Source organism: Amycolatopsis echigonensis (assembly GCF_002846615.1).
Taxonomy (GTDB): Bacteria; Actinomycetota; Actinomycetes; order Mycobacteriales; family Pseudonocardiaceae; genus Amycolatopsis; species Amycolatopsis echigonensis.
On record NZ_PJMY01000003.1, the window covers coordinates 7,067,856 to 7,180,514 of the forward strand.

General features: G+C 69.9%; 104 protein-coding genes and 1 pseudogene (2 of these 105 running past the window's edge). 53 read left to right on the forward strand and 52 right to left on the reverse strand.

What is annotated here, in order from left to right; translation table 11 throughout:
• The 8 genes from ATK30_RS38430 to ATK30_RS46635 form a co-directional block, all read left to right on the forward strand.
• Positions 1–390, forward strand: the end of a protein-coding gene (locus ATK30_RS38430) for an NAD-dependent epimerase/dehydratase family protein (protein ID WP_101439624.1). The gene continues 555 nt to the left of window position 1, outside the view; 390 of the gene's 945 nt are visible here — the last part of the coding sequence; the start codon falls outside the window, past its left edge; it ends in the stop codon at positions 388–390.
• Positions 391–523: 133 nt separating this feature from the next.
• Positions 524–2,158 carry a carbamoyltransferase family protein gene (locus ATK30_RS38435; RefSeq protein ID WP_101439625.1) on the forward strand — a complete coding sequence of 545 codons (1,635 nt, stop codon included), beginning with the start codon at positions 524–526 and terminating at the stop codon, positions 2,156–2,158.
• Between the two features lie 20 nt (positions 2,159–2,178).
• Positions 2,179–2,739, forward strand: coding sequence for a D-sedoheptulose-7-phosphate isomerase (locus ATK30_RS38440; RefSeq protein ID WP_101439626.1), 561 nt, complete (start codon positions 2,179–2,181; stop codon positions 2,737–2,739).
• Positions 2,736–4,115: a D-glycero-beta-D-manno-heptose 1-phosphate adenylyltransferase gene (gene rfaE2 / locus ATK30_RS38445; RefSeq protein WP_101439627.1), complete on the forward strand. Its 1,380-nt coding sequence runs from the start codon at positions 2,736–2,738 to the stop codon at positions 4,113–4,115. Before ATK30_RS38440 ends, rfaE2 begins: the two co-directional genes overlap by 4 nt.
• An 18-nt stretch (positions 4,116–4,133) precedes the next feature.
• Positions 4,134–4,820, forward strand: a complete 687-nt coding sequence (locus ATK30_RS38450) for an SDR family oxidoreductase (RefSeq protein ID WP_101439628.1) — start codon at positions 4,134–4,136, stop codon at positions 4,818–4,820.
• 82 nt (positions 4,821–4,902) lie between these two features.
• A complete protein-coding gene (locus tag ATK30_RS38455; RefSeq protein WP_101439629.1) occupies positions 4,903–5,841 on the forward strand; it encodes a glycosyltransferase family 9 protein in 939 nt (312 codons plus the stop codon).
• Positions 5,834–7,270 (forward strand): UDP-glucose dehydrogenase family protein, encoded by a 1,437-nt coding sequence (locus tag ATK30_RS38460; RefSeq protein ID WP_101439630.1) that lies wholly within the window; start codon positions 5,834–5,836, stop codon positions 7,268–7,270. The genes ATK30_RS38455 and ATK30_RS38460 overlap by 8 nt, the downstream gene beginning before the upstream one ends.
• Positions 7,194–7,733: a flavodoxin family protein gene (locus tag ATK30_RS46635; RefSeq protein WP_244194971.1), complete on the forward strand. Its 540-nt coding sequence runs from the start codon at positions 7,194–7,196 to the stop codon at positions 7,731–7,733. The genes ATK30_RS38460 and ATK30_RS46635 overlap by 77 nt, the downstream gene beginning before the upstream one ends.
• A 120-nt stretch (positions 7,734–7,853) precedes the next feature.
• Here ATK30_RS46635 and ATK30_RS38470 read toward each other — a convergent pair whose 3' ends face one another.
• Genes ATK30_RS38470 through ATK30_RS38480 form a run of 3 tightly spaced genes read right to left on the reverse strand, consistent with a single transcriptional unit; the run spans position 7,854 to position 11,406 of the window.
• A complete protein-coding gene (locus ATK30_RS38470; protein ID WP_101439632.1) occupies positions 7,854–8,930 on the reverse strand; it encodes an NAD-dependent epimerase/dehydratase family protein in 1,077 nt (358 codons plus the stop codon).
• A gap of 32 nt (positions 8,931–8,962) precedes the next feature.
• A complete protein-coding gene (locus tag ATK30_RS38475; RefSeq protein WP_101439633.1) occupies positions 8,963–10,039 on the reverse strand; it encodes an FUSC family protein in 1,077 nt (358 codons plus the stop codon).
• Positions 10,036–11,406, reverse strand: a complete 1,371-nt coding sequence (locus tag ATK30_RS38480; RefSeq protein WP_101439634.1) for an aldehyde dehydrogenase family protein — start codon at positions 11,404–11,406, stop codon at positions 10,036–10,038. Before ATK30_RS38480 ends, ATK30_RS38475 begins: the two co-directional genes overlap by 4 nt.
• A 248-nt stretch (positions 11,407–11,654) precedes the next feature.
• Between ATK30_RS38480 and ATK30_RS38485 the strand changes: the two genes are divergently transcribed.
• The 4 genes from ATK30_RS38485 (at position 11,655) to ATK30_RS38500 (ending at position 16,328) form a co-directional block, all read left to right on the forward strand.
• A complete protein-coding gene (locus tag ATK30_RS38485; RefSeq protein WP_101440783.1) occupies positions 11,655–12,893 on the forward strand; it encodes an IS110 family RNA-guided transposase in 1,239 nt (412 codons plus the stop codon).
• A 129-nt stretch (positions 12,894–13,022) separates the two neighbouring features.
• Entirely contained in the window at positions 13,023–14,483 is a 1,461-nt protein-coding gene (locus ATK30_RS38490) for an HAD-IIIA family hydrolase (protein ID WP_101439635.1), read from the forward strand.
• The gene (locus ATK30_RS38495; protein ID WP_101439636.1) at positions 14,480–15,481 is read left to right on the forward strand and encodes a glycosyltransferase family 9 protein; all 1,002 of its coding nucleotides are present in this window, start codon (positions 14,480–14,482) and stop codon (positions 15,479–15,481) included. Before ATK30_RS38490 ends, ATK30_RS38495 begins: the two co-directional genes overlap by 4 nt.
• Positions 15,482–15,503: 22 nt before the next feature.
• Positions 15,504–16,328, forward strand: a complete 825-nt coding sequence (locus ATK30_RS38500) for an SDR family oxidoreductase (RefSeq protein WP_101439637.1) — start codon at positions 15,504–15,506, stop codon at positions 16,326–16,328.
• On the opposite strand, the gene ATK30_RS38505 is transcribed toward ATK30_RS38500, so the two are convergent.
• The 3 genes from ATK30_RS38505 to ATK30_RS38515 all read right to left on the reverse strand — a co-directional run bounded on the left by ATK30_RS38505 (position 16,325) and on the right by ATK30_RS38515 (position 17,604).
• The gene (locus ATK30_RS38505; protein WP_101439638.1) at positions 16,325–16,744 is read right to left on the reverse strand and encodes a DUF4383 domain-containing protein; all 420 of its coding nucleotides are present in this window, start codon (positions 16,742–16,744) and stop codon (positions 16,325–16,327) included. The two genes, ATK30_RS38500 and ATK30_RS38505, sit on opposite strands and share 4 nt — an antisense overlap.
• A 70-nt stretch (positions 16,745–16,814) precedes the next feature.
• Positions 16,815–17,186 carry a hypothetical protein gene (locus tag ATK30_RS38510; protein WP_312877726.1) on the reverse strand — a complete coding sequence of 124 codons (372 nt, stop codon included), beginning with the start codon at positions 17,184–17,186 and terminating at the stop codon, positions 16,815–16,817.
• A 61-nt stretch (positions 17,187–17,247) separates the two neighbouring features.
• Positions 17,248–17,604, reverse strand: coding sequence for a hypothetical protein (locus ATK30_RS38515; RefSeq protein ID WP_101439639.1), 357 nt, complete (start codon positions 17,602–17,604; stop codon positions 17,248–17,250).
• A 73-nt stretch (positions 17,605–17,677) separates the two neighbouring features.
• Here ATK30_RS38515 and ATK30_RS38520 point away from each other — a divergent pair, with 73 nt between their 5' ends.
• The gene (locus ATK30_RS38520; protein WP_158242557.1) at positions 17,678–18,061 is read left to right on the forward strand and encodes a DUF2267 domain-containing protein; all 384 of its coding nucleotides are present in this window, start codon (positions 17,678–17,680) and stop codon (positions 18,059–18,061) included.
• 10 nt (positions 18,062–18,071) lie between these two features.
• Here ATK30_RS38520 and ATK30_RS38525 read toward each other — a convergent pair whose 3' ends face one another.
• A complete protein-coding gene (locus ATK30_RS38525; RefSeq protein WP_101439641.1) occupies positions 18,072–18,452 on the reverse strand; it encodes an ArsR/SmtB family transcription factor in 381 nt (126 codons plus the stop codon).
• A 114-nt stretch (positions 18,453–18,566) separates the two neighbouring features.
• On the opposite strand from ATK30_RS38525, the gene ATK30_RS38530 reads away from it, so the two are divergent.
• Entirely contained in the window at positions 18,567–19,703 is a 1,137-nt protein-coding gene (locus tag ATK30_RS38530; RefSeq protein ID WP_101439642.1) for a cation diffusion facilitator family transporter, read from the forward strand.
• 19 nt (positions 19,704–19,722) lie between these two features.
• Here ATK30_RS38530 and ATK30_RS38535 read toward each other — a convergent pair whose 3' ends face one another.
• Together ATK30_RS38535 and ATK30_RS38540 are read right to left on the reverse strand one after the other, a co-directional pair.
• Complete coding sequence (locus ATK30_RS38535; protein WP_101439643.1) at positions 19,723–20,208, reverse strand: GNAT family N-acetyltransferase; 486 nt, start codon at positions 20,206–20,208, stop codon at positions 19,723–19,725.
• 46 nt (positions 20,209–20,254) lie between these two features.
• On the reverse strand, positions 20,255–21,865 hold the full coding sequence (locus ATK30_RS38540; RefSeq protein ID WP_208637532.1) for an amidohydrolase: 1,611 nt from the start codon (positions 21,863–21,865) through the stop codon (positions 20,255–20,257).
• Between the two features lie 247 nt (positions 21,866–22,112).
• Here ATK30_RS38540 and ATK30_RS38545 point away from each other — a divergent pair, with 247 nt between their 5' ends.
• Positions 22,113–23,021 (forward strand): hypothetical protein, encoded by a 909-nt coding sequence (locus ATK30_RS38545; protein WP_101439645.1) that lies wholly within the window; start codon positions 22,113–22,115, stop codon positions 23,019–23,021.
• 126 nt (positions 23,022–23,147) lie between these two features.
• On the opposite strand, the gene ATK30_RS38550 is transcribed toward ATK30_RS38545, so the two are convergent.
• Together ATK30_RS38550 and ATK30_RS38555 are read right to left on the reverse strand one after the other, a co-directional pair.
• On the reverse strand, positions 23,148–24,584 hold the full coding sequence (locus tag ATK30_RS38550; protein ID WP_101439646.1) for an amino acid permease: 1,437 nt from the start codon (positions 24,582–24,584) through the stop codon (positions 23,148–23,150).
• A 186-nt stretch (positions 24,585–24,770) separates the two neighbouring features.
• Positions 24,771–25,643 carry a LysR family transcriptional regulator gene (locus tag ATK30_RS38555; RefSeq protein WP_101439647.1) on the reverse strand — a complete coding sequence of 291 codons (873 nt, stop codon included), beginning with the start codon at positions 25,641–25,643 and terminating at the stop codon, positions 24,771–24,773.
• A 105-nt stretch (positions 25,644–25,748) separates the two neighbouring features.
• On the opposite strand from ATK30_RS38555, the gene ATK30_RS38560 reads away from it, so the two are divergent.
• A complete protein-coding gene (locus tag ATK30_RS38560; protein ID WP_101439648.1) occupies positions 25,749–26,750 on the forward strand; it encodes an amidohydrolase family protein in 1,002 nt (333 codons plus the stop codon).
• Between the two features lie 197 nt (positions 26,751–26,947).
• On the opposite strand, the gene ATK30_RS38565 is transcribed toward ATK30_RS38560, so the two are convergent.
• Entirely contained in the window at positions 26,948–27,934 is a 987-nt protein-coding gene (locus ATK30_RS38565) for an ArsR/SmtB family transcription factor (protein ID WP_183123168.1), read from the reverse strand.
• Between the two features lie 309 nt (positions 27,935–28,243).
• Entirely contained in the window at positions 28,244–29,653 is a 1,410-nt protein-coding gene (locus tag ATK30_RS38570) for an FAD-dependent monooxygenase (RefSeq protein WP_101439649.1), read from the reverse strand.
• Positions 29,654–29,927: 274 nt separating this feature from the next.
• Between ATK30_RS38570 and ATK30_RS38575 the strand changes: the two genes are divergently transcribed.
• Positions 29,928–31,142, forward strand: coding sequence for an MFS transporter (locus tag ATK30_RS38575; RefSeq protein ID WP_101439650.1), 1,215 nt, complete (start codon positions 29,928–29,930; stop codon positions 31,140–31,142).
• A gap of 472 nt (positions 31,143–31,614) precedes the next feature.
• Here the strand turns inward: ATK30_RS38575 and ATK30_RS38580 are convergent, their stop codons facing one another.
• Positions 31,615–32,685, reverse strand: coding sequence for a S1 family peptidase (locus ATK30_RS38580; protein ID WP_244194853.1), 1,071 nt, complete (start codon positions 32,683–32,685; stop codon positions 31,615–31,617).
• A gap of 434 nt (positions 32,686–33,119) precedes the next feature.
• Between ATK30_RS38580 and ATK30_RS38585 the strand changes: the two genes are divergently transcribed.
• Both ATK30_RS38585 and ATK30_RS38590 read left to right on the forward strand, forming a co-directional pair.
• Positions 33,120–33,815, forward strand: a complete 696-nt coding sequence (locus tag ATK30_RS38585; RefSeq protein ID WP_208637533.1) for a S1 family peptidase — start codon at positions 33,120–33,122, stop codon at positions 33,813–33,815.
• A 37-nt stretch (positions 33,816–33,852) separates the two neighbouring features.
• On the forward strand, positions 33,853–34,389 hold the full coding sequence (locus ATK30_RS38590) for a snapalysin family zinc-dependent metalloprotease (RefSeq protein ID WP_101439653.1): 537 nt from the start codon (positions 33,853–33,855) through the stop codon (positions 34,387–34,389).
• A 52-nt stretch (positions 34,390–34,441) separates the two neighbouring features.
• Here ATK30_RS38590 and ATK30_RS38595 read toward each other — a convergent pair whose 3' ends face one another.
• Genes ATK30_RS38595 through ATK30_RS38610 form a run of 4 tightly spaced genes read right to left on the reverse strand, consistent with a single transcriptional unit; the run spans position 34,442 to position 39,263 of the window.
• Positions 34,442–35,836, reverse strand: coding sequence for a family 2B encapsulin nanocompartment shell protein (locus ATK30_RS38595; RefSeq protein WP_101441295.1), 1,395 nt, complete (start codon positions 35,834–35,836; stop codon positions 34,442–34,444).
• On the reverse strand, positions 35,833–37,248 hold the full coding sequence (locus ATK30_RS38600) for a family 2B encapsulin nanocompartment shell protein (RefSeq protein ID WP_101439654.1): 1,416 nt from the start codon (positions 37,246–37,248) through the stop codon (positions 35,833–35,835). The genes ATK30_RS38595 and ATK30_RS38600 overlap by 4 nt, the downstream gene beginning before the upstream one ends.
• 51 nt (positions 37,249–37,299) lie before the next feature.
• On the reverse strand, positions 37,300–38,397 hold the full coding sequence (locus tag ATK30_RS38605; protein WP_101439655.1) for a family 2 encapsulin nanocompartment cargo protein terpene cyclase: 1,098 nt from the start codon (positions 38,395–38,397) through the stop codon (positions 37,300–37,302).
• A gap of 14 nt (positions 38,398–38,411) precedes the next feature.
• Positions 38,412–39,263, reverse strand: a complete 852-nt coding sequence (locus ATK30_RS38610) for a geranyl diphosphate 2-C-methyltransferase (RefSeq protein ID WP_101439656.1) — start codon at positions 39,261–39,263, stop codon at positions 38,412–38,414.
• Between the two features lie 886 nt (positions 39,264–40,149).
• On the opposite strand from ATK30_RS38610, the gene ATK30_RS38615 reads away from it, so the two are divergent.
• On the forward strand, positions 40,150–41,424 hold the full coding sequence (locus ATK30_RS38615) for an IS701 family transposase (RefSeq protein WP_101433821.1): 1,275 nt from the start codon (positions 40,150–40,152) through the stop codon (positions 41,422–41,424).
• Between the two features lie 134 nt (positions 41,425–41,558).
• Positions 41,559–41,942, forward strand: coding sequence for a hypothetical protein (locus ATK30_RS38620; protein WP_101439657.1), 384 nt, complete (start codon positions 41,559–41,561; stop codon positions 41,940–41,942).
• A 469-nt stretch (positions 41,943–42,411) separates the two neighbouring features.
• Here the strand turns inward: ATK30_RS38620 and ATK30_RS38625 are convergent, their stop codons facing one another.
• A complete protein-coding gene (locus tag ATK30_RS38625; RefSeq protein ID WP_101439658.1) occupies positions 42,412–42,831 on the reverse strand; it encodes a hypothetical protein in 420 nt (139 codons plus the stop codon).
• 207 nt (positions 42,832–43,038) lie between these two features.
• On the opposite strand from ATK30_RS38625, the gene ATK30_RS38630 reads away from it, so the two are divergent.
• Both ATK30_RS38630 and ATK30_RS38635 read left to right on the forward strand, forming a co-directional pair.
• Entirely contained in the window at positions 43,039–43,752 is a 714-nt protein-coding gene (locus ATK30_RS38630) for an HAD family hydrolase (protein ID WP_101439659.1), read from the forward strand.
• Between the two features lie 737 nt (positions 43,753–44,489).
• Positions 44,490–45,332 (forward strand): IclR family transcriptional regulator, encoded by an 843-nt coding sequence (locus tag ATK30_RS38635; protein ID WP_143271474.1) that lies wholly within the window; start codon positions 44,490–44,492, stop codon positions 45,330–45,332.
• 261 nt (positions 45,333–45,593) lie between these two features.
• Here ATK30_RS38635 and ATK30_RS38645 read toward each other — a convergent pair whose 3' ends face one another.
• A complete protein-coding gene (locus ATK30_RS38645) occupies positions 45,594–46,250 on the reverse strand; it encodes an SDR family oxidoreductase (protein WP_101439662.1) in 657 nt (218 codons plus the stop codon).
• 93 nt (positions 46,251–46,343) lie between these two features.
• On the opposite strand from ATK30_RS38645, the gene ATK30_RS38650 reads away from it, so the two are divergent.
• Positions 46,344–46,709, forward strand: coding sequence for a winged helix-turn-helix transcriptional regulator (locus ATK30_RS38650; RefSeq protein ID WP_376772096.1), 366 nt, complete (start codon positions 46,344–46,346; stop codon positions 46,707–46,709).
• A gap of 83 nt (positions 46,710–46,792) precedes the next feature.
• On the opposite strand, the gene ATK30_RS38655 is transcribed toward ATK30_RS38650, so the two are convergent.
• Positions 46,793–47,143, reverse strand: coding sequence for a hypothetical protein (locus tag ATK30_RS38655; protein WP_101439663.1), 351 nt, complete (start codon positions 47,141–47,143; stop codon positions 46,793–46,795).
• A gap of 14 nt (positions 47,144–47,157) precedes the next feature.
• A complete protein-coding gene (locus ATK30_RS38660) occupies positions 47,158–47,658 on the reverse strand; it encodes a TetR/AcrR family transcriptional regulator (RefSeq protein WP_167442076.1) in 501 nt (166 codons plus the stop codon).
• A 195-nt stretch (positions 47,659–47,853) separates the two neighbouring features.
• Between ATK30_RS38660 and ATK30_RS38665 the strand changes: the two genes are divergently transcribed.
• Positions 47,854–48,357 (forward strand): hypothetical protein, encoded by a 504-nt coding sequence (locus tag ATK30_RS38665; protein ID WP_101439665.1) that lies wholly within the window; start codon positions 47,854–47,856, stop codon positions 48,355–48,357.
• Positions 48,358–48,524: 167 nt separating this feature from the next.
• Complete coding sequence (ligA, locus tag ATK30_RS38670; RefSeq protein WP_101439666.1) at positions 48,525–50,516, forward strand: NAD-dependent DNA ligase LigA; 1,992 nt, start codon at positions 48,525–48,527, stop codon at positions 50,514–50,516.
• Between the two features lie 398 nt (positions 50,517–50,914).
• Here ligA and ATK30_RS38675 read toward each other — a convergent pair whose 3' ends face one another.
• Positions 50,915–51,865: a ketopantoate reductase family protein gene (locus tag ATK30_RS38675; protein WP_101439667.1), complete on the reverse strand. Its 951-nt coding sequence runs from the start codon at positions 51,863–51,865 to the stop codon at positions 50,915–50,917.
• 91 nt (positions 51,866–51,956) lie between these two features.
• On the opposite strand from ATK30_RS38675, the gene ATK30_RS38680 reads away from it, so the two are divergent.
• Entirely contained in the window at positions 51,957–52,529 is a 573-nt protein-coding gene (locus ATK30_RS38680; protein ID WP_101439668.1) for a TetR/AcrR family transcriptional regulator, read from the forward strand.
• Between the two features lie 287 nt (positions 52,530–52,816).
• On the opposite strand, the gene ATK30_RS38685 is transcribed toward ATK30_RS38680, so the two are convergent.
• The 6 genes from ATK30_RS38685 to ATK30_RS38710 all read right to left on the reverse strand — a co-directional run bounded on the left by ATK30_RS38685 (position 52,817) and on the right by ATK30_RS38710 (position 61,436).
• The gene (locus ATK30_RS38685; protein WP_101439669.1) at positions 52,817–53,011 is read right to left on the reverse strand and encodes a hypothetical protein; all 195 of its coding nucleotides are present in this window, start codon (positions 53,009–53,011) and stop codon (positions 52,817–52,819) included.
• A gap of 159 nt (positions 53,012–53,170) precedes the next feature.
• Positions 53,171–54,892 (reverse strand): ATP-binding cassette domain-containing protein, encoded by a 1,722-nt coding sequence (locus tag ATK30_RS38690; protein WP_101439670.1) that lies wholly within the window; start codon positions 54,890–54,892, stop codon positions 53,171–53,173.
• A 64-nt stretch (positions 54,893–54,956) separates the two neighbouring features.
• Entirely contained in the window at positions 54,957–56,609 is a 1,653-nt protein-coding gene (locus ATK30_RS38695; protein ID WP_101439671.1) for an ABC transporter ATP-binding protein, read from the reverse strand.
• A gap of 512 nt (positions 56,610–57,121) precedes the next feature.
• Positions 57,122–57,256, reverse strand: coding sequence for a class III lanthipeptide (locus tag ATK30_RS38700; RefSeq protein ID WP_158242558.1), 135 nt, complete (start codon positions 57,254–57,256; stop codon positions 57,122–57,124).
• 32 nt (positions 57,257–57,288) lie between these two features.
• Positions 57,289–59,826 carry a class III lanthionine synthetase LanKC gene (gene lanKC, locus ATK30_RS38705; RefSeq protein WP_101439673.1) on the reverse strand — a complete coding sequence of 846 codons (2,538 nt, stop codon included), beginning with the start codon at positions 59,824–59,826 and terminating at the stop codon, positions 57,289–57,291.
• Between the two features lie 716 nt (positions 59,827–60,542).
• Positions 60,543–61,436: a LysR family transcriptional regulator gene (locus ATK30_RS38710; RefSeq protein ID WP_101439674.1), complete on the reverse strand. Its 894-nt coding sequence runs from the start codon at positions 61,434–61,436 to the stop codon at positions 60,543–60,545.
• Between the two features lie 83 nt (positions 61,437–61,519).
• On the opposite strand from ATK30_RS38710, the gene ATK30_RS38715 reads away from it, so the two are divergent.
• Positions 61,520–62,446, forward strand: coding sequence for a DMT family transporter (locus ATK30_RS38715; protein WP_158242559.1), 927 nt, complete (start codon positions 61,520–61,522; stop codon positions 62,444–62,446).
• Positions 62,447–62,781: 335 nt separating this feature from the next.
• On the opposite strand, the pseudogene ATK30_RS46640 reads toward ATK30_RS38715, so the two are convergent.
• The 3 genes and pseudogenes from ATK30_RS46640 to melA form a co-directional block, all read right to left on the reverse strand.
• Positions 62,782–63,186: pseudogene (locus ATK30_RS46640) on the reverse strand (class I SAM-dependent methyltransferase); the annotation flags it as partial.
• A 52-nt stretch (positions 63,187–63,238) separates the two neighbouring features.
• Positions 63,239–64,081, reverse strand: a complete 843-nt coding sequence (locus ATK30_RS38725) for an endo alpha-1,4 polygalactosaminidase (protein WP_101439677.1) — start codon at positions 64,079–64,081, stop codon at positions 63,239–63,241.
• A gap of 232 nt (positions 64,082–64,313) precedes the next feature.
• Positions 64,314–65,618, reverse strand: a complete 1,305-nt coding sequence (melA, locus tag ATK30_RS38730) for an alpha-glucosidase/alpha-galactosidase (RefSeq protein ID WP_101439678.1) — start codon at positions 65,616–65,618, stop codon at positions 64,314–64,316.
• On the opposite strand from melA, the gene ATK30_RS38735 reads away from it, so the two are divergent.
• From ATK30_RS38735 to ATK30_RS38755, 5 genes are all read left to right on the forward strand, one after another.
• Positions 65,572–65,904, forward strand: a complete 333-nt coding sequence (locus ATK30_RS38735) for a class II fructose-bisphosphate aldolase (protein WP_244194854.1) — start codon at positions 65,572–65,574, stop codon at positions 65,902–65,904. The two genes, melA and ATK30_RS38735, sit on opposite strands and share 47 nt — an antisense overlap.
• 29 nt (positions 65,905–65,933) lie before the next feature.
• The gene (locus tag ATK30_RS38740) at positions 65,934–66,293 is read left to right on the forward strand and encodes an ACT domain-containing protein (protein ID WP_101439679.1); all 360 of its coding nucleotides are present in this window, start codon (positions 65,934–65,936) and stop codon (positions 66,291–66,293) included.
• A 129-nt stretch (positions 66,294–66,422) separates the two neighbouring features.
• Positions 66,423–66,995, forward strand: a complete 573-nt coding sequence (locus tag ATK30_RS38745; protein ID WP_101439680.1) for a dihydrofolate reductase family protein — start codon at positions 66,423–66,425, stop codon at positions 66,993–66,995.
• Between the two features lie 97 nt (positions 66,996–67,092).
• Positions 67,093–67,710, forward strand: coding sequence for a dihydrofolate reductase family protein (locus ATK30_RS38750; RefSeq protein WP_101439681.1), 618 nt, complete (start codon positions 67,093–67,095; stop codon positions 67,708–67,710).
• A 94-nt stretch (positions 67,711–67,804) separates the two neighbouring features.
• On the forward strand, positions 67,805–69,016 hold the full coding sequence (locus ATK30_RS38755; protein WP_101441297.1) for an amidohydrolase family protein: 1,212 nt from the start codon (positions 67,805–67,807) through the stop codon (positions 69,014–69,016).
• Positions 69,017–69,285: 269 nt separating this feature from the next.
• On the opposite strand, the gene ATK30_RS38760 is transcribed toward ATK30_RS38755, so the two are convergent.
• The gene (locus tag ATK30_RS38760) at positions 69,286–69,942 is read right to left on the reverse strand and encodes a GntR family transcriptional regulator (RefSeq protein WP_101439682.1); all 657 of its coding nucleotides are present in this window, start codon (positions 69,940–69,942) and stop codon (positions 69,286–69,288) included.
• A 134-nt stretch (positions 69,943–70,076) separates the two neighbouring features.
• Between ATK30_RS38760 and ATK30_RS38765 the strand changes: the two genes are divergently transcribed.
• On the forward strand, positions 70,077–71,543 hold the full coding sequence (locus ATK30_RS38765; RefSeq protein WP_101439683.1) for a chlorohydrolase family protein: 1,467 nt from the start codon (positions 70,077–70,079) through the stop codon (positions 71,541–71,543).
• Between the two features lie 10 nt (positions 71,544–71,553).
• Here ATK30_RS38765 and ATK30_RS38770 read toward each other — a convergent pair whose 3' ends face one another.
• Genes ATK30_RS38770 through ATK30_RS45195 form a run of 3 tightly spaced genes read right to left on the reverse strand, consistent with a single transcriptional unit; the run spans position 71,554 to position 74,389 of the window.
• Entirely contained in the window at positions 71,554–72,726 is a 1,173-nt protein-coding gene (locus tag ATK30_RS38770; RefSeq protein ID WP_101439684.1) for an amidohydrolase, read from the reverse strand.
• Positions 72,723–74,177 (reverse strand): sodium:solute symporter family protein, encoded by a 1,455-nt coding sequence (locus ATK30_RS38775; RefSeq protein ID WP_158242560.1) that lies wholly within the window; start codon positions 74,175–74,177, stop codon positions 72,723–72,725. Before ATK30_RS38775 ends, ATK30_RS38770 begins: the two co-directional genes overlap by 4 nt.
• The gene (locus ATK30_RS45195; RefSeq protein WP_158242561.1) at positions 74,174–74,389 is read right to left on the reverse strand and encodes a hypothetical protein; all 216 of its coding nucleotides are present in this window, start codon (positions 74,387–74,389) and stop codon (positions 74,174–74,176) included. Before ATK30_RS45195 ends, ATK30_RS38775 begins: the two co-directional genes overlap by 4 nt.
• A 301-nt stretch (positions 74,390–74,690) precedes the next feature.
• On the opposite strand from ATK30_RS45195, the gene ATK30_RS38780 reads away from it, so the two are divergent.
• Positions 74,691–74,852, forward strand: a complete 162-nt coding sequence (locus tag ATK30_RS38780) for a hypothetical protein (protein WP_244194855.1) — start codon at positions 74,691–74,693, stop codon at positions 74,850–74,852.
• A 140-nt stretch (positions 74,853–74,992) separates the two neighbouring features.
• Positions 74,993–76,126, forward strand: a complete 1,134-nt coding sequence (locus ATK30_RS38785) for a hypothetical protein (RefSeq protein WP_208637534.1) — start codon at positions 74,993–74,995, stop codon at positions 76,124–76,126.
• A 25-nt stretch (positions 76,127–76,151) separates the two neighbouring features.
• On the opposite strand, the gene ATK30_RS38790 is transcribed toward ATK30_RS38785, so the two are convergent.
• Positions 76,152–76,766 carry a TetR/AcrR family transcriptional regulator gene (locus ATK30_RS38790; RefSeq protein WP_101439687.1) on the reverse strand — a complete coding sequence of 205 codons (615 nt, stop codon included), beginning with the start codon at positions 76,764–76,766 and terminating at the stop codon, positions 76,152–76,154.
• Positions 76,767–76,867: 101 nt separating this feature from the next.
• Here ATK30_RS38790 and ATK30_RS38795 point away from each other — a divergent pair, with 101 nt between their 5' ends.
• The 3 genes from ATK30_RS38795 (at position 76,868) to ATK30_RS38805 (ending at position 79,342) form a co-directional block, all read left to right on the forward strand.
• Complete coding sequence (locus tag ATK30_RS38795; protein WP_101439688.1) at positions 76,868–77,653, forward strand: SDR family NAD(P)-dependent oxidoreductase; 786 nt, start codon at positions 76,868–76,870, stop codon at positions 77,651–77,653.
• An 88-nt stretch (positions 77,654–77,741) separates the two neighbouring features.
• Positions 77,742–78,650 carry an NAD-dependent epimerase/dehydratase family protein gene (locus ATK30_RS38800; protein ID WP_101439689.1) on the forward strand — a complete coding sequence of 303 codons (909 nt, stop codon included), beginning with the start codon at positions 77,742–77,744 and terminating at the stop codon, positions 78,648–78,650.
• A 47-nt stretch (positions 78,651–78,697) separates the two neighbouring features.
• Entirely contained in the window at positions 78,698–79,342 is a 645-nt protein-coding gene (locus tag ATK30_RS38805; RefSeq protein ID WP_101441298.1) for a GntR family transcriptional regulator, read from the forward strand.
• 156 nt (positions 79,343–79,498) lie between these two features.
• Here the strand turns inward: ATK30_RS38805 and ATK30_RS38810 are convergent, their stop codons facing one another.
• Positions 79,499–79,726, reverse strand: coding sequence for a hypothetical protein (locus tag ATK30_RS38810; protein ID WP_101439690.1), 228 nt, complete (start codon positions 79,724–79,726; stop codon positions 79,499–79,501).
• Positions 79,727–80,097: 371 nt separating this feature from the next.
• Between ATK30_RS38810 and ATK30_RS38815 the strand changes: the two genes are divergently transcribed.
• From ATK30_RS38815 to ATK30_RS38825, 3 genes are read left to right on the forward strand one after another with little or no spacing between them, the layout of a single operon-like run.
• On the forward strand, positions 80,098–81,951 hold the full coding sequence (locus tag ATK30_RS38815; RefSeq protein WP_208637535.1) for an alpha-L-fucosidase: 1,854 nt from the start codon (positions 80,098–80,100) through the stop codon (positions 81,949–81,951).
• A 9-nt stretch (positions 81,952–81,960) separates the two neighbouring features.
• Positions 81,961–83,832 carry a beta-N-acetylglucosaminidase domain-containing protein gene (locus tag ATK30_RS38820; protein WP_101439691.1) on the forward strand — a complete coding sequence of 624 codons (1,872 nt, stop codon included), beginning with the start codon at positions 81,961–81,963 and terminating at the stop codon, positions 83,830–83,832.
• A gap of 11 nt (positions 83,833–83,843) precedes the next feature.
• Positions 83,844–85,673, forward strand: a complete 1,830-nt coding sequence (locus ATK30_RS38825) for a beta-galactosidase (protein WP_208637736.1) — start codon at positions 83,844–83,846, stop codon at positions 85,671–85,673.
• 148 nt (positions 85,674–85,821) lie between these two features.
• Here ATK30_RS38825 and ATK30_RS38830 read toward each other — a convergent pair whose 3' ends face one another.
• Complete coding sequence (locus tag ATK30_RS38830; RefSeq protein ID WP_101439692.1) at positions 85,822–86,304, reverse strand: Lrp/AsnC family transcriptional regulator; 483 nt, start codon at positions 86,302–86,304, stop codon at positions 85,822–85,824.
• 61 nt (positions 86,305–86,365) lie between these two features.
• Here ATK30_RS38830 and ATK30_RS38835 point away from each other — a divergent pair, with 61 nt between their 5' ends.
• Positions 86,366–87,382, forward strand: a complete 1,017-nt coding sequence (locus ATK30_RS38835) for a Glu/Leu/Phe/Val dehydrogenase dimerization domain-containing protein (protein WP_244194856.1) — start codon at positions 86,366–86,368, stop codon at positions 87,380–87,382.
• 68 nt (positions 87,383–87,450) lie between these two features.
• Here the strand turns inward: ATK30_RS38835 and ATK30_RS45465 are convergent, their stop codons facing one another.
• Entirely contained in the window at positions 87,451–87,606 is a 156-nt protein-coding gene (locus ATK30_RS45465; RefSeq protein ID WP_086024889.1) for a hypothetical protein, read from the reverse strand.
• 351 nt (positions 87,607–87,957) lie between these two features.
• Between ATK30_RS45465 and ATK30_RS38840 the strand changes: the two genes are divergently transcribed.
• Both ATK30_RS38840 and ATK30_RS38845 read left to right on the forward strand, forming a co-directional pair.
• Entirely contained in the window at positions 87,958–88,329 is a 372-nt protein-coding gene (locus tag ATK30_RS38840; protein ID WP_101439693.1) for an STAS domain-containing protein, read from the forward strand.
• A gap of 131 nt (positions 88,330–88,460) precedes the next feature.
• Complete coding sequence (locus tag ATK30_RS38845) at positions 88,461–89,423, forward strand: TIGR03557 family F420-dependent LLM class oxidoreductase (protein ID WP_101439694.1); 963 nt, start codon at positions 88,461–88,463, stop codon at positions 89,421–89,423.
• Positions 89,424–89,492: 69 nt separating this feature from the next.
• Here the strand turns inward: ATK30_RS38845 and ATK30_RS38850 are convergent, their stop codons facing one another.
• Together ATK30_RS38850 and ATK30_RS38855 are read right to left on the reverse strand one after the other, a co-directional pair.
• Positions 89,493–90,584: an Rv2629 family ribosome hibernation factor gene (locus ATK30_RS38850; protein WP_101439695.1), complete on the reverse strand. Its 1,092-nt coding sequence runs from the start codon at positions 90,582–90,584 to the stop codon at positions 89,493–89,495.
• A 33-nt stretch (positions 90,585–90,617) separates the two neighbouring features.
• A complete protein-coding gene (locus ATK30_RS38855; protein ID WP_101439696.1) occupies positions 90,618–91,910 on the reverse strand; it encodes an NAD(P)/FAD-dependent oxidoreductase in 1,293 nt (430 codons plus the stop codon).
• Between the two features lie 114 nt (positions 91,911–92,024).
• On the opposite strand from ATK30_RS38855, the gene ATK30_RS38860 reads away from it, so the two are divergent.
• The gene (locus ATK30_RS38860; RefSeq protein WP_101439697.1) at positions 92,025–92,486 is read left to right on the forward strand and encodes an SRPBCC family protein; all 462 of its coding nucleotides are present in this window, start codon (positions 92,025–92,027) and stop codon (positions 92,484–92,486) included.
• Positions 92,487–92,623: 137 nt separating this feature from the next.
• A complete protein-coding gene (locus ATK30_RS38865; RefSeq protein ID WP_101439698.1) occupies positions 92,624–93,130 on the forward strand; it encodes a type 1 glutamine amidotransferase domain-containing protein in 507 nt (168 codons plus the stop codon).
• 52 nt (positions 93,131–93,182) lie between these two features.
• Here ATK30_RS38865 and ATK30_RS38870 read toward each other — a convergent pair whose 3' ends face one another.
• A complete protein-coding gene (locus ATK30_RS38870) occupies positions 93,183–94,535 on the reverse strand; it encodes a cytochrome P450 (RefSeq protein WP_101439699.1) in 1,353 nt (450 codons plus the stop codon).
• A gap of 307 nt (positions 94,536–94,842) precedes the next feature.
• Between ATK30_RS38870 and ATK30_RS38875 the strand changes: the two genes are divergently transcribed.
• The 3 genes from ATK30_RS38875 (at position 94,843) to ATK30_RS38890 (ending at position 97,867) form a co-directional block, all read left to right on the forward strand.
• On the forward strand, positions 94,843–95,244 hold the full coding sequence (locus ATK30_RS38875) for an STAS domain-containing protein (protein ID WP_101439700.1): 402 nt from the start codon (positions 94,843–94,845) through the stop codon (positions 95,242–95,244).
• A 157-nt stretch (positions 95,245–95,401) separates the two neighbouring features.
• Entirely contained in the window at positions 95,402–96,445 is a 1,044-nt protein-coding gene (locus tag ATK30_RS38880) for a GAF and ANTAR domain-containing protein (RefSeq protein ID WP_244194857.1), read from the forward strand.
• Positions 96,446–96,946: 501 nt separating this feature from the next.
• A complete protein-coding gene (locus ATK30_RS38890; protein ID WP_208637536.1) occupies positions 96,947–97,867 on the forward strand; it encodes a universal stress protein in 921 nt (306 codons plus the stop codon).
• Here ATK30_RS38890 and ATK30_RS38895 read toward each other — a convergent pair.
• Positions 97,864–98,463, reverse strand: a complete 600-nt coding sequence (locus ATK30_RS38895) for an endonuclease (RefSeq protein ID WP_101439701.1) — start codon at positions 98,461–98,463, stop codon at positions 97,864–97,866. The two genes, ATK30_RS38890 and ATK30_RS38895, sit on opposite strands and share 4 nt — an antisense overlap.
• A gap of 34 nt (positions 98,464–98,497) precedes the next feature.
• Entirely contained in the window at positions 98,498–98,932 is a 435-nt protein-coding gene (locus ATK30_RS38900; protein WP_101439702.1) for a hypothetical protein, read from the reverse strand.
• A 135-nt stretch (positions 98,933–99,067) separates the two neighbouring features.
• Between ATK30_RS38900 and ATK30_RS38905 the strand changes: the two genes are divergently transcribed.
• A complete protein-coding gene (locus tag ATK30_RS38905) occupies positions 99,068–99,541 on the forward strand; it encodes a hypothetical protein (protein WP_101439703.1) in 474 nt (157 codons plus the stop codon).
• A gap of 90 nt (positions 99,542–99,631) precedes the next feature.
• Here the strand turns inward: ATK30_RS38905 and ATK30_RS38910 are convergent, their stop codons facing one another.
• On the reverse strand, positions 99,632–102,187 hold the full coding sequence (locus ATK30_RS38910; protein WP_101439704.1) for a polynucleotide kinase-phosphatase: 2,556 nt from the start codon (positions 102,185–102,187) through the stop codon (positions 99,632–99,634).
• Between the two features lie 221 nt (positions 102,188–102,408).
• Between ATK30_RS38910 and ATK30_RS38915 the strand changes: the two genes are divergently transcribed.
• A complete protein-coding gene (locus ATK30_RS38915) occupies positions 102,409–103,617 on the forward strand; it encodes an IS110 family RNA-guided transposase (RefSeq protein ID WP_101433892.1) in 1,209 nt (402 codons plus the stop codon).
• Positions 103,618–103,625: 8 nt separating this feature from the next.
• Here the strand turns inward: ATK30_RS38915 and ATK30_RS38920 are convergent, their stop codons facing one another.
• Entirely contained in the window at positions 103,626–104,744 is a 1,119-nt protein-coding gene (locus ATK30_RS38920; RefSeq protein ID WP_101439705.1) for a metallophosphoesterase family protein, read from the reverse strand.
• Positions 104,745–104,831: 87 nt separating this feature from the next.
• The gene (gene shbA / locus ATK30_RS38925; RefSeq protein WP_101439706.1) at positions 104,832–105,404 is read right to left on the reverse strand and encodes an RNA polymerase sigma factor ShbA; all 573 of its coding nucleotides are present in this window, start codon (positions 105,402–105,404) and stop codon (positions 104,832–104,834) included.
• A 129-nt stretch (positions 105,405–105,533) separates the two neighbouring features.
• Between shbA and ATK30_RS38930 the strand changes: the two genes are divergently transcribed.
• A complete protein-coding gene (locus ATK30_RS38930; RefSeq protein ID WP_101439707.1) occupies positions 105,534–107,393 on the forward strand; it encodes an N-6 DNA methylase in 1,860 nt (619 codons plus the stop codon).
• A 20-nt stretch (positions 107,394–107,413) separates the two neighbouring features.
• Here the strand turns inward: ATK30_RS38930 and ATK30_RS38935 are convergent, their stop codons facing one another.
• The 4 genes in view from ATK30_RS38935 to ATK30_RS38950 are tightly spaced (at most 9 nt apart) and all read right to left on the reverse strand, a layout consistent with a single transcriptional unit that may run on beyond the window.
• Positions 107,414–109,567 (reverse strand): UvrD-helicase domain-containing protein, encoded by a 2,154-nt coding sequence (locus tag ATK30_RS38935; RefSeq protein WP_101439708.1) that lies wholly within the window; start codon positions 109,565–109,567, stop codon positions 107,414–107,416.
• Between the two features lie 9 nt (positions 109,568–109,576).
• Positions 109,577–110,776 carry an McrC family protein gene (locus tag ATK30_RS38940; protein ID WP_101439709.1) on the reverse strand — a complete coding sequence of 400 codons (1,200 nt, stop codon included), beginning with the start codon at positions 110,774–110,776 and terminating at the stop codon, positions 109,577–109,579.
• Positions 110,773–112,608, reverse strand: coding sequence for a DUF4357 domain-containing protein (locus tag ATK30_RS38945; RefSeq protein ID WP_101439710.1), 1,836 nt, complete (start codon positions 112,606–112,608; stop codon positions 110,773–110,775). The genes ATK30_RS38940 and ATK30_RS38945 overlap by 4 nt, the downstream gene beginning before the upstream one ends.
• Positions 112,608–112,659, reverse strand: the 3' end of a protein-coding gene (locus ATK30_RS38950) for an Eco57I restriction-modification methylase domain-containing protein (protein WP_101439711.1). Its footprint extends 4,016 nt past the window's final position; 52 of the gene's 4,068 nt are visible here — the last part of the coding sequence; the start codon falls outside the window, past its right edge — the gene reads right to left on this strand; the stop codon is at positions 112,608–112,610. The genes ATK30_RS38945 and ATK30_RS38950 overlap by 1 nt, the downstream gene beginning before the upstream one ends.

Here is a 112,659-nt window from a genome sequence, read left to right on the forward strand (position 1 = left end):
GGCCGGATGGTGCCGGCGTTCATCACCAAGGCGCTCGCGGGCGAACCGCTCACCGTCGAGGGGAGCGGGCGGCAGACGCGGTCGTTGTGTTTCGTGGACGACACTGTCGACGGCTTGCTCGCGCTGGCGCGGTCGGACCACCCCGGCCCGGTGAACCTCGGCAACCCCGATGAACTTTCGGTGCGGGAGATCGCGGAACGGGTGATCGCGATCACCGGGTCGGCTTCGCGGATCGAGCACGTCGACCCGGCCGTGGACGATCCGCGCCGGAGGTGCCCGGACATCTCGCTCGCGCGCCGGGAGCTCGGCTGGGCGCCGCGGATTCCGGCCGGGGAAGGGTTGCGGCGCACGGCGGAATGGTTCGCCGCGCGGCGGGCCGCCGCGGCGTGACCGGGGCGTCGCTTCGGTGAGTAGCGACGTCCTGGGCTTTTCCGGTTGATTCGTTTATCCCCGACTTCGCCGGGTAGTGCTTCCGGGACAGCGGACCGCCGGGGTCCGCGCCGGAGGAGAAGGGGGTGAGCGGGTGCGCTTCCTGGGAATCAACGCGGTGTTCCACGACCCCGCCGCCGCGCTCGTCGTCGACGGCCGGATCGTCGCGGCGGCCGAGGAAGAGCGCTTCAGCCGGCGCAAGCACGGCAAACAGGCGGTGCCGTTTTCCGCGTGGGAACAACCGGGGCAGGCGGCCCGCTGGTGCCTGGCGCGGGCCGGGCTCACCGCGGCGGACCTCGACGCGGTCGGGTTCTCCTACGATCCGGACCTGGTCGAGCCCGGCCTGGCCGGACACGACCCCAGCGGCGAGGAACTGCGGACCGAATTCGCCCGCCGCGCCCCGAAATTCCTCGCCAGCGAACTGTCCGGACTGGACCAGAAGAAAGTCCGGTTCGTCCGGCACCACGTCGCGCACGCCGCGTCGGCCGCGCTGGCCGGACCGCCGGGCGACTCCGCGGTGCTGGTCGCGGACGGCCGCGGCGAAAGCACGTCGTACCTGGCTGGCGAATATCGCGACGGACGGTTCAAAGAGCTTGCCGCGCAGAAGCTTCCGCATTCGCTCGGCCTGTTCTACGAGGACCTCACAGAACATTTGGGCTTCGCCCGGTCGAGCGACGAATACAAAGTCATGGCGCTGGCGTCCTATGGCGGACCAGTGCATCTCGACTATCTCCGCGAGCGCGTCTACGTGACCGGTGACGGGGGATTCCGCACCGAGCCGATCGACTGGTCCGCACTCGCCCCGCGTTGTTCTCCTGGCGAGGAACTGACGCAGCGACACGCTGATCTGGCGTCCAGTGTCCAACGGGTGCTGGAGGAAGTGCTCCTCGATCTCGCCCGCTGGCTGCACGACCGGACCGGGCAACGGACGCTGACCTTGGCCGGGGGCATCGCGCTCAACTGCGTGGCCAACACCCGGCTGCACGCGGAAAGCCCGTTCGAATCGGTCTGGATCCAGCCTGCCGCCGGCGACGCCGGGACCGCGCTCGGCGCGGCCCTGCAGCTGGCTGCCGACGCGGGCGAACGCATCGAACCGATGTCCGATGCCGCACTCGGTCGCGAGTGGACCGACGACGAGCTGGAATCCGTGCTGCAGAAGGCGAAACTGGACTACGAACGTCCGGACGACGTCTCGGCCGCGGTGGCGGAGGCGCTGGCGGACGACCAGATCGTGGCCTGGTTCCAGGGCCGTGCCGAATTCGGCCCGCGTGCGCTCGGGCACCGCTCGCTGCTCGCGCACCCCGGCCGCGCCGGGAACCTGGAGCGGCTCAACGACGTGAAGGGCCGCGAACAGTTCCGCCCGGTGGCCCCGATGGTGCTCGCCGACCGCGCGGCGGAGATCTTCTCGCGCGGCCCGTTTCCCAGTCCCTACATGCTTTTCGTGCACGACGTCGCGGACGCGTGGCGCGAGCGGCTGCCCGCGGTGACCCATGTGGACGGCACCGCCCGGGTGCAGACCGTCGACCCCGCCGACGATCCGCGGACCGCGCGAGTGCTTTCCGGATTCGCGGAGCGGACCGGGCTTCCGGTGGTCGTCAACACGAGCCTGAACACCGCGGGGCGGCCGATGGTCGATTCTCCGCGCGACGCGTTGGAGTGTTTCGGTTCGGCTCCGGTGGATGTTCTGGCGTTGGGGCCGTTCGTGGTCCGGCGTCACCGGAACCGCTGATTTTTCGAGGAGGTGCCGTCATGGCAGACCACTTCGCCGAATTGTGTTCGGCCGCGCAGCGCATGCGTTTCGCCACCCCGCGGATCGCCGCGTGGGGAACCTACCTGGCCGGTGTTTTCGAGAACGGCGGGCGGTTGCTCGCGTGCGGCAACGGCGGGAGCGCCGCCGAAGCGCAGCATCTGACCGGCGAACTGGTGGGCCGCTTTCGGCGCGAGCGCCGTCCGTTGTCCGCGATCGCGCTGCATGCCGACACCTCGGCGCTGACCGCGATCGGCAACGACTACGACGAAGCCGAACTGTTCGCCCGCCAGGTCCGCGCACACGGACGGCCCGGCGACGTGCTCGTCTGCCTGTCGACCAGCGGCACCAGCCAAAACGTCGTCGCGGCGGCGAAGACGGCGCACGAGATGGGCGTGACCACCTGGGCGTTCACCGGACCCGCGCCGAACCCGCTCGCCGCGCTGTGCGACGACGCCGTGGCGGTCGACGCGCCGAGCGTGGCCACGGTGCAAGAACTGCATCTGGCGTTGGTGCACGCGCTGTGCGAAGCCTTGGACGACGCGCTCGGGGTGCCCGCGTGAAGCCGCTCGTGGTGGTCGGCGACGTGTTCCTCGACGTGGACGCCGAGGGCGTCGCGGAGCGGCTCTGCCCGGACGCGCCCGTCCCGGTGGTCGACGTGACCCGCCGGTGGCTGCGGGCCGGAGGTGCGGGTCTCGCCGCGCTGCTGGCGGCCCGGTCGACGGCTGAGGTGGTCCTCGTGACCGCACTCGGCGAGGACCGTTCCGCCCGTACGCTCGCCGGGTTGCTCGAACCCGAAGTGACGCTGGTGCCGATCCCGCTGAAGGGGAGCACCGTGTCGAAGACCCGGGTCCGCGCGGCCGGGCAATCGCTGGTGCGCTTGGATTCCGGCGAAGGAACCGCGGCCGCCGACGTCTTGCCGGACCGGGCGGAGCGCGCGTTGCGCGGCGCCGGGGCGATCCTGGTGGCCGATTACGGCCGGGGCATCACCCGGAATCCCCGGCTGCGGGAGGTGCTGACCGAACTGGCGGCCGAGATTCCGGTGGTGTGGGACCCGCATCCGCGCGGTGCCGAGCCGGTGCCGGGCACGCGATTGGTGACGCCGAACGCCAGCGAGGCCTCGGCGGTGGTGCCGGACGCACTCGAGATGCCGGGTCTGCTGCGGGAACGCTGGGACGCCGGAGCGGTGGCGGTGACGGTCGGCTCCCGGGGCGCCTTGGTGGACGACGGCAAATCGGTGCGGCGGATTTCGGTGCCGGAAGGCGCTCAGGTCAGCGGTAGCGCGATGGATACTTGCGGCGCCGGAGACCGCTTCGCGGCGGCTGCGGCGGCCCGGTTGCTGGACGGTGCTTCGGTGGTGGAGGCGGTGCGCGTCGCGGTCGAGGCGGCAGCTCGGTTTGTCGCCGCGGGCGGGGCCAGCGCACTGTCCATTGAGGAACGACGAGCAGCCGAGTCCAGTGAGGACTCGCGGACGCCGGATTTCGCCGCGGGCAACGCGTTCGCGGTCGCGGAACGCGTCCGCGCGGCCGGCGGGCGGCTCGTCGCGACGGGCGGGTGCTTCGATCTTCTGCACCCAGGGCACGTCAGCCTGCTGCGCCAGGCGCGGGCGCTCGGGGACGCACTCGTGGTGTGCGTGAATTCGGACAGTTCCGTGCGCCGGCTGAAAGGCCCGGGGCGTCCGCTGCTGTCCGCGCAGGACCGGGCCCGCCTGCTGACCGCGCTGTCCGTTGTGGACGCGGTGGTGATCTTCGAGGAATCGTCCCCGGTCGCGATCCTGGAACGGCTGCGGCCGGACGTCTGGGTGAAGGGCGGCGACTACGCCGAGGCGGAGCTGCCCGAACGGACGGTGGTGCAGCGGTACGGCGGCGAGGTCGTGCTGGTGCCGACCCTGCCCGGCTATTCGACGACGAGGCTGGTCGCCGCCGCGGCCGGCCAGTGAAGCTTCGAGGGGAGTCTGATGCGTTCTCTTGGCAACGTTCTGATCACCGGCGGCGCGTCCGGCCTCGGCGCGGCGACGGTCGAGGCGGTCCGCGCCGAAGGCGGCACCCCGTGGGTGCTCGACCGCGCCCGGCCCGCCGACGGCGTGGAATTCGTGCAGGTCGACCTCGCGGATTCCGCCGCGGCCGAGGAAGCCGTGCGCGAAGTGGCCGAAAGAGCCGGCGGACTCGACGGCGTGGTGACCGCCGCGGGAATCGACGCGTGCGGTCCGCTCGGCGAGGTCCCGGCCAAGGACTGGGAGCGGGTCGTGCACGTGAACCTCCTGGGCACGGTCGCGGTGGTGCGCGCCGCGCTGCCGTATCTCGAGCAGTCCCACGGCCGGATCGTCACGGTGTCTTCGACGCTCGGCATCAAGGCCGTGAGCGACGCGACCGCTTACTGCGCCTCGAAATTCGGCGTGGTCGGTTTCACCCGCGCACTGGCGGCGGAGCTGGCCGGCCGGGTCGGGGTGACGCTGCTCGTGCCCGGCGGGATGTGGACCCGCTTCTTCGACGACCGGACGGAGCAGTACCGCCCGCCCGCGGACGCGAAGCTGAACCGGCCGGAACACGTCGCCGGGACGGTGGCGTTCGCGCTCGGCCAGCCGCCGGACGCGGAGGTGCGGGAACTCGTGGTGTGCGCGTCGGAGGAGGGGTCGTGGCCATGAGCCTGCTGGGCCAGCAGCCCGAGGCACCCGGCGTCGAGCGGCCAGAACCCGCGGTGTGCGCGTCGGCGGAAGGAACCCGGCCATGAGCGTCCTAGCTCTGCGCGCCCTGGGAATCGGCGACCTGCTCACCGCGGTCCCGGCACTGCGCGGCCTGCGCCGGGCGCACCCGGAAGAACGGCTCGTCCTCGCCGCGCCCGAATGGCTCCGGGACCTGGTCGACCTGGTCGACGCGGTGGACGAACTGCTCCCCACTCCCGGGCTCGGCGCGTTGCACTGGCCGGGACCGCCGCCGCGGCTGGCGGTCAATCTGCACGGCAACGGGCCGGAGAGCATCCGCGACCTGATGGCCGTCCTGCCGGACACGCTGCTCACGCACCGGAATCCGGCGGTCCCGGAGATCCCGGGCCTCGACTGGACCCCGGGCATCCACGAGGTCGACCGCTGGTGCCGGCTGATCGAATACGGCCAGTGCCCGGCCGACCGCCGGGACCTGCGGATTTCGCCGCCGCCCGGGCCGAGTCCCGCGCCGGGCGCTGTCGTCGTGCATCCGGGCGCGGCGTTCCCCGCCCGGCGCTGGCCGCCGGAGAGGTTCGCGGAGGTGGCGCGCGACCTGGCCGCGGCCGGACATCGCGTGGTGATCACCGGGGCCGCGGCCGAACGCCCTCTCGCGGAAGAGGTCGCGGCCCGCGCCGGGCTGGGCGCGGAGGCGGTGCTCGCCGGACGCACCGGGTTGGCCGAACTGGCCGCGCTCGTGGCCGAAGCCGCGCTGGTGGTGTGCGGAGACACCGGTGTCGGCCACCTCGCCACGGCTTTCGGCACGCCGTCCGTCCTGCTGTTCGGCCCGACGCCCCCCCGCTGCTGGGGCCCGCCGCCGGACGTTCCGCAGCACGTCGTGCTGTGGGTCGGCGACGTCGGCGACCCGCACGGCACCGAACCGGATGCCGGGTTGTTGTTGCTGAGCACGGAACGCGTGCTGGCGGCGGCTCAGTCGGTACTGCGCGAGGGGGTGCCGCATGGCTGAACGGATCGGCGTACTCGGAGCGGGCTACGTCGGGCTGACGACGGCGGCCTGCTTCGCCGCGATGGGGCACCAAGTGTCCACTGTAGACATCGACGAGGCCAAGGTTTCCCGGCTGCGGGCCGGTGACGTCGACCTCGCCGAGCCAGGGCTGGCGGAACTGGTCGCGGACGGGCTTCGCTCGGGCACGCTGACCTTCTCCGGAGAGGTCGCCGCGGTCGCCAGGTCGACGATGGTGTTCCTGTGCCTGCCGACTCCGCCGGGCGAGGACGGCACGCCGGACCTGCGCGCGCTTCGCAGCGCTCTCAGCGACCTCGGGCGCGTGCTCGCACCGGGCACGATCGTGGTGACGAAATCGACCGTGCCGGTCGGGACCGCCCAGCGGATCCCGGAGTACCTCGGCCGCGCGGACCTTCCCGCGGTCAGCAATCCGGAGTTCCTGCGCGAAGGCCATGTCGTGCACGATTTCCGGTGCCCGGACCGCGTGGTCGTCGGCTCGGATCCGCCGGATTCGCCCGCTGCGGACCGGGTCGCGCAGCTCTACGCGCCGACCGAATCCAGGGTCGTGCGCACGAGCAGCGCGAGCGCCGAACTGGCCAAGTACGCCAGCAACGGATTCCTCGCGGTGAAGGCGTCGTACGCGAACACCCTGGCCGAACTGTGCGAACAGTGCGGCGCGGACGTGCGCGACGTGTCCGCGGTGATGGGCCTCGACCCGCGGATCGGGCCGCACTTCCTGGCTCCCGGCCCGGGCTGGGGCGGATCGTGCCTGCCGAAGGACGCCAGCGCGCTGTTGCGGGCCGCGGATTCGGCAGGCGTCGAATTCGGCCTGCTGCGCGACGCGGTACGGGTGAACGCCCGGCAGCGCACGCGAATGGTCCGCGCGATCCGGACGGCGGCGACCGGTCGTCCGGACGGTCCGCTCGACGGCGTCCGCATCGGCGTGCTGGGGCTGGCGTTCAAGGCCGGCACCGGCGACGTGCGGGATTCCCCGGCGGTCGCGGTCGCGGCCGAACTGGTCCGCCAGGGCGCCGAGGTCACCGCGTACGACCCGGCGGTCCAGTCCGAAATGGACGGAGCCACCGTCGTGGACGATCCCTATCTGGTCGCGAAGGACGCGGCCGCGCTGGCCGTTCTCACCGAATGGCCGGAATTCCTCGACCTCGACTGGCGCCGGCTCGCCGAAGCGGCGGACCGGCCGGTCGTGGTCGACACCCGCAATCTGCTCGACCCGGACGTGCTCGCCGAAGCCGGGTTCGCCCGGATCGGCGTCGGCACTCCCGTGGAGGTTCCTGATGCGTGTTCTCGCCCTCGGCTGCACCCTCAAGCGCTCGCCGGACCGCTCCAGCAGCGACCTGATCGCCCGGCAGCTGCTCGACCTGTTCGCGCGGCGGGGCGTGCCCGGCGAACTGGTCCGGGTGGCCGACCATGACGTGCGCCCCGGCATCGCGACCGACCTGGGCGACGGCGACGAATGGCCGGAGATCCGGCGCAAGGTCGCGGCCGCGGACATCCTGCTGATCTCGACGCCGACCTGGGTCGGGTACATGTCGAGCATCGCGCAGCGGGTCGTGGAACGGCTCAACGCCGAGCAATCCGAGACCGACGACGAGGGCCGCCCGGGGATGTTCGGCAAGGTCGGAGTCGTCGCGGTGGTCGGCAACGAGGACGGGGCGCACAAGATCACCGCCGATCTTTTCCAGTCGCTGAACGACATCGGCTTCACGATCCCGGCCCAGGGCGGCACGTACTGGAACGGGGAAGCCATGAAGGGCGGCGATTACCAGGACCTGGACGAGACGCCGGAAGCGGTCGCCTCGACGAACGCGACGCTGGTCCGGAACGCGGTGCATCTGGCGGAGTTGCTGGGGAAGCAGCAGTATCCGGCTTCGTGACGCGGATAGGCCGGGCTGCGGTGGGCAGCCCGGCCTAGCGCCTTACGGTGCATCCGTCAGGCTGCGGCGAGCGCGGGTTGACCAGTCCGGCTGGAATGCGCACTCCAGCCGGGCCAGGGCTCACGGCTGCTGCCCGATCCCGGTCGCGATCTCGTGCCCGCGGTGCTTGTCCGGCGCGAGCGGCGGGGTGTCGCCGCCTTCGCCGTGGCGGAGGCCGCGCAGGAATTCCTGCACCGTCTCCTCCGCCGACCGCACCGGATGCCAGTCCAATTCGGACCGCGCCCGCGACGTGTCCATCACCGGCAGCCGCAGCACGGTGTCGAACAATCCGGGCGTCGCGGGCACGAGATGCATCCGCCACGCCGCGGCGAGCGCGGGTTTGACCAGTCCGGTCGGGACTCGCACCAGCCGCGCGCGCAGCAGCCGGGCCAGCAGACCCGGGTCGACCACGGGATCGGTCGCGATGTTGAACGCACCGGACACCGGGCGCAGCACGCAGCGCCGGATCGCGTCGGCGAGGTCGTCGGCGTGCACGACCTGGAAGCGCAGGCCGGGGATGTCCGGCACGATCGGCACCCGGCCCGGCCGGAGAAGACTGCCTGGCACGAACGGCCCGGCGAACAACCGCCGCTGCTCGGTCGAGGCCGTGCGCTGGAAGACGAACCCGGGCCGGACCCGCACTACCCGGATCTCCGGATGGGCCCGCTCGAAGGAGTCCAGAAGCCGCTCCACGTAAGCCTTTTCGCGCGGGTACGCCGCGCCGGGCCAACCGTGGGTCGGCCAGTCCTCGGCGACCGGAAGGTCGTCGGCAGCGGGGGAGTAGGCCCCGACCGAGGACGCCACGACCAGCGTCGACACGCCAGCCGCCGCGGCGGCCTCGAACACCCGGAGCGAGCCGCGGACGTTGGCCTCCCACGTGAGATCCGGGCGATGGGTCGGCTGGAAAAGCCACGCGAGATGGACGACCGTGTCGACATCGCGCAGCACGGGAGTCAGGTCATCGCGCGCCACGTCGACGCTGACGTACTCGGTCTTGGGCGGCGGCATGCCCGACAGACGCCGCTCGATGCCGGTGATCGCCGCGACGCCGGGATCGGCTGCCAGCGCGCGCACGGTGGCGGTGCCGATGTTGCCGGTCGCCCCGGTCACCGCGATCCGCTGCGGAGGCAGGGAAGCCGGTGGGGTCTGTGCACTCATTGCCCCCGGGTACCCGTCGCGTGCAGGGCCAATCAATGCTGGTCGAGCTGGCGCAGCAGGCGGCGCACCGGCAATGCCATCGCGCCCAGCCCGAGCGTCGCCTTCACCCCGTCCTGCGACGAGACCAGCCGGTCTTCCACCTGGCAGACCAGCGACCGGCACCGCTCCAGGTCCGGCTCGCGGTCGGGGTTCGCGGCCACCCGCACCGCCTCCGCGAGTTCCTTCAGCAGCTCACCCAGCGCTTCGCGGGCCCGCGGCCACGGATAGACGAACGGCTCCCGCCCCTCAGAGGTCGTGCGCACCGCCTCGACCAGCTGCTCGACCGGCGGCCACAACGCACTCAGCGTCTGCAGACAACGCTCGTACTGCACCCCCGAATGCCGGCTTCGCTTGCGCAGATTGAGATACCTGCCTTCGCGGGTAAGCCCGGACGCGTCGTCGGCGGCCCGGGCGAGACTGCGCACGTCGCTGATCCGGCCGAGCCATCCGTCCAGGTCTTCCGGCGGCTCGTCGCTGCGCACGAGTTCGGCGGTGTCCTCCAGCAGTCCGGCGAGCGCGTCGGCGAGCCGATCGGCCGCCGCGGCGACCCGCTCGCCGTACAGCGGCGGGAAGACCAGCACGTTCACCGCCAACCCGATGGCGGCGCCGAGCGCGGTCTCCAGCAGCCGGTCGCCGAGGAGTTCCGAACTCCGCGCGGTCCCGTAAGTGACCAGCAGCATCCCGGTCACCCCGACCCACACGCCGGAGCTGCCGAGCCTGCGCCACGAACCCACCAGCAACCCGACGAAGACGACGAGAGCCAGCGTCACCGTCTGCTCCGGCACCAGCTGCGACACCCCCGCGGCGAGCAGCACGCCGAGCGTGACCGAACCGACCTGCTGCGCCCAGCCGAGCAGGCTCCGGTAGACGGTCGCTTCCACGAGGAAAACCGCCGCGTAAGGCGAGAGGAACGGCTGGGACAGCCCGATCACCTGTGTCGCCAGCAGCCAGGCGGCCACCGCGGCGACGGTCGCCTTGCCTGCCTGCAGCGCGGTGCGCCGTTCGCTGCCGGGCACGCGGATCGCGCGTGCCGCCCAGCCCAGCGGCGTGCGATCGAGTCGGGGCCTCACGCGCGTACGGGCGCGCCCAGGTGGACGAGCTTCGTCTGGGTCATTTCGTCGAGCAGTTCGGGCCCGTAGCCATAGCCGGACCCGCTGCCGCGCCGCGGATGGGCCGCGCCGCCGGGAGCGCCCCCGAAGACGGCGTTGACCTTGACCGTTCCGACAGCCAGCTCCCGCCACGCGTGCTGCGCGTGGTCCATCGACGCGGTGAGCACGGTCGCGGCGAGTCCGTAATCGTCGTTCGCGGCCTCGGCCAGGCCGTGGTCGAAGGAGTCCACCACGCATACCGGCGCGACCGGGCCGAAGGTTTCCTCGCGCAGCACCCGCATGTGGCTGGTGCATCCGGTGAGCACCGTCGCCGGGTAATGCGCGCCCGGTCCGGACGGGATCTCGCCGCCGGTGCGGATCTCGGCGCCCATTGACACCGCGTTCTCCACATGGGAATGCACGTGGTCGCGGTGCCGGGTGTCGACGAGCGGCGCGAGTGTCTTCTCGCGCGCGATTGCGACGAGTGCTTCGGTGAATGCCTCGGCTATCGCGCGGTGCACGTAGATCCGTTCCACCGCAACGCAAATCTGCCCGGAATTCGCGAACGCGCCGAGCGCGGCCTGCTCGGCGGCCCACTGCGGGTCGACATCCTCGTCCACCACGAGCGGGTCGTTGCCGCCGTTCTCCAGGAGCGCCTTCGCCCCGGTCGCGGCCGCGCTTGCGGCGATCGACCGGCCGGTGGCGGTGCTGCCGACGTGCGCGAGAACGTCCACATCGCTCCTCGCGGCCAGCACCGCGCCGATCCGGCCGTCTCCGTGCACGGTCTGCAGCACGCCTTCGGGGAAAACGCCGGCGACGACTTCGCCGAACAGCGTTCCGGTGTGTGGGCACCGTTCGCTCGGCTTGTGCACAACGGTGTTTCCGGTGGCGACGGCCGCGCCGATGAGCCCGCACGAGACGGCGACCGGGTCGTTCCACGGCGTCAGCGCGACGACCACTCCGCGCGGCTCTGGAACCATCAGGTCGGTGGCCGCGAAGTCCCCGAGAAGGCTGCGCCCGCGATGCACCGGACCCAGTTCGGCGTACTGGTCGAGCGTTCCGGCACCGGCGAGCACCCCGGCCTTGGCCTCGTCGAGCGGACGGCCGGTTTCGCGCCGGTTGATCTCGGCCAGGTCGCCGGCGTGCGCGCGCAGCCGGTCGGCGGCGGCCCGCAGCGCCGCGCCGCGTTCGGCGGCCGGGGTCCGGCCCCAGCCGGGCTGGGCCCGATGCGCGAGGTCCAGCGCGGCGTCGAGTTCGTCCGGGCTGGCCATCGGGACCGAGCCGACCGGGCTGCCGTCGGCCGGGTCGGTGATCGCGAGGGTGGCGGCCCGGTCGTCGAGCGTGGTCACTAGTGCACCCTCTTCCGTGCAGGTCCCCCGATGGGGCTTGTGGTAGGAACTAGGCGGAAGCCGGGGTGACGGCCTCGTGTGGTTGCCCTTCGAGGGCCTCGATGACACTGCCGCCCCCGGCTTCCCCGGAACCGCGAAGCGATGACAAAGGGACGCGCCGTAGAGCGCCGGTTAGTGACCACTCTGCTGTCGGTTCCCTCGCCCCCGCCTGGCTCCTGCCCTGAAGCACGAGCAGGAAGGCGAATTTGTTGTCGCAGCAGGACGGGCAGTTGTTCTTCGTCGGGATCGACTGGGCCTCGGCCGAGCACTCCGTGTGCGTGCTGGGCCGGGACGGCCGCAAGGTCGCCGCGTTCACGATCGCCCACACCGCGGCCGGGTTCGCCCGGCTGGCCGCCCGGCTGGGCAAGCACGCCCGACCGCAGGACATGCCGGTGGCGATCGAACGCCCGGACGGACGCCTGGTCGACGCGCTGCTGGAAGCCGGGCACCCGGTCATGCCGGTCAAACCGAACGCGATCAAGACCTGGCGCGAGTCCGAAGTCCTCTCCGGCGCGAAGTCCGACCCCGGAGACGCGCACGTGATCGCCGACTACCTGCGCGTCCGCTTCCGCCGCCTGCGCCCGGCGGCGCCGCTGTCCGGCCGCACCAAGGCATTGCGCGCGGTCGTACGCACCCGCGGCGACCTCGTCGCCGCCCGCGTGGCCGCGGTCAACCAGCTCGCCGCTGTGCTGGACGCGCATTGGCCCGGAGCCAAGGCGATCTTCGCCAAACTGGAATCGTTGATCGCGCTCGCGTTCCTGACCCGCTGCCCGACCGCCGCATCCGCGGCGAGGCTGACCGAAAAACAACTGGCCGCGTTCTGCGCCAACCACGGCTATTCCGGCAAGAAACCCGCCGCGGTGCTGCTGGCCCGGCTGCGTTCGGCACCCGCCGGAACGCTCGATCCTGTCGTGTCCGAAGGAATCCGGGACGCGGTGCTGGCTCAAGTCGGCGTGATCACCGCGCTCAACACCGCGATCAAGAACCTGGACCGCTCCATCGCCGAGAAGACCGGCGCCCACCCCGACGGCGAGATCTTCCGGTCCTTCCCCCGCGCGGGCACCGTCAACGCCGCCCAGATCCTCGCCGAATGGGGCGACGCCCGCGAGGTCTTCGACCACCCCGACGCCATCGCCGCACTGGCCGGGATCACTCCCGTCACCAAAGCATCCGGCAAACAACGCGGCGTCTCGTTCCGCTGGGCCTGCAACAAACGCCTCCGCGTCGCCATCACCACCTTCGCCGACAACAGCCGCCACGGCAGCCCCTGGGCAGCCGGCATCTACAACCGCGCCCGAGCCTCCGGCAAAGACCACCCCCACGCCATCCGCGTCCTCGCCCGCGCCTGGGTTCGGGTCATCTGGCGCTGCTGGCAGAACGGCACACCCTACGACCCAGCCCTGCACGGCAGCGCCCGCCAAAGCACGGAACAACAGGCCGCAGCCTGATTCTGATCTTGGGGTTGACACAAAGGGTGTCATCGCACCTCCTGGTAGTCGGTCGCGCTGCGGGTACCCCGGTGCACGCGCTGTCATGCCTCCCGTTTGCCTGCGCGGAGGCGGGGTAAACCGGCCCGGGTGAACACTTTCCCGGACTACACGGTGGTGATCCCGACCACCGGACGCCCCGCGCTGCGCACCCTGCTGGACACGCTCGCCGCGGCCGAAGGCCCCGGACCGGCCGAGGTGATCGTGGTCGACGACCGTCCACAAGGGACGCCGCTGGAGGCGCCCGAGGGCGTCCGGGTGCTGCGTTCGCACGGCCGGGGCCCGGCCGCCGCGCGCAATGCCGGCTGGCGGGCGGCGAAGTCCGAGTGGATCGCGTTCGTGGACGACGACGTGGTCCTCGCCGCGGACTGGCCCGCCCAGCTGGCCGCCGACCTGGCCCGGCTGCCGCCGGAAGCCGCCGCGTCGCAGGCCCGGATCGTGGTTCCGCTGCCGGACGACCGGAAACCCACTGACGACGAACGCGGCACCGCCGGGCTGGAAACGGCGCGCTGGATCACCGCGGACATGGCGTACCGGCGGGCCGCGCTGGTCGAGTCCGGCGGTTTCGACGAACGATTCCCGCGTGCCTTCCGGGAAGACTCCGACCTGGCGCTGCGCGTCGTGCTGAAAGGACACCGGATCGAGCGCGGCGAGCGGGTCACGACCCATCCAGCGCGCCGTTCGGGATTTTTCGCCAGCGTACGAGCCCAACGAGGCAACGCGGACAACGCGCGAATGCGGTACAAGCACGGCGTCCTATGGCGGCAGCGAACCGGCGCTGGCAGCGGAATGCTGGGACGGCACGCGCTGACCGTCGCAGCCGCCGTCGCGGCGCTCGCGCCCGGGAAGCGTCGCCTCGCACTGGCGGCCTGGGCCGGATTGACCGGAGCCTTCGCCGCGCAACGCATCCGTTCCGGGCCAACCACGCCCGGCGAGATCGCGCGCATGCTCGTGACGAGCGTGCTGATCCCGCCCGCCGCCTGCTATCACCGGCTCCGCGGGGAAATCGACGCCCGCCGTTCGCTTACGCCGCAAGCAGTGCTGTTCGACCGCGACGACACGTTGATCCACGACGTTCCTTACCTGGCGGACCCGGAGCAGGTCCGGCCGGTCGACGGAGCGGTCGACCTCGTGCGGGAGCTCCGGCGGAAGGGCGTCCGGGTCGGGGTCGTGAGCAATCAGTCCGGAGTCGCGAAAGGACTGATCGAACCGGGTCAACTGAGCGCGGTGAACGCTCGCGTGGACGAATTGTTCGGGCAGTTCGGCACCTGGCAGGTCTGCCCGCACGACGCCGGCGACGGCTGCGGCTGCCGCAAACCGTCCCCGGAACTCGTCCGGCGGGCGGCGAAGGAACTGCAGGTCGATCCCGCGCGGTGCGTCGTCATCGGCGACACCGGCGCGGACGTCGACGCGGGGCTCGCCGCCGGGGCGCGTGCCGTGCTGGTTCCGACTGCGCGCACTCTGCCCGCCGAAATCACTCGCGCCCGACGGGAAGCGCTGGTCGCGCGAGATCTCCAGGACGCGCTGCGACAGGCGGGGGTCGTCAGGTGAAGCGCGTTGTGGTGGCCCGGCAGGACAATCTCGGCGACGTCCTGCTGGCGGGCCCGGCGATCCGGGCGATCGCCGCACAGGCCGAGCACGTCACGCTCCTGGCCGGACCACATGGCGCCGCGGCCGGGGAACTGCTGCCCGGCGTCGACGAAGTACAGGTTTTCCGCGCGCCGTGGATCGACCCCGATCCGCCGCCGCTGACCCGCCCGTCCGTCGAGGCCCTCGCCGAACAGTTGACCGGTTTCGACGCGGCCTTCGTGTTCACGTCGTTTCACCAGTCGCCGTTGCCGCTCGCGCTGGTGTTGCGCATGGCCGGGGTGCCGTGGATCGGCGCGATCTGCGACGACTACCCGGGCAGCCTCCTCGACCTGCGCCACCGCGTACCGGGGGATCCGCCGGAGGCGCTGCGCATGCTGTCGCTTGCGCAAGTCGCCGGGTGTTCGCTGCCGTTCGGCGACGACGGGCGGCTCGCTGTCCGCCGTCCGCTGCCGGATGTCTCCGCGCTGACCGGAATCGGCGACTACGTCGTGGTGCACCCCACGGCCTCGGTACCGGCTCGCAGCCCCTCCCCGGTCCACAGTGGACGGATCGTGGACGCGCTGACCGAAGCGGGACACCGGGTGGTGGTGACCGGCGCGAAGCCCGAGGGGATGACCGCCGACGTCGACCTGAGCGGCCGCACGACGCTGCCCGAACTGGCCGCGGTGCTCGCCGGGGCCGAGGTCGTCGTGGCCCCGAACACCGGTCCGGCGCACCTGGCCGCCGCGGTCGGGACTCCAGTGGTGTCGCTGTTCGCGCCGGTGGTTCCCGCGGCGCGCTGGGCTCCGTTCGGGGTTCCGGCGGCCTTGCTCGGCGACCAGCACGCGCCGTGCCGCGGCAGCCGGGCCCGGACCTGTCCGGTCCCCGGACATCCGTGCCTGGACGGCATCGACCCGGCCGAAGTGGTGGCCGCGGTGGCCGAACTGGCCAAGAGACCGAGCCGGCAGGCAACCGCTTGAACCGCACAGGAAAGGAGAAGAGATGGTGGACCCAGCACCGTTGCCCGAAGAGGCCGACGGGCCGCGCACCGCGATCGTGACCGGCGCGGATTCCGGCATCGGCCGCGCGGTGGCCGTCGCGCTCGCCGGCGGGGGAGTGGACGTCGGAATCACTTGGCACACCGATAAAACCGGTGCGGAGGAGACCGCGGCCGAGGCGCGCGAGCAGGGTGTGGCCGCGCCCGTGCGGCAGCTCGACCTGACCGACCTGCCCACGGCGGCGAGCGCCGTCGACGAGCTCGCGGACGAGCTGGGCGGCGTCGACGTGCTGGTGAACTGCTCCGGGACCGGCAGCAGCGAACTCGCGATGGACATGGACTTCGACACCTGGCGCGGCGTCGTGGATGTCGATCTGCACGGCGTTTTCGTGTGCTCGCAACGCGCTGCGCGGCACATGATCGACGCCGGCCGCGGCGGCCGGATCATCACGATCACCAGCGTCCACGGACACGTGCCCCGGGTCGGAGCGGCCCCGTACTGCGCGGCGAAAGCCGGTGCCGGCGCGCTGACCCAGGTGCTCGCGCTCGAACTTGCCGAGCACGGGATCACGGTCAATTCGGTGGCTCCCGGCGAAATCTCCACGCCGATGACCGGACAGACCGACGTCGACCCGCGCGATCAGGAGCGTCCCGGAATCCCCTTGGGCCGCCCCGGACACGCCCGTGAAGTCGCCGCGGCGGTGGCTTTCCTGGCCACCCCCGCGGCGGGGTACATCACGGGCTCGTCCCTGGTCGTCGACGGCGGGCTGATTCGCATGGGCGCCCAGGCCGGGACAGTCTTCCCGGACAACCGGTGGCGTCGCCCCTAAGCCCGTTCTTCGCGGGCTGTGCTGCCGCTGAGCGCGACGACCAAGGCGACGAGCGCGGTCAGCCCGTGCAGCCAGTTGTCCGCCCAGTTGAGGTTCACCGGGTCGTCGCGTGCGGTGCTGAACGCCGTCGCCAGAATCCCGTACGCGGTCAACCCGGTGAACGCCACGAACAGGACCCAGCAGTACGCGACCGCGCCGGAAAGCTTGCGCGCGGCCAAAAGACCGAGGAGACCCAGTGCGGTGTGGACGATGTTCAGCACCGTGCTGGAACTGAACAGCCAGACGACCCGCGAGGTGTCGTGCCCGCCGTGGGCGGTTTCCGGCACGAAGAACCCGGCGACGCCCAGCACGAGGTAGACCAGCCCGAGCACGGCGACGACCGGACGGGCCCAGGAACGGGTGGTGACCGTCGGCATGGGGACTCCTTTCCGTTTCGGCCGCTGGCCGTACGCGGCTTTTTCCGTTGTCGTGCGCCAGGTTTCCGGGCTACTCCTCGCGAAGCGATTTCGCGACGGAACCGCCGGCCTCGTCCGCCTGTTCCCCCGGATCCGGGTCCGCGCGGCGCTGCGGAAGATCCTCGTCCGGAGCCGCGGCCCGGGCCGCCTCCGCGCGGGCGAGCGTCTCGTCGTCGGGCGGGTTCGGCACCGGCTGGACGTCCGGCCGCTCCTCGGCGAGCCTGCGGCCGAGCGGCTCGCCCTCGCGCGCCTCGGCGGGCGTCGGGGCCTGCTGGGCCACCGGGCTCCAGCGTTCCGGCGGTTCGACACCGGCTTCCAGCGGGTCGACCCGCAGCTCGTCCTCGTCGAGGGATTCGGACTGATCGAGCGTTTCGGGCTCGGCCGGATCGAGGTCGGGCATCATGCTCCCTTCTCGCTGCAGCGCTTTTCTGGCGGGTACCCGCCTGGAACGGGACAAAACGGCGTCAGGCGGCGGCGAGATCGCGGATCGCGGTCTGCGCCTTCTGGATTTCCTGCCCGACCAGGAGCGCGGTAAAGCGGGCGACCGAAATGCTGTGCGCCGCCGAGGCGACCGCGTCGCAGGCTTCCTGCGGGTCGTCCGAATGATGCCGGACGCGCCCGGCGAGCAAGGCGTCCTCGAGCTGGCCGCACAGATCGGGAAGGAGTTCCGAGAGGTCGTCGGCGAGGAGGCTCAGCAACCCGAGCGTCCGGTAGAGGTCCGCGGGTGATTCGTAGCCGCCGGCACCGGCTTCGCGACGGAGCCGGCGCAGCGCGGTCTGCGCCTGCTCGGCCGGTGCGGGAGACGTCGCTGAATGGTCCATGGGACGGCAGATACCCGGTGGTGGCACGGCTAACCGGACGATTGCGGACGGCCGCGCCGGGTATCCGGGAGCAATGGACGAGATCGTCGAACTGATCCGGAGGCGGGCCTGTCTCGCGGAAGCGCGCGACGCCGAACGCGCCGCGCACGCGGTGCTGCGGACGCTGTCCGAGCGGATTTCCCCGGAAGCGGCAGCAAGCCTCGCCGTGCAGCTTCCGGCCGAGCTGGCGGAAGACCTGCGCCCGGGCGGCGGCGCCGGGGAACGCTACGAGCTGGAGGACTTCGTCGGGCGGATCGCGGAGCGCGAGAACCTGACCGAGCCGGAGGCCGTGCACCGCGCCGGAGTGGTGCTGGACGTGCTGGGCCGGGAGACGGTGCAGGTGGCGGACGAGGTCTGGAACGTGCTGCCGGAACCGTTGCGGCGCCTGGCGGAGCCGGACCGGCTCGGAGCCGCCTGACGCGGCTGGCTCAGGCGTTCCGCACGCGGGGCCGGTGCGGCTGGGAGTGGCCGCCGGGTTCGGCCGGGATGTCGCGGTCCACGTGGTCGGCGTGGTGCAGCGCCTGGGCCAGGAGCCCGCGGACGTGCTCGTCGGCGGCGGAGTAGTACACGAACGTCCCCTCGCGACGGCCCTTCACCAGGCCCGCGAGCCGGAGCTTGGCCAGGTGCTGGCTGACCGCGGTCGGCGCGGCCCCGGCCAGTTCGGCGAGGCAGGCGACCGACGATTCTCCCTGCAGGAGCGCCCACAGCACCTTGATCCGGGTCGGGTCGGAGAGCAGGCGGAAGCTTTCCGCGGCCAGGTGGACCTGCTCGTCGGAAGGCATGTCGAAGTCCGGCAGGGAGGTGTGCATGCCCCGATGCTACCGGGCCTGGTCGACTATCTGCGCATCTGCGCAGGTATGCTGGAATGAGGCCGGTGCGTTCGCCCGGTTCGCGAGAGGTTTCGAGCATCCGGGAGTGTGCTGATGACTGAGCCGCGTCGGGATCGTCCGCGGGCCGCGGACGGTCGCGGTCCTGCGCATGGGCAGGACGCCGGGGCGGGCGACGGGCACGGGCATGGTCCCGGCGCGTCCGGCCCTGGTCACGGCCACGGCCACGGGCATGGCCATGGGCACGGTCATGGGCATGGCCACGCTGAGCCCGCGACCTGGCGGGACCGTGTCAAGCACTTCTTCACCCCGCACAGCCACGACAGCGCCGACCGCCTCGACACCGCCCTGGAAACCAGCCAGCGCGGCATCCGGGCGCTGATCTGGTCGTTCGCCGCCCTGTTCGGCACCGCCGTCATCCAGCTGGCGCTGGTCGCGGTCACCGGCTCGGTAGCCCTCCTGGGCGACACCATCCACAACTTCGCGGACGCTCTCACCGCCCTGCCGCTCGGCATCGCTTTCGCGCTCGGCCGTCGTGCCGCGACCCGCCGCTACACCTACGGCCTGGGCCGCGCCGAAGACCTGGCCGGCGTCGTCGTGGTGCTGATCATCGCCGGATCGGCCGCGCTGGCCGCGTACGAAGCGATCGACCGCCTGCTGCACCCGCACCCCGTGCAACAGCTCTGGGTGCTCGCCGCGGCGGGTGTGGTCGGGTTCGCCGGAAACGAACTCGTCGCCCGGTACCGCATCACCGTCGGCCGCGAAATCGGCTCCGCCGCCTTGGTCGCGGACGGCTTGCACGCCCGCACCGACGGCTTCACCTCGCTGGCAGTGGTGCTGGGCGCGATCGGCGTCGCCCTCGGTTTCCCGGCCGCTGACCCGGTGATCGGGCTGTTGATCACTGTTGCGATCCTGTTCGTCCTGCGCGACGCGGCCAAGGAAGTCTTCCGGCGGCTGATGGACGCCGTCGACCCGGCGACCGTCGAACTGGCCGAGGAGACGGCCGCGGCGGTGCCCGGGGTGGAGGGCGTCCGCGAGGTTCGGATGCGCTGGATCGGCCACAGCCTGCGCGCCGAACTCGCCGTCCAGGTGGCCAACACCCTCACCGTGGTGCAGGCGCACGAACTGGCGCACAGCCTGGAGCACCAGCTGATCACCACAGTGCCCCGCCTGACCGCGGCGGCGGTCCACGTCGAACCGGCGATCGGGGCGGAGACCGCGCATATCTCGTGATTGCTGTGGACGAGCGAGATCACAGCGGTGCCTGCAGGGTGACTTCGAACGGGGAGAACCCGCTTCTGCGATAGAAACGAATGGCGGATTCGTTTGCCGAATACGCTGTGACGCTGGCTTGCTGTGCACCGGATTCCCTGGCCCACGCGAAGAATTCCTCCGTCAAGGCCGTCGCGACACCGGTTTCGCGGTGTGCGGGGTCGACGCGCAGGCTCTCCAGCACGCCGACCACTGTCCCCGGCCGGAGCGGGTCGGCGCGGCGGATCCGGCCGATCAGGTGGCCGATCGCGGAGCCCGCGGCCGGAAGCGCCAGAAGGCACAGCGAATCCTCGCGGCGCACGAGATCCGCGAAGTAAGCAAAGCCTTCGCGGCGCGGCCAGGAGAGATCCAGCGACGGATCCCGCCGCCCGCCGTCCTCGGCGAAGAGAGCTGCCGCCGAGGCGACGAGCTGCGGTACGTGCCGCGAGGTGGCCCTTGCGGTCCGTGAAGGGCTCCTTGAGGGAATTAGATTCCCTCAAGGGGCCCTTCACGGACCGCCCGCGACTCAACCGCTACGCCGACCAGACCCGTTCCCCGCCGACCCACGTTTCCCGTACCCGCACCCGATCCAGCGTTTCCGGATCGGTCTCGAACGGATCCTCCGCCAGCACCGCGAAATCGGCCAGGAAACCCGGCGCGAGCTGCCCCTTGGTCGTCTCCTCGCCCGACGCGTAAGCCGATCCCGTCGTGTACACGCCCAGCGCCGCCTTGACGCTGATCCGCTGCGAAGGCCCGAACAACTCCCCGTCCGGAGCCCGGCGCGTCACGCAACTGCGCAGCGCGTACAGCGGCGGGAACGGCCCGCACGGATGGTCGGACGAACCGGCGACGGCGACCCCGGCGTCGAGCATCGACCGGTGGGCGAACATCCGCTCGACGCGCTCCGCCCCGTAGTACTGGGTCAGCTTGTCGCCGTGCGCGGCGGCGTAGTTCGCGAACGGCACCGCGACCATGCCGTGGTCGCGCATCCGCTTCAGGATCTCGTCGTCGATGATCGAACAGTGTTCGATGCGGTGTCGCGGATCCTGCCTGGGCTTGGCGGCCTGCGCCTGGTCGACGGCGTCCAGGACACGACGGATCGCGCGGTCGCCGTTGGCGTGCACGCAGACTCGCCATCCGGCGTCGTGCACGTGCCGCACCGTATCGGCCAGTTCGGCGGCGCTGACGCGCTCCAAGCCGTAGCTGTCGGTGCCTTCGATGGGCTGTTCGACCAGACAGGTCCCGCCGTTGACGGCACCGTCGGCGAAAGTCTTGACCCCACCTAGGCGCAACCGCGTTTCCGGGGTGATCGGCTCTTCCGGGAGGGCGCGGAAGTAGTCGAAGTGGTCGTAGGCGGCCAGCGCGTTCACCCGGAGCGTGAGCTGGTTCTGGTCGGCAAGATGGCGGAGCACCTGCCATTCGGTGCGGCCGACCAGGGCGTCGCCGACCGAGGTGATGCCCGCCGCGTGCAGGTCGGCGGCGTGCCGGGTGAAGGCGGCGGCCAGGACCTCGGTGGGCGGGTCCCGCACGATCGTCGGGCGCGGGGTGAAGGCGGGAAAAGCCAGGTCGTAAAGGGCTTGGTCGTGGATGACGCCGTCGAGGCGCCCGGCGGCGTCCCGGCCCAGGTGACCGCCGGGCGGCGGCTCGCTGGAGTCGGTGAGGCCGGCGAGGGCGAGGCCGGGGGAGTTGAGGACGCCGGCGTGCAGTGTCACGTGCACGACCAGGACGGGGTGGTCCGGGCAGGCTTCGTCCAGTTCGGCGCGGGTGAGTTCGCGGCCGCCGTTGCTGCGGAACGAGTCGTAGCCGCAGCCGATGACCCATTCGCCGGACGGCGTCGCGGCGGCTCGCTCGCGCAGGGCCGCGGCGAGGTCGGCGGTCGAGCGGATCCGGGACGGCGAGAGGTCGACCTGCAAGGATTGCGCGGCGACGACCGTCGGGTGCTGGTGGGCGTCGTTGAAACCCGGGATGACAGTGGCGTCGCCGAAATCGTGCACTTCGGCCGAGGGGAACTCGCCGCGCAGGTCGGCGACGGTGCCGTGCGCGACGACCCGTTCGCCGCGCATCGCGAACGCCGGAGGTTCGGCGCCGGTCATGGTCACGATCCGCCGGGCGGTGACGATCTGCGCGGATTCCGGTGCGGACACGGGGTTGCCTCCAGGTTCGACGGCTGGCCGGGCGGCACTGTGTCCACAAAGGACGGTGTGGCTGCAGTGCCGCACCGCCGAGTCTAGGGGCGGCGGGGACCTGGCCGCATCGTCGAAGCGGGTTGCGGCAATCGGGTGATCTCGGTCCCACCCGGGTGAACTCCGGAATGAGAATCGGCCGTGCGGCGGTGTATACGCTGGAAGCACAGGGCACCAGGCCCGGCTCCCGCGGCGGCAGGAGGCTCGCATGTCCGGCATCGGTGCGGCGCGGGCCGCGCTCAGGGCCGCGGCGCAGCCGTGGGAGATCCAGGTCGGCCGCGACCTCGCCGACCGGCTCGACACCAAACCGCCCTCCCGCTGGTCCCGTCCGGGCGCGGCGGCGGAGGACCTCGCGGATCTGGTCGGCCCGGGCGAGGTGGTCCTGGCCCCGTCGGCGACCCGTCCGTCGGACGACGGCGTGGTGTGGACTCCGGAGCAGGCGCTGGGCGCGGGCGCCCGCGGGGTGGCGCTGTGGGTCGACGACCTGCCGTACCCGCGCATCGTCGGCGCGATCCCGTACCCGGAGCTGATCGCGGTCGAGCACGCGATGACCGGGAAGCATGCGTGCCTGGTGCTAACCGGTGTCCGGACGACTCTGGTTTTCCGCTACCGCTCGTGGGCGTGGCCCGCGGTGGCCGACCTCGTGACGCACGTGCGGTCGCGCGCGCACCGGCCCGGCGCGGCGGAACCAGCCCACGCGGGCCCGCCGTCGCTCGGCTGGGACCGGCTCCCGGCTTCGCCGCTGGTGGCCCTCGGACATCACCGGCACGCGCGCTACCTCGGCGCGGAACCGGAACTGCCGCGGCGCTGGCTGTGGCAGCAATCCCGCCCGGCCGCCTTCGTCGTGCTGACGCGGCAGGAACTGGTCGTGGTCCAGCATGTCCTGGGCCGGCGGCCGTTGACGCACGGGGTGCAGCTGCTGGCGGTGGCCCGCAACCGGATCACCGGCCTTGCCCGGCGGGGCGACCGGCTGCGCATCGCCGCCTCGGGGCGCCGGTACGAGGTGGACCTCGGCGCCGAACTGGCGGACGAAGCGCGGTCGAGGTTCGGGCCGATGCTGCGCGCGGACGGGCGGCGAGTGGTGCGGAGGGCGTCGAAGGCCGCTCCGCAGGCGTGACCGGCGCGGAACGCCTACTCCGGCGCGTGGTCTTCTGGTACGCAAGCGGGCTATGCGCGGCAACCGACCTATTTCGACTTCTCGATCTCGCGGCGCTCGCTGAGCGGCCGACCGGCAGGAGCTTCCTCAGCTCTCCTTCGCGGCAGTCTTCCGCAGTTTCCGGCGCACGAGCGGCCAGAACGCCGCGATCACGGCGAGCGACACGAGGCTCGTCCACACCTGGGTGCGGGCGGAGTCGTCGGTCAGCAGCATGACCACGATGATCCCCACGACGCCGGCGACCGTCAGGATGCCGAGCCACGGATGCAGCCACATCTTGAGCTTGAGCCCGGCGCGTTCCTCCGGCGTCATGGTGTGCCGCATCCGCATCTGGGTGAACGCGATGAACGAGTACACGAACAGCGCGACCAGACCGGCGGAGTTCATGATGAAGTCGAAGATGCCGGAGTCCGGTGCGACGAAGTTGACGAGGACCGCGACATACCCGCCGATCGTGCACGCGGCGACCGCCACCACCGGCACGCCGGACTTGTTCTTCCTCGCCACCACGCGCGGGGCGAGCCGTTTTTCGGCGAGCGCGGAGAACATCCGCCCGGCGGAATAGAGTCCGGAATTGAGCACCGAACACGCGGCGGTGAGCACGACGGCGTTCATCACCAGACCGGCGCCCGGCAGTCCGAACAACGTGAAGGCGTGCGCGAACGGGCCCTCCTGTTTGGGATTCGGCAGCTGGTTCCACGGGACGATGGTGACGATCAGCAGGACCCCGCCGACGAAGAAGAGCAGGATCCGCCAGATCACCGTGACGACGGCCTGCCGCACGCCCTTGGCCGGGTCCTCCGATTCGGCCGCGGCCATCACCGCGATCTCGGTGCCGAAATAGGAGAAGATCACGATCGCGACGCCGCTGAGCACCGGCCACCAGCCGTTCGGCGCGAACCCGCCGTGCTGCCAGAGGTTCGGGATCGAGAAGCTCGCCTTCGGCCAGAGCCCGAACGCGAACAGCGTGCCGACCGCGAGGAACACGATGATCGCGGCGACCTTGATGCTCGCCAGCCAGTACTCGACCTCGCCGAACGACCGCGCGGACACCAGGTTCGTGGTGGTGAAGAAAAGCAGCAGCACCACCGAAAACACCCACTGCGGCACGTCCGGGAACCAGCCGCCGAGCACCGACCCGCCGACGACCGCCTCGAACGCGATCACGCCGATCCAGTAGTACCAGTACAGCCAGCCGACGAGATACCCCGCCCACTCGCCGAGCCCGACCCGGGCGTACTCCATGAACGACCCGATCGCCGGACGCGCCGCGGCCATCTCGCCGAGCATCCGCATCGCGAGGAAGACGAGCAGCCCGCCGATCAGATAGGAAATGACCGCCGCCGGCCCGACGGCGCGCACGACGTTCCCCGAACCGACGAAAAGGCTCGCCCCGATGATCCCGCCGAGGGCGATCATCGTGATGTGCCGGGAACGCAGCTTCTTGGGATCGGCGGCCGCTCCGCCTGGGCTGTCCGCGCTTCCCTGGCTTCCCTGGCCCTGCTCGGTCATCCGGTCAGCCATCGATCGCTCTTCCTCTCGCTCGGCCGTTCCGCCCCGTCCGACAACGATGTCGGAACCGGCCGCGGAGCCAGGCCGCGGCCGCCGGGTCCGTCGAGGTTAGGGGCGGGAAGGGGCGGATGCCGGGCGGGGCGTAGTCGATCATCCGAATGGAGCAGCGATCTTGCTTGCCCGGTGCGGTTTTCCGGTTCACGTGCAGGTGCGGACGAAGACGGCGACGGCGGGTGCGGGTTCGATGCTGCGGTAGAGCAAGTGGAAGTCGGTGGTGAGCCCGGGTTCGGTCAGCGGGCGGTACACGACGTCCGGCACCCCGGCCTGCTCGACGCCCGCCGGGACGACCGCCAGACCCGCCTTCGCGGCGACCAGCGCGAGCACGCTCAGCGTGCTGTCGGCGCGAAACCGAGCCGGCGAACCCGGCAGATTCGGCCGGTGGCCAAGCAATCCCCGGGGCGCGAGATCGTCGTCTCCGGTGATGTACTCGACCAGTTCCTCGCCCGCGATCTGCTCGGCGGTGAGCATCCGGTGACCGGCCAGCCGGTGCCCGGCGGGCAGTGCGACCAGGAACGACACCGAACTGGCCGGGGTCGAGGCCAGGCGGGGTTCGTCGGCCGGGGCCGGGAGCGCGCTGAAACCGACGTCCAGTTCGCCCGCGAGGATCGCGGCGCGCTGCGCCTGCGGCCCGGCTTCCCGGAGTTCGATCCGGACGAGCGGGCGTGCCTGGTGGAACTCGCCGATCAGGCCGGTGAGGAGACCGCCGAAGACCGCGGCGCCCGCCACTCCGATTCGCACGCTTCCGGTGTCCCCGCGGATGGCTGACCGCGCGGTGTCCCGTGCTCGTTCGGCCTGGGCCAGCACCTGCCGGGCCTCGATCAGGAACGCTTCGCCCGCCGGGGTCAGCCGGGGCCGCCCGCCGCGGTCGAACAGCGGTCCGCCGAGTTCGTGTTCGAGGTCGCGGATCTGCATGCTCAACGTGGGCTGGACGACGTGCAGCCGCCGCGCGGCCGCGCTGAACCCGCCCTCCTCGGCGACCGCGACGAAGTAGCGCAGGTGCCGCAGTTCCATCCCGGCTCCTATCAGCAGTACTGATCGTTGGATCAGAAACGATGCCTTGAGCCTATCGCTGCCCGGGGCCACTGTGGAGGTGCAGACCCACGAAGAGGAGCAGCGATGCGGATTGTCACGCTCGAGGAACACTGGTCCGATCCGGCGGTGACCGCTGCCGGTATGCCGAGCATGCTCGACCACGTGCCCGGCTACGCGGCTGCGTTCGACCAGAGCACCGGAATGCCCTACCCGCAACGCCCGGAACTGCTGGAGGACCTCGGTTCCGCCCGGATCGCCGACATGGACCGCAACGGCATCACCACCCAGGTCCTCTCTCTGATCAACACCTTTCTGCCCGCGGACGTCGCGCCGGAACTGACCGCCTCGGCCAACGACGCCATGTTCGAGGCGGTCAAGGCGTTTCCTGGCCGGTTCGCCGCGTTCGCCGCCCTCCCGACGGCCGTGCCCGGCGCCGCTGCCGGCGAATTGCGCCGGTGTGTCCGCGAACTGGGCTTCGTCGGCACCATGATCATGGGGCGCACCGACGACGAATTCCTCGACCAGCCGCGCTTCGATCCGATCCTGCGCGCCGCGAGCGACCTGTCCGTGCCGATCTACCTGCACCCGGGCCCGCCGCCGGCACCGGTGAGCGACGCCAACTACGCCGCCGGGCTGTCGCCCGCGGTGTCGGGGGCCATGCGGCTCGCCGCGTGGGGGTGGCACCAGGAAACGGCCGTGCACTTCCTGCACCTGGTGCTCACCGGGGTGCTCGACCGCTACCCGGAACTGCAGTTCGTCCTCGGCCACTGGGGCGAGTTCGTCCCGTTCTACCTCGACCGGCTGGACGAGACGATGCCGCGGCGGATGACCGGGCTCGACCGGACCTTCCGCGAATACTTCCGCGACAACGTGTTCATCACTCCCAGCGGCATGTTCAGCCAAGCCCAGCTGCGGTACTGCGTGGACACCGTCGGCGCCGACCGGATCATCCATTCCGTGGATTTCCCGATGCTGAGCAACGAGGGCGCCGCGGCGTTCCTCACCGAATCGCATCTTTCCGCCGAGGACCAGGAAAAGATCGCCCACGGCAATGCCGACCGGCTGCTGGGCCTGACCGCGGTGTGACTCAGGTTTGATCGCGGGTCAGTCCGGCGGCCCGGGGCTGGGTTGTCGTCCTCACCGGCTTGTGGACTCGGTCAGCTGAGGATCGCTCGGTCATTTCGACGGAACTTTCGTCCTTTGTGGACGGTCAGAAGGGCCGCGCCGCTTGAGTTCCGGCATGGGAATCAGTGCCCCTCGGAGATATCTCGTCAGCGGGCGGATCAGCTCGGCGAGTCGGGACGGAGGAGGCGGATTCCTTGTGCGGTGGTGCGGTAGAGGACCGCGCGGCCGGACCGTCGTCCGGCGACCAGGCCGCTGTCGCGCAGGACCCGGAGGTGTTGCGAAACCGCGCTCGGCGAAACGTCCAGGGCTTCGGCGAGGTCGGTGGTCGTGGCGGGGGAGCGCAGCGTCTCCAGCAGTTCGGCGCGACGTCGGCCCAGGAGGCGGACCGCGTGTTCGACCGGGCGGCGCTCCGCGACGGTCCACAATGCACCGCTGCCTCGGGCCGGGTAGCGGATCGTGGTCTGGGTGGTGGTGTGCAGCTTGATCATCACCCACGGCGGGCCCAGCACGACCGGGGAGAGCACCAGCCCGCCGGCGGGCCGCCCGGGCGAGCGACGGTGATCGCCGTCGAGGGTGAGGCGGCCGTCCTGCCAGTTCATTCCGGGGTGCAGGTCGGCGAACAGGTGGCCGGCGCCGCCGTCGGCCCATTGTTTGGCGCGGTAGGCGATGTCGGCGTCGAGGACGGCGCGTAACCGGCTCCAGTGCGGGGCGATCAGACGGTCGTGCGCCTGACGGAGTTCGGCGGCGACGGCGCGGAGCCCGGCCTCGGGGTCGGCGGCGAGCGCCCGGGCCGGTGCGGGGAGGCGGTCGCCGAACACGCCGCGCAGGCTGCGCCGGATCTCGCTCGCGGTGGTCCGGCACATCGCGGCGAGCGCCTCGTCGATCGTGCTCGCCGCGCGGGCCGGGGCGGGCAGCAGGAACTGCGGCCAGCTGGTCCGGCCGGTGACGAGCAACGGCCAGGTCCACGACAGGTCCACCGGACGGACGGCGAGTTCGTGCTCGGCCCAGCGGGTCCAGCGTCCGTGGCGCGTCCGGCCCCAGCATCCGGCCAGGGTCTGCAGGCCGGAGACGGTTTCGGACAGCGGCGAGACGGCGAGCCTGGTGCCGGCCAGGTCGCTGGTGCTCAGTCGGAGGGTCAGCGGCACCTCGCGATTATGCGGCAGCGGACGGGGGTCTAGGGAGTTGGCGGGCTTGCCGGAGGGGCGGATGGCGGCTGCTTGCCTTCGTCGGACGCGGGTGCGGGCTGGTCGTGAATCAAGTCGAACGCTTTTTGCCGCAAGGAAAACGGGCGACCATCGGCACCGCGTCCCGCGGCTGATCACTCCTCCGGTGCCTGGTGCGCAGCGGATGGGGGCGGTGGAAGCGGCGGGCAGGCCAGACGAGTGGTTGCCGTGGTTATGAGCCTGTTGTGCGGCGGGGAGCGGCCTTCCGCGGGGCGAGGTGGTGGTTCTCGCTCACGCGGGCCCGCCGAACCACCGGGCGAGGTGACGGTTCAGCTCCTGCTGGTCCTCGCCGATCCAGGCGACGTATCCGTCCGGGCGGAGCAGGAGTGCCGGAGCGTCCAGGGCCGCGGCGGAGTCCGGGAGGAGGTCGACCCGGTCTGCCCAGCCCGCGACGTTCAGCCGTTCGGTGCGGTCGAGCACCAGGCCGCGGCCCTGGTGCAGGCGGTCGTAGAGGCGGCCCTGCCTCAGGTCGAGGTCGGGCAGACGGCGGCCGAGCAGGTCGGGGCCTTCGCCGAAGTCGTAGCGGAGGTCGATCGCGGTGATTTTCCCGATCAGGCGGCGGTTGACCTCGTCGATGTCCATCAGTTCGGCGAGCAGCCCGCGCACCGCTCGCGGTCCCGCTTCAGTGGAGGACAGCTCCATTTGGGCACGGGTGTTGTCGAGGACGTCCGCCGCGACCGGGCGGCGTTCGGTCTGATAAGTGTCGAGCAAGGTGTCCGGGGCCCAGCCTCGAACTTGCGCGGCCAGCTTCCAGCCGAGGTTGAACGCGTCCTGAACGCCCAGGTTGAGGCCCTGCCCGCCGGTGGGCGGGTGGATGTGCGCGGCGTCGCCGGCCAGCAGCACCCGGTCGACCCGGTACCGTTCGGCCAGCCGGGTGGCGTCGCCGAAGCGCGACAGCCAGCGCGGGGAGTGCACGCCGAAATCGGTTCCGGCGACGGCGCGCAGCCGTTCTTGGAAGTCCTCGAGCACGGGCGGTTCGGCGCTGATCCCCGCGGCCGGGACGACGACGCGATAGACCCCTTCTTCGACCGGCCCCAGCATGAAGCGCTTGTTGGTGGCGCGGACCTCGGCCACCTTCGCCGCGATCTCTTCTTGCGGCGCGGTCGCGGCCATTTCGCCCATCAGGGTCTCGGTCCGCGAGGGTTCGCCGGGGAAGCCGACGCCGAGCAGTTTGCGCACTGTGCTGCGCGCGCCGTCGCAGCCGACGAGGTACTTCGACCGCACCCGTTCGCCGTCGGTCAGCTCGACGGTCACTCCGTCTTCGTCCTGCTCGAAGCCGGCGACCGCGCAGCCGTGCCGGACCTGGGCGCCCAGCCCGATCGCGTGGTCCTCGAGCATCCGGACGACGACCGGCTGCGGGATGCCCAGCAGGTACGCCGAATCGAGCTCCTTGGGCGCGGGTTTGGCGATGCCCGCGAAGATGCCGCCGACCGGACGCTGTCGTCCGCGTTCGAGGATGCGCGGCAGCAGCCCCCGCATCGCGAGCAGTTCGAGGCTGCGGATATGCAGGCTGACGATGCGGGCGAGCGGGACAGGCTCGGTTTCCTTTTCGAGGACGAGCACCTGCACGCCGTGGAGCCGGAGCTCAGCCGCCAGCGTCGCGCCGGTCGGGCCGCATCCGGCGATGATTACGTCGATCATGAAGCATCCGTTCGGTCGGCTGCGGCGCGTGTGGCGGCCGTTGCGGGCTTGGCCGCCTGCCCCACCGCGGTGAGTCGGGCCGCGACGGCAGGGGACGCGTCGGACTGGTTCCGGATGTGCGCAGGACTGGGCATCGGCCGATCAGTCTGCGGCACCCGGCACGGTGCGGCAAGCGAAATACCGGACAGCTCGGCCACGACCCTGGCGAAACCTTCGATGTAGCTCCAGTCTACATGGTAGCGAACACCTGTTCGAGTCGGGAACGCTTCCGGGCATGAAACGACGCGACGCCAAACTCCCGGCCGCGTACTGGCGGTTGTGGTGGGCATCGGCGGTGGACAACGTGGGCGACGGGGTCTTCTCGGCCGCTGTGCCCCTGCTGACCGTCACCCTCACCCGTGATCCGGTGCTGGTCTCGGTCGTCTCGGCGGCGACCTACCTTCCGTGGCTGCTGCTCTCCTTGCCCGCGGGCGCGGTCGTGGACCGGCGCGACCGGGTCGGTCTGCTGTGGCGGTCGCAGGCTCTTCAGGCGGCGATCGTCGCGGCGGCGGCGGTGCTGATCGGGCTGGGGCGGATCGACATCGCGGCGCTGGCGCTCATGGGATTCGGGCTCAGCGCGTGCGAGGTCGTGTTCGCCAACGCGTCGCTCGCGGTCTTGCCGGACCTCGTTTCCGAGACGCACCTGCACCGGGCGAACGGCAGTCAATACGCGATCGCCAACGCTGGGCAGTTGTTCGTCGGGCCGCCGATCGGCAGCCTGCTCTTCGCCGTGGCGGCGGCTTTGCCGTTCGGGGTGGACGCCACCTCGTTCGTGGTGTCCGCCGCATTGCTCGCGACGCTGCCTCGTCGTCCGTTGCCGCAGATCGCGCACCCGCCGATTCGGGTCGCGGTGGCGGAAGGGGTGCGCTGGCTCGGGCGGCACCGGCTGTTGCGCACGTTGGCCGGGCTCCTGGCAGTGAACACGTTCTGCTATCAGCTCGGCAACGTCACGGTCGTGCTGCTCGCGACGCAGACCCTGCATGTCAGCGAGCGCGGTTACGGCGTGCTGCTCGCGGGGGCCGCGGTCGGCAGTGTGCTCGGTGGGATGGTCAACGCGCGGGTCGTGGCGAAAATCGGGGCGCTGCGGGCGTTGCTGACCGCGTTGATCGCCAACGTGGTGATCTTCGTGCTCATCGGCGCCAGTCCGAACGCGGTCGTTCTTGGGCTCCTGCTGGGGTTGAACGGATTCGCCACCACGCTGTGGAGCGTCGTCACGGTCAGCCTGCGGCAGCAGGCGGTGCCGACGGAACTGCGCGGGCGGGTGCACAGCGTCTACCGGATGCTGGGCTGGGGATTGATGCCGCTGGGATCGCTGGCCGGCGGGCTGGTCGCGGACGCGTTCGGCATCCGGGCGGCGTATCCGGTGGCTGGTGCGGTGCGGGGGATCGCGTTGGCCGCCGCGCTGCCCGTGCTTCTTTCCGCGATGCGCGCCAGGAGGTCCGCGGAGTGACCCGGAATGACTGTCCTTAGTGGACACAAGGGCGGGCCGCGCCGGATGCGGGCACTGCCGCGGATGTCATCTACCCCCGGTTGGACGTCGCCGTGGAGCAACGTGTGCTGGTGAATCTGCTGGGTCGCGCACCGCGCGGTCTTTCTCGGCCTAGGGCGCGAACGGGCGGCGCTCATCGCGTCGCTGGCGTTCGACGCGTCCTGGGAACCGAGACCGGCCATGATCGACGGCTTCGGTGCGTGCGGCCCCGGCGGTCATTGCGGGTGACAGTGTTGGGCGTGGTCGGTCTGAATCTGTTCTTTTCCGCTTGGCGGCGACATTGCGCCCGGGCCTCGCGGCGCGGCGGGAATCGGTCCGTGAAGGGCTCGTTGAGGGAGTCTGAATCCGGGAAGGGGCCCCTCGCGATCCGAGGATCCGTGAGGGGCCCCTTCACCGCTGCGGGATGGCGAAATGGACCGCGGAACGCGGGGATTTACGGCAGAACCAGCCCGTAAGCGCTCAATGCGGCGGGAACCGGCTGGAAGAACGTTTCTCCGCCGGACGTGCAGTCTCCGCTGCCGCCCGAGGTGAGGCCCAGTGCGGTGGATCCGTCGAACAGCGAGCCGCCGCTGTCGCCGGGTTCTGCGCAGACTGTGGTGTCGATCAGGCCGTTCACTGCGCCTTCCTGGTAGTTCACCGTGGCGTTGAGCGCGGTGACCTGGCCGTCGTGCACGCCGGTCGTCGAGCCGCTGCGGGTGACGGTTTCGCCGACGGTGGCGTCGCCCGCGGCGGTGATCTGCTGGCCGGTGTTGATGGCGCTCGGGGCGTCGACGCCGGCGTCGTAGGTGGCGTACGAGTAGTCAGTGCCGGGGAAGTCAGCGGCGGACGTGGTGGCGATGTGCTGCGAGTTGCTCTGGTCGGCCCACCAGTCGTTGGTGGCGACGCCGCAGTGGCCGGCGGTCAGGATCGCGGCCTGGCCGCTCGAGGTGTGCACGTTGAAGCCCAGCGAGCAGCGCAGTCCCTGGCCCCAGATCGCGTCGCCGCCGCTGATCAACGGGCGCAGTTTGCCTTTCGTCCGGGCGAAACGGGCTTTGTCGCCGAAGCGGTGCACGGCGTTGGTCACCTGGGAGAGTTTGGCGCCGGTGACCGTCGAATCGGCGGTGACGAGGACCTGTCCGGTCCGCGGGTCGACGCGCCAGGCGGTGCCGGGGACGCTGGCCGTGCGGGCCAGTTCCGCGGTGACGGCTTTCAGTTGGGACGCGCGGTATTTCACGAACTTCGGCGTCGCGCCGGCCGCGCGGACCTGGTCGGCGGCGGCCTGGTCGGTGACGGTGACTGTCAGCCGCGAACCGGACTGGTCGTAGAACGAGCCGACGGTGCGGTCGCCGAGCGATTTCGCGAGGCTGGCGGACACGGCGGTCGCGGCTCGCGCGTTCAGCGGCGCCGTCGAGGGCTGGGCAGCCGCGACGCCCGAGGCGGCGAAAACTGATCCAGCGGCCAGAACCGCCGCGGCGAAGGCGATACCGCCGCGCCCGCCGTGTCTTTGACTGAGTGCTGAGATCATGCACATCTCCGTTTCTTGCGAATAGGACGATGGCGCGCCGCGGTCAGCGAATGCGGGCGCAATTCGCAGTTTAGGGACGCCGGTCGCCCTCCTATACCCACGAAAGTCGCGAATCCCGTTCGGTTTCGCTGTTCAGCGGCGACTTCCGTCCGCTGAACGGAAGTCGTTCTCCCGCACCGGATCCGTTGGCTGCCAGGTGAACCGTGCGGACGCTCATTCCGCGTTCGGTTCATCCCGGTAATCGAAGTTCGTGCCGCCTCGCACGGTTCCCCGTCCGGACGTGTCCCTCCTTTCGACGGTGTTCGGACTCCGGCGGCCCTGGGACTCTGTGGTTTCCGTCGCGGGCCCGGCGCCCGCGAAGCCGTCCCGGCCGTATCCCCGGCCGAACTCCCCTCCCGCGATTCGCGGGATTGGCTGCTATGGAAGGGAAAGCGATGCGGAAAACAATGCTGGTGCTGATGGGCGCGGCCGCCCTGCTGTTCGGGGCCGCCGCACCGGCGGTCGCGGCGCAGCCGGCCATCATCGGCGGCAGCGACGCCACCGAAACCTACTCGTTCATGGTGTCCCTGGACAACGGCTGCGGCGGAAGTCTCGTCGCGCCCCAGTGGATCATCACCGCGCACCACTGCGGTGAGGCCTCGCAGGCGCGGATCGGGTCCACCGACATCAACTCGGGCGAGGTCGGCCAGATCGACAACGTGATCACCAACCCGGGCACCGATCTCACCATGATGCACCTGAGCCAGCCCGCGCAGTCCGCACCGGTCGCGATGGCGCAGAGCAACCCGGCTCCGGGAACGAGCGCGCGGCTGCTCGGCTGGGGATGCACGAGCTGGCCGAACTGCCAAACGCCGCAAACCCTGCAGCAGATCGATCTTCAGGTGCTCGACAGCAGCGCGTGCGCGGAGGGCGGCGGCGGTGCGGGCGACGTCTGCATCTCCGGCGACTACGCGCATTCGGCGTGCCACGGCGATTCGGGCGGCCCGGCGATCGTCGGCACCACCGGGAACTGGACGCTGGTAGGCGAAACCCACGGCCCCGGCGACAACGGCGGCGAATGCGCGACCACCACCCTCTACACCGGCATCGCCCAGTACCAGTCGTGGATCCAGCAGCAGATCGGAAGCTGACCCCTGTCCGGAAAACCTCGCGCGGAGAGGAAAAACCATGATCCTGCAACGCTTTGGGCGACTGGCCGCGGGCGCTGCCGTCGCGTTGACGCTGCCGCTGACCGGAGCCGGCACGGCGTCGGCCGCACCGCTGGACGCGGTCGAGCTGTACTACGACGCCAGCGGTTTGCCCGACTATCAGGCCGAGGCCACCCAGGCCGCGGCGAACTGGAACAGTTCGGTGCACAACGTGCACCTCAACAGCGGCGGCGCCGCGACCATCATCATGCACGAAACCACCGGCGGCGGTTCCTACACGCAGACCGACGGGCACGGGACCGGAGACATCTACATCGACACCCAGCAGGTCGCCGAGGGCAACGACCCGACGCGGATCATCGCCCACGAGATCGGCCACAACCTCGGCCTGCCCGACCACTACGAGGGTCCCTGCTCGGAGCTGATGTCCGGCCACGGCCCGGGGATCACGTGCAAGAACGCGATGCCCGACGCTCAGGAAGCCGCACAGGTGGACGCGAACTTCGCCAACGGCTTCGCGACGGTTCGCTTGCCTGACAAGCACATCTATCGTTGAGACGCCGACGTTCGCCGGAAGCGCACGGCTTCCGGCGAACGTCGGGCGTCGCTCACGCGCGGGCGACCTCGACGTGGTCGAGGATCCCGAGCGCGTCCGGCACGAGAACCGCGACGGAGTGATAGGCACTGACCACATAGGACGACACAGCGCGGTCGTTGATGCCCATGAACCGAACATTCAGCCCCGGCCGGTATTCGTCGGCGAGGGATTTCGGCCGCAATCCGATGACGCCCGCGTCGTCCTCCCCGGTGCGCATCGCGAGCACCGAGGTGGTGCCCGCCTCGGTGACCGGGATTTTGTCGCACGGCAGGATCGGGACCCCGCGCCACGCGGTGACGCGTTTCCCGTCCACCACGACCGGCTCCGGATAAATGCCCGCCTTCGTGCATTCGCGGCCGATCGCGGCGATGGCCCGCGGATGCGCGAGGAACAAGCGCGTTTTGCGCCGTCGGGAGAGCAGTTCGTCCAGATCGCCCGGCGTCGGAGGACCGGTGCGCGTGGTGATCCGGGATTTGAGATCGGCATTGTGCAGCAGGCCGAAATCCGGGTTGTTGACCAGCTCGTGTTCCTGCCGTTCCCGCAGCGCTTCCACGGTGAGCCGCAATTGCTGCTCGAACTGGTTCATCGGGTCGTTGTACAGATCGGTGACGCGGTTGTGCACCCGCAGGACCGTTTGCGCCACCGCGAGGTCGTACTCGCGCGGCGAGGGTTCGTAGTCGACGTACGTTCCGGCGATGACCGGTTCGCCGTCGTGGCCCGCGGACAGTTCGATGTTCGCTTCGCCCTTGCGGTTCTGTGGTTTCCGCGGCCGGGAAGCGGCCTGCGCGACGTGCGCGCGCAGGGAATCGATCCTGCCGTTGAGCCGGGCGTACGAGCCGGCGGGCAGCACGAGCGCGACCACCCTGGTCGCGGCGCGCGCGGTGAAACCCCAGGTGGCGTCGTCCCGGGAGAGGAGTTCGCCGCCGAAATGATCGCCGTCCGTGGAGGTGCCCAGGTGAGTTTCCGCGCAGTAGTGCCCCTGGGCGTGCCGGGTGACCTTGCCGTGCACGACGAGCACGAGCTGGTCCAGGGGTTCGCCGGCGGTGACGAGCGTGCTGCCCTTCTCGTACTCGCGCTGTTCGAATGCGTCGGCCAGCGCGCCGAGCGCCGCTTCGTCGGAGAACCCGCGCAGCAGTTCGATTTCGGTGAGTTCCAGAGGGACGGCCTGGACCCGCGTTCCGGTCTGGAAGAAACTCACTTTGCCGTCGCCGACGGTGTAGGTGAGCCGCCGGTTGACCCGGTAGCTGCCGCCGGGCACCTCGACCCACGGCAGCTGCGACAGCAGCCACCGCGGGGTGATCGAGCGCATCTGGGGCAGCGATTTGGTGGTCGTGGCGAGGGTGCGGGCCGCCCTGACTCCGAGGGAAAGCTGCTCCTGTTGTTCCGTGACCGGCACCGGGCTCAGCCCTCCCGGCCGATTTCGGCGGCTTCCAGCACGGCGAGCGCGTCGGGCACGAGGACGGCGGCGGAATAGTAGGCCGACACCAGGTAGGACAGGATGGCCTGCTCGTTGATGCCCATGAACCGCACGTTGAGGCCGGGCTGGTATTCGTCGGGCAGTCCGGTCTGGTGCAGCCCGACGACGCCCTGGGATTCCTCGCCGGTCCGCATCAGCAGCACCGAGCTGGTGCGGGTCTCGGTGACCGGGATCTTGTTGCACGGCAGGATCGGCACCCCGCGCCACGAGGGCACCTGGTGGCCGCCGAGGTCGACCGAACCGGGGTAGATCCCGGCCTTGCTGCATTCCCGTCCGAACGCGGCGATCGTCTTCGGGTGCGCGAGGAAGAACGCGGGGTCCTTCCACACCAGCGAGAGCAGCTCGTCGAAATCGTCCGGCGTCGGCGGGCCGGTGCGGGTGGGCACCCGCTGGTCGAAGTCGGCGTTGTTCAGCAGGCCGAAATCGGGGTTGTTGACCAGCTCGTGCTCTTGCCGTTCCCGCAGCGCCTCGACGGTGAGCCGCAACTGCTGCTCGGTCTGGTTCATCGGCTCGCTGTAGAGGTCGGCGACCCGGCTGTGGACCCGAAGCACGGTCTGCGCGACGCTCAGCTCGTACTCGCGCGGGGAAGTGTCGTAGTCGACGAAGGTTCCCGGCAGCCGCGGTTCGCCGTCGTGCCCGGCGGCGAGAGCGATCTCGGCCTCGCCGTGTTCGTTGCGGGCCGTGTCTCCGCTCGCGACGAAGGCGTCCAGATGCGCGCGCAGCGTTTCCGAGCGGTTCAGCACTCCTTCGAACTCCTGGCGCGACAACGTCAGCACGGTCGCGGAGGTGACGGCCTTGGCGGTGAACTCCCAGATCCCGTCCGGAGTGGTGAGCACGTTTTCGCCGAAGTAACTGCCGTCCAGAAGCGTGCCGAGCACGGTCTGGTCGCCGAAGTGCCCGACACCCGCTTTCGTGATCTTGCCGTGTGCGACGAGGAACACCTGGTCGGCGGGGCTGCCGAACTCGGCCAGCACGTCGCCCGGCTGGTATTCCCGCTGCTGGAACCTCCCGGCGAGCTCCTCCAGCACCGCCTCGTCGTCGAATCCGCGCAGCGGGGCGAGCTCCCCGAGCTCGGGCGGGATGACCCGGCACTCGGAGCCGCTCGTCACGAAGGTGACCCGGCCGTCGCCGACGGTGTAGCTGAGCCGCCGGTTGACGCGGTACGTGCCCGCCGAGACCTCGACCCACGGCAGCACCTTCAGCAGCCACCGCGAGCTGATGCTCTGCATCTGCGGCACGGACTTCGTGGTCGTGGCCAGTTGGCGCGCCGCCGCGCGGCCTAGGCTCGAGGGTTCCTGGTCTTCCACGTCCGCGGAGTCGACCGGATCGGTGACAGTCACAGCGAAACCACCTTGTCTTCGGTTGCGAAGCCTGGCATCAGGGGTCTGGGATCAGGATCGGTAGCGAGGGTTCGTCGCGTGCCATTCGAAGCCGCCGCCCATCCAGTCGCGGACGCCGGCGAGGAAGCGCTGCAGTTCCGGCGACGGGATCGCGAGCAGGGCGCGATGGCCCTCCTCGAACTCGCGCACGATCCGGTTGTGCAGCGCGACCGTGGTCTCGACCGCCTCGGAGACCGGGCAGTTCCGGTCGGCGGCGATCTGGAGCACCATGTTGCAGACCGGGTTCTCGTCGGCCGCGTCCTTGGCCACCGAATGGAGGTCGTTGACCAGGACCGTCGCGGTGCCCGCGCGCATCATCGCCTCCCGCACGCGCGGGTCGTAATAGAACGGCGCGGGCAGTTCGTACGCGCCGACGGCGTCGATGAGGGTCATCGAGGTGTAGAAGCTGTCGTGCTGGCGGGCCGCCAGGTACTCCCACGCCGGGGGATAGCGGCCGGTGTGGCGCCACGCGGCGTAGGCGTCCCAGCTGACGAACATCGCGAAGGTCGAGTAGCAGACCCGCTGGACCAGCACCGGCGAACCGTGCCTGCCGAGATGGTCGACCGCCGAGCGGAACCCGACCCGGATCGGATCCGCCCGCAGCGCCTCTTCCAGCGGCGCGGAGAACTCGCCGGCGGGCGCGACCGGGTCCATCGCGGCCATGACCAACGCCAGCCGCGGCGGGAGTTCGGTCGGCGAGGCGCCGAGGGAACTGTCGTCGGCGTAGTAGTCGTCGGCCGCCCACCACACCGCGTTGAGCTGCGCGGCGAGCAGCAGCCGGTCGGGATCGTCGCAGTCGGGGTGGGCGAGCATCACGAGCCTGCCGAACGTGGCGCGCGCGATCTGGTCCAGTCCCTCGCCCTCGAACCCGCAGCCCTGCGCCCACGCGACGAGCCGCCGGTTCACTTCTTCGGCGAGCGGCTCGTCCACCCGCCGCACGACCGGGCAGTACAGCGGCGACGCGCTGCCGTCACCCCATTCCCGCTCCGCGTACGCCGGGTCCTGCCCGCGCGGCGGCGCGAACTGCTCCGCGATCCGCGCCGCCGAGGTCCCGAGCCCGACCGGGCCCGCCCACGCGAAGTCCGGGCGGACCGCTGCGATTCCGGACATGTCTTCCCTCCCGCTCAGACGCGGTCGGCGGCGATGAGCAGGTAGTGGAAGCTGCCCTCGCGATAGGCGGTCAGGAACGGCTTTTCGATGCCGGTCGCGACGGAGGACTGCTCGCGCAGCTCCCAGTACGGGATCGTCGCCTCGGTCAGGTCCACCACGTTGATCGGGACGAATCCGTTGGCGGCGAGCGCTTTGAAATAGTCGCCGCGCGCGTGGATATTGCAGATGTAATGCTGGTCGATCTGGCTCACCGCACGCGAACGCCCGCCGGTCAGATCGTTGTAGCATCCGGTGATGGTCACGAATCGCCCGCCCGGGGCGAGCTGCCGCGCGTGTTCGGCGAAGAGCTCGTGCAGGTCGACGTACATCGTGCTTTCGTTGTTCCAGATCCCGGCGAAATCGCCGCTTTCGAATCCGGTGTCGAGCATGTTGCGGAGATGGAATCGCACCGCGCCGTCGATTCCGCGCAGCCGGGCCTGTTCATTGGCGAAATCGACCTGCTGCTCGGAAATGGAGATGCCGTCCACCCGGCAGCCGAACCGCTGGTGCGCTTGCACGCTCGTGCCGCCGCGCCCGCATCCGGCGTCGAGCAGCCGGGCCGTAGGACCGATGTCTCCGAGGTGCCGCAGCAAAAACTGCGACTGCGCCGTCTCCAGGCGGTGCATCTCGGCGATGATCGCCTTGTCGCGCTCGTCCCCGCGTCCGTCCAGGACGGACGGATCGTAGTCGCCGATGCCGTAGTGGTGGTGGTAAAGCCCGTCGACGTCGCCGAGGCGCAGGTTGACCGGATCCTTTTCGGCATTCCAGTAGTCGGCGACCGACTGCTGATACGCGGTGCGGGCAACCGGACGGGCAACAGACGTCATCATGTACTCCCTTTTCGGAACGCGATTTCCGGTCGGCGCGCGGCGAACTGCGCCGGCGCGCTTCCGGCCTGGCGGAAGCGGCCGGCTTTTCTCCCTCCGGGCCCGAGGCTAGCGAGAATTCTTTTCCGCGGACAAGACGATTCGCGGTAATTCACTCGCGGGCTGGCGGGAGTCGTCCGGAGTGCCTCTTCTGGCCTAGGAAGCCGCTCCTGCGGGGTGTTCGCACGCCGGTCGCCGGGCCACGTTCGATGCCGCCGCGGACACGGGCGGATGACGGCGGGCGACAGCCTGTGGGCTGTCGTGGCAGACGGGTGACGCCTGGTGGGGCGGGCGGGGGCACCGCACCGCTGCGGGCGGGTGGCAGACGGCCGTCCAGATGCGTGGGCGGCCGAGGGCTGGGATTGGGGCGGTCGGCGAGTCTGGCGGGTGGACGGCGGTGCGCTGACGCGGTTCGGCCGGGTTGTGTCGCGCTGGTGGCGATCGAACGTGCCGGGGGCCGGTCGTGGCGGGCCGCTGGCGCGGAGCGGCGGGCTTACGCCGGGCCGTGCGGGTGGGCGCGTTGGTGCCTGGGCCGGTGGTGTCGGGTGGGTGGCAAGGCGCCGGTGCGGAGCGGCGTGTTCGCTTCCTGCCCTGAGGGTGAGTGTGCTGGTGCCGGGGTGAGTCAGCCGGGTGAATGGTGGCGTGTCGGTGTGGAGCGGCGTCCTTATGTCCTGCTGTCAGGGTGGGTGTTAGTACTCCAGCTGTAGTTCGTGATCTTGCTGGAGGGGTCGTGTGAGACGGGTGCGGCCGCCACGTGATCATGGTGTTTGTGAGGACAACTCAAGATCATGTGGCGGCCGCGGCTGCCAGCGTAGACCCTGCGCGATGGCAGTCGTTGCTGGGTGAGATGTTCGTGCGGATCGGGCGGCGGTTCGTGCGGGTGGAGTCGCGTCGGCGGGCCGGGCGGTTCGTGCAGGGTCTGTTGTCCGGGCTGGCGCGGGTGAACTGCTGGACCATTGCTGAGCAGGTCGGAGACCGGACCCCGGACGGGATGCAGAACCTGCTCTCGCGCGCGACATGGGACGCGGACGGGGTCCGCGACGACCTGCGCGAGGTCGTGGTCGAGCACCTGGGTGTCGAGGACGCGATGCTGGTCATCGACGAGACCGGTGACCTGAAGAAGGGCGTCGAGTCGGTCGGGGTGCAGCGGCAATACACCGGCACCGCGGGACGGATCGAGAACTCGCAGATGTCGGTGTTCCTGGTGTATTCCACCCCGGCCGGGCACACGTTCATCGACCGCGAGCTCTACCTGCCCGAAAGCTGGGCAGAGGACCAGGCCCGGCGGGACCGGGCCGGAGTGCCCGCGCAGACCCTGTTCACCACGAAATCCCGGCTGGCCTTGGCGATGATCGCTCGTGCGCTGGAGGCGGGAGTCCGGGTGGGGTGGGTGACCGGGGACGAGGCCTACGGCAAAGACGCCGCCGGCCTGCGCGATCCGCTCGAGGCCCGCGAACAGGCCTATGTGCTGGCCGTGGCCTGCGACCACCGCGTTCCCGGTCCGGGCGAGGAGAGCGTGCGGGCCGACGAGCGCGCCGCCGCGCTGCCGAAGCGGGCCTGGCAGAAGCTCTCCGCCGGGGCCGGCGCGAAAGGCCGCCGTTACTACCTGTGGGCCCGGCTGCGGCTGCATCCGGCAGGCAAGACCGGATACCACTGGATCTTGATGCGCCGTAACCGGCGGACCGGGGAAACGGCGTTCTACCGCTGCTACAGCCCCCGCCGGGTCGCGCTGGCCGACCTCGCGCGCGTCGCCGGGCGGCGCTGGACGATCGAGGAGACCTTCCAGACCGGCAAAGAACTCACCGGCCTCGACGAACACCAGGTCCGCACTTGGACCTCCTGGTACCGCTGGACCACCCTGGTCATGTTCGCGCACGCCTTCCTCGCCATCGCCGCGGCTCAGGCTCGCAGCACACCGTCGGCCGAGGACCTGATCCCGTTGACACGCAACGAGATCAGGCACCTCTACGCCCAGCTCATCCTGCAACCAGCACGCAAGATCATCGACATCCTGGCCTGGTCCGCCTGGCGCCGACGACACCAACACCGCTCCCGCCAAAGCCACTACCAGCAGCGACACCAACAACCAGCACCCGATCACGAACTACAGCTGGAGTATTAGTGCCGGAGCTGGCGGTGCCGGGTGAGTCAGCCGGGCGGACAGCTACATCCCGATCCGGAGCGGTGAGCTTACTCCGTGCCATCAGAGCGAGTTTGCTCGTGCGGAAACCGGCGGAAGCGGAGTAAATTCGCCGGATGAACGGTGGCGCGCCGATGCGGATCGGCTGGATCTGCCTCGCGGTGGTCAGTGCGGGGATCCTCGGGTTCGGGATCGTGGTCGCGATCGTGCCGCCCGCCGGGGACGCCCTTCTCTACCGCACGGACGCGCTCGCGACCGCCGGGCTCGGGCTGTTCGGCGGGCTCATCGCGGTCGTCCCGTTCCGCGCCGGGGAGCGGTGGGCGTGGTTCGCGTTGTGGTTCTACCCGCTGTTCTGGCTGGCGCATCTCGTGTTCCGGTTGCCGCCGGGGACGGACCATGTGCATCAGGTGGTCTTCGTAGTGCTGTCGCTGGCGGGACTGCTGCTGCCGGTGCGGTCGTTCTTCCGGACCCCGGCCGAGGGACAGCACGCTCGCCGGTAGCCGGACGTGCCGCGATTCCCGGCGTGTCCACGAAAAGGCCCGCTGTGGCAGAGGATTCCGCGCGCAGGAAGCACTCCGCCGAGCGGTCGAGTCGTCGCCCTGCGTGCCGGATGGTGCTGTCTCTGGGTGGTGGTGCTCGGCGGATCCGCGGGCTGAGGTTCGTGACCTCCAGCTCGGTGGCGTCCGCGGCGGTGTTCATCTCCTCCGGACGCGGCTGGTTCCTCGTCGGCGGCTTCCTGGTAAGCGCCCTCTCCCTAGTGTCTGTCGGGGAGACCTCGATCGGGTACGTCGCGGCGCACGGTAATCGGTACAGCCCGATCGTGGTTAGGACGGCACGCTGCTGGCCGGGCGCGGCTTCCGGCGACCGTCGAGAGGCTGACTTTATCGCGCTGGCGACGAGGTCTGACGGTTGGAGGCGTCTGATGTGGACACCGAGTACCCACCGGGCTGAATGGACGGGCCCGTGCCATCAGCGCCGAATCGTGGTGAGGATCGGAGTAAGACTCTTGATCTCCTTGAGGAGGCGTGTCGCTCCGCGCCGCAGCTCCTCGTTCGCGCTGTGCGTGAGCGGCTCGCAGATCCCGACCGCCGCGTCGCGTTCGCCGGTCGAGATCCCCAAGACCTTGGAGATCGCTGAGTAGATCCAGTCCGCGTGGTTCTCATCAGCCGTCGCGAATGCTGTCGCCACCAAACTGAGGCCAAGGGCATCGAATCGCCGGAGCAACGCTTCCGTGGTCTCGTAGGTGACGCCCGTGTCTTTATTGTCCAGCACGAGTCTCACCAGCACCGGTTGAGCCTCAGCGACCTCGGCGAAGCGTGCCAAGCCCCACCCGGCGTCGATCCGGTCCTGGTAGGCCGGACTGCTCGCCAACGCGAGAAGCGATGTCACGCAGGCGTGTCTCGTTCCAGTATCCACGAGTCCACCTTCCACCGGTGGCTGCTCTGGAGCAACGGAATATACGTGACAGTGGAGTGAGTGCCGGGACATGGAACAAGCTGCTCAACCCGGACGCGCGCCGCTGTACCGTCAACCCGGATCACCTGAAGCGCACACGGAAGGGCTGTTTTTCGTGGCTGTGAAGAATCAGCGCGAATCATGAACCGCGCGACGAAATACGCCATTCTGGACTTGGACGGCCCCCTGCTTCCCGGGCACACCATGAGGCATTACGTGCACATTCTGATCGACGACGGTGCCTGCGACCGGCAAGCGGGGCTGTCCTGCCTGGAGGCCATCGGACAGCTCGCGGCCACCGAGAAAGCGCCGCCCGGGCTGATGGACGAGATCTACCGGCGGTACGCGATGAAAGGCGCGTCGGTCGAGCAGACCCGGTTCGCGGCGGAGAAAATCTGTCGGGCGAGCCGGGGGAAGCTGTTTTCCTTTGTCCCGGAACTGCTTTCGTTGCTACGGGGGAGCGGATACCGGATCTATCTGCTGTCGGGCAGTCCCGATTTCCCGGTGCAGGAGGCGGCGATCGACCTCGGGCTGACCGGCGGGCACGGTGCCGTCGTGGAGGTGGCCGACGGCAGGCTCACCGGACGTCTGTTGTCCGCCCCTGGCGCGGCCGGGGGCAAACTCGCCTTCATGCGCTGCCTCGCCGAAGCGACCGGGTTCGGCACGGAGAACTTCCTCGCGATCGGGAATTCCGCCTCGGACGCGGAGATCTTCCCGTGCGTAGGCAAGGCTGTGGCCTTCGAACCGGATGCCGAGTTAAAACGGCCTGCCGCTGGTCAGCGCTGGCAGGTCGCCGACCGGCGCTCGATCCTCCGAGTGTGCGCACGGCTGGTCGCCCGCACAGCAGCTGCGTGACGACGCTCCTCTCACGTCGAGAAGACGGTGCGCTCCTTCGCTGATTGCTCGCGCTTTGAACGGATCGTGCGGTGTGCCAGCGCAATCGCGATGGACGGCGTAGTTCGCTGATGACGTCGCGCCGGTTCTTTCGTCGTCCGAAAGTCAAGGCGCTGTTCCGCGGCCTGGAACATTGACGCGGCGGTCGCCGGAAGCGGCCTCCGCCGGTCCTCCCGTTGTTGGCACGGACAGCGCATCCTCGCCGTCGTGGGGGCCACGGCCCGGAATATTCTCGGGCCGCGACGATTCTTCGCCGGAACCTCGCAGGACGTTGCACCCCGGTTCTGCGGCGGACAAAAGCGGGGAAGAAATGGTCACAGCCCGCGACCACGACGGCGCTCGAGCGCGCGATGGCAACGCAGAGTGACCGTTCGCGGCCGCTTGCGGGGACGGACCTGTCGCGCGACGAGGCGGGCAGGCCAACGCGCTGCGCCACTGGGGCGATCTCTTTCAGTGAACGGGTGCGACCGGTTGTGCCGGACGCGGTCCTGGGCAAGCATGAAGGCGCGCGAAAGCAGGACGGCGTCGCGAAAGACGCGGGTGGCGAACAAATCGGGCGGCGGCGAGGCGCGGGCCGCCCGTGAACGGCGGAGGGCGTCGAGACCGCATGGGCAGCGGTCGCGCAGGCGCGCCGAGGCATCTGGGGACGAGGTTCCCGGCGGCTGGACGGCGCGTGCGCACGACGGACTGATGATTCGGTGGAGGTTGCGGCCGTGACTATGAGTGAGGATAACGGGCAATGGGCTTGCACGAGCGTGGTCCCGCGCAGGCCGATTCCCCGGGCGCTTTCGATCCTGAGTGCTATCCGCGATTCGGGCGGGATCGAAACTCTGAGCGAGATATCGCGGTCGACCCGGCTGCCGAAAAGCACGGTGCACCGGCTTCTCGCCGAGATGCAGGGATACGGAATGGTCGTGCGGGCGGGCTACCATTACCGGCACGGGGAAGCGGTGTGCCGGCTCGCCAGGCCCGATTCGACCCAGGAACTGCAACGGTTGCGAAGAGGCATTCTTCCGTCGCTGATCGACATCCACTGGCGCACCGGCTACCTGGTCGGCCTCGGGGTCGCCAGCGGCAATGTCGTCGATTTCGTGCATTTGATCTACAGCAGCGGCTATTGTTCGCTGGCTGAACGGATAGAAAACGATTCGCAACTGGCCGGAAGCGCGGCGGGAAGAGTGCTGATGGCGTTCGACCCGGGTCTCGCCGCGCGCTTCGCCGCGTTCGCCGGTTACCGTGGAGAGGACGAGAGCGGCAGTGGTCTTCCTGCGTGGCTGAGCACGGAACTGCGAGACATCAGGCAGCGCGAGGTGTCGTTCAACCCGCGCCTCCCCGGCGCGCTGCTCGCCGCGGCGGTGCCGGTGTTCAACGCGACCGGGACACCGGTGGCGGCGCTGAGCGTGGCCGCCCCGCGCCGGGTGTTCAATTCGCGGGAAGCGCATTCGTCCCTGCAAGCGACCCGGATGACGGCGCAGCGAATCCTCCGCGAAACGGTGGCGGCTGATGGGCGGAGCGCGAAATCCATCCGTCAGGTGGAATAGCTACGGTGTTTGAATGCGTCCGGAAGGCGGAATGGGTGTTCGGGGGATGGCGTAATTTCGCGGGGGTTCTCTCCGGTTCGATGTTCGCCGGTCGTGCCCTCACCGCGGCGGGGGACAGCCAGTTCAGCAACGAGATCCCGAGCCAGCATCGCTGCGACGAACTTTGGAACCCGCTGACCCCGTTCGCCCAGCATCGGTGCAGCGCCGGTGCCGACAGGCTTTCCTCCGTCGGCACCGGTCAACTCGTTGAGTTCCTTCCGGTCAGGGGCGGCCGCCTTCGAGGTGAATGGTTTCACCGGTGAGAAATTCGGCCCGCAGCAACCACAGTACCGCGTCGGTCACGTCGGTGACGGTGCCGGTGCGTCCGACGAGGGTCCGCTGTGCGGCGTTCGCGAGGAAGTCCGGTTTGCCGTCGCCCTTGCCGTCCCAGACTCCGGAGTCGATGATTCCCGGCGACAACGCGTTGACCCGAACCGGCGCGAGCTCGGCGGCGAGATGTTGCGCGGCGAACGCGGCCGCTCCGTTGGTCACGCCGGTCACCACGCTTCCGCGCGCCGGGCGCCAGCCGACCTGCCCGGAGAACAGCAGCAGCGACCGCCGGATCGTGAAGTGTTTCGCGAGTAGTAAGGGGCCGATGACCTTGGCGGTGAAGGCGTCGACGGTCTTGTCGCGGTCGAGTTCGCGGATCGGCACCGCGTGCGGCGCCGCCGCCGTGTTGACGAGATGATCGACCGGCCCGAGCGCGGCGGCCGCGGCGGCGATGGTGGCCTCGTCGCGCAGGTCGATGTGCAGTCCGCCGGGCCGATGCGACGCGACGTGCACCTTCGCGCCCTCGTCGGCCGCGGCCTCGGCGATCGCCGCGCCCAGATGCCGTCCGCCCAGCACCAGCACTGTTTGTCCGGCCAGCCGGTTGCCCATGGTCCTTCTCCGTTCCGTCGGTCTGCCGTGGCCGAAGTAGGCTATGGAAAAGTAACCAGGTACTTCAACGTAACCGGAACCGGAGGAACCGCCGTGGGCTACAACGTCATGTCCGCCAGCTGCCCGTCACGGGTGGTGCTGCACCGGATCGGGGCGCGGTGGACGGTCTTCGTGGTCAACGCGCTGGAGCACGGCCCGCTGCGCTTCACGGTGCTGGCGGAGAGAATCCAGGGCGTCACCCCGAAGGTGCTGACCGAAACGCTGCGCGCGATGGAGGAGGACGGCCTGCTCGCCCGGGTCGAGTACGCGGAACAGCCGCCGCGCGTCGAGTATGGGCTCACCGACCTCGGCCAGTCCCTGCTGGTGCCGCTGCGCGCGGTCCGCGAATGGGCGGAAAGCCATGTCCCCGAAATTCTGGAAGCCCGCGTACGCGCTCAGTCGGCACGGCAAGGGGCTTGAGCGCCGTTCGTGCCGCAGATCAGCAGCACCCGGGTCCCCGGCCGCGGCGACTGTTCTGCCCTGAAAAAGCGGGAGAACATCGTTCACCGCAAGGCGTTCTCGACCAGCTCCACGGTCGCGCGCGGGTCGTCGACCTGGACGACCAGGCGGGCGTAGCGTTCGTCGGCGAGCTCGATCACGACGGCTTTCGACGCATCCTTGACGTCCCAGAAGACCTTTTCGCCGTCGAGATGGAACGTGCCGGCCGTGATCACCCCGGGCAGGTGGGCGCCCGGCGCGCGGATCCCCTTGCGCTCGGCGGCGATGCCGGGGTCCGCGGTCGCGCCGCGGACGTTGGCCAGCGGGATGGTCAGGCTGCTCTTGAGGGCCCAGAGCTTGTCGAGACCTTCGATCACGACAACGAGGTCGTCGCCGTCGATGTGGACCAGTGCCATGTCAGTGTTCCTTGTCAGTCAAGAGGATCGAGCCGTTGGGTCAACGCGATGCGCGCCTCGTCGGGATTGCCGCGCAGCCGGATGCCCAGTGCGGCAGCGGTGAGGGCGGACGCCAGGGCAGGGGAGATGTCGAGCGCGTCGGAGACCGCACGGTCGAGCGTGGCCAACGCTGCGGCCACCTCCTCGGCTACCTCGTCGTCGGCCGGTGCCCGTTCGACCGCCGCGAGCAATAGCAGTCCGAGGTCGGCCGACGTGACGAGCCGCAGCGCGGTCTCGGCATCCGCTGCCGCGGCGAGCGCTTCGGCCAACGGCTGCACGTCATCCGCGACGTGGCGGCGCAGGGCGACCAGGTAGAGGCCGCGCTTGCTGCCGAACGTCTTGTACAGGCTGTTGCGGTGCACGCCGAGGTGGTTGACCAGGTCGTCGACCGACACCCCGTCGTACGCGCGGCCGCCGAACAACCCTACGGCGGCGCGCACCACCTCCTCCTCATCGAACGCCCTCCGCCTGCCCATGCCTCGACGGTAGTCTTTTGAGGAACGATCAGTCAAGAACGATCGTTCCTCAAAAACTTCCGGGACATTGAGAGACAGCCCTAGGTGTCGGAGGAAATCCCGTCACCAGCCACGTCCGGCATGCATAACCTCCTGGAACCGCCAGGTCGCGAGCGACGGCGGAACGGAGTGCTGAGTCAAGAAAGGCCGTGAACCGTGACGCTGCGGGACAAGGTGGAGAGCCGCCTCGCCGGGGAGCTCGTGGCGGGGGAGCGCGTGCTGAACGCATTGATCGCGTTTCGCGCGGGCGGCGTGCGCAAGACGATGATCGGCGGCGCGGCGGGCATTGCCGGGTTCGCGGGCGCGGCCGGGATGGCGCTCGCCGCTCGTCGCGGGCAGGCCGAAGTCCCGCAGGTGCCGATCTCGACGCCGGGCCGGTTCGTCTTCGCATTCACTTCGCACCGCGTTGCGCTGTTCACCGTCGGCGGCATCGTCCGGGCCGCACCCGGAAAGCCGCTGCGGTCGTGGGCGCTCGACCAGCTGGCCTGGGTCTCGGAACCCCAGTTGAACTCTGGCGTGGCACAGGCGCTCCAGGGCCAGATCGGCGTTACCGGAGAAGGCGTCCTCGGGTACGAATTCGCCCGTCTGCAGGTCGACGAGGGGCGGTCGGCGATCAAGCGACTTGCCCGTGCGCTGGAGGAACTCGACACCGCATCCTGACCGGATCCGCGCCAGTTCGGCAGGCAGCCGGTCCGAAATGGACGGTCCCCAACCGCCGAATATCTGGCGTCAGCGCCGCGCGGCCCTTCCGGAGCGACGGGTCGAGGCGGGGCTGTCGTTGCGTCGCAGCCCGGTTTTGTCGGTGGGGCCAGGTAGCGTTCCGGTTCGTGGACGTTCGGGAACGTATTCAGGAGCTCGCCGACCAGATCGTCGTGCTGCGCGACGCGTACTACCGGGGTTCGCCGGTGGTGGCGGACGCGGAGTACGACGCGATCGAGGACGAGCTGCGCGGGTTGATCGAGGCGAGCCCGGAGCTGGCCCCGGACCCGAATCCGCTGGACCAGGTGGGCGGGCCGGCGGTGCTGCACGCGCCGATCCGGCATTCGCGGCCGATGCTGTCGCTGGAGAAGGCGACGAAGCCGGAGCAGGTCGAGGCGTTCTTCGACCGGTTCCCTGGCCAGCCGGTCGTCGTGATGCCCAAGCTCGACGGCCTGTCGCTGGCGCTGGTGTACGAGGACGGCCGCCTCGCGCGAGCGGTCACCCGGGGCGACGGGACCACCGGCGACGACGTGACCATGCTGGTACGGGCGCTGACGGACGGCATTCCGCACCAGGTCAACGCCCCGGGTCGGGTCGAAGTGCGCGGCGAGGCGGTGATGCTGCGCTCGACGTTCGCCGCCTACAACACCGCGCATCCGGACAAGCCGCTGATCAACCCCCGCAACGCCGCGGCGGGCACGCTGCGCGCGAAAGACCCGGCCGCGGTGGCGGAGCGGCGGCTACGGTTCTTCGCCTTCGACCTGGACACCGAGCCCGGCAGCGCGGAAACCGACCTGGGCAGCGGCCTGCTGGCGCTCGGGTTCACCGCGGCGGAGATGCGCCGCTGCCCCGACGCGGCCTCCGCACAGGCCGTGATCACCGCGATCGAACAGCAGCGCAACGACCTGGACTACGACATCGACGGTGCCGTTCTGCGGCTCGCCGACCGCGCCGCGTACGCCGCCGCGGGCACCCGTTCGAGTTCGCCGCGCGGGGCGCTGGCGTACAAGTTCGCGGCCGAGGAAAAGACGACCGTACTGTCCGATGTGGTCTGGGATGTCGGCAAGACCGGCAAGATCGCCCCGGTCGCGTGGCTGGAGCCGGTCTTCGTGGGCGGGACCACGGTGACGCGCGCGACGCTGGCCAACCAGGAGGTCATCCGCGCCCGCGGCATCAAGATCGGCGACACAGTGCTGGTGCGTCGCGCGGGCGACGTGATCCCGTTCGTCGCCGGGGTGCTCGACGAGTCGAAACGCACCGGAGCGGAGCGGGAGATCGTGCCGCCGTCGACGTGCCCGTCGTGCGGGCAGCCGCTCACCGAACAGGGCAACAGTCGGGAATTGTTCTGCACCAACGTTTCCTGCCCCGCCCAGACCGTGCGGCGGCTGATCCACTGGGCGTCCAGGGCGGCGGCGGACATCGACGCGATCGGCGGCGTGTGGATCGAACGGCTGGCCGAGGCCGGGATCTTGGAGCATCCGTCTGACTTCTACCGGCTGACCAAGGAACGCCTGCTGGAATTCGACCGCATCGGCGAGGTCTCGGCGACGCGGATGATCGAGTCGATCGACGCCAGCCGCCGGGTCGGACTGCGCCGCGCGCTGATCGGGCTCGCGATCCCGATGGCGTCGGAAGGCACCGCCGCACGGCTGTGCCGGGCCGGATTCGGTTCGCTGGAAGAGGTTCTGGACGCGGGGGTCGACGGGCTCGTGGAGGTCGAGGACATCGGGCCGAAGGTCGCCGCCTCGCTGGTGGAGCACCTCACCCGCTTGCGCCCGGAACTCGAACGCCTGCGGGAACGCGGGGTCTCCCTGGACGTCCTGGAGGAAGACCTCCCGCCGGCGGTCGTCGCGGGAGCGCCGCTGGAGGGCAAGACCGTGGTGGTCACCGGAGCGATCAGCGACCCGCGATCGGGGGAGAAGGTGCCGCGCCCCACCTTCCAGCGCCTGTGCGAAACAGCGGGCGCGACCACCGCGTCGTCAGTCTCGGCGAGCACCGACCTGCTGATCACCGGCGCCGACGTCGGCGCGAGCAAACTCACGAAAGCCGAGAAACTCGGCGTCGAGGTCGTGGATCAGGGGGTGATCTGGGAGCAGCTGATCGCGGCTGGAGTGGTGTGACCCTGGGGTGCCGCGTTTCCCGCAGCGGGCGGCCAGGTCGTTCCACCGGGAGAGGGAAGGCGAGTCGCCGGGCTGCGGTGGCGTGCTGTCTCGGTACGGCGGACTGCCTAGAGTCTCTTGCGCGGCAAGGCTTTGCTTGGAATGGCTCGTCGGCGGTGCGGCAAGGTGTCGGGCCGCACGAACGGTCACCGCCGGTCGGTGGCAACCAGCGGCGCGGTCGCGTGCGCGGGGCTGCCGATCGTTGCTCTAAGCCGGGGTTCGCGCGCCCGGTCGTTTGGACGCCGCAACCGGCCGAGCTCACGTTGGCACTCAGAGCAGACCCCTGTCGAGACGAATGCTTGCACAGCTTCGCCCACCCGTCGAGCGATCCACAGCGCAGCCAAACCCCGCCCCGCGGCTCAGTTCCTGTCTACAGCGAAGTACGGCTCAGCCGCCTCCAGCCGGGGGACTGGGACGCCCAGCCGTCGAGCTTCCGACAGTGCGTCTCGGCAGATCTCGCGCGGCTCGCGTGCGTCCGGATCGGAGTGCGCCGCGAAACTCACGCGCGCCGGGGCGAAATGAGCCAGCAGCCAGACGAGTACCCGAGCGGTCAGCCAAGTCGGTGCCCGGAACAGCAGCGTTCCGCCTCGGTGCCGCCGCAGGTCGACGCCACGGGCTTCGAGAAGGGGCAGAAGCTCCCGTCCAGCCAGCAACCCCTCGCGCAAATCACCCCGCGACTTTGCCAGCGAACTCAGCGAGCCCACCCGCACGCCCTGCGAGTGCAAACCCGCGTCCGAGGCGAAATGAACCCACAGCCAGCCGCGGAAATCTGGTTGCTCCCGGAGACGGAACCCGGCGTCGCGGAACACCTGCCGTACCGTCCGCTCTCGTTCGGATGGCGGCGCGCCGAGAGCCCCGAACCCGGCGAAGGGCAGGATCATCCCGCGGAGCACGCCGTCCTCGCCGAAACCGCCGCCGGCCTGGGGGAAGCCCCACGCGACCTGGTCGACGGGAAGGTCGCCGATCGCGTCCAGCGGTTCGGACCAGATGTTGCCGAAAACCAGCACCGTGGCTTTCCCGACGCGCGGGGCCAGGAAAGCCGCTGCCTCCGCGAGCCGGTAGTGCTGGACGCTCAGCACAATCAGGTCGAACCCGTGGTCCGGCTCCAGCTCCTCGCGGTAACGCACCGGCCAGTTCTCGACGACTCGCCGTCCCCACGCCCGCAGGTCCCGGAGATCGAGATCGATCGAGCTCCCGTACTCCGCCGCCCGGCCCGGACGGACGTAGAACTCGACCTCGTGCCCCGCCCGCTCCAAGGCCCAGCCGCACATCGCCGCGATCACGCCGCGTCCGAACATCAAGATCTTCACAGCCGCACCTCATGGGCTACCCTGAAACTGGAGACAATCTCCACTTGCCAAAATATGGAGACAATCTCCAGTTGTCAACGAGAGGTCCCGCATGCCCGACGCCAAACCACTGCGCGCCGACGCCCGGCGCAACCGCGACGCGTTGCTCGCCAAGGCCCGGGAACTCTTCGCCGCGGGCGATTTCTTCGACCTGCGCTTCGACGACTTCGCCAGCCTGGCCGGGGTGGGCACCGGCACCCTGTACCGCCATTTCCCCACCCGCGAGGCGCTCGCCGAGGCGGTCTACCACGAGGAAGTCGCCACCCTTTGCGCCCGTGCCCGGGAAGCGCAGGCCACCCTGCCCGGAGCCGACGCGCTGGCCGCTTTTCTCCGCGGAATGATCGACTACCTGGACGCCCACCACGGCCTCGCCCGGACGATCGCCACCCTGATGGCCACCAGTTCGGAGGCGCTCGCCGAGGGCAGCCGAGCTCTCGAGGAAGCGGTCACCGACCTGGTCTCCGCGGCGGCACAAGCCGGGGCGATTCGCGACGACGTAAGCGCGGGTTCTGTCCTGATGGCCCTGCACGGGATCAGCGCGGCACACGACCGCCCAGGCTGGCGAGGCGACGCGGACGGCGTGATCACCTTGCTGCTGGACGGACTGCGGCACGGCACGAAGTGAGAACGCGAGCACTATCCTCAATGGACACTGCCCAGGCTGGAGAATTGAACAGGGACAGGCGTCGGTAAGCGAGGGCGGGTGCGACGGCGTTGGCGCTGTCCCAACGGGCATCTACGCGGCGCACGATGGCTGAGCCAAACCCGGCACCTCACGCATAATCCCGCGCCGCGAGCCTCGGCGAAGGACGATCCCGTCCAGAATCGGCCATGCCTGGGGCAGGAACGCGTCGCCACCGGTCTCGCCCTGCCCGGCGGCCGGGCAGCACGAACGCGACCCGACGTCGGACATCAGCGGAGGCGAACCGGCGGCACGTTGACCTGGTACAACCGCGCGGTCGGCGTCACCGGATTCGTCCGCGACGACCCGACGGCGGGCAGCACCACGGTCACCGCCGAATTGCGGCAGGCGGGCACCCTGTTCGACGTCCAGACCCGCACCGCCTCCGACGACCAGAAGACCGTGGCTGGATCGAGCCCGGCCACGGTTTTGCAAGGTCGACATCTACCTCGGCCGCAACGGAAGCAAGATCCTCATCGCCCCGGCACCGCGCAAGGTCTGAGCGGGTGTCCGCGGAAAGGACCTCGTCTATCCGGCCAACGCCGAGCGCGTCCTCTCATGGTGCGAAGGGACTCGAACCCCGTTCAACTGGCCTCAAGCTGCGATTTCCGTTGCTCCGGCAGCCAAGCCCGCATCATCTCGGCATACCGCGGCGCGGCGGCGAGAAGTTCGTCGTGGCTACCCAGCAGCGTTTCCCGCCCGTCCATCAGCAGCACTCGGTGCGCCCGGACCGCGGACGACAGCCGATGCGCGATGACCACCAGGGTGCCTCCTCGGGCGGCGAAGGCGCGTTCCGCGTGGACCTCCGCTGCTGGGTCCAAAGTGGACGTTGCCTCGTCCAGGACGACGACTCCGGCGGGCGCGGCATAGGCTCTCGCCAGCGCCAGCAGCTGGGCTTCCCCGGCGGAAAGGCCGTCCGCGCCGTGGCCGAGTTCGGCGTCCAGACCGCCGAGGCGGGCCAGCAGCGGGGCGGCGCCGACGGCTTCGGCGGCTGCGACGAGGCGGCGGTCGGAGGCTTCGGGGTGGAACAGGGAAAGGTTTTCGCGCAGGGTTCCGGCGAAGACGTACGCCTGTTGCGGGACCAGCACCAGGTGCCGGGGCCGGTCGGCCAGCCGGCCGACGCGTACGCCGCCCAGCCGGACTTCCCCGTGCTGCGGCGCCAGGAGACCGGCGAGCAGGCCGGCGAGGGTCGATTTCCCGATGCCGCTCGGGCCGACCACGGCCAGGTGTTCGCCCGGGCGCAGATCCAGATTCAAGCCGCGCACTACCGGTTCCGGCGCCGCGCCCCAGCGGAACGTCAGGCCGCGGACGGCGAGGCCGAGTCCGGCGGGGCTTTCGGTCGCCGGGCGACGTTCGGGCGGGGCGGTCGTCTCGGCGAGCCGGCGCAGCGCGACGAGCAACCGGAGAACGACCGTGGACGCGGTGGCGGCGAGTCCGCGCAACGCCGGTTGCAGGGTGGTGGCCAGGTAGACGAGCGCGCCCAGCGCGGCCCCGGCGGTCAGTTCGCCGCGCGCGACCATCGACGGCGCGAGGGCGAGCGCGAGCACCAGCGGGACGAACCCGCCGAGCGCCACGATCACTGACCGCAGCGCCGCCGACCTGGCGACGCGCACCGCAGCTGTGGCTTGCCAGTCCATCGCGTGGTCGGCGGTCAGCGCGGCGACCGGTTCGGCTCCGCAGGCGACGACGTCCCGCATCCCGGCGAAGATCGAACCACTCGTCGCTGCGGTGCCCTCGTCGGCGAGCGTGAGCGCACGTTGCCGCCGGGCGAGCGAAGGCAGCAGCGCGGCGAATCCGGCCAGCGCGACCAGCACTGGGATTACGACCGGCAACGCCAGCGACCCCGCGACGGTCACGAGTCCGGCGACCGCCGCCGCGGTCGTGACGACCATGCCGCGGGCCTGCACCAGAAGCCCGCCGGTCGCGTCGCGCACGACCTCGACGTGCTGGGTGATCCGCGCGACGCCGCGAGCGTCCGGCCCGCTTCGCGGCGGCGCGGGATCGTGCAACACGCCGCGTACGACGGCGGTCACCAGCGCGTCGCGCAATGGTTCGACGACCTTGCCCAGCTGCCGCCACACCAGCCGGGAACCGAACGCGCCGGCGAGAGCGGCGAGCCCGAACACCCCGAGCCAACCGAGGCCGACGCCGGGCTTGCCGGCGGCGAACCCGCTGTTGACGGCCAGTTCGACGAGCCGTCCGGAGAAGAACGCGGGCAGTCCTTCGAGGACGGAGCAGGCCAGGAGGACCAACCCGCCGCGCCACTGCCCGGCGAGGGCGTTCCAGTAGAGACGGCCGACGCTCATGTCCGCTCCGTACGCACGGCATGCCCCTGCGGGCGGAGTTGTTCTGTCGTTCGCTGTGCTGCGTTCACGTTTCCTCCGTGAACACCGCGCGATACCCGGGCAGCTGCCACAACCGCGTATGCGGCCCGACCGCCAGGACCTGCCCCGCCGCCAGCCACACCACCACGTCCGCCCGCGCGGCCATCGCGGCTCGGTGTGTGACGACTACGCGAGTCCGGCGGCCCAGTTCAGCTGTCACGGCGCGTTCGGTGATCGTGTCCAGGCTGGCGGTGGCGTCGTCGAGCAGGAGCACCCGCGGGTTTCGCGCGAGCGCACGAGCGAGGCCGACCCGAGCGCGTTCCCCGCCCGACAGCGGAGTCTCGGCAAGGGGAGTGTCATAACCCTGCGGCAACCGGACGAGGACGTCGTGTATCCGCGCCGTCCGGCAGGCCGCATCGACGGCCGGAACGCTGGCCCAGGAACCGTAAGCGACGGCATCCGCGACCGTGTCGCCAAGCAGCGCGGGCTCGGCGGGGGCGTACGCGATGACAGCCCGAAGTTCCTCAGGACGCAGTACGGCGAGGTCGCGGCCGTCCAGCAGCACCTGTCCGGCGTCGGGGCGACGGAGACCTGCCAGCAATGAGACCACAGTGGACTTTCCCGACCCGGAACTCCCTACCACCGCGGCGAAACAGCCACCGGGAATGGTGAGGTCGACGTCGGCGAGTGCGCCGTGCACGGTGACGCCGCGAAGTTCCAGGGTGCCGTTTCCGGGCAACAGTCCGAGCACGCCACGAGGAGGCGGCTCGGTTTCGAGGACTTCGGCGATCCGGTGCGCGGCCGAGCGGATGCGGGAAAGCGTGGTGAGCAACGGGATCTGCGTGACCAGACCGAGCCCGAGCGCGACGTAGCCGAGGGCAGCGAGGACGTCGCCGGCGGTCAAGCGTCCGGCCAGGACGCCGAAACCGGCGGCGGCGAGGGTGAGGATTTCCACTGTCGGGAGCAGGAGACCGGCTCGCCACACCATCCGCGCCTGGGTGCGCCACATGCCTTGGCCGGCGAGGTTCAGCCGCGGCAACGGGCGCAGCACCCGGGCGGCTTCGGCGTCAGCGGTGCCGGACGCGGCGATCGTCCGGAGCCCGGCGACCGCGTCGAGCAGCCGGGCGGAGAGTTCCCCGGAAACCCGTTGGTAGGAAAGAACATCCTTGGCCGTGCCGCGCAGGTGGGAACGGGCCAGCAGCAGCGCGAAGGGGAGGCTGCCGAGGAAGACCAGGGCCAGCCGCCAGTCCATGAGCGCGAGCAGGACGACCGCGCCGGAGGACATGAGCCCGGTCGCGATCAGCTGGACCACGACCGCGGCGATGCCGCCGGCGGCCGCGCAATCGCCGGTCACCCGGCTGACCGCGTCGCCCGGGGCGAACGGCGAGCCGGTGCCCAGAGCGAGCAGCCGGTCGGTGATCCGGCGGCGGAGCCAGGCGCTCGCGTTGCTGGTCAGGCGGGCGGGAAGAACCATGGTGACGGCGTCCGCGGCGATCTCCGCGACACCTACGACAAGCAGCCACACCACCGCGCCGGTACTGCTTCGCTCGCTGAGCACCGCGTCGGTCGCCGCGGCGAGGGCGCCGGGCAGCAGCAGTCCGGCGCCGGCGGCGATCAGCGAGGTTAGGCCGACCGCGACGAGACGGGGGCGGTCGAGGAGGGCGGTCGTGGTCAGCAGTCGGTCGGCGGGGCTGGCCATGGCGCTCCTCTCGCGTGGTGGCCGACGTGCGGGGTACTGGCGGTGGCCGGCGGGGTCATGACGATGGCGAACGGGCGGTCGGGGCGAACGGGCGGTCGGCGGATCCGGTCGCGCCGCTCCCTTCGCGTGGTGGTCGGTATGTGCGGCACCGGCGGAGATCAGCGAGGTCATGGCGGTCGCGGCGAGAAAGGGCGGCCTAGAAGAGCGGCGGTGGCCGACGGGAGTCGGCGGGGCTGGCCATGGCGATCCCTTCGCGCGGAGGTCGTGCGGTCCACCGTCGGCGATCAGCGACGTCACGACGAGTCGGGGGTGCCAGGTCTGCAGGTCGACGGCGTCTCCCTCGCATGGCGAACACCTGCTCTCCCGGCGAACCCCGTCGTCGGATTCGTCGATCTCAATCTGGAAGCACCGCCTCCGTCAGCCTCGGCGCGACCACCCTGGGTCGCCGGGGCAGAATGAGCGGGGCGGGAACGGCGCACTTGGCCTGCGCCGTTCCCGCCCCGCCCGCGCGGTCAGTAGCAGAGAAGCAGGCTGAGCGTGCTGTCGCCGCAGTACGCGCTGTAGTGGCTGTGGCCGTGGTGGTCCAGTCCCTGGCCTTCGAGGGCTTCCGGGGCCTCCAGCGCCTGCAGTTCCAGGACGTGTTCCATGGGTGTTCCCTTCTCTCGGGGTCCGCCGGCGCTCATCGGCCGGAGGTGTGCGGGGACGGTGCGGAGCCCAGGAAGGGCAGCAGTTCCGCGCCGTCCAGTAGTGCGGCGAGCGTGCGGAGGACTCCCGCGCTGCCGGTGCTGACGTCGGTCGACAGGCGAAGCAGCTGGTTGCCGGGGAAGGCCAGCCCGCCGCGGTACGGGACGCCGTGCCAGGACAGCCGGGACAGATGCAGGTCGATGGCTTCCCGGTCCGGTTCGTCGGCGAAGGACAGGGCGGCGGCGAGTCCGCACCGGCCGTAGAGCAGGCCGGGGTGGATCACGAACTCTCCGCGGCACGCCGCCCGCAACCCGGGCAGGCTCCGGGCGGTCGCCGAGTCCGGGAGGTGCCGGGCGACCTGCTCGGCGACCAGCAGGATTCCGGCGCTGCCGATCGCGGCGTACGGCAGCGTCCGTAGGGTGCCGTCCCGCACCTGCAGCGAGCCGTCGGCCGCTGGGGCGCATTCCTCCAGGTCGCGGGCCAGGACCCGGTCGGCGAGGGTGAGCCAGGTCGGCTCCCCGGTGTGTTCGTACAGGCGCAGGAACAGCAACGCCGGTCCGGACCAGCCGCTGAGCAGCCCGGCCCTGGCGAAGCGTCCGGGCGGGTCGGCGGTCTCGAAAGCGGTCGCGAGCTTGACCGCGATGTCGAGGGCTTGGCGGCCGAATTCGTTGTCGCCGCGGGTCGTCGCGAAGTGCAGGCGGGTGAGGCCGATCCCGGCGAGGCCGCTCTCCAGGCCGTGGTCGGTGGTCTGGTCGGCCAGCGACCGCGACGCGGCGAGCAACTCGTCGGCTTCCGCCGAGTAGCCGAATTCCTCCAGGACGTAGGCGATGCCGTGGCTGCCGTCGAAGAAGCCGGGCCGCGTGGGCGGGTGCCGTCGCGCCGCAGCCACCAGCCACTGCTCGTATTCCGGATAACGGCCGGCTCCGGCGATGTGCAGCGAGTGCAGCACGCCCGCGGCGCCGACGCCGAATCCCGCGCCGCCGGAGCGGAACTGTTCGATGTCGCCGGGGAACAGCCGGTCGGTGCGCTCCGGCGTGGCGCTCGCGAGGATGGCTTCCGCGATCTGCTTGCGCACCAGCGTCCAGTCCGGCCGCGGCTCGTCCAGCGCGGTGTGCGTCGCGGCGGGCGGTGTGGTGCGCGAGGCGAGCACGGAGACCACCCGGTCGGCGTATCCGTCCGGCAGGTCGAACCGCTGCTGGGCGAAGTCCGCGATCCCGCGCAGCTTGCCCGGCGCGAGTTCCAGCAGCATCACCAGCGGAAGGAAGAGCCACAGCCGCAGCGCGGCGAGCGCGTGCTCGTCGATCTCGAACCCGCGCCGGTCGGCAGGCGCGCGGAAGCCAGGCGCGCCGAGCCCGGGACGGTCGCCGGACTCGGCGTCGACGGCCAGCTCGAAGTCGATCAGCGACACCCGGTCCTGGTCGTCCACGAGGATGTTCTTCCCGTGCAGATCGCCGAACACGATGCCGTGCCGGTGGATGTCCGCGACGATGCGTTCGACTTGGGCCAGCACGGCCAGAGCGCGGTCGCGGTAGGCCGCAAGCTCGCCTTCGGCGCGGGAGCCGCCGGTGAGCGGGTAATGCCGCGCGAGCCAGCTGCTCAGCGAGATGCCGGGCAGATGCTCCATCGCCAGGTAGTGGTGCTCCCACACGGTGAACTGCTCGTACACCCGGGGGACGCCCGGAACGTCCGCCAGCCGTTCGAGCACCTCGCGCTCGTGGTTGAGCCGGGCGACCGCGTCGGCGCCGTCCCGGTCGAGCCCGGCGTGCGGCCGGGCCTCCTTCAGCACGACGGTCTTCTGGTCGACCCCTCGTTCGGCCAGATAAACGCCGCCGCCGTTGGAAAAGTGCAGGGAACCGGTCACCCGGTACGGGAATCGGGCGCCGTTCTTGCGCGCGGCGAGACTGTCGGACAAACAGGACGGAATAGGTGCCCAGTCCGGCACGGAAAAGGACGGTTCGCGCCGGTCGGGCACGAGAGTTCCATCCGGATGGCGGATTGCCAGCACCCGGGTTCCGGCGTGTTCTGTCCACTGTTCGACGAATCCGCCATATCGGACGTAAAGCGGGCCTTCGCGGTAGCGGAGATCGCTCAGAATATACGCACCGTGCTCGCCTTCCAGCTCGGCGGAAAGGTCGTGCAGTATCCGGGCGAGCTCGTCTGCGGCTCCTGGGTAAATCGTGATCAGCTTGCCGCTTCCTTCCCGCGGCGCGTATTTCGAATTGCGGCTCACCAGGATCGTCCGGGAGCGCAGGTGCTTGTACGCGACCCGGTGCTCCACGCAGTACCGGTGCACCCGCGCCAGTACGGACTCGGCGTTGTCCAGACCTGCGGAGACATGGATTTTCCAGCCCTGGACGGGAAGTTTCCGGCCGGACGGGCGCAGCGAACGCCAGATCCCGCGGGTTTCGACCGTCCACTCCGGTCCCGGGCCCGGCAGGCCCGCGGCCAGGTCTCCGGCCGCGCCCGGGGTTTCCCGCGGTTCGTCGAAGAACAGCGGATCGGCGAAGCAAAAAGCCTCGTACCGGACGTCCATGAAAACGAACCCTTCCTTTTCCCTGAGGAAAACCGGGCGACTTCGATGTCGGACGGTGACACCATTCCCGCACGGAGGAGGTGCCCCGGCCAATCCGCCAACCCGGGGGTTCGAAGCTCCTCGTCAGAGTGACGGACGCGGGTTCGGGCGGCGGAAATGCGGACTGCGCGTGAGTTGTCCCTACCCGATCGGGGCGTAACGAAGACGGTTAGCGGTCAGCCGCCCAGGTCGGCGCGGAAACAGCGGGAGAAATTGGCGGAAGGCCATCAACCCGTTCCGGTGAGCCGGCTTCCGCGCGCCGTCCGGGGCGCACCCGGTGCGGACTGGTCCGTTCGGGGCGGGCGTCGCGAATGTGGTGCATTCGTTACCGGAGAACGGGCCAGCCGTCGATTCGCGCCGCGGTGACCGTGCCGTGAAGGGCCCCTTGCGGGAATCTTGTTCCGGCAAAGGGCCCTTCACGGCTTCCCGGCCCAGGTTTCCGAGCCGCGAGCGCGAAACCTCGGCGATTCCGGGCCTGGCGGGCTGGCCGTCCGTGAGGGGAACCGTCACGGACTCTGATTCCCTTAGGGCTTTCCGAACGGCGCGGCGGATACCGGCGATTCGAGGCTTTGTCGCCCGGCTGTCCGTGAAGGGGCCCCTCACGGACTCTAATTCCCGCAAGGAGTCCTTCACGGACTCCCGCGGTACCCCAGGCGACCCATCACGACCCGCAGGTGTCAGCTGGCCAGGGTTTTCCCCGTGCACACCAGGCTTTCCAGCAGTTCCACCGCACGCCGGGCGGCGGGGTGGTCCGCGATCGGCTTCTTCACCGCGAGACTGAGGTGGCGGACCGGCGCGGGAGAGGACAGGGCGACAGTGGTGAGGCCGTCCGGCAGTTCGCCGATCCCCAGCTCGGGAACCACCGTCAGCCCGATTCCCGTTGCCACGAAAGACATCGCGGTCCGGTAGTCGTGGGTTTCGACGACGAAACTCGGCGAGAACCCGGCCTGCGTGCAGGCGTTCAGGAGCACCTGCCGGCACGGGCCCTCGCGCAGGTCGTTGTCGACCCAGTGCCGTTCGGCGAGCGCGGCCAGCGGCACCTCCGGCAGGCCGGCGAGCGGGTCGTCGCGGCGGACGACCGCTAGGTAGGGGTCCTCGGCCAGCCGGTGCACGACGACCGATCCGGGATGTTCGGCCCCGGTTTCCTCCACGAAGATGTCGATGTCCGGATCGCCCGGCGTGAACTCGGTCAGCATCAGGTCCAGCCGCAGGGCGGGGAACTCGGCGCGCAGCGCGGCGACCGTCGGGGCCAGCCAGGTCGAGCCGGCCGAGCCGAAGTAGCCGATCGACAGCCTGCCGACCCGTCCGGCGCGCAGTTCGCTGACGACCTGCTCGACCCGGCTGAAGGACGCGAACAACGCCTCGGCCTCGGCGGCGAGCGTCCGCCCGGCTTCGGTGGGCTCGATGCCGCGGCCGGACCGTTCGAACAGCTGCAACCCGGTCTCCCGTTGCAGCGTGGTGATTTGCTGGCTCACCGCGGACGGCGTGTAGCCGAGCGCGGCGGCGCTCGCACGGATCGACCCGGACGCGACGACCGCGCGCAGCACGCGGAGCCGGGGAATGTCGAGCATGCCCGCGAATGTACAGCACTCCTTAACGGAGGTACAGAACTCATCGCTTGTGCTGTACAGCGGAGCGTGGCGACGATGACCAGGTGACCGATCTCGTGGAAACCGTTCACCCCGCCGCCAAGACCGACTTCGGCAAGATCGCGGCGGCCGCCGGGCTCGCCGTGGTGCTGTGGGCCTCGTCGTTCGTCGCCATCCGCAGCGTCGGGCACGCGCTGTCCCCGGCACCGCTGGCATTGCTGCGGCTCGCTGTCGCCGCCGTCGCGCTCACCGTGTTCGCCGTAGTCAAGGGCGCGGTCCGCGTCCGGCTGTCGCGGAAAGCGTTCCTGCTGGTCGCGGCGTATGCAGTGCTATGGCTGGCCGCGTACACCGTCGTCCTCAACGCGGGGGAGCGGCATGTCGACGCGGGGACCGCGGCGTTGCTGGTCAACCTGGCACCGCTGATGGTCGCCGCCGCAGCCGGGAAGTTCTTCGGCGAAGGCTTCTCGCGCTCGCTCGTCATCGGTTCGCTCGTCGCGCTGGGCGGGGCCGCGCTGATCGCGACTGGAGCCACCGGAAGCAACGACTGGGTCGGCGTCCTGCTGTGCTTGCTGGCCGCCGTGCTCTACGCGGCCGGCGTCATGGTCCAGAAGATCACGTTGCGCCACGTCGACGGGCTGACCGCGATCTGGCTCGGGTGCGTCGTCGGCGCCGTGGTCCTGCTGCCGTGGGCACCGCAGCTGATCAGCGAACTGCAAGTCGCTCCCACCGGAGCGGTGCTCGGCAGTGTCTACTTGGGAGTGTTTCCCACCGCGGTCGGCTTCACCGCGTGGGCGTACGCGCTGCGCCGCACGGACGCCGGTCGCCTGACGATGGTTACCTACGCCGTGCCAGCGGTGGCCGTGCTGCTGTCATGGCTGCTGCTGGCGGAAACCCCGACCGCATACGGACTCGTCGGCGGCGCGCTCTGCCTGGCCGGGGTGGCCATCTCCCGCCGTCGCTCACGGCGTCCCCACGCCGACACCAGGGGATAGGACGACACGGTGAACCGCGGATCGGCGAGCACCCGGCGGAACTGCTCGAGTTCTTCCGGCCGCACGCCGTCCGCGGCCAGCTTTTCGGCCAGCTCCACCGAATTCGCGGCCAGCAACCGGATTTCCGGTCCGCCGCCCGGCCACCGGGTCGTCACCCGCGCGCTGCCGACCTCGCGCAACCCGGCCCCGGCGAGCACCGACGGCAGCCGCCCGGCCCATTCGACGTCGCTGCCCGCGCGTTCGAGGAGGTCCAGGATCCGGCCCTGCACGGAAGCGAAAACCTCCGCACTCTTCTCGTCGGGCGTGGCCAGCACGGTTTGCCCGCGCGGCTCGATTTCTTCGAGGACCAGCCAGCCGCCGGGCGCGAGCGCCCCGGCGAGCTTCGCCACCAGCTCGTCGCGCTCCGGGAAGTGGATCAGCACCAGCCGGGCGTGGATCAGGTCGAACTTCCGGTCCGGGACCGCCTCCGCGCGGACGTCGTGGCGCACCGCCGAAGCGTTCGCGGGCAGGTCGGCGAGCAGCCGGGTGTCGAGGTCGGTGGCCAGCACGTGCCCGGCCCGCCCGGCCAGCCACCGGGCGATCGACCCGCCCCCGGCCCCGACCTCCCAGCAGGACCACCCCGCGCCGACCCCGAGCTGCCCCAAATGCCGGACGGTCGTCGCGTCGTAACTGGCTTCCAGTGCGGACATCCGGTCGCTCGCCGGGGCGCTCGCGTTGTCGAACGGGTACTCGTCGGCCATTCCGCCACCCTGCCAGCATCCGCGCGGCGGTGCTGGCAGGGTGGCGGAACCCTCAGCAGCTTTCGCGGACGTACGCGGAATCGCCCTTCGGTGTGACGTCCCGGTCGCGGCGGACGACGCTGAGGGTGTTGCCCCACTTGGCACATGCGGTGCGCAAGCCGTCCTCGGTGTATTCGATGACGATCACGCGGTCGCCGAAATACCGGGTGTACTCCGCGCAATTGTCCTGCTGGCCGCATTCCTCGGCGACCGCGAAGTCAAGACCGTTCGCCGCCCGAGACGAGGCCAGTTCCGAGGTGTTCTTCTGGCCGATCGCGAGACCTTTTCCGTGCGCGCGCTCGGAAAGCAGCTTCACGAGGTCCTGGGCGTTCCGCGCGCTGAGCAGCCCCTGGGACCGGGTGAAGCTGTCGTAGTTGTCCGGCTCGATCGCTTGGTAGCCCTTGCCCGCGCATTCGTCGATCCATGCGCCGACCTTGTCCGCGATCCGGCTCCGCTTGTCGGCGGTGCGCGAGTCGAGCAGCGCCTCGTTCCAGTCGGGATCCATGACGACGGTGCCGTCGTCGTCGCGCAGAACCAGGTCTCCCCATTCCTTTTCGGCACCGGGCTGTACCTGGAAAGCGTTGACGTAGCAGATGTTGTACAGCCCGGAGGCCGCCGGGGCGCTGTGGTCGCGGCTGACGACCTGGACGCCCGCCGGCGGCTGGTAAGGGCCGCCGATCTGGTAGTCGAAGCCGGCGTGCGGGGCCGGCAGGGGAACGTCGGCGACCTGGCTGTGCGGCGACGGCAGCGGCGCGCTTTCCACCGGGCCCGCGGCCCCGAACGTGCAAGCCGAGCTGCCGATCAGCAGGGCGGCCGCCACAGTACCGCGAGAAATCCGACCAGGGAGCGAAGGCATCTGGTGACTCCAGCGATGGGTGAGTACGGCCCCGCCTCGGATGTGCCGAAGACATCCTGGCGACTGGGTCCGGGCTCGCGGAGAACTCCGCATTACCGGCTGGGCGTACTTCTGGCCTGCCCGTCCGGCAGGCATCAGGAGTTTAGCGGATCACCGCGCCGCACCGTCAAGAACGTGCGGCGGCGGCCTGGTGCGTGGCTATGCCGGTTCCCGCCGGCATAGCCACGCCCGGCTAGCTGCCCAGCGTTTCGCGCAATCCCGGCTGGAGTGCGTCGCCGTGCGCGCGCACCATTTCGTCGCACAGTTCCCAGATGCGTTCGACCGGAAGCGCGGCCGCGGTCGCGGGATCGGTCATCGCGGCGTGGCGAATGTGCCGGGGATCGTCCTCGATCGCCGCGCGCACCACGAGTTCGGTCGTGCTCAGATAGGTGCGGTTGAGCGCGGCCAGCTGTGGCGGCAGCGCATCGACGCGCGTCGGCTGGATGCCGGTGGCGTCAGCGAGACACGGCACTTCGACGGCGCCGGTCGCGGGCAGATTCGGGATCAGCCCGCGGTTGAGGACGTTGCCGTAAACGGTGCGCGGCGTCCCGGTGACGATACTGTGGACGATCTGCGGTGCGTATTCGTTGGTGCCTTCGACGGCGAGCGGTTCGTCGCGTTCGACGGCCTGGCGGGTGCGCTCGTATTCGGCCTCGTTCTCCGCAACGACGTCCAGGTACGCGCCGATCGGCAGCCGCAGCCGTTCGATTTCGCTTTCGTGGCCCAGATACCAGGGCACGTATTCGGAGGAATGCTCGCTGGTTTCGGTGGGGTAGTAGCCGAGCCGCCGGAACATGTCGAACCGCACGCGCCGCCGCAGTTGCGGGTCCTCCGCGAGTTCGGCGAGCCGCGGGTACAGGTCGGCTCCCTGGTGCTCCAGGCGCAGGATCCAGGCCTGGCGGTTGATGCCCGCGGCGTGGTAGGCGACTTCGGACAACGGCACTTCCAGCAGTTTGGCCAGGTCGTGCACAGTCCAGTACACCGAATGGCACAGGCCCACCACGCGATCCGGGCCGAGCGTCTCGGAAAGGTACTGCACGTTCATGGCCATCGGGTTGGTGTAGTTCAACAACCATGCCTGCGGGCACACCTGCGCGATGTCCTCGCCGAGTTCGCGGAGGAACGGGAACGTGCGCAGGGCCCGGAAAATCCCGCCGACGCCGAGCGTGTCGCCGATGGTCTGCTTCACTCCGAAGCGAGCGGGAATGTCGAAGTCGACGCGGGCGGCTTCGCCCATTCCGATTTGGACCATGTTGATGACGAAATCCGCGCCCGCAAGGGCTTCGCGGCGGTCCGCGTGGGCGGTGAGGACAGGCTTGGCGCCGCGGGTTTCGGCGATGCGCCCGGCCGCCGCGTGCGCGGTGCGCAGGCGTTCCGGGTCGATGTCGTGCAGCGCGACGTGCACTTCGGACAGCTCGGGATAGGCGAACAGGTCCGCGAGCAGGCCCTGAGTGAACACGACGCTGCCGGCGCCGATGAAGGTGATCTTGGTGGTCATGCGGTTTCCGTACCGCTCACTCGTCGCCCGGTTGAGAGATGCGGTACCGGTCCCGTTGGTATTGCACGGCTCGTCAGGGCTGTCGGATGAGGAACTGCGCGGCGCGGTGGTGAGCGGCATGACGAAGGTGAATATCTCAACGCATCTGAATGGTCTGTTCACGCGGTCGGTGCGGCAGTTCCTGGAGGGGCAGCCGGATGCGGTGGATCCGCGGAAATACGTCCGGCTGGGGAGGACGGCGGTGGCCGCGGAGACCGCTCGCCTTGTGCGGTTGCTTGCGGGCTGATCGGTCGATTTGTGTGCGACGATGCACTGATGCCGGTCGCGGATCATCAGACGTTGCGGGTGCTGGAAGGTCGATACGTACTGGAGCGCGCGGCACCGGGCGTAGAGGACAGCGACGTGCTCGCGCTCGTGCGCGGTCCGGACGGCGGAGCTCGCATGCGACGCCAGGACTCGGCCGACGACGCTTGGGTGGCGCTGTGGAACGGCGACGAGGCGCACCCGCCGGACGCGACCGGCATGCTGGCGGCGATCGTGGCGCCTCTCGCGGCGGGCGAGGTGCCGGTCTGGGTCGCGGCCAGCTTCGACGGCGACCTCGTGCTGATTCCCGCTGACCAGGCGGACGCGGCGATCGCGCTGCTGCGCCGGGCCGGGCACCGCGTGCTCGGCTGAAGATTCCGCACGCACCTGTTCAGCCTCGCAGGTGAGCCGGAGAAGGTCCGGCTGTCGAATCCGGCCCCGCTCGAGCGACGCAGTGGTGAGAACGGCTCGCACCGGGCCGTCCGGCGCGAGGAGACCGCGATGGCCAAGTCCGTGCTCTACATGTCGATGTCGCTCGACGGGTTCATCGCCGGGGCTGACGACGGCCCCGGCAACGGGCTCGGGAACGGCGGCGGCGCGCTGCACGAGTGGCTCGGCGGCCCCCGCTCGGAGCTTCGGCATTTCGCCCCGCCGGGGGTGAGCGGGCAGGTCCTGGCCGAGGCGATGGCGACCGGCGCCGTGGTCGTCGGCCGCAAGACGTTCGACTACGCCGGCCACTGGGGCGGCGACCACCACGGCGTGCCGATTTTCGTGCCCACGCGCCGGACCGCGCCCGCAGCGCAGAGCGGCTGGGTCCACTATGTGCCCGACGTCAGCACTGCGATGAGGGAGGCCAAAGCCGCCGCGGGCGACCGGGACGTGATGGTTCACGGAGCCGCCCTCGCGCAGTCGCTGCTGCGCGAGGGCCTGCTGGACGAGGTCCAGATCCACCTGATCCCGATCGTGCTCGGCGAGGGCCGGCGGCTGTTCGGCGCCGACCGGGTCGAACTCGAGCTGGCGCGCGCGCTCGACGCGCCCGGCGTCACGCATCTGCGCTACCGAGTGGTGTCGTGACCCCGAGCCGGTCGTGTCGAAAACCGGAGACCCCGTTCGACGCAGGGACAAGGACCGCTCGCGGCGAAGATCCGCGGCACAGGAGGAGGCAGGCACCATGGGCAAAGTGGTAGCGAACGCGATCATGTCCCTCGACGGCTACGTCGCCAAGCAGGACAACACGATCGGCCCGTTGTTCGACTGGCTGCAGAACGGAGAGGTCGCCATCCCGGCCCCGGCGGGCGACTTCACCGTCCATCTCGCCCCGGCGAGCACGGAGCACTGGCGGCGATGGGTGTCGTCGGTGGGAGCACTCGTGTGCGGCCGGACGCTGTTCGAGGTGGCGCGAGGCTGGCAGGGCAGGCACAGCTTGGACGTCCCGGTCGTCGTGGTGACCCACCAGGTCCCCACGGAGTGGGTCGACGCCCATCCCGACGCGCCGTTCACCTTCGTGACCGACGGCGTCGAGGCCGCGGTCGCCAAGGCTCGTGAACTCGCCGGCGACCGGGTCGTCGCGGTCACCGGCGGCACCATCGCCCGCCAGTGCCTGGACCTCGGGCTGCTCGACGAGGTGGCCGTCGACCTCGTTCCGGTGCTGCTGGGCGAGGGGAACCGGCCGTTCTTCGGCCAGCTCGCCGCTCCCGAAGTCCTGCTCGGCAACCCGACCGTCTGCATCCAGGGCGACCGGGTCATCCACCTGGTGTTCCCGGTCCGCGACCAGACCTCCCCGGCGTGACCCGAGCGCCGAACGACGCTGCCGATCCCGGCGGGTGCCGCGCATCCGGTACTCTTGGTATACCAAAGTGCTCCCGCCGGGAAAGGTGCTCTCCGTGTTGATCCGTGACGTCCGTCCCTGGGGCGGCCAGCGCTGCGACGTCGAGGTGACCGGCGGCCGGATCGCCGCGGTCCGCCCGCATGACCCGGCAGCAGTAGCAGGCCCGGACGGGGTCGACGGGCGTGGGCGACTGCTGTTCCCGTCGTTCAGCGACGTGCACGTCCACCTCGACTCGACGCGGATCGGCTTGCCGTTTCGGCCGCACACCGGGGCGCCGGGCGTGTGGGCGATGATGCTGAACGACCGCGAGAACTGGCGGAAGGCCGAAGTGCCGCTGCCGGAACGCGTCGCGGGCACCTTGGAGCGGATGATCGCGAACGGCACCACCAGGGTGCGCACGTATGCGCAGGTCGACGTGGACTGTCAGCTTGAGAGGCTCGACGCCGTGCTCGCGGCCAAGGAGCGCTTCGCCGCGCATGCGGACGTCGAGGTGATGGCGTTTCCGCAGGCAGGCATCCTGCGCGAACCCGGCACGGCGGACGTGCTGGAGGCCGCGCTGCGTTCGGGTGCGTCGGTGGTGGGCGGGATCGACCCGTGTGCGCTCGACAAGGATCCCAAGGGGCACTTGGACGTCGTGTTCGGGCTGGCCGAGAAGTACGGCGTCGAGGTCGACATCCATCTGCACGAGCCGGGGCATCTCGGCGTGTTTTCGGCCGACCTGGTGATCGAGCGGGTCCGCGCGCTGGACATGCGCGGCAAGGTGACCCTGTCGCACGCGTACGAGCTGGGTTCGGTTTCGGAAGCGGTGAGCCGCCGGCTGATCGACACGTTCGCGGAGCTGGACATCGCGATGGCGACCGTCGCGCCGTCCGTCGACCGGCAGTTGTCGCTGGCGGACCTGACGACCGCGGGCGTGCGCGTCGGGCTGGGGGAGGACGGCCAGCGGGACTACTGGAGCCCGTACGGCAACTGCGATCTCCTCGACCGCACGTGGCAGCTGGCCTTCACGCACGGCTTCCGGCGCGACGAACTGATCGAGATGGCGCTGGCGGTCGCGACGATGGGCGGCGCGTCGATCATGAGCCACGACGTCCCGCGGCTGGCGGGCATCGACGACCGGCCCGGCGTGGCGGTCGGCGATCGCGCGGATCTGGTGCTGGTGGACGGCGAAACCCCGACCAGCGCGGTCATGGACCGCGGCAAGGACCGGACGGTGCTGCACGACGGCGTCGTGGTGGCGGACGGTCTGGCGGTCGTCGACCTCTGACCGGGGCACCGGAGCCGATGCCTCAGCGGTGCGGTGCCGACTCTGGGATCTCAACGTTGCCGGGCTGGGCGGCGTTGAGATCCCAGTGGCGTCCGGGGGAGTGCGGCTGAGATGTCACGGGCTCTGGTTGATCAACCCGCGACGGGCGTGAGCATATTGCTGTCAACTCGGCGAATCTTGAGATCTCAACGCTGCCGGAACCCAGGCCGCGACGGAGGCGCCGTGTCGGCTCCAGCCGGGGGGCCGCGACCAGGCCGTGCGACGCGGGCTCATCTCGCCGAAGCGGACTCCCTCGCCGGATGCCGTCGCGCTGCCTCGCTCGTGCCGGTCGCCAGATGGGCCAGCACCAGCCGTTCCACCCGTTCGACATCCCGGTCCACGATCGCCTCGTACAGGAGTTCGTGCTCCGCCGCCATGGCTTCCAGGTCGTCGTGCTGGCCGAGCAGCCACCGCATCCGGCTGCGCAGCGTCCGCTCCAGTTCGCCGAGCAGTTCGTTCGCCGACAGGGACGTCACGACCTCGTGGAAGTCCGCGGCCGCCCGGCGCGCGGAAACTGCGTCCCCGGCGCGGGCTGCGCGCAGTTCGGCGTCCAGCACTTCCCGCAGCCGCGCCAGGCCCTCGCGCGTGCGGCGCTGCGCGGCGAGCCGGAAAGTGAGGCCCTCGAACGCGGTGCGCACCTCGTTGAGGTCCGCGACATCCGACGCGGTGAACTCCCGCACCACTGACCACGACCGCGGCCGCGGCGTCACCAGCCCCTCGTTTCCCAGCGCGCGCAACGCGTCCCGCACCGGCACCCGGCTCACGCCCATCTCCGCGGCCAGATCCCGTTCGACCAGTTTGCTGCCGGGAGCCCGGGTGCCGTCGAGGATTTCGTTCCGCAGCCGTTCCGTGACGCGCTCCGACTCCGACGCGAAACCCGGCTCCATCCGATCCCCTCCCGCCGTCACCGACAGTATCGGCGAACCTCCTCCCAGGTTCCCGGAAAAACCCCTGTCCGGCAAGCTCTGGCCGCCAGGTTGCGCCGTTTGGTATACCTAACGCACCGAGCGGAAGGAACCCGATGCGCACTCGCTGGCGTGCCCGCCATGTGCTTGCCCACCAGAACGGTCGGCACGCTCTGCTGGAAAACGGCGAGGTCGTCTGGGAGGACGACGTCGTCACCTACGTCGGCCCGCGGTATGCCGGAACGGCCGACCTGGACGTCGACCTCGGCGATTCCCTCGTCCTCCCGGGCCTGATCGATCTCGACGCGCTGACCGATGTGGACCATCTCGTCCTCGATTCCTGGGCTCCCGCAGACCGTGCGGCGGGTCTGCAGTGGTCCGAGGACTACTTCGCGCACCGTCGCCGCGACGTCTTCACTCCAGAGGAACGGCAGACCATTCGCGAGTACGCGCTCGTTCAGCTGGCGCTGCACGGCATCACGACGTTCATGCCGATCGCGTCGGAGGTGCACTCCTCGTGGGCCGAGCCGTACGAGGAGCTTGTCGCGACGGCGGACTTCTCGCGGAACCTCGGGCTGCGCGGATATCTAGGCCCCGCTTACCGTTCCGGCGTCAACGTGGCCACTGTGGACGGTAAGCGCACGGTTGCCTTCGATGAACGTCGCGGCGAGGAAGGATTCGCCGACGCACTGCGGTTTCTCGACCACGCAAAGGAACTGGGCGATCCGCTTGTCAACGGCGTTCTGCTGCCGTGCCGCATCGAGACGCTCACCGAAGACCTCATGCGCGCCACTGCCGAGGCGGCGCGGCAGCGTGACGTCCTGGTGCGGCTCCACTGCCTGCAAGGCGTGCTGGAACGCGAACTGATCCTGGACCGTTATGGCGTAACGCCGCTGGAAATGCTCAAGCGCACCGGCCTGCTCGGCGACCGCCTGCTGATCCCGCACGGGCAAGTCCTCGACCGTCATCCCGACGTCCACGGCGAAGACCGAGGCGACGTCGCGACGTTGGCCGCGGCTGGTGCGTCAGTGATCCACTGCCCGCTCACGTCCTTCCGCTACGGCCACGCCCTGCGCTCGTTCCGCGACTACCGCGAAGCGGGGCTGAACCTGTGTCTGGGCACGGATTCCTTTCCTCCGGACCTGGTCCGCGGCATGGACGTCGGCGTGCACTTGGCGAAGGTGATGGACGGCCGCGCCGACGCGGCTCCAGCGGAGTGGTACGTCGAAGCGGCGACGCTGGGCGGCGCCCGCGCACTCCGTCGCGACGACCTCGGCAAGCTGACGCCAGGGGCGCAGGCGGACCTCGTCGCGTTCCACGTCGGCGACCTCCGCGACGGCGTGCAGGACGACCCGATCCGCACGTTCCTGCTCAGCGGAACCGCCCGCGAGGCAACGCATTCCGTCGTCGCGGGCCAGCCTGTGCTGGTGGACGGACACGTCCCCGGTGTCGACGAGCAGGATCTTCGCCGCCGCGCGCAGGCGTTGTTCGAGAAGATGCGCGCCGCGTATTCGGAGCGGGACGTCGAACGCCGGGAGGCGGAGGAGCTGTTCCCTCCGACCTTCCCGGCGTTCCAGGAGTAGCAAGGGCGGGCTATCCCCGCGAGACGACAGCCCCGCCCTTCACCACCAGCCGTCGCGAAGGATGGGACACGACGGCCTCGGCCGGGTACACCGCCTCTACGAGGAAGAAATCAGCGTGGTCGCCGATCTGCAGGCCGTAATCCTTGAGCCGTAACGCTTTCGCGCCGCCGTACGTCGCCGCGTGCAGTGCGAGTTCGATCTCCGGGTCGGTCCGGAACGAGCTGCGGTACGCCAGGTGCATGGTGCGCGTGAGCATGTCCCCGTCGCCGTACGGTCCCCACAGGTCGCGGATGCCGTCGTTGCCGCACGCGACGTTCGCGCCCGCTGCCCGCATTTTGGCCAGCGGCGGCACCGGCCGGTCGTACACCGCCGCGGTGGTCAGCGTGATCCGCTGTTCGGCGAGGCCTTCGATCAGCCGGTCCTGCTGCGCCTCCGGGATGCCGCAGATGCCGAACGCGTGCCCGATCGCGACCTTCCCGGCCAGGCCGAGCGCCTTCGTCCGCTCGATGATGAGCTCGATTTCCCAGGCCCCGAGCGGACCTTCGTCGTGCAGGTGCAGGTCGACACCGCAGCCGTGCCGCGCGGCGATGTCGAAGATCGCGTCGAGGTGCCCGCGCGGATCGCGGTCGTAACCGGCCGGGTCGATGCCGCCGACGTTCTCCACCCCGGACGCCACGGCGCGCTCCAGCAGCTCCAGCGTGCCGGGCCGGGTGAGCAGGCCGCCCTGGGGGAAGGCGACCTGCTCGACGGTGACCCGGCCGCGATGCCGCGCCGCCGCTTCCCGCACCGCCTCGATGCCGGACAGCCCCAGTTCGGGGTCTACATCGGTGTGCGTGCGGACGAACGAGGTGCCGTTCGCGATCATCACGTCGAGCAGCGAGGCCGCGGTTTCGGGCGAGAGGAGCCCGAATTCCTTGCGGCGGCGCTGTTCGTTCGAGATCCGGTCGGCGAGGACGGAACCCGAGGTGTTCGGGACCCAGGGGAGGCCCCAGAGGGTCTTGTCGAGGTGGCAGTGGGCGTCGACGAGGCCCGGAAGCAGCAGCGCTCCGCCGCCGTCCTCGACCGGGACATCCGCTGGGAGGTCCGCGTCGGCCGGTCCGAACCCGGCGATCCGGCCATCGCGCACCAGCACGTCCGTCGGATCGCCACCGCCGGTCCGGACGTTGCGCAACAACAGGTTCACGCGACTCCCTCCGCGGCCTCGGCCCGCACCGTCGGCTCGCGGCGCTCAGCGGTGGCGAGGCTGACGCCGACGGTGAGCACGATGTTGACGATGATCGCGAGAAGGCCGGGATTGAGGCCCCACAACGTGTTCTTCGAAGCCAGGACCGTCCACGCGACGATCGCCACGCCGACCACGAGCCCGGTCGCCGCGCCCGCCTTGGTCAGCCGCCGCCACACGAGTCCCAGCACGATCGCCGGGAAGAACTGGGAGACGCCGTTCTGCCCGGTCAGGAGCAGGTTCACCAGCAGCGCGGGCTGGAAGATCGCGAACAGCAGCGCCACCGCCGTCACCACGACGACCAGGCCGCGCGACAGGCGGAACACACCCTGTTCGGTGGTCTTCGGCCGCAGGACGCCCTGGTAGACGTTGCGGGCCAGCAGCGTCGCGGACTGCAGGAGCAGCAGGCTGATCGGCACGATCGCGGCCAGCGCGCCCGCGCCGCCGACGAGGCCGACCACCCACGACGGCATGGTCTTCAAGGTCAGCGACAGCAGCGCGCCGTTGGTGGCGCTGCCCTTCAGCCCGGGCACGACCAGCATCGCGGCGAAGCCGACGAACAGCGTCAGCGCGATCAGGATCTGGTACAGCGGAAGGTAAATCGCGTTGCGCCGGATCGTCTGCTCGGACTTCGCGGTGTACATCGCGGCCAGCGCGTGCGGGAACATGAAGAACGCCGCGCTGGTGACGAGCAGGGTCGACATCATCCACGGCACGCCGAGCGGGCTGCCCGGCGCCGGCACGCCGAGGAAGCCGGGGTGCTGTGCCTGCACGGTGTCGATGAGATGCCCGAAACCGCCGAAGTAGTGCACCGGAATCGCGATGCCGACGACCAGCACGGTGCCGATCAGCAGGATGTCCTTGAGCACCGACACCCACGCGGCGGCCTTCATGCCGGACGCGTAGACGAACACCGCGATCAGCACGACCGCGAGCACCATGCTGGTGACCCGGTTGATGCCGGTCGTCGTCTCGACGATCTGGCCGAGGCCGAGCAGCTGCGCCTCGATGTAGGGGATCATGAACGCCACGCCGACGATCGCGGTCAGCGCGCCGAACCACGGGCTGCGGAACCGGTGGGTGAAGAAATCCGCTTGGGTGACGAGGTTGTGCTTCTTCGCGTACCTCCACAAGGGAGGGAGGAAGAAGTAGGACAGGACGAAGGCGCACGTGCCGTAGCCGGCGATGTAGAACGCCGCGCCGCCGTTGGCGTAGGCGAACCCGGAGGCGCCCAGGTAGGTGAAGGTCGAATAGGTCTCGCCCGCGGCGAGCACCCAGAACAGCAGCGTCCCGTAGGACCGGCCGGCGACCGTCCACTGTTCGAGGTCCATCTGCTTCCGGCCGCGCGCGGCGAGGCCGATGACCACCGCCAGCGCCACCACGGCCAGCGCGACCGCCGCACCCGCGTTCATCGCTGCTCCTGCTCGGTTTCGGCGGCGCCGGGGCGCCGGATGCGGTCGGCGACGCCGAGGAACACGGGCGTGAGGGCCACCCAGAGGAGGATCCAGAACCCGACCTCGGGCAGGAACCAGATCCGGCCGCCGCCGCTGAACCAGGGCAGGCCGGCGATCATCGCCACGTAGGGAGTGAAGGCCACCGCGGCCACCACTGCGGAACGCTTCATCGCGCACACCCTTCATCGTTTGGTATACCATAAGCGCGCCTGGTGGCGAGTTGTCAAGAGTGCGGGCGGGAACGATGCGGGCTCGCGACTATGGCAGCCTGCCGGGGCTCTGATGGTGCCGCTGGGTTCTCCGGGCGGGGTGGAGATCGTTTGTCCGATGTGGACGCGGCGGGTCCGGCTGGGTGCTCGAGGGCGCTTTGGTAGACCGGATCGGCTGGCTCGCCGAGTCATGGCGGCCGCTTGTGGCGTCCGGTCGAACTGGAGCTGATGTGTCAGTGCGGAGCAGCCGATCTTCTCCCCGGTGCTGAACGAGGACTACGCGGTGAAGATCGCGCGAGACTGGAATGTCCGGTGCGGCAGGGGCGGCGAGACGGTCCGGGAGCTATGGGTTCCTGCCGAGGAGCTGGGGGAGTTCAACGCGCACCTGGTAACGAAGATCGAGGTCGTGCACGAGTTCCGCTGACCGGCGGGCGCACTGCGTCACTCACAAGGCCGCACGGGTCTGCGCTGGGTGAGAAACGGTGTCCGCCTCCAGTGTGGTTGACGTCGGCAGCCAGGCGACGGTGAGTGACCGAACGGGTCGGCTTGCGTCACCGTGGACGGATGGATGCGGCACTGGCAGTGCTTTCCGGGCGGCTCCTGATCCAGTGCAGGCCTGCCCAGGCCGAGACGCTGCTTGACGTCTGCGCGGCGCACGGCGCGGGGATCGTCTTGACTGGGAGGTCGGCGACGGATGCCGTCAAGGACCTCCGCGAGAAGGGGTTCGACAGACCGATCCTGTGCGACGCCGAGCGCTACGCCGGGAAGCGGCGAGTACTCGCCAAAGCCGGAACACATCCGGCGTGGTGCCGGGAGCAGCGGAAGCTCGGGCTGCTGCCGTTGACTGATTCCGGCTATCTCGCGGCGCGCGACTGGACGGGCCTTCGCGGGATCCTGCTGGCCGCCGCGAGAAAGCCCTCGGCGGTCGCGACGTTGCCCCTCTCTCCTTGGTGGTTCGGCAGCGGACCGATCACGGCCGCGCTGGCTGAGGAGATCAATCGGCACGGGGTGCCGGTCGCGGTCGTTCTCGAGCACCGGTCTGATCCGTTCGGGGTGCACAAGCTGCTGCGGGCATTCCTGCGTTTCCTCGCCGACTGCGCGCCTCCGGTGCTGGTGTTGCGCTGCGACATTTCCGCAGTGGGACTTCTCTGCCACGGTGCGCACGCGGCGGCGGTGGGCACGAGAAGCTCGTTGCGGCACCTCTACCCGGCCTCCGGCGGACATCCCGGCGGAACTTCCGTGTTCGTGCCCCGCCTGCTCAGCTATCACCGGCTCGAGACGTGCGCGAAGGTCTTCGAGCGGACCCCGGAGATCGAGCAGCTGTGGACTTGCCCGTGCCCCGTCTGCGAGGACCAGGCCCCGTCCGGCCTCGACAGATCGTCGGCTGTCAGGCACGATCTCGATCGGCAGCTGGCTCTGCGGGACGAGTTGTTCCGGCGGCGGCTGACCGCGGAGCAGCGCCGGAGTTCCTGGCACGAGACGTGCAGTCACGCTGGTTATGTCCATCGGCAGGTGGCCGAGGTCGTGCGGGGATGGAAGGAACCGGCGAACCTCAGGGCCTGGTACCGGGTGACCGAGGACCCGTTGCCGCGCACCATTCCGGGCCAGCCGACGAGCGGCACCGCTCGTCCGCGCACCGGGACGAGCGGTACTGGCCGGCGGGCAGACGAGCACGGGGCACGTCGATCGGACACATAGGCATCTTGTGCCGGGAGGGGAAAGGTCAGCGGCCTCGTGAGACGTCGAGCCCGCCGGACAGCCCGCGAAAACACCGGACCGCCAGCTCCACCGGCGCCGCTTTCTCCTCAGTCCCAGCCCACATCTCCAGCGAGATCCGGATCGCGTCCGTCGCCGCCGCCGCGACCAGGTGCACGGTCACCTGATCCGTCTCCGGTGCCAACCGCGCCAGCACGGGGCGCAGGCGGGTCTCGGATTCGCCGTTCACCCGGTGCCATACGGCCGCAAGCGCCGAATCATCCCCGCTTGCGGCGCGCAGCAAGCCGCGCGTCCAGGCGAATTCCGGGGCGGCGTCCGCGGCGGAGATTGTTGTGCGGATCGCGTCCTCGACCGCCTTCAGCAGCGGCGTTCCTTCGGGCGTCGACGCGAGGTGTTCCCGCCACGAATCGGCGCCGACGACCAGCAGCGGTGCGACCGCGTCCTCTTTGGTGCGGAAGTAGCGGTAGAAGGTCCGCGGGGCGACGCCCGCCGCGGCGGCGATCGCTTCCGCGGTCGTCCCCTGTGCGCCATGCTCGGTGAACAGTCGCGCGGCGGCACGGGCGATGTCCAGTTGCGTCGCCGCTTTGCGCCGTTCGGTCAGGGTCGGGGTCTTTCCGCTCACCGCGGCAACGCTACCCGATTACTGCCAAGAGTGCATATTTTGTCAAAGTGGCACAGTCTGCCACCAAGGCGTAAGGTGACGGCAGAGGAAAGGAGCGGACCATGAACCGTTACGAAGGACGCCGCGTGCTGGTCACCGGAGCGGGCTCGGGCATCGGGCAGGCGACGGTCCTGCGGATGCTGGCCGAGGGCGGGCGGGTCGTCGCCGCTGACGTGAGCGAAGCGGGCCTGGCGGACACCGCCGAGAAGGCCGGCGACGCGGCGGACCGGCTGAGCACCGTGGTCGTGAACGTCGCCGACGAAGCTTCGGTGAAGGCCGGGGTCGCGTCGGCGGTCGAGCAGCTCGGCGGGCTGGACGCGCTCGTCAACGCCGCGGGCATCCTGCGGTCGGCGCACACGCACGAGATGCCGCTCGAGGCGTTCGAGCAGGTGCTGCGCGTGAACCTGGTCGGCACGTTCCTGGTGATCCGCGAGTCGATCCCGGCGCTGCGCGAGGGTTCCGCGCCCGCGGTGGTGAACTTCAGCTCGACGTCGGCGATGTTCGCGCACCCGTACATGGCGGCGTACTCGGCGAGCAAGGGCGGCATCCAGTCGATGACGCACGCGCTGGCGTCCGAATACGCGAAGGACGGTATCCGCTTCACCTCGGTGCAGCCCGGTTCGATCTCCTCGGGCATGACCGACGGCAGCGGCAAGAGCAAGCAGAGCGTCGGCCCCGGCTTCCCCGAGGACGCCGACTACACCCTGCTCACCAAGCTGCTTCCCGCGCTGGGCCAGGGTTTCGCCGGTCCGGAGACGGTCGCGTCGGTCGTCGCGATGCTCGCCAGCGAGGACGCCGCGTTCATCACCGGCACCGAGGTCCGCATCGACGGCGGCACGCACTTCTGATGCGCGATTCGTTCAAGAATCCGCGGGCGGCCGGGCCGTAGCTTCGCGGCATGACACAGTTCCCGACCGCCCCGTGCGGGGTGCCGCGATGATCCTCGTGACCGGCGGCCTCGGCATGATCGGCGCGCACACGGCCCGCGCGCTCGCGGATCTCGGACAGGACGTGCTGGTCACCGGGCACCGACGGACGGACGTCCCGTCGTTCCTGGCGGGCCGGGTCGCGGTGGAAACGCTCGACGTGACCGACCGGGACGCGTTCCTCGCGCTCGGCGACCGGTACGACCTCAGCGCGATCGTCCACCTGGCGGGCAGCATCCCGGGCGACGACCCGGTCGCGTTCTTCCGGACGGACCTCGCCGGCCTGGCCAACGCCCTCGATGCGGCCCGGACCTGGCAGGTGCGGCGGTTCGCGGTCGCGAGCAGCCTCGGCGTGTACGCCGGCCGCGACGAGCCGTGCTGGCACGAGGAATTGCCGCTGCCCACGGCGGACCTGCCGCATCTGATCGTCGCGTTCAAGAAAGCCGTCGAACCGTTGACGACGCACAGCCTGCGGGGGAGCGGCGTCGAACCGGTGGTGTTGCGGATCGGGACCGTCTGGGGGCCGCTGGTCGATCCGGAGTCGCCGTTCTTCCCGATTCCGTCCTATCTCAACGCCGGACTGTGCGGCGCCACGCCGCGCCCGCTGGTCGCCGACGAGGGATTCGATTGCTGCTACGCGCCAGATGCCGGCCGCGCGATCGCGTTGCTGACCACGGCGCCGTCGTTGAGATACCACACGTACAACGTGTCGAGCGGGCAGCCGGCGACGAACCGGGAGTTCGCTGAGGCGTTGGCGGAGATCGTGCCCGGAGTGCCGGACCGGCTGGAGCCGGGCGGGCGGACCGGGCCGTATCTGGATATTTCGCGGCTCCGGGAGGAAACGGGCTTCGCGCCGGAGTTCGACGTGCGGGCGGCGGTGGCGGATTACGCGGCGTGGCGGAAGACGAACCCGCGCTGAGCACCGGCCACAGTGGACGGTCCGGGCGGTGGTGCGAGAATGGCCGGATGGCAGCGGAACAGGGCGTCGAATCCGAGACGGACCGGGTCGTCCGGCAGCTCCGGGACGAGATCCTGGACGGGGTGCGCGCACCGGGCAGCAAGCTCGTCGAACGGGACCTCGCCGCGGACCTGGGCGTGAGCCGGGTCCCGGTGCGGGACGCGCTGAAAACCCTGGTCGCCGAAGGACTGGTCACGCCGCGGCCCCGGACGTGGGCGGTGGTGCGGGAGTTCACCGCGAGCGACATCGCGGACCTGCAGGAAGTGCGCGCGGCACTGGAAGTCCTGACGTTCAAACTCGCGACGATCCGCCATTCGCGCGCCGGCCTGGAGCGGCTCCGCGCCGCGATGGACGAGGAAACGGCCGCTGCCGCTGCCGGCGACGCCGTCGCGGCCCACCGAGCGGCGGCCGACTTCCACGAGGCCGTGACGGCGATGGCGGGGAACGAGCTGCTCAACGAGCTGGAACTGACGCTCCGCAGCCGGATGCGGTGGCTGCTGGGGCAGCACGAGGACCTGGAACGGGTCGCGGGGGAGCACCGGGAGCTGTACGAGGCGATCGCGCGGCGGGACGTGGAGACCGTGGAAGCGCTGTTGATGGACCATATGGAGAGCGGGCGGCATCTGCGCGGGCTGGGGCGCGCGGAGGGCTGACCGGCCGAGCCGTGGCGGACAAGGGAAGCGGGATCGGCTCGGGCGCGGGGGAGCCGAGCGGCCGTCAGCCTGAATCCAAGGCGAGAGTGCGCGGCATCCTGTTTATGCCGTGCTCTGGGGGACGGTCGCGGAAAACGCGATCAAGCCGGGCGCGATTCAGCTCGGGTGCGAGATTTCGAGGTAATGCTTGCCCTTCATGGGAATGCATTCGACACCGTCGACCGTGGGGTCCGGCGGCAGGGCGCGCAGGGCGCGAACGCAGTCGTCCGGGGTCGCGTAAGGCCCTTGGTACTCGAGATGGCGGGCGAAGGCGGTGCCGCTCAGCAGCAGAGCGCCACCACTCGTGGCGACGCAGAAAGCAGCGGTGGCCACGAATTTCCGCATGGTCGATCCCTCCGGTTCCGGCGATCGTGCCGACCGCCTCTTCACCGTCGCTACCCTCGCCGGGTCGCGGCGAACCAGCCCTTGCCTGTTCGGCTAACCGGAATTGATCGAACGGGCATCGCGCGCACTCCCTTGCCGGAACGGCAACTTTCCGTTCCCTCCTGCCTGACGTGGTGCTCCCCGGCGATCCATCAGATCACTGCGCCGCCACCGCACTGTCGGCAAAACGGCTTGGAACAGGGCTGATCGAAGCCTCGGCGCTCGGGTGAAAGCGAGACCTCCTCCGCCGATCAGGTCTAGACATCCGATGGATGGCCGACTTAGGCTCCCCGCCGTCACCGTTCGGTCACGGATCCGACAGGAGGACCGCCGTGTCGATTCCCGCGAGCTTGGTGCTTGCCGCGGTGCTGGCGGCGGGGGGAACGGCTGCCGTGCCGGCCGCTGCCGCGGAAACAGCCGCTTGCCACGGACCGATCCGTCCGGCGGCGATCCAGACTGTGCAGTCGTGCGACGGCATGGACCGGATCCTCGCCAAAGCCGCCGCGACCGTGCCGCGCGCCGGGCAGGTCGCTTGGCAGCAGCGGCCGGTCACCGCGTTCACGCACTTCGGCATGAACACCTTCACCGACCGGGAATGGGGCTCCGGCGCGGAAAAGGAGTCGACGTTCGCGCCGGCGGCGGTCGACACCGACCAGTGGATGCGGTCGCTGAAGGCGGCCGGCGTGACGCAGGTGATGCTGACTGCGAAGCACCATGACGGGTTCGTCCTCTATCCGACGCGCTACACGAACCACTCCGTCGTCGCGAGCCCGTGGTGGGTCGCGCCCGGGTGCGCCGACGGCGCGGTGGCGAAGGCCCGCGCGGACGCGCAGAACAGCCGGGCGCAGGATCCGTCCGCCTACTGGCAGGTCCGCGCCGCCGGATGTGCGAATCCGCGAGGTGACATCCTGCGCGACTACGTCGATTCCGCCCGGAAAGCAGGGCTGAAAGTCGGGGTGTACCTCTCGCCTGCGGACGGTGCGGAACTGCCCGCGCAGTTCTTCGCGGACCAGGTGAAACGGGTCGAGGCGAAGGTCGCCGCCGGGCAGCCGTTGAGCATCGAGGAACAGGCGACCTACGAGGACCGCGCGAACACGCCTGCCGGTCAGGGGCGGTACGGCACTGGCAGCGCGGCGAAGGTCCGCACCATTCCGTCGCTGGTCCCGAACGACGACCGTGCCGCGGCGCTCGCGGCCGGGAAACTGCCGAAGTTCACTGTCACCGAGGACGATTACAACACCTACTACCTGAACCAGATCTACGAGCTGTTCACGCAGTACGGCCCCATCGACGAGCTCTGGCTGGACGGGGCGAACCCCTGGCGCGGCAACGGAATCAGCGAGAACTACGACTTCACGACCTGGTTCCGGATGATCCACGCCCTGTCGCCGGATACCGTCACGTTCGCCGGGCCGGCGGGCGTTCGCTGGGTCGGCAACGAGCAGGGCCAGGCCCGCGAGACGGAATGGAGCGCGCTGCCGACCACCGGCGATCCGAACACCGCGCACAACGAAGAGTTGTTCGTCGGCGGGGCGGAGGGCGCCGACCTCGGGTCGCGGCAGGTGCTCGCCGATCCGTCCGTGCGATATCTGGAATGGGCACCGGCCGAAGCTGATGTATCAATCCGGCCGGGCTGGTTCTATCACCCGGACGAACAGCCGAAGACGGCCGCGCAGCTCGTCGACCTTTACCGCGCGTCGGTGGGACGCAATGCCTCGCTGCTGCTGAACGTTCCGCCCGGCCCGGACGGCCGGATCGCTCCGGCGGATACCGCCGCGTTGGCCTCCTTCGGACAGGCCATCGCCAGGACGCAGGCCCAGAACCTCGCCGCCGGCGCGCGAGGGCTGAGCGCGGTCACGGATTCCTCGCTCGCGACGTCGTGGTCTCCGCCGCACGGCGCGCAAACCGGGACGATGGAGGTCGTGCTGCCGAAGGCGGTGACCTTCGACCAGATCCGGCTGGGGGAGGACATCACTCGCGGCCAGCACGTCGAAGGCGCGACCGTACAGGCCGAAGCGGACGGTTCCTGGCGCACGATCGCAACGGTCACCACCATCGGCGCCAACCGTCTCGTCACCCTCCCGTCGCCGATCACCGCGGGCCACCTGCGCGTGGTCGTCACGCAATCGCGAGCAACGCCGTACCTGGCTACCTTCGCGTTGTACCGCACTGTCCCCGCCGCTTGAAAGGAAGTCATGACTCTACGCCGCAGAGCTTGGCTCGCCGCTGTCGTCGCGACGAGTGCCCTCGCTGTCGTCCCGCCGGCTGACGCCAGCACTGGTTCGATACCAGTCGTTTCGCCGACGCCGCAACAGATCAACCGGGACGCCGACGACGTGTCGTTGCCGTCCTCGGTGGTGCTGGTCACGGACGGCACCACGGACGGACCGGCCAAGGATCTGCTGGTTTCCCTCTTGAAACAGCACGGAGTCAGGAAGATCAGCGCGGCACCGCAACGCGGGTTCGTCATCCGGCTCGCCACCAGCGGGGACGCGCCGACCCCGGCAGAAGGCTATTCGCTCGCCGTGCGGCGAGACGGCGTGACAATCAACGGCCGGGACGGCGCCGGACAATACTACGGCGTGCAGACATTGCGGCAGCTGTTCGTCCGAAGTGGACACGGCTGGGCGGTGAGCGGCGTCGCGGTGCGAGACTGGCCGAACATGGCGTTGCGCGGATCGATCGAGGGCTTCTACGGTCCGCCGTGGACGAACGACGACCGCGTGCGGCAGATCAAGTTCCTTGGCGAAACCAAGGCGAACACGTACATCTACAGCGCGAAAGACGACGCGTACTTGCGCGCACAGTGGCGGGATCCGTATCCGCAACAGGAGCTGGACGCGCTGGGCCAGCTTGTGCGCACGGCGAACGCTAACCACGTCGACTTCACCTACGCCTTGTCGCCCGGCGTCTCGATCTGCTTCTCGTCGCCGCAGGACGTCGCGGCGGTGAAAGCGAAATTCCAGGCGGTGTACGACCTCGGCGTGCGCTCGTTCTCGCTGCCGTTCGACGACATCTCGTACACCAAATGGAATTGCGCTGGCGACCAAATGGCGTTCGGCGCGCCCGGCCAGGCGGCCGCGGGCAAGGCGCAGGTTTCGTTGCTGAACGAGATCACCAAGGACTTCGTGAAGACCCACGACGGCGTCCGTCCGCTGCAGACTGTGCCGACGGAATACAGCGACCTCAAGGACTCACCGTACAAGACCCAGCTGCGAGAGAATCTCGATCCGTCCGTGGTCGTGCAGTGGACCGGTACCGCGGTGGTGCCGCCGAGCGTGACGAACGACGAAGCGCAGCAGGTGTCCACTGTGTACGGACGGAAAGTGTTCCTCTGGGACAACTACCCGGTCAACGATTACGAACAGTCGGCCGGACGGCTGCTGCTCGCACCGTACGCGCATCGCGAAGCAGGGCTGTCGAAGTATCTCAACGGGATCGTCTCGAATCCGATGAACCAGGAAGCGGCCAGCGAGGTCGCCGAGTTCGGGGTCGCCGATTTCTCCTGGAACGACGCGGGCTACTCGCCGGACCGGTCGTGGCCGCAGGCACTGGCCCGGCTCGCGGGCGGCGACCCGCGCGCGACGGCGGCGTTGAAGGTCTTCGCGGACCTCGAACACCTGGCACCCGTCTTCGGCCCCACGCCGTGGCAGCCCCAAGCGCCGGTGCTCGCGGCCCGGGTCGCCGATTTCTGGCAGCACTGGAACGCCGGTGACCACCGGGCTCTGGACAAACTGCGCTCCTATGCCGAACAGATCCGCAACGCTCCCGCGGTGATCCGGGGCGGGCAGGTGCAGAGCGCCTTCGTCAGCGAGGCAGGCCCGTGGCTGGACGCGACCGCGCTGTGGGGCGACGCGATGGTGACCCGGCTGGACGCGCTCGCCGCGGCGACCCGCCGCGACCACGCGACGGCGCAACGCCTGACGGCAGCCGCGGACGCGCTGGTCAAGCAGGCGGAAGCGGTGAAGACGGGCAACAGCAACCGGTGGGGCGTGCGGCAGGCACTGGTCGGCGACGGCGTGCTTGACGCGTTCCTCGTCCAGGTCCGCGCGGAGACGGTCGGATGAGCGGGGGAGAGATGAACGTGAGCAGGAGGAGTTTCCTCGGCGGAGCGGCCGCGGTCGCCGCGAGCACGGTGTTCGCCGGCCCGGCGGGCGCGGCCGGCCGCCGCGGGCTGAGCGTGTCCGGCGATCAGTTCTTGCTGGACGGCAAGCCGTTCCAGATCGTGTCCGGCGCGATCCACTACTTCCGGCTGCGCCCGGACCAGTGGCGCGACCGGCTGTCGCGGCTCAAGGCGCTGGGTCTCAACACCGTCGAAACCTACGTGGCCTGGAATTTCCACCAGCCGACCCCCGGCCGAGCCGATTTCCGCGGCCCCCGCGATCTCGCGGCGTTCATCCGGCTGGCGGGGGACCTCGGTTTCCAGGTGATCGTCCGCCCGAGCCCGTACATCTGCGCGGAATGGGAGTTCGGCGGCCTGCCCGCCTGGCTGCTCGCGGACCGGAACATGGAACTGCGCTGCGCCGATCCGGCTTACCTCAAGGCCGTCGACGCGTGGTACGACCAGCTGATCCCGCGGCTCGCCCCGCTCGAAGCACAGCACGGCGGGCCGATCGTGGCCATGCAGATCGAAAACGAATACGGCAGCTATGGCAACGACACCAGTTATCTCGCACATTTGCGGGACAGCCTGCGTTCCCGCAGAATAACCAGCCTTCTTTTCGTCGCCGACGGTGCTTCCGAATTCTTCATGCGCTTCGGTGAACTGCCGGGAACGCTGGAAGTCGGCACCGGCGACGGCGATCCCGCCCCGAGTATCGCCGCGCTGAAAGCTTTCCGTCCCGGGGCACCGGTCATGATGGCCGAATACTGGGACGGCTGGTTCGACCACTGGGGCGAGCCGCACCACACCACCGATCCGCAGCAAACCGCCGCGCACATCGACCAATTGCTGGCCACGGGTGCGTCCGTGAACCTGTACATGGCCTGCGGCGGCACCAACTACGGCTTCACTGCCGGCGCCAACACGTCCGGTGTGCAATACCAGCCCACCGTGACCAGCTACGACTACGATTCCCCGGTCGGCGAGGCTGGCGACGTCGGAGCGAAGTTCACCGCACTGCAGGCTGTGCTCACCAAGTACACGAAACAACCAGTCATCGCTCCGCCTGCTCGTTCGCCCCGCTTGCCCGCACAAACGGTCACTCCGTCCGGCACGGCGTCCCTTTTGGACTCGCTGTCCGCACTGTCCACGGTGGTCAAATCGGCGCAACCGGTTTCCATGGAACGGCTGGGCCAGGCGGCCGGCCTGATCCACTACCGCACGATCGTGCAAGGCCCGCATTCCGGCCCGCTGAGCATTCACGGCCTGGCGGACCGCGCCCTGGTGTTCGTCGACGGGGTGCACCTGGGCGTCCTGGACCGCAACCACCCGGACGCGACGCTGGACCTGAAGCTGGAGAAGCCTCGGACGCGGCTGGACTTCCTGGTCGACACCATGGGCCGGGTGAACTACGGCCCGTACCTGGCGGATCGCAAGGGCATCGACGGCTGGGTCGCGATGAACACCCAGCAGAAACTGTTCGGCTGGGAGATCCGCCCCTTGCCGCTGGACGACCTGTCCCGGCTGAGGTTTTCGTCCGCCTCGCCGGGCCCCGGGCCGGCCTTCCACCGCGCGACCGTGGCGATCGCCGAGCCAGCGGACGGTTTCGTCGCCCTGCCCGGCTGGGAGAAGGGCGTGGTGTGGCTGAACGGCTTCAACCTCGGACGGTATTGGAAGATCGGGCCGCAGAAGACGCTGTACGCGCCGAAGTCGTTGTGGCGGAAGGGGCAGAACGAACTGGTGGTGCTCGAAATGCATCAACCGGGGACCGCGATCGAGATCCGTCCGGAGGCAGATCTGGGCTGAAACCGGCGAAGATATCCGGCGACTGAAGGGTCGCTTAGGCTCACCGGCCGCTGGTGCGACGGCGAAAGCATGCAGTCGTCCGAGCGCCCCTGCCCGGGCCGGTCGATCGGGGCCGGATTCCAGTGCTCGTGACCGGCGCCCGTCCCGGTCACTGGTCCCCGGCGAGGTTCTCGATCGCCCGTTTCCGGCTGTGGTCGAACACGATCGAACTGCGGAACTGCACGACCTCCTTGCGGCTGCTGAGATCCTCGACGAGGAACGTGTGCAGCCGGGCGACGTCCGGAACCGCGACGTGCAGCAGGAAGTCGTCTCCGCCGGCGAGGACGAAGACGGCCATCACCTCCGGCATGGCGAGGGCGTCGCGGCGGAACCGGTCGATGATCGGCTGGCTGAGCGGACGGATCTGGGCGAACACCATGGCCTGCACCGACCTGCCCAGCGCGGGCAGGTCGACCTCGGCGTGGAACCCGGTCAGCACCTGGCGGGCCTGCAGCCTGCCGATCCGGTCGGAACAGGTCGACGCCGCGACGCCGACGCGGTCGGCCAGGTCGCGCATCGGGATGCGGGCGTCCTGCTGGAGTTCGTGGACGATGAGGCTGTCGATCCGATCCAGGTTCGGAAGTTCGGGCATCTGCCGAACATATCACTGTCTTCGACCCGGAGGGCACGTTCCACGAGGCAAGCTGAAGCCTGTGAACCGAACAGAGAGTTTCACTGGCGAAACACTGCAGGTCGTCCGGGGCGCCCGGTCGGGCGTCCCGATCGCCGTCGCGATCCACTCGACGGCGCGGGGTCCGGCGATCGGCGGGTGCCGGATCAAGCCGTATCGGTCGTGGCGGGACGGGGTGGACGACGCCCTGCGGTTGTCGGAGGCGATGACGATGAAGTGCGCGCTGGCCGGACTTCCGTACGGCGGCGGCAAAACCGTCGCGGCGCTGCCGGCGGAGGGGCTGGATCCGGTGCGACGGCCCGAGGTGATCGCCGACATCGCCGAGGCGATCGCCGCGCTGGGCGGGCGGTACCGCACGGGCCCGGACATCGGCTCCACGTCCGAGGACATGGCGGAGATCCACCGTCGCGCGCACGGCTGGGCGTTCTGCCGTCCCGAGGCACAAGGCGGCAGCGGAACATCGAGCGCGGCGACCGCGCGGGGCGTTGTGGCCGCGCTGCGGGCCGGTGTCGCGCCGGGTTCGGTCGCGGGGCTGCGCGTCGGCGTGATCGGATTCGGAAGCGTCGGACGGCTTGTCTGCCAGTCGCTGCTCGAGCGTGGCGCGAAGGTTGTCGTGACGGACGTCGACGCCGGGCTCCGGCCGGCCGCGGAGCGGCTCGGCGCCATCTGGACGACGGAAGATCTGGTGCGCGAGCCGTTGGATGTACTCGTGCCCGCCGCGACGGGCGGAGTGCTGACGGCCGAGTCGGCGGCGGCTTGCGGCGCGTCGCTGATCGTGGGACCGGCGAACAACCAGCTCGCTGCCGAGGAGGTCGCGACGGTGTTGCGGGACCGGGGAATCACGTGGATTCCCGATGTCGTCGCGAGCGCCGGCGGGATCATCCACGCCGTCGGACGCGAAGAACTCGGGATGGACGGGAAGGCGGCGAACGCGAAGATCGACGCGATCGGCGAGACGGTCGACGCGGTGCTGTCGCGCGCTCGGGAACGGGGGCTGACGACAGTGCGGGCCGCACGGGAACTCGTGGCTCTCGCCTGAAGGAAAATCAAGCCACGGCTCCGGGTCCCGGCCCGGAGCCGTGGCGTCCTTTTCCGTTTTTCGCGGGGTCAGTACCAATGCGCGCGGCCGCCGATGCGGCGTCCGGTCCCGCCGAGCACCGCCAGGATCGCGCCGATCACTACCAGGGCGATCCCGATGCTCCACAAAATCTGGATCGAGGTGATGAACCCGATCACGAGCAGAATGACGCCGAGAACAATCACGGGGAGAACCTCGTCTTTCTTCTCTCGGTGGGGACTAAGGCGTGCTTTCTCAGGAATACCCTCACTCGGTGGAGTGAAACATGGCTTCGGGAGGGAATTCCGCCGCGCGTATTCCCGCGGGCGGTGAATATGTCACCGCATTGGTCGGTTCGAAGGCAGGAATTCAGGCAAACGGCGCAAGGAAGCGCGGCGGCGGCGAGTCCGCCGGGAAACCGGACGAAGGGGACTGATGCCCGCCTGCCTGCGTCGGCGCGGCAGGACGTGCATCATGGGGTGGTGGCCGGATGCCCCGACCGCGTTTTTCCCGCCTGCCCGGCCAGGGCAGGGGCGACCGACGACGGGACCGTGACGATGGACGAGCCGACCGACCCCACCCCCGCCCCGGTGCCCGACTTCCGCGTCGTGCGGGAGGACCGGCCGCCGGCCGCGGTGCTGAGAGTGCACGGCGAGGTCGACATGGTCACCGCGCCGCTGCTGACCGCGGCGGTCGACGAGGTGCTCGCCGGGGCTCCGTCCGTGCTGGTGCTGGACCTCGCCGCGGTGGAATTCCTGGCTTCGGCCGGGCTGACCGCGCTGGTGACCCTGACCCAGCACCCGACGTCCGGAGCGAGCCTGCGGATCGTCGCCTCCGGACGGGCGACCGTGCGGCCCATCCAGCTCACCGGACTGGAGCGGACGTTGCCGCTGTACCCGACGGTCGAGGCGGCGCTGGCGGCTTCCTGACCTCGGGGGTCTGTTTCGGACGGACGGCACGGGTGAACCCGGCCCGGGCCGGGTAACCGGGCGGCGTAAGGAGTTCCGGGGCGGCCGCAGCGCTGGCGCCGCGAGAAGAACGCCCGTCGAACGGGGAGAACATGCGCATCGGCTACACCTTGATGACCGAACAGACCGGACCGCGCGAGCTCGTCAGCTGCGCGACTGCCGCGGAGCAGGCCGGCTTCGACTTCGCGGCCTGCAGCGACCACTATTCGCCGTGGCTGGCCGAACAGGGCCACGCACCGTACGCGTGGAGCGTGCTCGGCGCGGTGGCCCAGGCGACCGAGCAGATCGAACTCATGACGCTGGTGACCTGCCCGACCATGCGGTACCACCCCGTGGTGGTCGCGCAGAAGGCCTCGACAGTGCAGCTGCTGTCCGACGGCCGCTTCACGCTCGGGCTCGGAGCGGGGGAAAACCTGAACGAGCACGTCGTCGGCATGGGCTGGCCGTCGGTGTCGGTACGGCACGACCGGCTCGCCGAGGCTGTCCAGATCATCGGCGGCCTGTTCGACGGCGGCACGTTCACCTACACCGGACAGCACTACCGCGCGGACGGGGCGAAGCTGTGGGACCTGTCGCCGACCCGGGTGCCGATCGCGATCGCGGTGTCCGGTCCGAAATCGGTGAAGCGGTTCGCGCCGGTGGCCGACGCGATGGTCGCGGTCGAACCGAACTCGGAGCTGTGCACGCAATGGGACCACGAGCGGGTCGGGCCGCCGACGCGCAAGATCGGCCAGCTGCCGGTCAGCTGGGACCCGGACCGCGGGGCGGCGATCCGGCGGGCGCACGAGCAGTTCCGGTGGTTCGGCTCGGGCTGGCCGGTGAACGCCGAGCTGCCGGGAACGCAGGCGTTCGACGCGGCGACGCGGTACGTGCGCGAAGACGATGTGGCCGCGGGGATTCCGTGCGGCCCGGACGCGGGACCCATTGTGGACGCGGCGAAGCAGTTCGCGCAGGCCGGATTCACCGATCTGGCGTTGGTGCAGATCGGGGGCGCGGAGCACCAGCCGGAGTTCGTGAAGTTCGCGCAGCAGGAGTTGCTGCCCGCGTTGCGCTGAGCCTCCACTGTGGAGAGACGAAGCTGGGCCCGGGTGTCGAGGCACCCGGGCCCAGCCGTGCTTGCCCGGTCACGGATGCCGCAGCAGAGCCCCGAATCCGTCGGTCAGGTCAAGCCGCTCGTCCATCACCACGACGTCCGCGCCGACCGCGACCGCCGCGTACGGCAGGGCCTCGTCCGCCCGCCGACGGGCTGGTTCGTCCACGCCGAGCGCGTCCAGCCGGGACGGTGCCGCGCCGAGCTGAGTCGGTTCCGCGCCGGTGTACACGGTGGCCTCGCCGGAGTCCCCGACCAGCAGCGTCGCCACATTCGCCTCCGCGAGCGCCGCGGTGACGGCGGACAGCCCGCTGACCGCCAGCGCCGATTCGCGAGAGGCTTCGGCGCGGAAGCGTTCGGCCAGATCGTCGAGCTCGCGCAACCGTTGCCCGGTAAGCAGTTCGTGCACGGCACGGTCCAGCTCGGCCCGGTCCGCGCCGGCGGCGCGGCTGCCCGCGTCGACCTCCGCGGTGAGCGAGCGGGCCGGTTCGGGCAGCCGGTCGTGCAGTTCGGTGCGGGCCTGGACCTCACCGGCCAGGACGATCGCTCGCGGCCGCACCCGTTCTGCTGCCTTCGCGACGTGGTCGGCCACTTCCGCGAGGTTCTGGTGCGCGGTCTGCTCGGCGTGCGACTGGATGTCGCGGTGGGCCGGTCCGCCGCCGCGGACCTTGTGCACCGGATGCTCCTGCCCGCGCACGGTCTCGGTTTCCACACTGCCGTCCGGCCGGTGCACCTCGATGTCCGCGCCGGTCCGGTCGACGAGCACCACCAGGTGCGCGGGCGCTTCCTCGAGATGGCTCACGGTCGGCAGGAAATACGGCAGTTCGGAGTAACGGGCCTCCTGCGCGGGCGGCGGAGCCGCGAGCCGCCGGTCGAGCAGGACGGCGCCGTGCGCGGCGACGATCGTGCGTCCGGCCCGGCCGACCGGCGGAGCGCTTTCTTCCACCGCGCGCAGGACCGCTTCGACGCTCGGCCGGTCGGCGCCCTGGTCCTCGAGCGCGGCCTCGATCTCCTTGAGCCGCAACCGCAACTGCTTGGCCGCGTCCTCGGTGTCGTGCGATTCGTCGAAGTGCACCGAGACGAACGGCCCGTCCGTCAGCAGTGCGCGCAGTTCGTGTGTGTCCATTTCGGATTCTTCCTCCCGTGGTTCGGGACGGCCTCACCGGGTCCGCGGCAGCTCGGGCGAGGCGGTGTCCAGCGGCACCGCGCCGGAGCGGACGAGGCCGAGCTGGACGGTCTGCCGCCGGCCGACCTTCTCCAGCGCCCAGTCCGACGCCGTGCGCAGGCGGTTTCCCGGCAGGGACAGCAGGTGGTAGCCGCGGGTCACCAGACGGGCGGGAAGGCCGGCCAGCGGGACGTGCAGTGGGTTGGCCGCGCCCTGGCCCGACCCGAGGTCGACGGCGAAGCCGAGGTCGTGGTGCCGGTAGCGGCGCGCCCGGCCGACCCCTAGCGACGCGGCGACGTTGTTCCCGGCCAGTTTTCCTTGCCGCTGCGCGTGCTGCGCGGTCATCGGGGTGGTCTGGCCGGGACGGGTCAGGTCCGGCACCGCTGCCGCGTCGCCGCAGGCGAACACGTCGTCGCGGCCCGGCACGTTCAGCTCCGGCGTGACGACCAGCCGGCCCTTCACGGTTTCCAGCCCCAGGTCGGAGACCAGCGGATCGGGGCGGACGCCCACGCACCACACCAGCGTGTGGGTCGGCACCGCGTCTCCGGTGGTCAGCGTTACGCCTTCGACGTCCGCGCGGTCCACCGAGGTCTTCATCCGGACCTCGACGCCGCGTTCGCGCAGCACCCGGTCGGCGGTGGCGCCGAGCCGGGGATCCAGTTCGGGGAGCACGCGTTCGGCGATGTCCAGCAGCAGCCAGCGAATCGGCTGTCCCTCGAGTTCGGGGTGGCGGCGGGCGAGGGCCGCGGTGAATTCCGGGCCCTGCGCGGCGACCTCGGTCCCGGTGTAGCCCGCGCCGACGACGACGAACGTGCACCGTGCGTCGCGCTCGGCCTGGTCGTCGGTCGCGGCGGCCAGTTCGATCTGGCGGGTGACGTGGTCGCGCAGGTACAGGGCCTCGGGCAGGCCGCGGAAACCGTGCGCGCATTCGGCGACGCCGGGGATCGGCAGCAGCTTGTTGACGCTGCCCGCCGCGAGGACCAGCCGGTCGTAGTGCAGCTTTCCTTCGCGGTCCTCCGGGTCGGTGTAGGTCACGGTGCGGGTGTCGAAGTCGACCGACTCCGCGGTGCCCAGCACCAGCCGCACGCCGCGCAGAGTGTCCGGAATGGACACCGCGACATGCCGGGGGTCGACGATCCCGCTGGCCACCTCGGGCAGCAACGGCAGGTACAGGAAATAGTCGGTGGGGTTCAGCACGACGATCTCGGCGCGGTCGCCGAGGGTCCGCAGCAGTTTCTGGGCCGCGTGGTATCCGGCGAACCCGCCGCCGACGATCACGACTCGCATGGGCGCCTCCTTTCCGTGGAACGGGTACCCGGAGCGCGGCCGCGCAATCGCGCCGGTTTCGCCCCGTCGCGTCCCGGGCACCCGGGTCCGGTACCCGGTGGCGAGGAGGAGCGGATGAGCAGCACGATCACCGAAATCGTGGACGTCGACGTCCCGGTGTCGACCGCGTACAACCAGTGGACGCAGTTCGAATCGTTCCCCGAGTTCATGGAGGGCGTGGAGGAGATCCGCCAGCTCGACGCCACGCATACGCACTGGGTCACCCGTTTCGGCGGCGTCGGCCGGGAGTTCGACGCGACCATCACCGAACAGCATCCGGACGAACGGGTCGCGTGGCGCTCGGAATCGGGGCCGGACCACGCCGGGGTGATCACGTTCCGCCGGCTGGCGGACACCAAGACCCGGGTCACCGCGCGGATGGAGATCGACCCCGAAGGGTTCGCGGAGAACGCCGCCGACAAGCTCGGCATCCTGGACCGGCGGGTGAAGGGGGACATGCTGCGGTTCAAGCAGTTCATCGAACAGCGCAGGCGCGAAACGGGTTCGTGGCGCGGCGAGGTCGAGCGGCCCGGCTGACCGCGTTCTCCTCGGGGTTCCGCACGGGGTTTCGCGGAACCCCGAGGTGCTGCCGTGGGACGCCGCACCGGCGGGCATGGCCCGGCCGGACGCCGGGTAACCGGACCGGAGCGAACCCGTGCAGAGAGGAGAACAGCATGGCCCGCGTGGCAGTGCTCGTGGACGAAATGACCGAGGACGACGAATTCCGGGTGCCGTGCGAGCGGTTGCGTTCCGCGGGGCACGAACCGGTGGTGGTCGGCTTGGCGAAGGGCAAGAAGCTCACCGCTTTGCACGGCACCGAAATCACGACCGACCAGGCCGTGGACGATGTGCGCGCGGCCGACTTCGACGCGGTCGTGGTGCCCGGCGGGTACTCGCCGGACAAGATCCGCACCAGCGAGCCGATGGTGGCGCTGGTCCGGGAAACGGCCGCCGCGGGGAAGCCGGTCGCCGCCGTGTGCCACGGTCCTTGGCTGCTCGCCGAGTCCGGGCTGGCTCGCGGCCGGACGGTGACGTCGTGGCCGTCGCTGCGGACCGACCTCCGCAACGCCGGCGCGGAGTGGGTCGACCGCGAGGTGGTCACCGACGACGGGGTGATCACGTCGCGCAATCCGAACGATCTGCCCGCGTTCTGCGACGCGTTGCTCGAGCGGCTGAAGTAAGGCTCCCCGCGGCGGGCAGCCACGGTCGGTGGCTGCCCGCCGGGCCCAAGCCTTAGGAGAGCGCGAACCGGATGCCGAAGTGGTTGAGCGTCGCGGGCAGCCGTCCCGGCTGCAGGTCGGCGGCGGTGCCTCGCGGCGCGAAACCGGCTTGCTGCAGGAGCGCGGCGAGCAGCGTCGAAGCCGTGAAGAGCACGACGTCGCGGCCCGGGCACACGCCGGGTCCAGCGCTGAACGGAACGAGCGCTGGGTTGGCCTCGGCCCGGCCGTCCAGCCAGATGTCCGGGACGAAGGAATCCGCGTACGGCAACGTTTCCGGGTCGCGGTGGAAGAACGGCGTGTAGATCAGGAACGACGTTCCCGCGGGTCCCCAAGCGGTGTCCTCCGTGCTTTCCCGCAGCAGAGCGGGCGTCGTCGGCCAGAGGCGGATGGATTCCAGAACGCAAGCGCGCAGGTACGGAAGCTGCTGCGGCTTCGAGAGATCCGCTTCACTGACTTCGCGGCGTGCGGCGGCCAGCTCGTCGGGATGTGTGGCGAGCAGGGCGAGTGCACGGAGGGTCGCGATGGCGGCGGCGTCGAAGGCGAACAGCCAGTGCGGCACCTGGCCGGTCGGGTCGACGTCCGGGCCGGCTGGTTGTTTCGCCATCGCCGCGCCGAGGCTGCCGGGGCGGTCCAGGCCGAGCTGCCGGTCGAGCAGAGACTGGAACTGGCGGCGCTGTTCCTCCCGGCGCGGGTGCGCGAACGCCCAGTTCGCGTCGAGCCGCAACTGGTCGAGAAGATCGGTGACGCGGCGGTCGGCTGTGGTGTCGCCGCCGAGCACGATCTTGCGGATGATCGTCCAGAAGTGCTCGGTGAACTGCGTCGCGTCGAGGTCGGGGAACCCGGAAAGCATTTCGTGCGCCTCGGTGCGGATGGTTTCCGCCCAGGAGCCGGCGAGTTCGTGCGCTGCGCGGCCGGGTTCGAGGACGGTTTCGTTGAGTTTCCGCCGCCGGGTGCGCGTGGCTCCGCCAGAGATCAGGACGCCGTGCGGCTGGAAATGGCGCAGTGCGGCGTCTTTTTCGGCGGTGTCCGGACTGAAGGGCGTCGGCGTGCCGGCCAGCAGCGCGCCGACGTGGTTCGGTTCGAGCACCAGCCGGAACGACCGGCCGGGAACCGGCAGGACGAGCGGACCGGGTCCGTAGCGCTCGCGCAGATCGCGCAGCAGGCGGATGCCCGAGCGGTCGACGCGCAGTTTCTGCGCCGCGGCCATCGCGCGGGGACGGCGTTTGATCAATCCGATGCCGACCGTGGGGGCGACCACCCGCGCGACGACGCGGCCCGAGTCGCGGACCGACGCCCGCTGCGGGCGGATGTCGGCCGGGGGCAGTGCGGACAAATCCGGGCTCGCGGTCGCGTGGGTAGTCGCCATGCTGTTCGATTACCCGGGCCGGTCCGGGTGAAACCTCCGGGCCGCGCGGCGGGGGTCTCGTGTCCATTGTGGACTGTCGGAAAAACCAGGTGCGGAACGGTTCTGGCGGCGAGCGCACGGTCCGGATCGTCCACAGTGCTCGCGGCGGGACCGAAGCTCGGACTGGTCGCGGGCAGTGCGCTGGGGTACGGTCGGGGCAGGAGCGGTTCAGCCCACGTGCCGTCGCCTGACCCGATGCGGCCCGCTTTCCGGGCCCAGGGCCGGGCCGCACGTTCCGGCCCGGCCTCGCGTATGCGAGGAGGGCTCCATGCACGAAACGCTTGCTTACTTGCCGGGAGCACCGGCGAGAATCCTGATTACCGCGACCGCGGACGAAACCGTCGTCGCGTTATCCGCGGAACTGGACCGGCGCTCCACCGCCCGGCTGGGCGACGTCCTCGCCGAGGAGACAGCGCTGGGCCCGCCGGTCTTGATCGTCGACCTTTCCGGCCTGACGTTCTGCTCGGTCAGCGGACTGGAAGTGCTCACCGACGCCGCGCGCGCGGCCGCCGCGGCGGGCGTCGAGTTCGTCGTCGTGGCCGCGCAGCGCGCTGTCCTGCGGCCGTTGCGCGTTCTCAGGCTCGACCGGGAGCTGAGGGTGGCCGGATGCCTTGCCGAGGCCGTCGAAGGGAGTGCCGCCGCGCGGACGCTGGCGACTGAGGTCGGTTGACCGCCCTGGTCAGGTCCGGCCCCCGGGTTTTCCGGCGGGCCGGGCCCAGCCGTCCCCCGCGAGCTGGGCGGAACCGCGAGGGGGCTCTGCCGCCCGTCCGGGATCCGGGTATTTTGGCAGGAGCTTCGGGACAGTCCGGGCTGGCGGGGAGGGCAAGGTGGAAGGCAGTGGCGGCGGGACGGTCGATTACTCGGCCGTGGTGCGGCTGAGCGGCGACCCGGCCGGGTTGCGCGGCGAGGTGGGCGAGGTCCTGGCCGCGGAGCCGCGGATGGTGGTCTTCGAGCTGAGCGAGCTGACCTCCTTCTCTCGGGAAGACCTCGCTGCGCTGCGCGAGACCGCCCAGCCGAGCGAAGCGGTGTTCGCCTGCCGGGAGGGCGCCGTGGCCCGCCAGGTGCTCGAAAAGGAGGGGGTCCCGGTCTCCGATTCGGCGTCCGCGGCCCTGGCCCTCGAAGACGAATCGCTGCGGCCGTCCGGCGAGCAGTTCCGGTCGCTCACCGAGATGCTGCTGGCCGCACCGACGGTCGGCGACGTCCTGCAGGTGATCGTGGACGGGACCGCGTCGCTGGTGCCCGCCGCCGAACTGGTGTCGATCACGCTGCGCGGGCCGGACGGCGACTTCCACACCGCCGCCTACACCGACGAGAAGGCCGCCGAACTGGACCAGCTGCAGTACAAGCTCGGCGAGGGCCCGTGCCACGACGCCGCGCTGCCGGACCGGCCCGAATTCCTCGAAGCACCTGACTTGCGCGAGGACGAACAGTGGCCGCGCTGGTCCCCGGCGGTCGCGGAGCTGGGCTGGCGTTCGGTGCTGGCGACCGCGCTGGTCGACGTGTCGCGGTTCTCCGGCGCGCTCAACCTCTACTCCCGCGCCCCGGGCGGACTGGCCGACGCCGACCGCGACGTCGTGCAGCTCCTGGCCAGCCACGCAACCCTCGCGGTCGCCGAAACGGACGCGGTGACGCGCAGCGAGCTGAACCAGGCCCAGCTGCGGCAGGCCCTGGACAGCCGGGACGTGATCGGCCAGGCCAAGGGCATCATCATGGCGCGCCGGGGGCTGGACGCGGACGAGGCGTTCGACCTGCTGCGCCGCACTTCGCAGCAGCTGAACGTGAAGCTGGTGCACCTGGCCGGGACGCTCGCGTCCCGGCACGTCGAGCTGGACGGACCGGTTTCGGAGATGGGCGAGCCGGACCCGGTGTGACGGCGGGAGCGTTCCCGCCGCGTTGCTCGCGACGGCGGGCCGAGGCCGAGCGTGCCCGGGCGGGGTGCGCTGGTTTTGCCTGGTCGGCAGCGGTGGTGCGATACGGAGCACGGGCTCGGTTTCGTTGCGGCACCCCACGGGCGGACCCGCGATCCCGACGTGTCCGGCACTGGCCGGCGGGGTAGCCGGGTACGGAGGACTCGAGCCGACTGAGGAAGGAGCCCGTCATGGTGCACCCCGTGCCGCCTGGACCGGAGCCCGTCCCGTCGCCGCCGGAGCCGGTGCCGCCGTTCCCGCCGGAGCCCGCCCCGCCGCCGCGTCCGGGGCCGGGTCCGCTGCCTCCGCCGGAGCCGCCCGTCCCGCCCGAACCGCGCTGACCGCGCTGACCGCGCTGACCGCGCTGACCGCGCCGACAGTGCTGACCGCGTCGCCGCGCCCGATTGCCGCGCGAGGCGACCGGGTACCTCCCGGGAAAGCGCCGAACGCGAACGGAGGCCGGCGATGGACGAAGCGAACCAGGCCGAGCCGGGAGTCGTGGTCGGGGACGACGGTTCCGAGGGCGCCCGCCTGGCCGTCGACTGGGCCGCCGCCGAGGCGGAGGCGCTCGGGACATGCCTGGTCGTCGTGCGGACGATGACGTTGCCGATGCCGAACGTGGACTTCGTACCCGGGGTGATCACCCCGGTCACGGGCGAGATCGTGCCCGATCAGTCCGTGGTGGACTACGCGGAGAAGGAGCTGGCCGAGGTCGCCGCCGAGGTCGGCCGGAAGCGGCCTGGGCTGCCGGTGCGCACCCGGGTGCGGTTCGGGCGGGCGAGCTGGGAGCTGGCGGACATCGGGCGGCGGGCGGAGCTGATCGTGGTCGGCGCGTCGGGGCGCGGCGCACTGCCCCGGCTGCTGCTCGGGTCGACGGCCTCGCAGGTAGTGCACACGAGCGCGCGTCCGGTCGTCGTGGTGCGTGCGGCGGCGGAGAAAGCCCGGCGGGTCGTCGTCGGGGTGGACGGGTCGCCGGCCAGCGTCGCGGCGGTGCGGTACGCGTACGACTTCGCCGACCGGCACGGCTGCACCCTGCACGCGGTGCACGTGTGGTCGGAGCCGCCGGAGGACGTCTTCGGCCCGGCCCGCTCCGGCGGCGAGGGGCAGCAGAGCCCGCAGGACGAGGGCGAGCGGCTGCTCGCGGAATCGCTGACGGGTCTCGCCGAGCGGCATCCGGACGTCGTGGTGCACCGGGAGGTCGCGCTCGGAAGCGTGGCCGAGGTCCTGCTGGACCACGCGGAAGCGGCGACGCTGCTGGTGGTCGGCGGCCATGGGCGCGGTGCGTTGCGGGGTGCGTTCCTCGGTTCGGTGAGCCATGCGATGGCCTATCACGCGCCGTGTCCGGTCGCGATCGTGCGGGAGGGCGTCGAGGAACACCCGGGTTAGCGCTGCAGACTCCGCCGAACGAGCGCCGCCGCCAGCCGGGCCTCGTCCCCGGGCACCAGCTTCGCCAGGCGTTTCGGGTCGGTGGGCAGACCGGCTTTCTTCGCGCCGTCCAAGGCTTTGCGGTCGAAGTACGGACGCAGCCACGGCCACACCGCCTGTGCCTCGCGGCAAAAGATCTGCGCCCCGGTCGGGCCGATCCGGGGGAACTCGGTGATGAGCTTCTCGAGCCGCTGCGGATCGCCGTCCGCGGCGTCGGCCATGCGGCGCAGGTCGTCGCGGTACTGGTCGCGGATGAACTCGGCACCTTCGCCGAGGTGCTGCGCGGTGCTTTCGTCATACCGGACGTAGTGCGCGCGGCCGAGTGCGTCAACACGTTGCTGCCACGTCGAATCGCGCATCGCCGCGGGGGAGCGCCAGCCCGAACGCGAGAGCTCGCGCGCGGCGGCGACGGCGATGTCGGCGCTGATCCGCGTCGACAGCAATGTGGTGAGCACCAGCAACCGGTACAGCGGCTGCGGTTTGTCGGCCAGCTTGATCCCGGCTTCCTCGGCGAACGTCGTGCCGTGCTCGGCGAGGAGTTCGTCCACTCGGCGCATACGGCCTGGATTCCCGTTCGGGCAGAAGCGAAACTCAGGGCTCTTCGGGGAACGGCTCCATGGCGAATTCGACGCACAGCCGCCAGCCGTCCGCGCCGGGCGCGGGTTCGGTCCAGGCGTCGAGCGAATCGGTCACCGCGCGCAGGATGTGCCAGCCGACCTCGTCCGGCCCGGGAGGGAACGCCCAGGACGAGGTGGTGGCGACGGTGACCGTCATCCGGCCGGAGCAGCGGAACGAGCACTCCAGCACCGCGCCGTCGTCCGCCCGGCGCGCCTGTGCCGCGACCGCCTCCTCCACCGCCAGCCGGAGATCGGCCACCTCGTCGAGGGTGAACTCCGCGGAGCCCGCGATGTCTTCGGCCACCAGCCGGGCCAGGAACAGCAGTTGCCCGTTCGCCGGCAGGCGCAGCTCGACCAAGGGCGCGGCCGCGGTCAGCACATCCGTTCCGTCCGCATCGCGCTGAAGCATGTCCTCCGGGTTACCCCGCCCGGCGGCGGGCCAATCACCGCCGGACGTGCCGGGGAGCACCCGAACGGCCCGTTTCCGGGACGGCACGACGGGTAACCGGGGGACCGGAGCACGGCAGGGAAAGGAGCACCCGGCATGAGCACCAACGCATACCTCTCGTTCCTCGCGATCGGGATAGCGCTGGTCCTGGTGGACGGCCAGATCATCTACCGCAGCGGCCGCCGCTACCTCGCGAACGCCTACGGGGACCCTGGAGCCGGCGCCTCGATGACCCGGCTGGTGACCGTGTTGTTCCACCTGGGGACCTTGGGCATCCTGGCCCTGATCTCGACCGTCGACATCGGCGGGAGCGACCTGCCGGGCGTCGTCGGACGCCTCGGCGTGCTGCTGCTGATCCTGGCGCTGGCCCACGCGGCGACGCTGGGCGCGCTGGCCCGGATCCGCGGCGAGCAGGACGTGGCCGACGCGATCGCGCATCGCGACGAGCGGGTGGCGCGCCGGGCGGAGGCGGATCTGCAGGCTCCGACAGTCACGCCGGTTCCGGGCCAGGAGGGCAGGCATCCGGACGTGAGCCCGTCGTTGGAGCAGCGGTCGCCGTATACCGCCTGACGGATCGGAACCGGTGCGCTTCCGCGGTGTCCGCACTGCGGAAGCGCACCGGTTCTCTGTATGCGGCCTGGATCTCGCCGGTACGACTGTCTACAAGCGAGGGTCGACCGGCTCGGATTCCAGTGCCAGCACGGCGAAAACGCATTCGTGCACGCGCCACGTCGGCTCGTCGCGGGCGAGCCGGTCCAGTGCTTCGAGGCCGAGGCCGTACTCTCGCAGCGCCAGCGAGCGCTTGTGGCCGAGTCCTCGCTGCCGCAGCCGGGACAGGTGGCGCTCCTCGGTGTAGTCGGGGCCGTAGATGATCCGCAAGTACTCCCGTCCGCGGACCTTCAGCCCCGGCTGCACCAGCCCGCGCGAGCCGCGGACCAGGTTGGCGGCCGGTTTGACGACCATGCCCTCGCCGCCCCGCGCGGTCAGCTCGGTCCACCAGTCGACCGCCGCCGCGACCGAGGCGGGGTCGGTGGTGTCGACCGGCAGTCGTCCGGTCGGGGCGAGGAAGCCGTCGCTGCTTTCGACGAGCCGGTCCGCCAGCGCGAGGTGCCAATCGTGGGGTCGCTGGTGATGGGCCTTGCCCGCGGACGCCAGCACCTGGAAGGGCGCGAAGCGTACGCCGTCGAGGCCGTCGGTCGGCCAGCAATAGCGGCGGTACGACTGGGCGAACGCGTCGGCGTTGGCCGCGCGGGAACGGGTGCGTTCCAGCAAGGCCGAGACGTCGAGGCCGGACTCGTCCGCGGCGGCCAGCGCGGTGGCGGCAGCCGGGAGCGCCGAGCGGGCAGCAGCGCCGACCGCGGCGTATTGCTCGCGGAGCAACTGCTCGGCCTTCACGCTCCACGGCAACAGTTCTCCGTCGAGCAGCAGCCAGTCTGAGCCGAGTTCGTCGAACAAGCCAGCCTTCTCCGCGGCCGCGCGAATTCGCTCGACCGCTTCGGCCGTCAGCGTTTCGGTGAAGAAATGCCGTCCAGTACGCGTCCAGACGGCGCCGAGTGCGTCGCCGGGTGCGCCGAAACGCGCCCGGGCGGCGTCGAGCGACCGGCAGACGAGCGCGACCGCGCGCGAACCCATGTGCTTTTCCTCGCACACCACGGAATCCACGCCCTCCGCGCGGAAGTACTCGAACGCCTGGTCCGGGTGTTCCAGCAGCCCCTCGGCCGTCGCGGTGGCGACCGGCGACATGGTCGGCGGCAGATAGACCAGCCAGCGCGGGTCGATCGCGAAGCGCGACATCACCTCCAGCGCCGCGGCCGCGTTCTCCTCCCGGACGCCGATCCGCTTCTGGTAAGCGGTCTCGATCACCCGGCGGCCCAGGACGTCGGTGACGTCGAGAACTCCCGGGTCCCGGCGCGCGACGGGTTCGGCGGCCGCCGGGTTGGCGGGGAACGGTTTCGCGGGCTCGTAGTAGACCTCGGCCGCCGGGACGGAGACGATCTCCTTTTCCGGATACCGCAACGCCGTGAGCGCTCCGCCGAACACGCAGCCGGTGTCCAGGCACAGGGTGTTGTTCACCCATTCCGGCGTGGGCACCGGGGTGTGGCCGTAGACGACCATCGCGCGGCCGCGGTACTCGTTGGCCCACGGATAGCGCACCGGCAGGCCGAACTCGTCGGTCTCGCCGGTGCTCTCCCCGTACATGCAGAAGCTCCGTACCCGGCCGGACGCGCGGCCCTGAAAGCGTTCGGTGATCCCCGCGTGCGCGACGACCAGCTTTCCGCCGTCCAGGACGTAGTGGCTGATCAGGCCGTCCATGAATTCCTGCGCCTCAGCCTGGAATTCGGCTGTCTCGGCCTCGAGCTGCGCCAGCGACTCCGCGAGTCCGTGCGTGACCTGCACATTCCGGCCGCGCAGCGCACGCAGCAGCTTGTGCTCGTGATTTCCGGTGACGCAGAAGGCATTTCCCGCGCGCACCATGCCCATGACGAGCCGCAGCACGCCCGGCGTGTCCGGGCCGCGGTCGACGAGATCGCCGACGAACACCGCCCGTCGTTCCGGATGCTGAGCCCCGATCGCGCGGCCCTGGCCGTCGCGCTCGAGGGCGTAGCCGAGTTCGGCGAGCAGCGCTTCGAGTTCGGCGCGGCAGCCGTGGATGTCGCCGACGATGTCGAACGGCCCGGTCACGTGCCGCAAGTCGTTGTACAGCGGGACGCGCGTGATCGCCGCTTCGGAGATCTCCTCCGGGGTGCGCAGCACGTGCACCGTCCGGAAGCCCTCCTTCCGCAGGCTGCGCAACCCGCGGCGCAGCTGGTCTCGCTGCCGCCGGATCACCTGCGCGCCGAAGTTCCGGTCCGCGCGTTCGGCATTGCGCGCGACGCACAGCGATTCCGGCGGGTCCAGCACGATCGCCACCGGCAGCACGTCGTGCTCCTTGGCCAGCGCGACCAGCGATTTGCGGGAGTCTGGCTGCACGTTGGTCGCGTCGACCACGGTCAGCCGTCCGGCGGCGAGCCGTTTGCCGACGATGTAGTTCAGGACGTCGAACGCGTCCTTGGTCGCCGACTGGTCGTTCTCGTCGTCGGACACCAGCCCCCGGCAGAAGTCCGACGAAATCACCTCGGTCGGCTTGAACTGCGCGCGGCCGAACGTCGATTTGCCGGACCCGCTCGCGCCGACCAGCACGACGAGGCACAGATCGGGGATCTCGAGGACACTCATGCCGCCCTACCTTTCAGGGATGTCCGCGGTCCGCGAGGATCGGCGGATGCAGGTGGAGCGGGTATGGCTTTCATGCCTGCTGCCGGTGATGGTTCAGAGTGCTGTGCCGCCCGCTCCACCACCTGGTTCTGACCGCTGATTAGGCACTGCGAACCATCGCTATGTAGGGCGTTGACGGCGGAATCGGGACGCACCACACCGTGTGATCGACCGGAGGTTCGATGGCAGTAAAAGCAGGCATCGATGTCGCCAAGGAGTTCCACTGGGTCGCGATCGTCGCCGCCGAGACCGGGAAAGTCCTGCTCTCCCGGCGCGTCGACAACGACCCGGACAGCATCGACGCCCTGATCGCCCAGCTGCGCCAGGCCGAAGCCGAGCACGGCGAGCTCACCGCCGCGATCGACCTGATGGGCGGAGTGGCCAGCTTGCTGACCGCCATGCTGCTGGAGGCAGGTGTCCGCCTGGTCCACGTCCCGGGCCTGGTGGTCAACCGAGCCCGCCGCGCCAGCAAGGGCGGCGAAGCCAAATCCGATCCCCGCGACGCGGCCACCATCGCCGACCAGCTGCGCCTGCGCGACGACTGGCGCATCGTCACCGCCGAGGACGACATCACCCTCGACCTGCGGATGCTGGTCTCCCGACGCCGTGAACTCGTCATCGATCAGACCCGCCGCCTCAACCGGCTGCGCGAAACCCTGGCCGGGTTCTTCCCCGGCCTGGAACGCGTCGTGGACGTGACCAACCTCAGCGACCTGCGGCTTCTGGTCCGCTTCGTCACACCGGAAGAGGTCCGCGAAGCCGGACGCGACGGCCTGATCGATCACATGCTGGCCGCGGGCGTCCGCCGCAGCTATGCCGAACCCTTGGCAGGCAAGGCGATTGCGGCCGCTCAGGCCCAGCATGTGATCGTTCCCGGGCAGAAGCGCATGGCCGAGTTCGCCCGCGAGTTCGCCACCGACGCGATCGCGGCCCGGCACCGCATCGGCGAACTGGAGAACCAGATCGCCGACGGGCTCGACCGCCACCCTGACGCGGCCCTCGTCCGAAGCCTGCCGGGGATGGGGGCCACCCTGACCGCGGAATTCCTCGCGGAGGCAGGAAACCTGGACCGCTTCGCCAGCGCCGATCAGCTCGCTTCGGCCGCCGGCCTCGCGCCGGTCCTGCAGCAGTCCGGGAAGATGAACTACCTGCGGCGAGCCACCGCCGGCAGCAAACACCTGAAGTTCATCTTCTACCAGTCCGCGTTCTGCGCGATCCGCACCGACCCACTCAGCAAAGCTTTCTACCAGCGCAAACGCGCCGAAGGGAAGCGCCATCACCAGGCACTGATCGCGCTGGCCCGACGACGCATCAACGTCCTCTACGCGCTCCTGCGCACCCGCCAGCCTTACCAGGCCGACTACCGACACACCACGGCTACCGCTGCTTGACATAAACATTAGGCAGCGCTCCTGGCGAGTCGGTAGAGCAAGCTGAGTGCGTCTTGGGCGGCCGGGTCGCCGGCCGCTGCCCCGACGAGTTCCTGCGCGGCGGCCGCGACGAAGCCGGACAGTCCGAGGTCGGTGAAGTCGTGATCGTCGGGGAGCACTGCGAGATCCGAACGCCTGCTGGACACATTGAGCGCGGCGAAGACGTCGGAATGCGTGTCGGTGATTTCGTCGAGCCGTGCCTTGTCGGCGACGCTGATGCTGCCGACCAAGCCCAGCTTCAGGACGGTGCGGTCCTTGTTCGGCAGGTCGTGCAACCAGCGGTCGAATTCCTCGACGTCGGCGGCACGGTTGAGGTGGCGTTCGGCGGCGATGAACGACCAGGTGCCTACGCGGTGGTGCGTCACCCGGGCCTCCAGGTCGCGATCGAGGTCGACCACGAGGACGTTCCCCGGGTCGGTTTCGATGAAGTCGGTGACCTCGGGCGCACCGGAGTACCAGATCGCCCTGCCGGCGACCTGCGTCGTCGAGTGCCGGTCGCCCAATGCCACATAGTGAATCCGCCCGTCGGCCAACGCGTCGGACAGCGTGCCGGTACGGATCGTCGCCGGATTGCCCGGGTCCGGGCTGAGGGTGTCGACTGCACCGTGCCCGACGAGAATCCGTTGCACGCCAGGGTTCGGCACCAGCGCCCGGCATTGGTCACCGGGCAGGTCGGTGAGCGGATGCTTGACGTTGAGCGGTGCCGCGACCAGCTCGATTCCCGGCGCGATCTCGTGCACGCCTGGTTCGGCCAGCACGTGGACGTGGTCCGGGCAGCGGTGCTTGAACGCCGCTGAGCGATAGACCGAGCCGGCGTCGATCGTGTCGTGGTTGCCGGGCAACAAGTACACCGGGACGGGAATCGACGCCATCGCTTCAAGCGCCCGTCCCACGACCTGGGGATGCAGCTGGTTCGCTTCGAACACGTCGCCGCAGACGACGACGAAATCGCAATGCTGCTCGGCCGCGAGGTCGCCGATCGCCCGGACTGCCGCGAGCCGCGCGTCGGAGAACCGGGCTTGTGCCTCCGGTGACAGGAAATGCCTGGTCATGCCCAGCTGCCAGTCAGCTGTGTGCAGGAAACGCATCGAATCCTCTTTTCGGTCAGTGCCTCTTCGACCCTCTCGCTGGCCGGTTGAGCCAGAAGCCTCTGGAGCCGTTGGCTCGGTGTGTGGTCATTGCTGGCCGGTCAGCCGGCGCCGGAGCTTGTCCAGGGCACGGTGTTGGGCGACCCGCACAGCACCGGGAGTGGACGACAGGAGTTCGGCGGTCTTCTCAGAGCTCATTTCGCCGATGACCCGGTGTACGAGAATTTCTTGTTGCGTGTCCGGCAAGGTCCCGAGGAGCTCGCGCACCATGTGCCGCAGCTCTGCGTCCAGCAGGGCCTGTTCCGGACCGCTGTCGGCATCCGCCCGTTCGGGCACGTCGGTCACGGCCGTGGAGAGGTCGCGTTGCTGTTTGCGATGGAAATCCACGACCTTGTGGGCCGCGATACCGAACACGAAGGCGAGGAAGCTCCGGCCGGTGTCTCGGTAGGACGGGAGCGCCGTGAACACTCCGGTCAGCACGTCCTGGGCGACGTCGTCGGCCGAGGCGTAGCCCGGGCGCGAACCGATCCGCGCCCGGCAGTACCGGATCACTCTCGGCTGGATAGCAGTGAGCACCGCTGCGATCGCATCGCGATCTCCTTCACCCGCCGCCTTGGCGACCGACTTAAGGTCGATGCCGTGCTCTGTGCAGGGGGTCATGGCTGCGCCTCACTGTGAGAAACATTCCGTCCGGCTGTTGACTCAACTACGATAAGCCATTCAATGTTCACAGTCAACAAGTTAATTCACGATGTGCTAAGCTAACGGTCAGTGAGTACGGAGGTGGGCATGTCAGACGAGGCAACCGTGACCTCGGCGGAGATCGCTCGGCTGGCCAACGTGGGCCGGGCCGCGGTGAGCAACTGGCGGAAGCGGCATCCGGACTTCCCGGAGCCGGTCGGCGGCACTTCCACGTTCCGCCGGGACGAAGTGGAGCAGTGGCTGCGCAAGCAGGGCAAACTCGCCGACGCGACCGCGGCCGACGCCGTGTGGCGGGTCCTCGACGCGCAGCCGAACGCACTCGACCTCGTCGCCGACCTTGCGGCTTACGTGGCCGACCAGCCCGGTACGAAGCCTTCGGCGGAGGTCCGCGACCTACTCGACGGCCTCACTGCATCCGAGCGCGCGGACCTCGTCGAAGCGCTCTGTTCCCGCGTGTTCGAACGGCAGCAACGGCAGCACCTCATGACGCCGACTGGCCTGTCGCATCTGATGGTCGAGCTCGCGGCCCCGCTCGCTGGCGTGGTGTTCGATCCTGCGTGCGGCTCGGGCAATCTCCTGCACGCGGCGGATCAGGCCGAGACACTCGTTGGGCAGGAGTTGGATCAGACCTTGGCCCGCCTGGCTCGCGCGCGCTTGAATGCCGAGATCGCTGTCGGCGATGCGCTCCGGGCAGACGCATTCCCGGACCTGCGTGCCGATACCGTCCTCTGCGATCCGCCGTTCGGATACCGAGATTGGGGCCACGAGGAGCTGGGCGTCGATCCGCGGTGGGAGTACGGCTTCCCGGTAAAGGGGGAGGCGGAATTGGCGTGGGTGCAGCACTGCCTCGCACACACGAAGCCCGGCGGCACCGTCGTGGTTGTTCTGCCGGCTAGCGTGTCCAGCCGCCGTTCCGGGCGGGTAATCCGCCAGGCGCTGCTTCGGCGCGGTGCGATCCGCGCGGTGGTCGCACTCCCGGCAGGGGCATTGATGTCGACGGGGATCGCCTTGCACCTATGGGTGTTGCGCAACCCCGCCGAGCAAGGCGTCGATCCGGTACTGCTCGTCGACGCCAGCCATCACCAGCCGCCGCGTCGGGGCCAAGTGGATTGGGCGTCGCTGGAAGCGGAGGTGCTCCAACCGTGGCGCGAGTTTCGGGAGACCGGTTCATTGACCGATATACCGGGCCGATGCCGGGCGATCGAGCCCATCGAGCTGCTGGACGAAGACGTCGACCTGACGCCTGCGTTGCACCTCCCACCCGTGCCGGTCGAACTCGATCTCACCGCGGTCGCCGCAGCGCAATCGCAGGTGATTCGTCTCCTGGGCGAGCTCGGCGAGCTGCTCCCGGCGGTGCGGCAAGCCCCACGAGCTACCCGGGTGATGACGACGATCCACGACCTGTCCCGTGTCGGGGCATTGATTCTGTTCCAGCAGGCCGGCCCGCTGAACACCCGCGAAGGCGCTGCCGGTCCGCGGGTGCTGACGGGCCGAGACGTCGTGGCCGGCGAGTCTCCGACAAAGCGCGTTTCTGCGTCAGAACACGTCATTCCGCTTCAGCGAGGTGACGTAGTCGTCCCGATGCTCGCGGCTGGCGACGCCGTTGTTCGCCCGGTCGTCATCGAAGAAAACGACCTGGCCCTGGGCCCGAACCTGCAGCTCTTGCGCGTCGACGAAACCCGTATGGACCCGTATTTCCTGGCTGGTCAGTTGCGCGGCGCGAAGCCACGGACCTTCTCCTCGACCCTGTCCGGGGTGCACCGGACGGATGTGCGACGGATCGAGGTCCCGGTGCTCGATCTGGAGCGGCAACGCGTGTTGGGGGAGGCGTTCCGGCGGATCGCAGCATTTCAGACGGGGGTGGAGATGGCGGCCGGGCTAGGGACGGAGTTGGCTGCGCAGCTGATCGAGGGGTTAGCCGACGGGGCCGTGGAACCGGGCGATTGAGCGGCTCTATCGCGTCCAAGTCATCTCGACGGACGACGAACCTTTCGCTCGGGAACAAAGGGGCTGGGGGTGCCGCTCCAGGACACCGCGAGCGCGTCGCGTGCCCGGGTGCACGCGACGAAAAGCAGGCAGCGCTCCTTGAGCAGGTCTGCTTCGTGCTGTTTCCGATCCACGTCAGCGGGCGTGATTTCCTTGGCGAACGGCACGACCTTCTCGCTGACGCCGACGACGGCGACGCATTGGAATTCGAGGCCCTTCATGGCGTGCATGCTTGCCAGACGCACACCTTCCACTTCGGTACGTGGCTGATCCTTGACTCGTTCGGTCGGCACCCCGTCGGCACGAAGCTGGTCTTGGACCTTGTCGAGAGTCAGGTTGAAGCGGGCGCAGACCGCGATCTCGTTCGAACGTACGCCTTGGTCGATCCAGGTGCGCACGAGTTCCGACACGGCCACCGCTTCGTCCCGCGCGGAGGAATAGCCCTCGGCGATCGGCCATTTGCCGTGCAGCAGCGAGCGATATCCGGTCAGGCTGTCGGTGCCGTCACCGCTCAACTCTTCGACCGGCGTCCCGTCGATCACCCCGGTGGCCCACGTCAGGATTTCCGCGGTGCTCCGGTAATTCACGCGCAGCCGGCTGCTGCGGCCAGCAACCGAGATGCCGACCGCGCGCAGCGAGACGTGTGAGTCGTAGATCCGCTGGTGCGGGTCGCCGGTGATGAACAGGTCGTCCGGGCCGGGTTCGACGGCGGCTCGCAGGACCCGCCACTGCGCCGGGTGGAGGTCCTGGGCTTCGTCGACGACGACGTGGCCGACGCGATGCTCGTTCGCGGTGGACAGCAGCTCGGCCGCGCGATCGCAGATCTGAAGGTGGGTGGTGGTGCCCGCAGCACTCAATTCGGCGAGGAACGCTTCGATAGCCGGCCAGACCCTCACCCGCTGGGCTTGCTGCAACGGCGCACCGCGGCCCCGCCGGTCTGCGAGCAGGTAGTCCTTGCGTGAGTGCACTTGCTGCGCCAGCACAACATGCCGGAATTCCTGCACCAGGAACTGCTCCGACCAGGGCAGATTCTGCGTGCGGATGATGCGCCGCCAGATCTGCCGCTCGTCCGCGTCGGTAATCGGGGACTGAGCGCGGCCCGAGATTTCCCGGACAACGCGGTTCGCGTAAGCGTCCACTGTGGTCACCTGCACGCGAGCCAAAAGATCGTCGTCATCCAGGAGCAGTGCGAGATTCTCTCGAAGGCTTTTCGCCAACGCGGTCGTGAACGTGGTCAGCAGCACTCGGGTGTCGGCGGACCGCGACAGCAGGTGCTTGACGCGGTGCAGAGCGACCACAGTCTTCCCGGTGCCCGGACCGCCGGTTACCTGGGCCGGCCCGTTGTAGGAAACCCGGTAGGCCACGCGCCGCTGCGACCGGTGCAGGAACACCCGCCAGGCTGCGAAAGGCTTCTCCAAGATCTCGGTGAGCTCGTCCGGGTTGGTGATCAGGGTGATCCGGCTGCGGGTGTTGACGATGGCGCGCGCGAGGCTGTCTCCAGTGTCGTCGGCATCTTCCGCAGGCCGTCGTTCGACCACGAGATCTCGGTAGACCTCTTCGGGCGTGAACCCTTCGGTGAGGAACTGCAAGACCTCGAACTGGTCTTCCGGCAGCAGACCACCGAACGCTTCCAGCTGTCCTTCATCGGTGATTGCCCGCGCTGCCCGCAGCACCTGGTCGTCGATCCCGAGGTCACGCAGCACCGTGTCGGAGTACTTGGCGAACAAGCGAGTCGGAGCCTCGCTCGCTGCCTGTTCGAGCGGCGGCGTGAGTTCCTCGATGGCGACGACGTTGCGTACTTCCACCGCGCGAGTGGCGCTGTTGATAGTGTACAGCCGCTTCGCCGCCCAGCCGTACGCGTCATCGTGGGGAACGACGTTGAGCAACAGGAAGACGTCGCTGCCGTCGTCGGGCGCGAGCACCACGCCGCGCCAGAAGTCGGTGATCCGGATGGTACGCATCCGAGGATCGCGCGCATTGTCGACCGACTCCAGGTGCAGGCCCTTGTCGGCGTGCAGCTCCGCGACGCTGAGCTGCTGGAACTTCTGCATCGCTTTGCGCACACCCGACTTGACCTGCTTCTCCAGCCGGTCGTAGGTGTCCCAGAAACTGTGCGCAAACGCGAGATTCGGCATGGTTGCGGATCATATCGCCGGGGCGAGAAAGCGAGCCAGTTTGCCCATCGACTGGCGCAGTTCCGCGGGCGGGAGTTCGAGATCGAGCGCGTGCTGATGAATCGTGATACCAGCGCGTCTAACCTGGTGAGAAGCTTGCGCGGCGACCCCTTTGGCGTAGACGAGATGGCCGGCAGGCAGGCCGAGCGCGGTGCAATACGCGAGCATCTGGTAGAGGTCGGCGTCGGGAAAGCCTTCCGGCTTCTCTGCCTTGTACTTGGCATCAGCAACCGCAAGGGGGGTGCCGTCGTCGGCGTAGTGGACGAAATCCGGGATGATGCGGATTTCCGCGTTGTCGTCGAGGTGGTGATGCGCTTGGCAGCGGCTGTATCCAGGGCGGGAAGACAGCGAATCACGAAGTGCTGTTGTCACGAAATCCTCGAACACGCGGGCCATGTCGAATAGGAATCCGCTCACCGTCACGTCACCGCGTTGGTTATCCACGGACGCTCCGCGTACCACGATGTCCGCCAGCCGGAGGGCCGCGTGGTAGCGGGCGTTGAGCCGGCTGGGATGCCATGTCGGCACCGGCGAGCCCCGTCTGAACGGCGTGACTTCGCTGAGGCGGGCGCGTAACCGAAGCAGCTTGCTCGTCACCTCGTTGGGGATCCCACCAGGGAACCGGAGCAACCGTTCGCATGCGGTCCGCAGAAGACGGTTTTCGGTGACGTCTTCGGTGAACTCGTCATGGCTGATTTCGAGCGGCAGCAGGCGCCCATGATGCCGACCGGCTTGTTCGCTCATCCGTACGCGGCCACGCATGACGAGGGACGTCTGGTCCACGGTTCGGTAGCCCTTCAGCAAGCCTTGGCGCAGGGCAGCGTCAGCCTGGACGGCGTAGAGCTGGGCGAGGGCCGGCAGCAGTTCTTGATCTTCTGCCACCTGGACGTCTTCTGTCCGCCAGCCCCTGGCGCTCAGGCTGAATCCGAGAAGGTACAGCAGCCGCGCGATGGAGACCTTCGGCGTGATGCGGAGCTCGATCGAGCCGCCCCCAGCCGTGTCCACCTTCGCCACGCCAACTCTGTTCTTGGCTCGGACGCGCCACCGGCCGGGGTTGAAGGGATCCGGTGCTGCCTCGACCAATCGCGATGCGGCGAGTGCTTGTCCCTCGACGTCCGAGATCGGTGTCGACAACTCTGGGCCGAACTCTTGGAGCTCGAGCACGGTCATGGCGTGGTCGGATCCGTCGGTCCGGTGCCGATTGCTCGGCGAAGTGAGGACACGCCGTAGCGTTTCTCGACGTCGATGTCTTCGCCGTAGTGATGCTCCTCCAGCAACGGCAGGATCTTCGTGCGCCAGGTCCGTTCCAGACCACCGTCGCGGTAGACGCCGCGTTTCATCAGATAGGACGGCCCGACGTGGAAGTCGGGGTCGGTGATCCGGGAGTTGAGCGCGTCGAGCAGGTCTGCCGGCTCGGGGTCCTTGCCCTCGTGGGCGAGCCAGCGCCGCAGCAGTCCGCGCGTGGGCTCCGTGCGCGGGGAGAGTTCCACGAAGGAGAAGCGGCGCCGCATGGCGGCATCGACCAGCGCGATAGAGCGGTCCGCCGTGTTCATTGTGCCGATCACGAACAGGTTGGGCGGCAAGGCGAAGTCGTGGCCCGAGTAGGTGAGCCGGACTGACCGGTTGCGGTACTCGAGCAGGAAGTACAGCTCTCCGAACACTTTGGCCAGGTTCGCCCGGTTGATCTCGTCGATCACCAGGAAATGCGGCACGTGCCGGTTGCCCTCGCGCGATGCCAGGTCGGCAAGTTCGCGCAGCGGCCCGGCGGTGATCCGGAACGCGACGTCACGGGTCTTAGGATCTTCTTGCGGGCGGAAGCCCTCGAAGAAGTCCTCGTAGGCGTAGGACGGATGGAACTGCACCAACTTGACTTGCTCCGGCCCGCCGCCGAAGAACTCGGCCAACTTCAGTGCCAGGTAAGTCTTTCCGGTGCCAGGTGGGCCGTAGAAGATGAGCTGGCGGTCGTCCCAGAGGAGATCGCGGACTTCGCTGAGCCACTCGACGTTGTGCACCAACAGATCTTCGGCAAGTTTCGCGGATGGTCCGGGCAGCTCGAGTTCCCGACGCGCGATCAGGGCCGCATGCTCCATACTGGAGTCATTGTCGCTGTCCTCGGCTTCCGCCTCGAGTTCCTGATCACTGCGCCCCAGCCCGGCGACCAGTGCTGCCACGTTGGTGAGGTCGACGACGTCCTGCTGGATCGACAGCTTCTGCTGGAGTTCCTCGGGCAGCTCGTCGTAGGGGTAGCCGACGCTCTGCCATTCCGCAGGGCGGCGCAGATTCGAACGGCCGCCGTCCGACTCGACCTGGACCGCGCTGCCGGTGATTTCGCCGAGATAGAGGTCGCCGTTGGAGATCGTGCACACCGTGTCGCCCGGCTTCATCCGAGACAGGAAGACATGTAGCTCGTCGACGAGCCGCTGCCGCTGGCTGTAGGTCAGGATCGACTCGTAGTCCTCGTCGACGATCACGCGGATGTTGTCCTTGGTCAGCTCCTCGCCGACCCCTTCGCGCAGGCGACTGCCGGAGAGCGTGATGAGGTTTTCCGGCAGCCAGAGCCGCTGGACGAGATCGAAGCCGGCCACATTCGACCCACGGACGAGCCAGGTCCGCGCCGCACCGGACCAGGGCGACTTGATGAATTCGTTGAGCGGGTATCCGTCGGAGGTTTTCCACTCGGTGAATCCGTTTGCTGATCGGCCGAGCAGGATTTCAGCCGCCGCCGACGGCGAGTTGCAGGTGATGTCTTCGGTCGTCTCGAGGTATCCCGGCCACGTGGCGGATTCGATGATCCCGCCAGCCGCGATCAGCTGCTCGCGCAACGCGTTCGACGACGACATGTGGACCGGGAAGGACGGAACCACTTCTGGACGGGCAGGCGAGCCAGCCAGGACCAGGAACTTCTGGCTGCCGTTGTTGCCCTTGTCCTCCAGCAGTCGACCGCGCGCGGTCGGCCCGCCCCTTGGAAGCCGGAGCTCGAAATCGGGGTACCTTTCGGGCATCAGGCCTCCTCGCTGTCTTTGTTCCGCGGCGGATGACGGGGGCCGTGGCCG

Coding starts and splice junctions, on each gene's coding strand:
- ATK30_RS38515 (WP_101439639.1), bottom strand. CDS start 17,604: ATGGACCATTCAGCGACGTCTCCCGCACCGGCCGAGCAGGCGCAGACC.
- shbA (WP_101439706.1), bottom strand. CDS start 105,404: ATGACCCCCTGCACAGAGCACGGCATCGACCTTAAGTCGGTCGCCAAG.
- ATK30_RS38845 (WP_101439694.1), top strand. CDS start 88,461: ATGCGCATCGGCTACACCTTGATGACCGAACAGACCGGACCGCGCGAG.
- ATK30_RS38945 (WP_101439710.1), bottom strand. CDS start 112,608: ATGCCCGAAAGGTACCCCGATTTCGAGCTCCGGCTTCCAAGGGGCGGG.
- ATK30_RS38890 (WP_208637536.1), top strand. CDS start 96,947: ATGGACGAAGCGAACCAGGCCGAGCCGGGAGTCGTGGTCGGGGACGAC.
- ATK30_RS38820 (WP_101439691.1), top strand. CDS start 81,961: ATGACTCTACGCCGCAGAGCTTGGCTCGCCGCTGTCGTCGCGACGAGT.
- ATK30_RS38530 (WP_101439642.1), top strand. CDS start 18,567: ATGACTGAGCCGCGTCGGGATCGTCCGCGGGCCGCGGACGGTCGCGGT.
- ATK30_RS38920 (WP_101439705.1), bottom strand. CDS start 104,744: ATGCGTTTCCTGCACACAGCTGACTGGCAGCTGGGCATGACCAGGCAT.
- ATK30_RS38910 (WP_101439704.1), bottom strand. CDS start 102,187: ATGAGTGTCCTCGAGATCCCCGATCTGTGCCTCGTCGTGCTGGTCGGC.
- ATK30_RS38785 (WP_208637534.1), top strand. CDS start 74,993: ATGGATGCGGCACTGGCAGTGCTTTCCGGGCGGCTCCTGATCCAGTGC.
- ATK30_RS38830 (WP_101439692.1), bottom strand. CDS start 86,304: ATGCCCGAACTTCCGAACCTGGATCGGATCGACAGCCTCATCGTCCAC.
- ATK30_RS38895 (WP_101439701.1), bottom strand. CDS start 98,463: ATGCGCCGAGTGGACGAACTCCTCGCCGAGCACGGCACGACGTTCGCC.
- ATK30_RS38765 (WP_101439683.1), top strand. CDS start 70,077: ATGCGCACTCGCTGGCGTGCCCGCCATGTGCTTGCCCACCAGAACGGT.
- ATK30_RS38460 (WP_101439630.1), top strand. CDS start 5,834: ATGGCTGAACGGATCGGCGTACTCGGAGCGGGCTACGTCGGGCTGACG.
- ATK30_RS38605 (WP_101439655.1), bottom strand. CDS start 38,397: ATGTCCGGAATCGCAGCGGTCCGCCCGGACTTCGCGTGGGCGGGCCCG.
- ATK30_RS38470 (WP_101439632.1), bottom strand. CDS start 8,930: ATGAGTGCACAGACCCCACCGGCTTCCCTGCCTCCGCAGCGGATCGCG.
- ATK30_RS38450 (WP_101439628.1), top strand. CDS start 4,134: ATGCGTTCTCTTGGCAACGTTCTGATCACCGGCGGCGCGTCCGGCCTC.
- ATK30_RS38905 (WP_101439703.1), top strand. CDS start 99,068: ATGAGCACCAACGCATACCTCTCGTTCCTCGCGATCGGGATAGCGCTG.
- ATK30_RS38575 (WP_101439650.1), top strand. CDS start 29,928: ATGAAACGACGCGACGCCAAACTCCCGGCCGCGTACTGGCGGTTGTGG.
- ATK30_RS38505 (WP_101439638.1), bottom strand. CDS start 16,744: ATGCCGACGGTCACCACCCGTTCCTGGGCCCGTCCGGTCGTCGCCGTG.
- lanKC (WP_101439673.1), bottom strand. CDS start 59,826: ATGGACGTCCGGTACGAGGCTTTTTGCTTCGCCGATCCGCTGTTCTTC.
- ATK30_RS38655 (WP_101439663.1), bottom strand. CDS start 47,143: ATGGCACTGGTCCACATCGACGGCGACGACCTCGTTGTCGTGATCGAA.
- ATK30_RS38935 (WP_101439708.1), bottom strand. CDS start 109,567: ATGCCGAATCTCGCGTTTGCGCACAGTTTCTGGGACACCTACGACCGG.
- ATK30_RS38850 (WP_101439695.1), bottom strand. CDS start 90,584: ATGGACACACACGAACTGCGCGCACTGCTGACGGACGGGCCGTTCGTC.
- ATK30_RS38660 (WP_167442076.1), bottom strand. CDS start 47,658: ATGGGCAGGCGGAGGGCGTTCGATGAGGAGGAGGTGGTGCGCGCCGCC.
- ATK30_RS38855 (WP_101439696.1), bottom strand. CDS start 91,910: ATGCGAGTCGTGATCGTCGGCGGCGGGTTCGCCGGATACCACGCGGCC.
- ATK30_RS38585 (WP_208637533.1), top strand. CDS start 33,120: ATGCGGAAAACAATGCTGGTGCTGATGGGCGCGGCCGCCCTGCTGTTC.
- ATK30_RS38570 (WP_101439649.1), bottom strand. CDS start 29,653: ATGATCGACGTAATCATCGCCGGATGCGGCCCGACCGGCGCGACGCTG.
- ATK30_RS38690 (WP_101439670.1), bottom strand. CDS start 54,892: ATGAGCGTCGGCCGTCTCTACTGGAACGCCCTCGCCGGGCAGTGGCGC.
- ATK30_RS38800 (WP_101439689.1), top strand. CDS start 77,742: ATGATCCTCGTGACCGGCGGCCTCGGCATGATCGGCGCGCACACGGCC.
- ATK30_RS38875 (WP_101439700.1), top strand. CDS start 94,843: ATGCACGAAACGCTTGCTTACTTGCCGGGAGCACCGGCGAGAATCCTG.
- ATK30_RS38775 (WP_158242560.1), bottom strand. CDS start 74,177: ATGAACGCGGGTGCGGCGGTCGCGCTGGCCGTGGTGGCGCTGGCGGTG.
- ATK30_RS38740 (WP_101439679.1), top strand. CDS start 65,934: ATGCCGGTCGCGGATCATCAGACGTTGCGGGTGCTGGAAGGTCGATAC.
- ATK30_RS38805 (WP_101441298.1), top strand. CDS start 78,698: ATGGCAGCGGAACAGGGCGTCGAATCCGAGACGGACCGGGTCGTCCGG.
- ATK30_RS38555 (WP_101439647.1), bottom strand. CDS start 25,643: ATGGAACTGCGGCACCTGCGCTACTTCGTCGCGGTCGCCGAGGAGGGC.
- ATK30_RS38745 (WP_101439680.1), top strand. CDS start 66,423: ATGGCCAAGTCCGTGCTCTACATGTCGATGTCGCTCGACGGGTTCATC.
- ATK30_RS38710 (WP_101439674.1), bottom strand. CDS start 61,436: ATGCTCGACATTCCCCGGCTCCGCGTGCTGCGCGCGGTCGTCGCGTCC.
- ATK30_RS38610 (WP_101439656.1), bottom strand. CDS start 39,263: ATGACGTCTGTTGCCCGTCCGGTTGCCCGCACCGCGTATCAGCAGTCG.
- melA (WP_101439678.1), bottom strand. CDS start 65,618: ATGACCACCAAGATCACCTTCATCGGCGCCGGCAGCGTCGTGTTCACT.
- ATK30_RS38915 (WP_101433892.1), top strand. CDS start 102,409: ATGGCAGTAAAAGCAGGCATCGATGTCGCCAAGGAGTTCCACTGGGTC.
- ATK30_RS38560 (WP_101439648.1), top strand. CDS start 25,749: ATGCGGATTGTCACGCTCGAGGAACACTGGTCCGATCCGGCGGTGACC.
- ATK30_RS38545 (WP_101439645.1), top strand. CDS start 22,113: ATGTCCGGCATCGGTGCGGCGCGGGCCGCGCTCAGGGCCGCGGCGCAG.
- ATK30_RS38455 (WP_101439629.1), top strand. CDS start 4,903: ATGAGCGTCCTAGCTCTGCGCGCCCTGGGAATCGGCGACCTGCTCACC.
- ATK30_RS38840 (WP_101439693.1), top strand. CDS start 87,958: ATGGACGAGCCGACCGACCCCACCCCCGCCCCGGTGCCCGACTTCCGC.
- ATK30_RS38750 (WP_101439681.1), top strand. CDS start 67,093: ATGGGCAAAGTGGTAGCGAACGCGATCATGTCCCTCGACGGCTACGTC.
- ATK30_RS38590 (WP_101439653.1), top strand. CDS start 33,853: ATGATCCTGCAACGCTTTGGGCGACTGGCCGCGGGCGCTGCCGTCGCG.
- ATK30_RS38440 (WP_101439626.1), top strand. CDS start 2,179: ATGGCAGACCACTTCGCCGAATTGTGTTCGGCCGCGCAGCGCATGCGT.
- ATK30_RS38865 (WP_101439698.1), top strand. CDS start 92,624: ATGGCCCGCGTGGCAGTGCTCGTGGACGAAATGACCGAGGACGACGAA.
- ATK30_RS38930 (WP_101439707.1), top strand. CDS start 105,534: ATGTCAGACGAGGCAACCGTGACCTCGGCGGAGATCGCTCGGCTGGCC.
- ATK30_RS38525 (WP_101439641.1), bottom strand. CDS start 18,452: ATGCACACCTCCCTGCCGGACTTCGACATGCCTTCCGACGAGCAGGTC.
- ATK30_RS38580 (WP_244194853.1), bottom strand. CDS start 32,685: ATGATCTCAGCACTCAGTCAAAGACACGGCGGGCGCGGCGGTATCGCC.
- ATK30_RS38615 (WP_101433821.1), top strand. CDS start 40,150: ATGTTCGTGCGGATCGGGCGGCGGTTCGTGCGGGTGGAGTCGCGTCGG.
- ATK30_RS38520 (WP_158242557.1), top strand. CDS start 17,678: ATGGACGAGATCGTCGAACTGATCCGGAGGCGGGCCTGTCTCGCGGAA.
- ATK30_RS38725 (WP_101439677.1), bottom strand. CDS start 64,081: ATGCCTTCGCTCCCTGGTCGGATTTCTCGCGGTACTGTGGCGGCCGCC.
- ATK30_RS38695 (WP_101439671.1), bottom strand. CDS start 56,609: ATGGCCAGCCCCGCCGACCGACTGCTGACCACGACCGCCCTCCTCGAC.
- ATK30_RS45195 (WP_158242561.1), bottom strand. CDS start 74,389: ATGAAGCGTTCCGCAGTGGTGGCCGCGGTGGCCTTCACTCCCTACGTG.
- ATK30_RS38940 (WP_101439709.1), bottom strand. CDS start 110,776: ATGACCGTGCTCGAGCTCCAAGAGTTCGGCCCAGAGTTGTCGACACCG.
- ATK30_RS38900 (WP_101439702.1), bottom strand. CDS start 98,932: ATGCTTCAGCGCGATGCGGACGGAACGGATGTGCTGACCGCGGCCGCG.
- ATK30_RS38870 (WP_101439699.1), bottom strand. CDS start 94,535: ATGGCGACTACCCACGCGACCGCGAGCCCGGATTTGTCCGCACTGCCC.
- ATK30_RS38620 (WP_101439657.1), top strand. CDS start 41,559: ATGAACGGTGGCGCGCCGATGCGGATCGGCTGGATCTGCCTCGCGGTG.
- ATK30_RS38795 (WP_101439688.1), top strand. CDS start 76,868: ATGAACCGTTACGAAGGACGCCGCGTGCTGGTCACCGGAGCGGGCTCG.
- ATK30_RS38645 (WP_101439662.1), bottom strand. CDS start 46,250: ATGGGCAACCGGCTGGCCGGACAAACAGTGCTGGTGCTGGGCGGACGG.
- ATK30_RS38760 (WP_101439682.1), bottom strand. CDS start 69,942: ATGGAGCCGGGTTTCGCGTCGGAGTCGGAGCGCGTCACGGAACGGCTG.
- ATK30_RS38860 (WP_101439697.1), top strand. CDS start 92,025: ATGAGCAGCACGATCACCGAAATCGTGGACGTCGACGTCCCGGTGTCG.
- ATK30_RS38630 (WP_101439659.1), top strand. CDS start 43,039: ATGAACCGCGCGACGAAATACGCCATTCTGGACTTGGACGGCCCCCTG.
- ATK30_RS38810 (WP_101439690.1), bottom strand. CDS start 79,726: ATGCGGAAATTCGTGGCCACCGCTGCTTTCTGCGTCGCCACGAGTGGT.
- ATK30_RS38680 (WP_101439668.1), top strand. CDS start 51,957: ATGCCCGACGCCAAACCACTGCGCGCCGACGCCCGGCGCAACCGCGAC.
- ATK30_RS38825 (WP_208637736.1), top strand. CDS start 83,844: ATGAACGTGAGCAGGAGGAGTTTCCTCGGCGGAGCGGCCGCGGTCGCC.
- ATK30_RS38500 (WP_101439637.1), top strand. CDS start 15,504: ATGGTGGACCCAGCACCGTTGCCCGAAGAGGCCGACGGGCCGCGCACC.
- ATK30_RS38510 (WP_312877726.1), bottom strand. CDS start 17,186: ATGATGCCCGACCTCGATCCGGCCGAGCCCGAAACGCTCGATCAGTCC.
- ATK30_RS38700 (WP_158242558.1), bottom strand. CDS start 57,256: ATGGAACACGTCCTGGAACTGCAGGCGCTGGAGGCCCCGGAAGCCCTC.
- ATK30_RS38550 (WP_101439646.1), bottom strand. CDS start 24,584: ATGGCTGACCGGATGACCGAGCAGGGCCAGGGAAGCCAGGGAAGCGCG.